This is a genomic window from Corynebacterium sp. HMSC064E07, assembly GCF_001815745.1.
GTDB classification, from domain to species: domain Bacteria; phylum Actinomycetota; class Actinomycetes; order Mycobacteriales; family Mycobacteriaceae; genus Corynebacterium; species Corynebacterium jeikeium_D.
Map to the genome: position 1 here is coordinate 1 of NZ_KV821815.1, position 115,343 is coordinate 115,343.

Below are 115,343 nucleotides of genomic sequence, written 5' to 3' on the forward strand. Positions count from 1 at the left end.
CGCCGAGCCAGACACACATTTTGTCGTTTAACCCCGCATCCCCATCAACGGCCCCTACAAAAAAATCACCGCGAGAAAGTTCTCGCGGTGATTTCACTGTGCCAGATGATGGATTCGAACCAACGAAGGCAATGCCGACGGATTTACAATCCGCTCCCTTTGGCCGCTCGGGCAATCTGGCGTGCACTCTTAAACGGTGCGAATGGAATGCTACCCACTACTCTGTCATTTACACAAATCGGCAGGTCGAGAGGATATTTCCCTACCTGGATTCACCCCTCAGCAGAGCTCAGCCCAGAGGAGAGCTCACCTCAGAGCAGTGCTCGCCCCTAGGCCCATCTCGCCGATGGAGCTCAATCCACTACCCCACGCGCTCCACGGTGTAGCGAGCAACGTGACGCAGGGCCTCCTTGGCCGCGCAGTCAGGAAGGTCAGCGATGACGCGGTCGGACTCATCCAGCAGTTCATTGACCTTCTCCATCGCGCGAGCCACACCGTTGGTCTGAGCCAGGAGCTCGAGGGCCTCGTCGACAAGCGCGTCGTCGGAAACTGGGCCGACAAGAATCTCGCGGAGGCGGTCAGCGGCTGGGGTGTCCTCCTGCAGCGCGTAGAGAACCGGCAGCGTGAAGACGCCCTCGCGCAAGTCAGTGCCCGGAGTCTTGCCGGACTGATCGGTATTGGAGGAGATGTCGATGATGTCGTCGACAATCTGGAAAACGATACCGATTAGTTCGCCATAGCGGCGCAGTGCGTTGGAAATCTCGGCGGACGCACCGGCGTGATAGGCGCCGAGATAACCGGCCGATGCGATGAGCACACCGGTCTTTTCGGCAATGACCTTCAGGTAGCGCTCGATGCGCTCTTCAATCGGCAGGTCCAAGTCGTTGAGGCACTCGCGCATCTGACCTGTGACAAGAACACCGAAGGTCTCAGCGAAGTGAGCCACGCTCTCGGAGCCGAGCTCTGCCAGCAGGCGGGACGCAGCAGCGAAGAGGTAGTCACCGGCCAGAATGGCGACGGTGTTGTCCCAGCGCGAGTTTGCGGAGGGCACGCCGCGGCGCTTATCCGCTTCATCCATGACGTCGTCGTGGTAGAGCGTCGCCAGGTGCGTCAGCTCCAGCACCGTCGCGGCGGTGATGACCTTATCGCTCTCCGGGTTCTCCCCGAACTGCGCGGCCAGCATGGTAAACATCGGGCGGAAGCGCTTACCACCAGCGTGAGCTAGGTGGGAAACCCGTTCGACTAGGAAGTCCTCGCCGCGCCCCAGCTCGGTAATCAGGAGGTCCTCGCTCTTGCGCATTCCCTCGGTGATTGTTGCTTCCAGCGCCTCATCAACGAAGTGAGAACTAGTGGCGGTGTGCTCACCAGTGCCCTGAGCACTTCCGGAACTAAGCCCGGAGTAGTCTCCAGTACGCATTCGAGACCTGCCTAACTGACGATAAAAGATAAGAAACTGCTAAATAAACTACCTTACGAGCATAGTGGCTAGCAGACCAGTTCCCATATTTGTTTCAACGTCGTTATACGCTGGGGCAATGACCTCAAGCCCGATTTCGCGAGTTTCCCCCACGTTCGACGGCACCGTCGCTCTACCCAGCAGCACTGACGTGCTCATTGTTGGCGCAGGCCCCACCGGCTCCGCAGCCGCAATTCACGCCGCCCGCGCCGGTTTTTCGGTCACTGTGGTCGACTCCCAGCGCTTCCCGCGCGACAAAACTTGTGGCGACGGGCTCACTCCTCGTGCCATCGCTGAGCTACGTCGTCTAGGGCTTGACGACGAGCTCCTGCGCCGCAACCGCAACCGCGGACTCAAGCTACACGGTTTCGGCGGCTCCATCACCGCACCTTGGCCAGATGATGCCTCGGGCACTTTCCCCGCTGTCGGATCCGCGATGCCGCGAGTTGAGCTCGACACTTTCTTGCTCAATGCCGCCGCTGATGCCGGTGCGCAGGTCTTTGATGGAGTCGCAGCGCGGAAGGTGGTTCTCGGAGCGCTGAACACTGGCGGCACGCGGGGTCATGGCGTGCGCGAGGTGGAGCTTTCCGACCGCGAGGGCAAGCCACACACCATCTCGGCCCGCTGGTTGCTCGTGGCCGATGGGGTCCGCAGTACCGTCGGCAAGCAGCTGGGGCGTGCGTGGCATCGAGACAGCGTCTTTGGCGTGGCCGCACGGTCGTATGTCAGCTTCGACAGCGCAGACGTAGCGGATGACTGGATTCACTCGCACCTGGAACTGCGCGACTCCGAAGGGCATACGCACCCGGGCTATGGCTGGATTTTCCCGCTGGGAGAAGGCCGGGCGAATGTGGGGTGTGGGGCGCTGGCGACATCGGCACGCCCGGCGCGCACGAACGTGAAGAAGTTGCTGCGTGAGTACCACGGACAGGTGCGCGATCAGTGGCAGATGAGCGAGCCGGAGCACGTGACGTCGGCGCTGCTGCCGATGGGCGGTGCCGTGTCGAATGTGGCGGGGCCGAACTGGGCGTTGCTCGGTGATGCTGCGTGCTTGGTCAACCCGCTCAACGGTGAGGGCATTGACTACGGCATGGAGTCGGCGCGGCTAGCGGTGGAGCTGATTAGTTCGATTGGTGCGGGCCGCGATGGGCTGACGCACTCCTGGCCCGCCCTACTTCGCGACCACTACGGCACCGGCTTCTCGCTGGCTCGCAAGTTGGCGCTGACGCTGACGTACCCGAGCTTCCTTCCCACGGTCGGCCCGCTGACCATCGGCGCCCCGTGGGGAAGCCAGCTCATGGGTGTTGCCGCACGCCTGATGGGAAACCTGGTCACGGAACACGACCGCGACGTAGTGGCGCGACTCTGGCGCGCTTCGGGGAGGACAGCGCTGGCCTCCGATAAGTGGTTCGGGCGCCAGCCCTGGCAGTAGGAATCGCTTTACGACGGACCCTGCGACCCAGCCCGACTGAGAGCTAGCGAGCTACTGCACGGGCTTGGTTGCCGAGTGCAGCGCTGCGATACCGAAGGTGAGATTCTGCCAACCGGCATCCTCCCAGCCAGAGGCATTGATGTCGCGGGCAAGCTGCGGCTGGTTTGGCCAGGCGCGAATCGACTCCGCCAAGTACACGTAGGCCTCCGGGTTCGAGGAGACGACCTTGGCGATCTGCGGCAGTGCCCGCATCAGGTATTCCTTGTAGAAGGTGCTGAACACCGGCATCACGGGGGTGGAGAACTCGCAGACTGTTAGCTGGCCTCCGGGCTTGGTCACGCGAGCTAGCTCAGCGAGGCCCGCCTTGTAGTCCACGATGTTGCGCAGACCGAAGCTGATGGTCACCGCGTCGAAGGTGTTGTCCGGGAATGGCAGCTTCATGCCGTCACCGCAGACCTTGGGAACATCGCGGTGTGCACCGGCCTTGAGCATGCCTCGGGAGAAATCACAGGCAACGACGTATGCGCCAGACTTTGCCAACTCCACTGATGAAACAGCCGTACCGGCGGCCAGGTCGAGGACTTTCTGGCCAGGCTGCAGGTTCAGGCGCTTTGCCGTGCGCACGCGCCAGTAGTGGTCAATGCCACCGGTGAGCACGGTATTAGTGATGTCGTAATTCTTCCCCACGCCATCGAACATCGAGGCGACTTCGCTGGGATTTTTCGTTAAATCAGCCCTAGACACGATGTCCAGATTACGCGACCGACTTCTGACGCGTAGCAGCACCTGCATGGGAGGCATCAATCGCATCTGCTGCGACCTTGCTTGACGTCTCGGCCGCGGAAACCCCAGAAACCTCCTCGTAGTGGCGAACCAGGTCTGCACACAGTGCTTCCCAGGTGCGCTCGGTCACGGTGTCGCGGCAGCGGTTGCGCAGCTGCTTACGTGCCAGCTCATCGTCAACGAGCAGCAGCTTGTCGACCGCCTCAGCCAAATCGCGGGTGAAAGTCTTGGGTTCCAGCAGGTAGCCGTTGACGTCGTTGGTAATCAGGTCGCGCGGGCCGCCTGCGTTCGGAGCGATGGCCGGCACACCGGAGGCGTGGGCTTCCTGTACCGCCTGGCAGAAGGTTTCAAAGTCACCGGTGTGGACGAACACGTCCAGACTGGCGAATGCCGCTGCCAACTTATCGCCGGTGAGCTGTCCGGTAAAGACGGCATTCGGCATCTGCTTCTGCAGCTTCTGCAGCTCCGGGCCATTGCCGACAATGACCACCTGAATATCATCGCGGCCGTTCAGCGCTGCCAGCCGCTCCACAGACTTCTCCGCCGCGAGCCTGCCGACATAACCAACAATCGGCTTGCCCTCCGGGCTCCACTGCTTCCTGAGCTCTTCACTACGCTTTGTCGGAGTAAAGCGAACCGCATCAACACCGCGGCCCCAGCGGTAGACATCACGAATCTTGTGATCCTGCAGGTCCTCAATAGTCGGCGACGACGGCGCCAGCGTTCGGGCGCAGGAGTTGTGAATCACGCGCGTCCACAACCATGCGGCCGTGGAGAGCCCCGCCAACTTGTAGTTCTTGGCAAAACCCGCAACGTCCGTCTGATAGATGGCCACAGCCGGGATGCCCAGTGCCTTGGCAGTCAGCGCGCCCGCACCACCGAGCACAAATGGCGAAGCCAAGTGGACAACATCCGGCTTAAACTGCGTCAGCGCCGACGCTACCCGACGGTTCGGCACACCAATCGGTAGCGAATCAATCAACGGCACCATCACAGTGGGCACACGCTCAATGCGGTAGTCGCAGTAGAACTCTGCCTCTTCCTGCCAGTCCCGAGCGCCCGGCGCAATCACCAGCGCCTCGTGTCCTTCACGGCGTAAGTGTTCCAACACCCGCAGCACGGAGTTTGTCACTCCATTGATGTTGGGCAAGAAGCTTTCAGCAATGATGGCAACGCGCATGGTGCTAGTTTTCCATCTCGTCGGAAAGCGAAAGTGACCCTCTGTTTACCTTTTGGGGATCTCTTTGTAAACGACGGGTTGCGCGCAACGACAACCACCACAACGGCGCGACGACGAGAAATGCAACCACAGCGATGCTGGTCGCCGGGAGAAGTGACAACGTCCATGTGCGTCCGGCGACGCGGACGACATTGGGATCAGTGCGGTCGTATTCGACGCGGACGCGCTGCCCCTCTTCCAGACCAACGGGATAGAGCAAACCGGTTGGCGGCGACTGAAAATCACCATTCTCGTCGACGAAATCAACCGTGGTGCGAAGGAGCTCGACCGAGCGCACGTTGGCTACGGACTGCCCCATGTTCGACTCGATATTGCGGTCATTAATGAAGCAGCCAACCACCATGGCCAGGCACGACAGCAACAGGCAAATCATTACAAAGAGCAGTACCTGACGAAGGAAGCGCGGCCAATTGGCCAGGGCAGTTTTCCACTGCATGGCGGTCGCGACCTCCTATTTTTCTGTCTCTGATTGTTTCCAGCTAGTGCTTGTCCAGCACCCCAATCTCCGCATTGTATGCCAGCTTGTGATGCAACTGCCGACGCGTCGCACGCGTGGTCGCCACCTCAATGACGCGGATGCCATCGACGTCGGTATCCGGGTGCAACTGCGCGAGCAGATCTGGGAGGCGGTCAACGCGCACGTGCTCGACCCCGTAAGCCTGGCAGATGCCCTCAAAGTCCACGCCCTGCGGGGTGCCGAAGATGCGCTCAAAGCTTCCCCGCAGAACCGGGCTGCCCGCCTCCAGCGTCTCGAAAATACCGCCACCTGCATCATTGGCCACCACGATGGTGAGGTTTTCCGGCCTCGGCTCCAGCGGCCCAATTGCCAACGCTGCGGAGTCGTGCTGGAACGTCAGGTCCCCCATAAGTGCAATCGTCCGCGGCGGGCGGATCTCGTCGGCATGCTCGCGGTCGGACGCCAGCGCAATACCGATTGCCGTCGCCACCGTGCCGTCGATGCCCGCGGCACCTCGTCCCGCATACGTGTTCACACCGGGGAAAGGCAGGCCCGTGTACGACGCATCGCGCACCGGGTTCGACGCGCCCAGCACCACGTTGTCACCCGTGCGCAGGCTGTCCGTCAGAGCCGCCGCCACATGAAATCCGGTCAGCGGTTCCTCCGTTTCAATCGACTCGGTCAGCGTCTCTCGCACGGACTTCACCGCCAATTCGCTGGCGGCCTCACAGATTTTCGTCCACTGCGGGTCCTGCTCCCCCAAAGTCTGCACATGCTTTACGACGGCCCTTGCGTTCGCCGTCACATCCGGGAACTCCACCCCAAAACCGTGGTTTTCCGCTTCGGAGACAACGGTCAGCTCGATATCCGGATTGGCCAGCAGCTTAGAGATACCTCGGTGCAGCGTCGGCCTGCCGACCAGCACAATCTGCTCCGGTAGAATCTGCGCGAAAGTGCCCGCCGCGAGCGGGTGCACCGGGTGCGCCGGCGCATACGCATTCGGCTCAGCGATGGTTGGCAAATCCTCCAGCGCCGGCAGGTGCGGGGCATTCGAACCCGCAATCACGAGTGTGCGGCGGCTGATGTCAATTGTGGCTGTGCTAGCCGCGTTGGCCGGGCCGGTTGCGGTGGCCGAGTTGGCTGCGATGGCGGCCGCGGCGACGTTGTTGCTGTTGGTAGGCGCAATCGTGGTCCAGGGGCCGCCATCGGCGCGGCCCTCGGGGATGTCGGCGACGGAGTCGTCGTCAGGCACGAGCGGTTCGACAAAACGGACGTTAAGGTGGCCGGCGCCGGATGCCATGGCGGCGACAACGCGATCAATGCGAGCGCGGATCTGCGCGGCGGTGGCCTTCGTGACCGGGGCGGTGCCGTCCAGATCGAACTCGACGACGGAGGCATCAGCGAACAGGCGGTCCTGGACGATGGTCTGGTTCGCGCCAGTGCCTCGATAATGCGCGGGGCGGTCGGCGGTCAGTGCCAGCAGCGGAATGCCCGACGCGGTGGCTTCCACCATGGCGGGCACGAGGTTCGCCACTGCTGTACCGGACGTTGTAATTACCGGGGTCACCTTGCGGGTGCGCGAGGCCAGGCCGAGGGCGAGGAAGGCGGCGGAGCGTTCATCGATACGTACGTGGAGGCGAACCTTCGCCGCGTCGGCGGCCTGGACCAGAGCGCGGGCGAGCGGGGCGGACCGGGAACCCGGGCACACCACGGCATCGACCATGCCGAGACGCAGCAGCTCATCGACGATGAGGCCCGCTACCACTGCGGATGGGGCTTGTGTGGACTGGACGGCGTGAGTGGTTTCGACCGCGCCGGTGTCCGGGTCTTGAGAGGTGTCCTGGTTATTGTTCACACTCAATAGGCTACTTGCCGGGAGTTACTGACTAGGTTTATGTCAGTTTGGAAGCCGTTTTTCGGGCTCAAAGTGTCATAAACCTAGTCACTTTCTTGGCGTTATAGATGGGCGTACGCCGCGCGGAGGCGGTCGAACCACCAATCGCGGCGGGGGCCCGGCGCGGCGAGCTCGGCCAGGCGGGAAGGGTCGGGAGCGGGGTTGGTGACGGGCAGTCGGCCATCGATAAGTGGCCGGGGCTCGATGACGTCCTCGATAAACAGCGAGGACGTGGCCAAACCCGCCGCGTTCGGCTCCGGCTGCAGCTCTGTGGCAGGCAGGGCCGCCGCCGTGAACAAACCGGCGGCCATGCCAACACCGGTGTCCAGGGCGCTGGCGACCGTCACCTTCATCGCGAGCTCCTCGGCCAACCGAAGCAAGCAGCGTGGTCCACCAAGCGGCGCGACCTTCATTACGCCCACGTCCGCCGCCTGTTCGCGCGCAACCAAATACGGATCCTCGGCCTTGCGAATCGACTCATCGGCAGCAATCGGGCAAAACTCCCCCACTGTGTCGCGGACCGCGCGGAGCTCGGCGACAGTCGCAACGGGCTGCTCCATGTACTCCAGCGGCCCCAACTCATGAGCGGCGCGGATGGCCTGCTCCACAGTCCAGCCACGATTCGCATCCACCCGCACCACAGGTTCATAGCCATAGGCTTCGGCCACCGCGGTGCGGACGGCGGCTACGCGCTCGATGTCGTCGTTAAGCGATTGGCCGCTCTCTGCGACCTTGACCTTAAACGTGCGGCACCCGGGGTAGCGCGCCACGACCTCCGGCACCTGGTCGGGTGTGACGGCGGGGATGGTGGCGTTGACCTCGACAAACTCGCGCTTCGGGATGGGCAGGCCGACGTATGCGCATTCGATGGCCGAGCGCAGCCACGCGGCGGCCTCGGACGCCTCGTATTCCAGGAAGGGAGCGAACTCGCCCCAGGTGACGGGGCCGTCGATGAGGAGTGCCTCGCGGGTGGTGACGCCACGGAATTTCACTGCCATGGGCAGCGCGACGACGTGGGCGCGGTCGAGGATGTCATCGATGGGCGGAAGCTGGATGTTGGGCGCAGCGGACACAGACATACCCCTCATGCTAGAGACCTTTATGCTGGAAGCCATGACTGATACCGCGAAGTACTCGACCGATAACCCCTTCCGCCCCGAGCAGTGGAAGACGGTTGATGGTTTTGAGGATTTGACCGACATCACCTACCACCGCCACGTCGGCGAGGGCCGCGAAAACGGCATTGTGCGTATTGCGTTTGATCGCCCGGAGGTTCGTAACGCATTCCGCCCGCATACCGTCGATGAGCTCTACCGCGCGCTCGACCACGCGCGTCGCACCCCGGATGTCGGCGTTGTGCTGCTGACCGGTAACGGCCCGAGCACCAAGGACGGTGGCTGGGCATTCTGTTCGGGTGGTGACCAGCGCATTCGCGGTCGTTCCGGCTACCAGTACGCCACATCCCACGAGCATGACGACGCTACCGCGGACGCATCCACCATCGATACCGCGCGTGCCAAGGTCGAGGGTGGCCGCCTGCACATCCTGGAGGTGCAGCGCCTGATTCGCACTATGCCGAAGGTTGTCATTGCCGTGGTCAATGGTTGGGCCGCAGGTGGCGGACACTCCCTGCACGTGGTGTGTGACCTGACACTGGCATCCCGCCAGGAGGCCCGCTTTAAGCAGACCGACGCTGACGTGGGATCTTTCGATGCCGGCTATGGCTCGGCCTACCTGGCGAAGCAGGTTGGTCAGAAGTTTGCCCGCGAGATTTTCTTCCTCGGCCGTTCCTACGACGCTGAGACCATGCACCGCATGGGCGCTGTCAACGAGGTCGCCGACCACGCTGAGCTGGAAGATGTCGCGGTGGAGTGGGGCCGCATGATCAACGGTAAGTCCCCAACGGCGCAGCGCATGCTGAAGTTCGCTTTCAACCTGACCGATGACGGACTGATGGGCCAGCAGGTCTTCGCGGGCGAGGCTACTCGCCTGGCGTACATGACCGACGAGGCCGTCGAGGGCAAGGAAGCGTTCCTGGAAAAGCGTGACCCGAACTGGGACGAGTTCCCGTTCTACTACTAGGGGCAGTTAGGGGGGGCGCCGGCTGGGGCGCTCGTCGGGCCCTGCACTTTAGCGCTCATTCGTGGCTGTAGAACAGCCGAGAGCGTGCGCTACAGTCACGGGTCTGCGCTAGAGTGCCTCCGACGCTTCGACCGCCAGCCCGCCATTGCGAGTCGGGAGCACCGCACCTTCTACCTGATAAACCTCTCGCAGCATAGCTTCATTAATGACCTCTGCCGGAGGCCCTGCACTGCTGACCCGACCATCGGCTAGAACAACCACATGTTCGCAAAAGCGCGCCGCTTGCCCCAGGTCATGAAGTGTCATCACTACCGCGCAGGGCAATTCCCGCGCACACTTGCGTACCTGCCCGAGAAGCATCAATTGGTTACGCAGGTCGAGTGCGCTGGTGGGCTCGTCGAGAAGCAATACCCGAGGTCGTCGCACAACCGCCTGCGCAAAACTCACCAACTGCCGCTGTCCCCCAGACAACTCAGACATCAGCCGCGATGACAACGCAACCAACCCAAGTCGTTCAATGGTGGCCTGCACTTCTGCCCGCACTGTGGATCCGACACGCAGTGCGGAAAACCCAGAAAATGACTGTTGCCGGGCAAGCAGGACGCTTTCGTACACGGTCAATGAGCTCAGCGGCGGAGGGTCCTGTGGCAAATATAGAGATCTTTCAGCACGTACCTGCCCCGAGCAGTTTTCAAGGCCCGCCAAACACCTCAGCAGTGTCGATTTGCCAGCTCCGTTGGGACCGACCAACGCAGTCACGCTTCCCATCGGAAGAGGCCCAACGTCGACATTGTGCAGGACATGATGGCCGTCGTAAGCAAAAGACACTCCTCGCGCGCTAAGAGCGGACGATTCTGGAGGGGTTTCGCCGAGGGGTTTACCGTCAGGTTTACTGGGGCTGTCGTGATGACCATGTACAGCGTCGTTCCCGACAAAGCGACTTGCCTTTAGCCAACCCACATTTTCCTCCTCTGGCCAGCGATAATCGCGACAAATACGGGCACTCCTACAATTGCGGTAATAATGCCTACGGGAAGAATTACACCCGGTTGAATCACCTTCGACACTGCCGATGCCGCAACCAGAAGCAGCGCCCCTACCAAAGTCGAAGCAGTAAGAAAATAACGTTGATCTTCGCCTACCAATAAGCGCGCAACGTGTGGGCCGACGAGACCGATAAATCCAATCGTACCGGCCATCGACACAGCGGTTGCCGCCATAAAGGACACCACGATAAGGGTCAGCGCACGCAGTCGATCAACGTCTACGCCAAGGGCTTTTGCGCGGTCATCGCCCATCCGGAATGCAGTCAGCGACCAGGCATTGAGGTAAAAGAAGAGTAGCCCCATCACGAATATCACCGCGAGCAACGCAATCTGCGTCCAGTTCGAGCGGGTGAGACTACCCATCGTCCAGAACACAACCTGTTCCAACTGCGTCTCCGAGGCCAGGTATTGCATCAGGGCCAGTAGAGCGTCGAAAAAGAATACAATCGCGATACCGAGGAGAATCATCCCCTCGACTCCTGGGCCACGAAATCGGGAAAAGAGCAGAATCGCAGCGCAGGCCAGCATCGCGAACACCCACGCAGTCCCGGCCATCCCCAGCACCGCACCGATTCCCTCAGAAGCGAAGCCGGTGACCACAGCCAGGGCAGCACCGAATCCGGCCGCCGCTGACACGCCCAGGGTGTACGGCTCGGCCAGGGGATTTCCCAGAATTGTCTGCATTTGTGAGCCCGCCGCTGCCAGCGTCGCTCCGACGAGCACTGCAGTCACGGTCATCGGAAGCCGAATGTCGAAAACAATCTGGTGGTCAATGGGTCGCGCACCAACCGGATGGGTCAATGTATGCAAAACTTCGCTGGCAGGCATGCTACCGCCACCGAGTAGAAAGTCAGCAAGCGATGTCAAAGCCAACACCACAGTAATCAGAGCGATTATCACCCACTTCTTCCGTGCTGCGCGCTGATACCAGTGAAAAGTTGACTGCACCATTACTCTATCAGGGCTGACTTCCTGCTCCCCGCGAACGGCGTCTCCGCTCCCCTGCGTTGTTGCCAGGTTTCCGTGCGAAACTTGCATGTTCGACATCACTCCAGCCCAGTCCAGAAGGTGCCCGAGGCCTCGATTGGCAGGAACTTATCGTGCAGGTCCTGTACCTCTCGTTCAGTGTCAATGTCGCCGAACAAGTCCGGGTGCATGGCCTTTGCAAACATCTCGACTGCCAGGAAGTTATATGGCGAATCGTAAAAATGATGCCATGCGACGAAAGTACGCTTACTTTTCACCGCGTCGACTTCACGCACAGCGGGTTGCTTACCGACGACATCGTGAAGGGCCTTTTGCGCCTCTTCCTTCGATTCCGAGTAACCCAGCGGTACGTAATTTCCTTCCTTGACCGGAGTCTTACCCTGATCCCAGTCTGCGCCTGTGGCAATGATGACTTCAGGATTCTTCCCGGCCAATGCCTCTGGCGATACCTGCCCTTGCTTCGCATCAATCATTTCGTCGCCAAGGTTTAGTCCACCGGCAAAATTGACAATCTGCGCCAGGTTGGACTTGGCGAAGGTTGAGCAGCAGTCAAAGTAACCGGGTGCTCGCCACAGGAATGTCGGTGTCGGTGCTGGTTTCTTCTCGGCAAGGCGGTCAGCGACCTTGTTGACCTTCTTCTCGTAGTAGTTGATAAAGTCTTCCGCCTGCTTTTCACGCCCCAGCAGTTGTCCCATCATTCGAATACTGGGCTCGGTGTTTTTCACTGGGTCAATGAAGTAGTCGACAGTCACCGTCGGCACGCCTGCCTTTTCTAATCCATCAACGATTCCAGCATCTTTAGCCGCGTCGAAGACACCCGCATTTACTACGAAGACATCGGGTCGGGACTCCAGAGCCTGCTCCAGCGACATAGTGTTGTTGTAAATCTCGCCTGTGGTCGGGATGTCCTTGATCTTGGGGAACTTCTCAACGTAGCGGTCGTAAGTGGCTTTGTCGTTTTCCTTCAGGTCCTCTGGCCAGGCAACGATCTTGTCAGTTGGATTGTCTGGGTTCAGAAGCGCCGTCGTGTAAAGCATCTTCTGCCCGCCCATCAGGATTCGCTCGACATTCTGCGGGACTTTAACTTCGCGTCCTAGCGCATCGACGACGGTACGCTTCTCACTGCTAGCGGATGCGTCTCCATTTCCATCTGAGCAAGCGGCGAGAAGGACGAGCGACATGCATAGGAGTACCGCGAAAAGCACCCTTGCGGGGAAGTCACGCAGTAGCACGCTTGGAGTAAGAGGAGAACTAACCTTCATTTTCTTCTTTCCGGAGCAGGCGGTCAGTCGACCGCATATTCAGCTCCTCGGATCCCCTTCGGTAGAGGGAAAACGTCATCTTTACGTGGATGGTTCAGACTATTTCTGGATGGGTGTTACGAAGCTTCGGCCGTCACACGGAACTAGTGGGTTGCAGGTGACGCTGCAGAGCGCGGTAAAGCAGAGCAGCGGTCGTGGAAAAGCCAAGGATGAGCCCAACCCAAACGCCATATCCTTCCCAACGAAGGCCAAGGCCAAGAATCAGGAGAGCTGGAACCCCCACCGCCCAGTAGCCCCAAAGGGTCGCACTGAGACCCGACTTCGTGTCGCGCAGCCCACGAAGGAGCCCCACCAGCACGTTCTGGGAGCCTTTAGCGAACTGCTGAAGCACGGCAAGGCACAACAAGATTGTCGCTATATGGCGTACATCGGGATTGGCACTAACGTTGGAATCAGTAAGGAACAGTCCAACGACGTACTTGCCCAGTAGCAACCAGAGCAAACCGACGACGGCAAGATAAATACCCACTGCGTGCAAAACCCGACGTGATACCTGTTTGACTGCCTCGGCACCATCCGCTAATGCACGGCTGACCAGTATAGATCCTCCGTGCGAGAAGCCGATACATACTTGGTAGACGATATAAGCGAGTTGGTTAACAACGGTGTGCGCTGCCAGCATGACTGGGCTAACCAGGCCCATCGCTAGACCTGCGATAGTAGTAATCGCAGCTTCAGAGCCGTAGGTAAGCGAAACTGGAATCCCAAGCCGAATAATGCGCCTCATGCATGCTGCGTCGCCGGGCCTCGGAATGACCGCGAAGAATTTCCGTAGCTGACGGTCTCTTTGCAGCAAGCCAGCAAAGGACAGCAGGGTAAAAACCTGGACGCAGGTGGTCGACAGACCGATGCCCACCAGTCCCCATGCAGTTCCCCATTCATTGACACTTGTTAGCCGGAGGAATCCAGCGTTGAGAGCAGCGTTGACAACGATGGAGATGAGCGTAACCACCAGCAGAGAGCCCGGCCGACGCATGCCGACTGCAAACTGCCGCAGGACATTGAGCCAAATCATCGGGATAAGGCCTGGTGCAAGCGCGACCGTCATCGAGAACGCTAGCTCGGCAACAGTGTCGTCGATGGGCAAGATGAGTGCAAGCGCACCAAATGAAATCACGATGAGGCCACCAATGATTGCAGTTGCGGTACCGACGGCCATGCAACTGCGTACCGCTTGGCGGATTCGCTCAGCCGCAACTTCCTCGCCTGTCTTTTCCCACTCCGACGCGGCCTCGGCTACTAGGTTGCCTCCGGCGGTGACCATACCGACACACATGGTGCGAATCTGGTTGTAGAACTGCATTGCGAGTCCGCCGCCGGCAATTGCCACTACACCGAGGGTCTGCAGCATCAGCACATCGGTCGTGGTTAGCGCAACCCCCGCTAGCTGAACGCCCGCGATGGGTAGCGCAAGCGAATAGACATCACGGTAGGACACGGTTTGCTGGCCAATTGCACGAGCTGGATTTATCACCCGGCCACCTCGAAGGAACTAGCAATGGCACGAGAATCACAATAGGCTCTGAGCATTCGCGAAACTTGACGCTCCATAACTTCTGAATACAAATGATTTTTCTGAAGCCAATCAGTATCAAAAATTGTGTCGAGATATTTCTCACCAGCATCACAAACAATGACGACCATTGTTGTTCCTGCCTGAAACTCGTGTAGATGACGCAAACCTTCGTAGATTGCAGCACCTGCTGTGCCTCCAACCATGAGCCCATGTTCCCTAGCCAACACTCGGGCCACAGCGAATGCCTTGACATCGCTAACTTTGACTCCATGGTCGATGAGGTTGTAGCGGACGTTATTGCCGATTTTGAAACCCGACGGAGCACCGGCACCTGATTGCTTATATGCCCCTGGCACCCCACCAAAAATGATGGAGCCTTCGGGTTCAACAGCCAACGACTCGGCGGTATGCCCAAGCTTCCTCAGATGTTCCGTTGTACCGCACAACGTCCCGCCCGTTCCGATTGCCGCAACGAGAACGTCAACCTTTTCTGGGATTTGCTCATCGAGTTCGTATGCAAGCTGCCAGTAACCAGCTGGGTTGTTGGGATTATTGTGCTGATCTGGCCACCATGCATCCGAGGTCTCGGCGACAATTTCTGCGGCCTTCGCACGTCTAAGGCTCGTAGACGGAACACAGGATTCTTTATCCCCGACGAAGACCAACTCTGCTCCAAGTGCTTGCATGGAACGCAGCTTGTCCTTAGCAGCGTGATGATCCACAATCGCCGTAAACTTGTATCCCCGCTGAGAGGCCACAAATGCCAGACCTAAACCAGTGTTTCCACTAGTGGGTTCAATGATTCTTCCGCCCGGCTTGAGCTCGCCGGAGATCTCCGCAGCAACAATCATCTCCAGCGCCATTCGCACCTTTACGCTTCCCGTCGGATTTAGGCAATCCATCTTCAGTAATAACCGGCTTCCGGATCCGGTATTACACAGTTCAAGAATTGGCGTGTTTCCAATTAAACTACAACTCTGAAGCGAACATGTTGCGCAAGGTTTTCTTAATTTTTTTTCAGAATATGGAAAATCAATCATGACAGACCCCAATTAGACATTTAAACCAATTCCCGATATAAAGGCCTATCTATTTTCGGCAAGCTTCCCCGACCTTCCCAAACAAACCGCATGGGCAGGCGAATTTGATGAAATTCGCTTTCATTTTTGTCCATCTGATAACCAGCCGTATTGTGATAAATAACCAAATCCCCAACTCTCGGAATTCGATTCATTTGGACCTTTCGCCAAGTGAGCATGTCATATTCCATACAGCTACTTCCGCCAACACAGACACCAACCGAGCGCGATAGACAATTACTGCCACCACTAGGCCTGCCCATGTAATTGGCGCCATCATCTGAGCCGGGATTCTCCCATAACGTCATGTCAGGCATGTATTCACTGCCTTTCCATTGCTCAGAAAGGCTCATACTTAAACCCGCAACAGTAATAATTATGTAGTCGTCTCTCCATTTCACACCCTGAATTGGAAAAACGCTCAATCCACAACCATCTAACGCCGCTCGGCCTGGTTCAATGGCCAACTGAAATCGCCCATTTTTTAGCCGTTCCGCAAGCGAAGTGCTAGTTTTATCAATCCTCTCAACTGAAGGCGAATTAGCTACTCCCGAAAGAATTTCATCTAACATTTCAGGGCCATCATTGCCCTGCCCACCATACGGATAAAGCCCTTCTGGAATTCGACCAGAATGAAAATAGTCTCGCTTATCCGGTGAATCAATAACCTTTTCCCGAAACATTTCCCACTGGGATGGCTCACAATACTGAACCGAAAATCCTCCACCTATGTCCAGCATCTCTGCCGTCCATCCTTTAATTCGAAGAATTTCCATAAAATCCAAAGCTTTATGTGCTTGGCGGTTACGCTGAGCGGGACTGTATCCGTTCAAATGGAAGGTCACGCCCCTACAGTCAATCCCATTACTAGATTGTTCTCGCAGGGCCTCAAGCTCTCGAAGCCACTGTGCCATGGAGGTGCCGAAGCGAGTCTCAGGCTGTTCTTCAGGCAGTAACCTAATCAACACCGGAGCATCAACGACTCCAAGATCCTTAGCCAGCGAATTAATTCGGAATAGTTCGCTCGGAGAATCTACTGCAATTAGAACTCTCTGCCTGAGAGCAAGAGTCAAAAGCGATTGCGATTTTTCCGCACCCGTAACAACTAAGTCGGCAGCACACACACCAGCGCCTAAAGCGCCGGTGAGCTCCTCCCCGCTCGCAACATCTACGCGATGACCCTCTTCGGCGACTGCGGGGATCCAGCACGCAGACTTATTTGCTTTGTGAGCGAAGTAGATATGCGAGTCGACTCCGTGACGCTCGCAAACAGCAGCAAAAGCATTCAAATTCTGGCGAAAAACCTGAGTATTTAGAACATGAAAAGGCCCTGCCGCTAGTGTGGCTAAACGAGTTAGTTCCGAGACGCCGTCACTTGGAATTGACAGTAAATCTTTCGCCCAGTCACGTTGTTTCGGGACCAGGGTCGAGGTCTTGGGCACAGAGGGTGTAGAAGCAAAAGTTTTATCGTTCACTTTTCATTTCCCGTAGTGCCGACAGCGAGCGTTACGACCATAGCGACACCTCCGTACCTCGCCCAGCAGAAAATGCACGAACCGCAAGTTCCTGAGCAACTGGAATATCCGTAATAATCATTCCCGTCGAGAATGCAAAAACTCGGTCAGTTTCATTCGTGCGCCCTGGGGCCTTTCGCGCGAGAATATCGGGTAGTGTTGCATCCAATTCCACTTCTTTGCCCTGGAGCAATCGCTGCCCAACTAGCTCGAACTGTCCGGCACTAGTAGCAATTACCCTGTCTGCAGCAGCAACAGCACCATCCGCAATTCCCTTGGAAGCAACAGAAATTAGCAGCCCACCTTCGGGAATCCATTCAGTTTGAATCGATGGGTGCCAGGCACGACCGGAAGCAACTACGGTGATATCGCTGCTTTGAACTGCCTTCATAACAGAAGCATCATCGCGTTCAACTAGTTCGATATTCCGCTCGGGAAACCAGTGATTAAGCGACTTCCGGCTTTTTTCTAATCCTCCCGGATGAGTTCCATGCAGCTGTAGTTTTTCGAGGCTCGGCACTGCTGTGACCAAGTAGGAAAGTGTGTTAACTGACTGAATCCCAGTGCCAAAAACAGTCACAGTCTTCGCATCAGCGCGTGCACATTCTCGCGCAATCAATGCTGTCGTAGCGGGAGTTCGCGAGGCTCCAACTTTTTGGCAGTCCATTAGCGCGTATGGCATGCCGCTTTCATCGTCGTAGAGACTAATGGTGGTGTAGTACTTATCTGGGTTGTCGCTTCCGTGGCGATAAGAGGTCTTGTATCCAACGAGATCACGGTTGGCATCAAAACCGAGCATCGAAAAAGCAATCGAGTCCCGGCTCTCAACCGGTAAGTCAATCATCATTTTTGTCGGGCACTGCGAGGAACCTTCCGCGAATGCCAAGTATCCATCTTCTACTGCACGGATAACCAGCGAAGGTTCGAGTTCGATATCTTCCAAGTCCGATCGGGTCAAAAGTCGAAGCTTTGGAGTTTTTGAATCAATCAATAGAAGTCCTTCAAGCAAGTAACGATTGATAGCCAACCATTCAACCAACAAAAGGAGAGCCTACACTACCTGTCATAGGTATGGCTACCCTAATTCCTATATTCTATCGGCGATCACAGGCAGTGAAGGTTCAATGACTCCAAGCTGGGCGCTAAGCAATATCGCTACTCTAAGGCGAGGACGCCGTCGCACACGGCGGCGAGAAGCCTGTGTTCATGGCTAATCATGAGAACACCGCCGCCAGATACGGCGAAATCCCGGATGACCTCGACGATTGCCGCGGAGTTGGCGGCGTCGAGCATGGCGGTCATCTCGTCGCAGATGAGGTAGCGTGGACCGGCGGCCAGGGTGCGAGCGACTGCGGCACGCTGGAGCTGCCCGTCTGAGACCTGGCTAGGGAAGCGATCGAGAAGGTCCGGAGTCAGCCCAACGTTTCGGATGAGCTCGTCGATGTCCACACTTTTCCCGGTTCGCTGACCATCCCGCCGCCCTTGCCGCCCCTGTCGTGCGGCTGAGCGAATGGTGCGCCCCAAAGTCATCCGCGGGTCGCAGGACCTTCGGGGAGACTGAAACACCATCCCAATCTGGCCACGAACCCGCTGCCCGGCGCGGCTGCGCACAGCGCCGACCGGCACCCCGTCGCAGAAGCACTGCCCTAAATCGGGCACTTCCAGGCCTGCGAGGATACGGCCGAGCGTGGACTTGCCAGCCCCCGAAGGCCCACGAAGCCCGACGATCTGCCCTGGATCAACCCTGATGGAAACGTCCGATAAAACGACTCTCGCAGAGCCGTCCTTGGCGCCGAATGACTTCGACACGTTCTCGGCGACCAGCGCTTTGCCACTCGCCTGCGCGTCACAGCTCACCGAAGCCTGCTCACTCACCAACGCCTTACTCACCACAGCCTCCTCGTTCATTTCCCCGCCTCCTCGAGCCTGCGCGCGTAGCAATAGTCCTCGTCCAGGTTCGTCAAGCTCGGCACCACGCCGGGCATCGGCCGCATGCCGTTTTCGGGCAGCGCTGCGAGCAGGTCGCGCATGTATTCGCTGGCTGGGGCCTCAATCACCTGTTTTGCCGGTCCCGTCTCCTCAAGGCGCGATGCGTACATCACTGCAACTCGGTCGGCGATGCCGCTATCGCGCAGCTCGGAAATGTCGTGCGTAATTAGCATGACTCCCACACCACTGTCGGCGATTTGGCGAAGCATGCGCAGCAGGGCCATGGTCAGGTCGGGGTCGAGGGAGGCCGTCGGCTCGTCAGCAATCACCAGAGCAGGGTCGCCAGCCAGGGCGAATGCCACTGCTGCGCGCTGCGCCATACCCCCGGAAAGTTCGTGGGGATACAGCGCCGCGACCTCCGCATCCAGGCTGACTCGCCGCAGCATCTCCTCCACCGTGTGGTTGCGCCCCAGAACGGAAATTGTTTCTTTTAGCTGTGCCCCGACCGTGCGCACCGGTGTCAAAAACGTCGCCGCCGACTGCGGTACTAGCGCGATTTGCCGCCCCGCCAGCTCCTCGTCAGTGCGAGCAAGGCCCGCGCCGGTACGTCGCCGCGCCAGAATTTCGATGGGCTCGGCGTTCCTCTCCGCTTCTGCACCACTGTCAGCTGCCCCTTCGCGCGGATAGAAACGCACCTGCCCCTCTACTCTCGCGTGCGGCGGCAGCATGCCAACCACCGCCGAGGCAATAATCGACTTTCCGCAGCCCGACTCACCCACAACCGCGACGACCTCTCCCCTACCCACAGTCAGGGACACGCCCGTCGCGGCATGCACCACGTCACCACCGCGCAGGGGAATCCGCACTGTCAGTCTCTCAATGTCCAGCAGCTTCTCTCGCTTGCCGACGCCCTCCCGAGCACTCACACCAGCACCTCCTGTCCGGTCACCCGCTCCTTCAAATGCGTGCCGACGGCCGCAATACACAACGTTGTGGCGACGAGGAAAAACGAGGGAAACACCAAAATCCACCAATGGCCGAGAAGCAGGGCGCCCTCGGCGTCGGCAAGCAGAGTCCCGAGAGACGGCTTGTGCGGCGGCAGGCCCACCCCAAGGAAAGACAGCGTCGACTCGTGCCAGATTGCGTGCGGGATCAGCAAGATAAGGCCGACCAAGGACTGCCCCAGTGCCGCCGGAACAACGTGCCGAGCTAGCACGCGTGCGCGGCTCATTCCGGACAGGAGCGCGGCCTCGACGAACTCGGCGCCCCGCAGATGCAGCACGGACGCACGGACCGTTCGGGTGATGGTCACCCAGTGCGTCAGTACCAGGGAGATGATGATTGCGGGGACCGAGCCTCGGAAAAGGCTGACGATGAGCAGCCCCAGTAGCAGGTGCGGCAGCGCGTTGGTGACGTCGGCGCTGCGCATAATGACGCGGTCGACGCGCCCGCCGAGCATGCCTGCGGTAACGCCGAGGACGATACCGACGATCGCCGAGCACACTGCCGTGACCAGTGCAATGAAAAGGGAAATGCGCATTCCCGCAGCAACTCGAACGAAAACGTCGTGCCCCTTCGAATCGGTACCGAAGAAGTGCTCAGGCCCCGGGGCGACACCGGAATTGGCGAAGTCGGTGAGCACCAGGTCGGAGTCGTGAAACAGCGGAGTTAAAAAGGCGTAGGCAGCGATGAGGACCAGGCACGCCACGGCCACGACCGGGGCGACCGGCCTCTTTGTCGTTTTAAGCATCTGCATCCACCCGTGGGTCGAGGACGACGAAGGCGACGTCGGCAAGCAGATTTCCGAGCAGGACGATAGCCGTCGTCGCGATAGTGAGAATGCTCAGCAGCGGAAAGTCCAAGCTCTGAGCCGATTTGACCAGTGCGGTTCCGAGCCCAGGCCACGCGAAGACCGCCTCCACCAGTGTCGATCCGACGACCAGCTCAGACAGTCGCGCGCCGATGAGCGCGAGGAAAGGCGGCACTGCGGTCGGCAGGATATGGGAGAAAATAATCGTTCGGCGCGGAATGCCGCGGACCTGCGCTCCGGTGACCGCGCCGGAGTCCATGACCTCGACGATGGACTCACGCAACGACAGCACCAGCCACGGCACCTGCGTAATCGCAAGAACGACAGCTGGCAGCGTAAGGTGCGCCACCGTAGAGGAGAAAGTCACGGGCTCGCCCGGGTAGGTCAGGCCTCCGGTGGGAAATAGCTTCCAGGCCAACGCAAAAAGGCCGAGGCCGCCGAGTGCAACGACGAAGGGCGGGGTCGCCTGAATCACCGTCGAGATCGACAGGACTAGCCGGTCTAGCACTCCCCCGCGCCGCACCGCAGCCCACAGTGCCAGAACGAATGACAGCGCGATAGCTCCGGCAAGTCCGCAGGCGCCGAGCAGCATCGTCCACGGCAGACGCTCGGCGAGCACCTGCGTCACCGGCTGTGAGTAGGACCTCGAAATGCCAAGGTCGCCCACCGCCAGGCCCTGCAGCCACACCAACCACGACTCCCACCAGGGCCTATCCAGCCCCAACTGGTGAGAAATCGAGACTCTCTGCGCTTCGGTCAGGTTGCCCGCCTGACCTTTGAGATACGCATCCAAAGGGTCGAAGGGGCTCACCGCCGCCAGCGCGAACACTGCTGCCGTCACCGCCACAACGATGGGAACGGCTACCAGCACTCGCCTCACGACGATTCCTGCGACCTGCCGTTTCCGGCTCTTGAAACGGGGTTGATGCTCAGAGGGGTGTAGACGCGGGTGTGAGTGCGGGCGCGAGCGAGGGTGAGGACGTGGGTGTGGCTCGGCTTTTGTCATTTACTTGTGCCATGCCCCCAGGTTGAACCACGGGCCGAAGTTCAGGCCGTGGGCATGGGGCTCAAGGATGGCATCCGGGTGCGTGTAGCCACGGTCGCGCTCGACATAGACATGGTCAACGTAGACCAGCTGCAGCATGGCGGGCTTTTCGGCGTAGAGCTTCTGAATCTTACGGTAGAGCTCGTCTCGCTTGGCCTGGTCCGCTTCGACGCGCGCCTGGTCGAGCAGCTTGTCGATCTCCGGGTTGACGTAGTCGGAGCCGTTATCCCACTTGGCACCGGCACCCGGCTCAGCGTACTTGGAGTGCAAGATTGAGTAGATCTGGCCGTCGACGGAGTACGGGGTACCGCCTCCTCCCAGCATGACCGGGGTCTTGGCGTAGTCCTCGCGGGTGACAGACTTGGAATCACGGGCGACCGGATTGACCTCAATGCCGACCTTCTTCAGGTCGGAGGCTGCGGCCAACGTCAGGTCTGTGCGGGCGTGATCGCGGTTCGGGAAGTAGATGACATCGAACGCGGCGCGCTGGCCGTCCTTGACGCGGATGCCGTCCGAGCCCTTCTTCCACCCGGCGTCGTCGAGAAGCTTCTCGGCCTTCGCGGTGTCGTGCTTGATCTCGGCGGTCGGGTCGTAGGCGTCGCCGTAGAAGTCCGCGAGGAAGGTGGAGTTCGGCTTCGCGTGGCCCTTCATCACGTCTTTCGCCATGGCCTCACGGTTGACAGCCAGGTTGACCGCATTGCGGATTGCCTGGTCACCGGTGACCGGGTTGCCCGCTGGAAGGGTGATTCCGCGCCAGTCCGCCGAATGCGCCGACTCGACCTTGAATCCCTCCTGGCCTTCAAATTCCTGCGCCAACGCCGGCTCCATAATGGTTCCGTCGCCCTCGCCGCCGCGCAGCTGCTGAGCACGGGAGTTTTCGTCCTGATTGACTCGGTAAATGACTTTCTTCAGCTCAGGGGCCCCGCCGTGATAATCCTCGCGGGCCGTGAAGATGGCCTCGTCGGCACGCAAAGATTCGAGCTTGAACGGGCCAGTTCCCACGGGCTTGGTATTGAGATCTGAGTCCTCGGCGGGCTTCAAATCATCGAAGTTGAAGGCCTCCGACGGGGCGATGCCGTTGAGGAGCTGGTGATCGAATTCCGCGTACGGGATATTCAGCTCGAAGACGACCTTGTCTCCGTCGGCGTGCACCTCATCGAGCATTTCCCAGTTCGGAGCCTCAGAGGAGGCCGAGCGCTCGTCGAGGATGGCCTTGTAGGTCGCCACGACGTCCTCCGGCCCGAAGGTGGTCCCGTCGGAGAAGGTGATTCCGTCCTTGATTGGAACGGTCCACGTTTTGTTGCCATTGCTCGGCTCGGCGGGGCCGGAGGCTAGCAGAGGCTCAAAGTCGACGGGCTTCGTGGAGGTGTCACCCGACACCGGCTTGAGCCGGAAAAGGCCCTCGTAGACCGGGGAATCGCCGGACCTGCTGTAACCAGCAACCGGGTTGTATCCGCCGGTTTCGTTGTTATCCAGCAGGACCAGGGTCTGCTCGGCGCTGGCGCCGGAGTCCCCGGCGGCACCGGAGGCGGACTTATCATCGGGGTTCGAACAGGCGGTCAACCCGAGGCCACAAATCGCAAGTGCAGAGACCGAGACAGCCAGGGTTCGCCCCGTGCGGGTAGAAAACATTTACTCCCCTTTATTGAAGGATAGGCACAACTAAGTAGTAACCGTTTTCATTATCTACTCATTGGAAACTTTATTTCAATGGTTCAAAATCTTTTCTTCTTGTTGCGCAAATGTTTAGAACCCAGGTAAAAGGCAGAAAAATCCCGAAGACCTGGTACGACGATGGCGGCAACACATAAGTGCTGCCGCCATCGACTCCCCCCATATTCGCTTATAAAGCGCTACGCTACCTTCGTAACCTCAAAACGCTGCTCCGGGTGGACGTAGGCCTCCTGCGCACGAACGAGCTCCAGCTCGCCAGAGCCGGACTCGTGCGTGACCTTTAGCAGCTCAAAGATGCTGGCCGCGGTGTTGCCCAACGCGACCGACAGGTCACCGTCAATACCGCGACCGCGCAGCAGGTTGCCCGCAAACAGCGCAGCCGTGACATCGCCGGAGCCGTTGCGCTTTAGCGGCAAGTATGGCGTCGCCACCAGCCATGCGCCCGAGCCGTTGACGGCGAGCATCTCAATCTCGCCCTCCTTGCGCTCCGGACGCAGCACGCTGGTGACCAGCACGGCCTCCGGGCCCATCTCACGAGCAGCATGGGCTGCCGCAATGGTGGACTCCAGGTCGCCGACCTCGCGGCCCGTTAGGTATCCCAGCTCAAACTGGTTCGGCGTGATCACGTCTGCCACCGGCACGACCTTGTCGCGCAACAGCGGCGGAATGTCATCCGACACGTGGCAGCCGCTCTTAGCATTTCCCATCACTGGGTCACACGAGTAAATGGCCTTCGGGTTGCGCTCCTTGGCCAGCGCCACGGCCTCGATGATGACATCCGCAATATCGCTACCGCCCTGGTAGCCGGAGATAATCGCGTCGACGTCGTCAAGCTTGCCCAGCTCATCGATACCCTTGATGACCTCACGCACATCCGTGGCCGGAATCATCGGGCCGCGCCACTGGCCGTAGCCGGTGTGGTTGGAGAAATCGACGGTGTGGACCGGCCACACTTCAAAACCTGCGCGCTGCAGCGGGAAAACAGCAGCGGAGTTACCCACATGGCCGTAGCTCACATGCGACTGGATGGACAGGATCGAGGGCACGCGGTTGAACTCCGCGACGGCTTCAGCTGCCTTTTCGGTAGGGGCCTGATTTTCGCTCATTCCTCTATATTGCAACGAATGCGCGAAAATCCCATATTCCCCTAGTAGGAGCTGGGTCGGCGCCTGCTGGCTTTGAGCTCAGAGCGGCGTTGCTTCTGCGCTTTACGACGCGCAATCGAGGCCCGACTCGGTCGAGTCCGCCGGCGCCTCGGAGGCGGTGGCTGCACGGCTTCTCGGATGAGATCTGCCATGCGACGCCGGGCTTCCGCGCGGTTGCGTACCTGGGAGCGCTGCGTGGTAACCGACACGGTGAGTGTCGTGCCATCGAGTCGGTGGCTGAGGTTCTGGAGAGCGCGGCGGCGGTAGACGTCGGAAAGCACGCTGAGCTCGGCGATATCGACCGATAGCTGCACCTTGGAATCCGTGGTGTTAACGCCCTGACCGCCCGGCCCTCCGGAGCGCGCGAAGCGTTCGGTGAGCTCCGCCGCGGGGATGACGAGGCCCTTTGGGATGCCGGGACCTGGTGGGATGTTCAGGGGTTTCATGGTGGCCAGTGTAGAGGGCGCGTTTGTAATCAGGGCGCGTTTCCTCTAATCCGCGGTTAAACAACAAATACTCACCTAAGCTGGCAAATAACACTTATCCACTTATAAAAACAGCAAGAAAAGGCAGGATTGAGACACCATGGCCACTTCTGATTCCCCGTCCATTTTCATCTCCGGCGGCGCGCAGGGCATTGGCCGCGCGGTGGCCGAGAAGTTCCTGGCTGCAGGCTGGACCGTCGGCGTCTACGACATCAATGAGGATGCCCTGGCGAAGCTCAAGGCTGAGCGCCCGGAGGTAATCGTCGGCAAGCTGGACGTGACGGACTTTAAGCAGTGGGAGGACGCGCTTGCGGACTTCACCTCCCACACCGGCGGCAAGCTGACGGTGCTGGACAATAACGCGGGCATCATCGGCGATGGCGATATCACTGACCAGTCACCGGAGATTATCCGCGCGCAGGTGGACATCAACTGCACCGGCCTGACACTGGGCGCGAAGGCGGCGCACCCGTACCTGAAGCGCACTAAGGGGTCTCACCTGGTCAACATGGGTTCGGCTTCGGGCATTTACGGCCAGCCGCACATCGCGCCGTACTCCGCGTCGAAGTTCTACGTCTCTGGTCTGACGCAGGCTCTGGATCTGGAGTGGCGCAAGGACAAGATCCGCGTCGTCGCAATCATGCCGCTGTGGGCGAAGACCAAGCTGGCGGACGTTTCCGCCGGTTCCACCCGTCGTCTTGGCGTGCGCATTACGCCGAACCAAGTCGCTGATGCTGTGTGGAAGGCAACGCACCCGCAGAACTTCATTGAGCGCCAGCGTCACTTCTACTCGGTGTCGGCGGCAGACTTTATCCTGCGCTACCTGGGCAAGATTGGTCCGCAGTTCCTTTCCCGCCCGGTTAACGCAATCATCGCGGGTTAAGAGGCAAACTAGACCTATGCTCTTCGATCAACTCCCGCGCGACGATGCCCGCATCACGCCGGGAGTTGTTCATTTGCCAGGATGGCTTCCCCTGGACCGGCAATCGGGCATCATCACGCAACTCCGCGACATCGCCCGCGACGTTGCCGGCACTCCCCTGGCCATGACTCGCCCGCAGCTCAAAAGTGGTCAGATGCAGGTCTTTATGCTGCATCTCGGCCGCATGTGGGCCACCAATCCCTACCGCTACGTCACGCACGCAGGCGGCGTTCGCGTCCCGCCCGTGCCTGACAACCTGCTACAGCTCGCTACCGAAGCACTCGGCGCTGCCGCGCTTTACGACGAATCCCTCAGCCAGTGGCCCACCACTTTTCGGCCCGACATGGCGTTGGTCAACTACTACCCGCCCGGGGCCACCATGGGGATGCACCAGGATCGAAACGAAAACTACCCTGCCCCGATTGTGTCACTCTCTATCGGCGATGAGGCTCTGTTCCGCATTGGCGGGACTGAAAACCGCAACAAACCCTGGGATGACGTGACTCTCGCCAGCGGGGATGTGATTGTGTTTGGTGGTCCGAAGCGGCTTGCGTTTCATGGTGTGCCCAAGACTCGTCGCGGCACTTTGCCGGAGGGGTGCGGGCTTAAAGAGGGCCGCATCAACATCACATTCCGGCAAGTGGAAAACTCACACTAAACCGCGCAAGCCACCGACCGCTAGCCTAGACACATGCAGCGCACCGCTTCCTCCATGCACGCACAGCCTGCCACCGCGCAGACCCCTGCCCCACTCGACTGGCGCAGCCGGGTACGTTTCTTTGTCGGCTCGTTCCCAACTGCCGATCTCGCTATTGCGACTGCTTTCCTGCTGTGCTGCTGGTTGAGCATGACGCCGCTACTTACTTATGGCCCGAGCTTTACTTATGTCACCAATGTGATTCTGTCCGCGATGATTGCCGGGGCCGCAGCGTTTCGTCGTAAAGCAGTGCGTGCATCGTTTGTGGTTACGTACAGTGCCCTAGCGGGTCTCGCCCTGCTGGTGTGGTTATCCCCTGTAAACCTTGGGCTCGACCCTATTATTGTTGCTGCCCCACTATCACTATGGGCCGTGACCAGGTGGGAACCGAATCGCACCTGGGGCATCGTTGGGCTGTTTTTGGGGTTGATTGGCAGCTTCCTCAACCCGGCAGTTCCTGCCTTCGGCTTTACCCCGGAACGACTATTGGTCTTCGGACTACCGGCGGTGCTTATCACGGCGAGCGCGTACGCAGTGCCACTATGGCTGCGCATCAACGCCGAGGAACATGCCGCGGAGTTGGAGAACGTCGTGGCGCTCAACAAGCTGGAGTTGTCCAGGGAGCTTCACGACGTCGTGGGGCACGGACTCACCTCTATTAAGGTTCAGGCCCAAACCGCTCTGTACCTGGCGGAGATGGATGGCTCACGAGCGGAATCCGCTGCTGAAAAGACCACGCTGGAAGGTATTGCCCAGACCGCAGACCAATCGTTGCGGGATGTGCATGCGCTTGTCGATGCGCTACGTGATGGCGGCGAGATTAGCGCTGACCCGAATGAGATTCCGCGTCTGGTTGCGGCAGTTTGTCCGCCGGGTCGCGATGTTTCGGTGACTCTGCCGGAGTCTTATGAGGACCTGGCGGATTGGCCACTCGCGAAGCGACTGACTCTGGTGCGGGCAGTGACGGAGTTGGCCGCGAATATGGCCAAGCACTCATCGGGTGATGGTCAGCTGGCACTGACAATCGATCCACCTGCCGACGCTGATGACAGTCCGGCGCGGGTTCATTTGGTGACTGCAAATCGGGCTGAGAGCGATACCTTGGAACCCAGGAAGCGAGCTGGCGCTGGCCTGATTGGTCTGGATGAACGCGTGGCGCAGCTCGGGGGCGAGATGACTTATGGTGAAAGCGACGGCATGTTCCGCGTCAGTATTCGGCTGTAAGCGGTTCGACCGAAGCAGGGCTGACTGTCGATCCTGTCGAGAAAGACGAGCAATGGGTGTAATTCGAGTATTAGTGGCTGAAGATCAGGCTCTGATTCGGCAGTCTTTCGCGCAGCTTATTGATGCCCACCCGCAGATGAAAGTCATTGGTGCCGTGGGCGATGGAGCCGAGGCTGTGCGTATTGCCTCCGGTGCGGATGTTGTCGTCATGGACATTCGTATGCCTGTGATGGACGGTATCGAGGCCACACGGCAGATTGTGCAAGGCGTGCCGTCCGGAGGTGCGACTCGCACATCCACTCCGAAAGTCCTGGTGCTGACCACTTTCCGCGAAGAAAACCTGGTGCTCGGCGCTTTAGAAGCTGGGGCCGCAGGCTTTTTGCTCAAAGACTCCAATCCCCGTGAGCTGCTTTCGGCCATCATGCGTATCCACCGTGGTGAAGGAGTCATCGATCCGAAGGTGACGCCGATGGTGTTGCGGCATGTTTCACCGCGCGCACCGCACTCAGGACAGCCAGCGAGAGCATTCTCGACACATGGCGCTGACCCAGACCCCACTCACACAGGAACCCAATTCACACCCCGCGAACAGGAGATTTTGAACCTCGTCTGCCAAGGGCTTTCCAATGACGAAATTGCTCGCAGGTTGGTTGTCGCCACGACGACAGTGAAAACCCATGTGAAATCCCTGTTGACCAAGACAGGCTCACGCAGTCGCGTGGATCTTGTCATTTGGGCTGCGAAAAACGGGCTGCTGTAGCTTCTCCTCGCTGGTACCGTCATCCTCGCTATCGCCTCCTCCCTAGGGAGGATATTTCCGCCACCTCATCCTCAGGGAGGGCGCGAACCGTGCCAAACACTCCTATTACTTAAGGCATGAACGCACCAACCCCCACCTCAGGCCCTTCCGCAGACGCCGCCGCTCCCCTCCTCCAGCTGCGCGGCATCACTGTCTCCTACGGCAAGAACGAACCTGTCCTGAACGGCCTCGATATGAACGTCCGCGCCGGCGAGGTCTACGGGCTATTGGGACTCAACGGCGCAGGTAAATCCACGTTGATGAGCACGGTGCTTGGGCTAATTCCCTACTCCGGTGAAATCAGCATCGCGGGACACCCGTGGTCCGTTGTCGACCTGGACCGCATCGGCGCCTCCATCAATGGCCCGGCGTTCTACCCACAGCTCTCAGCCACCGACAATCTCAAAGTGCACGCACATCTGACCGGCACGGACAAGAGCCGTATCGCCGAAGTCCTCGACTTGGTCGGGCTTCATGCTGGTAACAAGCGTGGCCGCGCTTTCTCAACGGGCATGAAGGTTCGTCTTTCCCTGGCGATGGCGCTGCTCACCGACCCCGACATTGTGCTTCTCGACGAGCCCACCAACGGCCTCGACCCCGAAGCTATCGTGGGCCTGCGCACCTTGTTGCGAAATCTTGCCGCTAGTGGCAAGGCCGTCGTGGTGTCCTCCCATCAACTCGGAGAGGTCGAGAAGAGCGTTGACCACCTTGGCGTCCTTGCTGGTGGCCGACTGGTCTACGAAGGCCCGCTGGCTGACTTTGCGGCTGCTGGTCAATCCCTCGAGCAAGCTTTCTTCACCGCAGTAGGTGTTGCCCGATGAGCACTCAACCGCACACGCGCACTCTTAACACGCGCACCGTTCCTGCCCGCCGCTACTTCCGCGCCGAGCTACTGCGGGCAAAGTGGTCACTCACCATGTTTCTTCCCATCATCATGGTGGCAATCGCTCTGGTCAGCATGGTCTTTTCTAGAGGCGTTGACGCCACCGCCATGGCGAGCGCCCACATCTACTCGCTTATCCTGCTTCCTCCCCTGGCTGCTATTACGTCCGTCATCGGCCAAAACCGTGAAGAAAAACTCCGCCAAGGCGGCCTAATCTGGCGCAATATCTCGGGCACTCGAGTGCTCCTTGCCCGCGCAGCCACTGTCATTGCCTCCGCGGCCCTCGGTCACGCATTGATGGCTGCACTCCTTGCCCGGAGCGTGAGCACCGCATTGCAATTCACGCTCTTTAGCACGTTGTCATTCTTCGTCTTCTGGACATTCGGCCTTGCCCTATGGCGCCTTGTGCCACGCGCAGCTCTCTTCCTCGCTCCGCTCGCTTCCATCGCTTGGGCCATCGCAGGAACACTGGACGCCATGAGCCCAAACTGGAAAGTTCTCCCGTGGACCTGGGCAATCCGCCCAACGTTACCTATCCACGGAGTGCAGGCTAATTCCATCTCGGCTCCCGCCGACAGCGAGATCTGGAACATCGCCATCCTGCCGCCCGCGTTGCTGCATTTACTCCTCGGGCTAGGTCTATTTGCCATCGCATTGCTTGCGCACGGAAAATCTCTCAGCTTGCCGACGGGCCGGGAACGCAGCACTTCGTCGTTAAGCCATGGCATGAGCGCGACCCTTCCCTGGCGCACCTGGTGGAGTCTCGCAGCGCTGATGCTTGCCGGACTTGCGGTCGTGCGTGTGGTGTGGAACCCGGAGTATGCGCTGGGGCTGCTGAGTTTCGTCTGCGTGCCGACGGCTGCAACCGTGGTCGCCATCATGACCTGGACCTCGCAAGCTGATGCCTGGCCAGCGCTGATGTATCGGCGTGCGCGACGGAGCATCACACTCCGACTGTTTGCTTTGGATATGGCGTTTCTCGTGCCGGTGCTCGTGGTTGCGGTGATTATCAGTGGCGCGGGCGGCCAGACCAATAGCCAGACGGGCATTAACCCCTGGCCGTACCAGGCGGTCATCGCGTCTCTTGTGGCCGCGATGATAGTGGCCGTGACCGGCTTAATTGCGCGTCGAAGTGTGGCGGCCGCAATCTTTGTCTCGGTCGCGCTCGGCGGTTGGGCGGTGATGGTTGGCGGTGATGTCCTCAGCGCCTCACCGTTGTGGTGGACCTCGGAATGGGGATGGACTTGGGTAGTCCGTGATTACCCCGATCGGTGGCCAGTGATGGTTCTCGTGTCCGCCATTGTGATGGCGGCGTTCGTGGCTTGGGCTCGGGCGACATCATTGAAAGCGATCCGATCCCAAGACTGACGGCGGCGCTACGAGCAGCCCACCTACTCCTCGATCGCCTCGCGGACCTCTTCGACACTGAGGTTGGAGTCTTCAATCTCCTCGCGGGCCTCCTTGTTCCGGCCACGGCGGACCAGGCGGAAGATGCGCTTGCGGCGGGAAGTCTCTTCACTGATGCGCTCGCGGCCGCGCAACCAGGCAACAAGCATGACAGTAATGAGCAGCAGACCGATGTAGCCCAGGATTGGGTAGACCCAACCGATTAGGTTCTGGAAGCCCATGAAGCTCAAGGCGAAACCGAGCAAGACCAGCGCGACGTAGACAATCTTGAATTTTTCCGGGTGATTTGCGGTGACGCGACGCCCCAGTGCGTAGAACATGCCAAGTGCCGTGTTGAAGATCATGCCAAGGATTACCACGGCCATGGCCTGGCCCAGCCACGGGTGCAGTCGATTAATGACGGTGAGCATTGGCACGGCATCGGTGGCGACAGTACCAACAGTGTGGAACAGCGTGATGGTGGTAATCAGCAGCATCGCGGAGTAAATCAAACCACCGGTAAACCCACCGGCTCCAGCGGCGCGGGGATTGAACAGGCTACCGCCAATAACAATCGCCATGGAAACCGCAACCATCAGGTTAAAACCAACATAGTTCACTGCGGCGACAACCCAGTTCGGCAGGGTAGTCGGGACTTCCGCAACGGCAGCTGCCTGCTCCGCGGCCGGGGTGGCATCGGTGAACGCCAGCGTATAAACACTGGCCAGCAGGATAAAGCCGACGATAAACGGCGTGATGGAACCGATCACTGTGGTCACTCGGTCAACATCGAGGAAACCGGCTGCAATGGTCACCAACACCATGATTACGGCACCGATCCACACAGGGATGCCCCACTGCTGCTCCATGTTGGCACCGGCACCGGCGAACATGACGAACCCGGTGGCGAAGAGCGTGATAATCACGCCAATGTCCAGTACTCGCGAGAAGATGGGGTGCGATACGCGTCGGAAAACTTCGCCGTGCTCGCTGGCCTGAAAATAGCTTCCCAGCTGCAAAATGATCATCGCCATCAGGCTCATGATTACCGCTGAGAGAACGGCACCCCAGACACCATTGATGCCAAAGGCGACGAAGTATTGCATGATTTCCTGACCCGTCGCAAAGCCCGCGCCGACGACCACGCCGACGAAGGCAAATGCAACGCGCAGTACTTGCTTCACCACAAGGGTTCACTCCTATTCGACTATCGGATTAATATAACCACCTTACTTTTCTCAGTGAGTTTTACTAATCGCAATTAAGCGTTCTACGAAGTTTCGCCTTTAAATTCCGCAGGCCACGCCGGTCGAATGCACTGGGCAGTAGCCGTTCGGATTCTTAAACAAGTACTGCTGATGCTCATCCTCAGCCCGGTAGTACTCCCCTGCCGGGGTCTCCGCGAGTGGCTTAATCTCCGTGGTGATGGGACCCAGGCCAGCGTCGGCAAGCTTCGGCGCGTACGCATCGGCGATCTCCTGCGCCCGGCGCGCCTGCTCGGGCGTCTTCGTGTAAATCGCGGAACGGTATTGCGTGCCGACGTCATTGCCCTGGCGGTAGCCCTGCGTGGGATCGTGGGCCTCGAAGGCCTTGGCGATCAGCTGGTCGAAGCTAATCTGCTCCGGGTCGTAGACGACCTCCACAATCTCGGTGTGGTTGGTGCGTCCGGTGCAGGACTCGCGGTAGGTGGGATTCGGCGTCATGCCCCCGGCGAACCCGACCGATGTGCTGAGCACGCCCGGTGTTTCCCAAAACAGCTTCTCAGCACCCCAGTAACAGCCAATCCCGATGTAGACGACCTCCTGGCCTTCCTCCCATGGGCCGGTGATCGGCGTGCCGAGCACCGCATGCGGCTTCGGATTTTCCAACACCGGGTGCGAGCCGCCCTTTAGCGCCTCATCTTCCGGCACCAGCTCCGCTGATCTACCAAAAATCCAACCCATCTTCGACGCCTTTCTATCTATGACTGTCTTTGGTCTGCGCAACGCGCCCGAGGCCACGATTGTTCCGACCTCGCCACCAGAAACTACGGAATAACACCGACTATGGTTTGGGTTGTGCGTACGCTCAGCCTGCTTTCCATCAATCCCCACAACCCGACCGCCATCCTGCCCGACCTCCGCGCTGCGCTGGACGGTGAGGTCTCTCTTCTTCCCGTTCCGCTTCACGACGGCACGCGCGCCTCAATCTTGCGGAACTCGCAACGCGCAGGTGAGCCAATTGATGAATCCATCGCGCTTGTTGTCGGCACCTCCGGTTCCACCGGCACACCGAAGGGTGCACAGCTGACGGTGGATAACTTGGTCTCCTCTGCTACCGCTACACATCAGTGGCTCGGCGGTGAAGGGCAGTGGCTGCTGGCGATGCCGGCCTACCATATCGCTGGCCTGCAGGTTCTCATTCGTTCGCTGCTCGCGGGCACGAATCCGGTGTGTGTGGATGTGACCGACGGTTTTGATGTGGCCGCATTCGCCGACGGCGCCGAGGCCCTCACCAGCGACCGTGCCTACACCTCGCTGGCTCCGATGCAGCTGGCCAAGGCCATGGAAGAACCCTTTGGCGCGGCAGCCCTGCGCCTGTTTGATGCTGTCCTTGTCGGCGGCGCAGCCTTGAACCCGCAGGTGGCAGCGCGCGCCGAAGAACTCGGCATCAACGTCGTGACCACCTATGGTTCCTCCGAGACAGCCGGCGGCTGCGTCTATGACGGCCAGCCCATCGAGGGTGCACAGGTCGCCATCGAAAATGGTCGCGTTTGGCTGGGCGGACCGATGATCGCGCACGGTTACCGCAATGCGCCCGGTCACGAGGCTTTCCATAAACCAGGTTGGTTCGCCACCTCCGATGCGGGCGAGATCCGCGATGGCCGACTAGTCATTACGGGACGCCTGGACACCATCATCGACTCCGGCGGGTTGAAGCTGCACCCCGAAGTCCTCGAACGTGAACTGCTCGCCATCGATGGAGTTACGGGAGCCTGCGTGGTCGGTGTGCCACACCCACGGCTCGGCCACGCTATCGTCGCAGCGTATGAAGGCACCGCTGAGCTCGGCGATGTCATGGACGGGCTCGGCGATGCTGAAGACGCCGGGCGAATCAATCACTGGATGATTCCCAAGGACCTGCGTCGCGTGGAGGTCCTGCCACTGATTGGTCCGGGCAAGGTCGACCGGAAGAAAGTCGCGGCGCTCTTTTAGCTCATTCAGACACGCATTAGTTCAAGGCATTTGGTGTCACGTCCTATTATTAATTCATGTCTGAAGCACCAAAGAGTCCTGCAACGGCGTCGTTAAGCGATTGGCTGGAAGGCGCGCGCCCCCATACCTGGGCGAATGCGTTTGCGCCGGTCATCGTCGGTGTCGGAGCGGCATCGACGCACGCGCCGATTATCTGGGGACGTGCGGTGCTCGCGCTGGTTGTCGCGTGGGCGTTGATTGTGGGCGTGAACTTCGCCAACGACTACTCCGATGGCATCCGCGGCACTGACGATGACCGCTCGGGCCCGCTGCGCCTGACGGGTTCTGGTCTGGTCGAGCCGAAGGTTGTGAAGTACGCGGCGTTCGGTTCCTTTGGTGTCGCCGGTCTTGCCGGTGTGGCGCTGTCCCTGATGAGCGCGTGGTGGCTCATTCTGGTCGGTGCACTGTGCATCGCGGCTGCGTGGTTCTACACCGGCGGTAAAAATCCCTACGGTTATCGCGGACTTGGCGAGGTCTCGGTCTTCGTCTTTTTCGGTCTCGTCGCGGTGCTCGGCACGGAATTCACCCAGACGGGCTCGCTGTCTTGGGTCGGCCTGGCCTGCGCAATTGGTATTGGTTCGGTGTCTTCTGCCGTGAACCTGGCGAACAACTTGCGCGACATCCCCACCGACGCCGCTACCGGCAAGATCACCTTGGCAGTTCGCCTGGGCGACTTCCGCACCCGCATCGTCTGGCAGATTCTCTCCCTCATGCCCGCGCTGGCCAGCAGCTTTATCGCTTTCTGGCGCCCATGGGCGCTGGTGGGTCTGCTCATCGTGCCGCTGTGGGTGAAGGCCTCCGAGCCAATTCGCATGCATAAGAAGGGCAAGGAGCTCATCCCGGTACTGGGGCTTACCGGCAAGATGATGCTTGCCTGGTCCGTCATTACGGCACTCGCACTCGCGCTCAGCTAGGGGGTACCGATGGACTTCCGCACACTGACGCACAAGGCGCTTGACGACGTCCAGGAGGCCGCAACCCGAGTTGGCGACACAGCAGCCAAGGCTCCAGCTTTCGCCCGCAGCGCTGCTCTGCGTTTGACCAAATCGGGACGCCGCCGACTGGCGCTGGAGCACGGTGCGCTGCATTCGCAGACCCGTGAACCGGGACTCACCGATCTCACGTCAACCGGCGTGGTGCATATCAAGACCGCACCGGTCACGGCCGAGATTGCGGCCAAGGACGACGAGCGGAAGGCCAGCGACAAGCCGGATGCTGTCACCACCGATATTCCGGTGCACTGGTACGAGGTTGAACCTAGCGAACCCGCCAAAGAACCCGTGACCATCGTCTTCGTCCACGGCTTCACCCTGGCTGGTGAGTCCTGGTACCGGCAGTTCAACGCGCTGCGCAAGTCGCACCCGGAAGCACGCCTGTTGACTATGGATCTGCGCGGCCACGGCCTGACCGGAGCGGTTCCGGCTTCACTCTGCACGGTCGAAGGGGCTGCGGCCGATGCGCTGGCCGTGATCGCCGAGCGTGCCGCGACCGGAAAACTCATCGTGGTTGGGCATTCGCTAGGCGGTTTGATTGCACTGCACATGGTGCGGGCTGCCGAGGAAAGCATTCGCCGTCGGATAGCAGGCGTAGTGTTGATTTCCACGTCTATCGACAAGCTGGCCGCCCAGGGTGTGCCGCAGATTCTGGCGTCCCCGGTGGCGGATGCGGCGCGCAATGCAATTGAGTCCTCGCCGAAGGAGATTCGCAAGTTCCGCGAGGCAATCGCGTCACTGATGGCGCCGTCGTTGGCGGTGGCGGTGTTCGCCCGGCGCACGGACTACGAGATCATCGAGTTCCACGCGGCCATGATTAATGAAACACCGCTGGAAACTTTCGTGGGATATCTCGACGACCTGCAGGATCACGACGAGTTCGCATCCGGGCCTTACTTGGAGGGCTTGCCAGGAGCGGTACTGGTGGGCACGAAGGACGATGTCACTCCGCGCAAGCAAGCAGACCTAATTATGGAAAAGTGGCCGGACGCCGAACTGGTTGAAGTCGACGGGGCCGGCCACATGTTGCCGCTCGAGGCTCCGGAAGCGGTGAACCGGGCTATCGAGCGGGCCCTGGAGAAGGTGCGCTAGTTTTCCTCGCGATCCTTAATCTGCTGCGCAATGTATTCCTTGTGCGCGCGGCGGTTCTCCGACCACACTGCAACAGACTCATTGGCCTGGACGCGCAGCTTCGGGAACACAAAAACCGACAGCGGCATCGCAATAATCAGTGCGAACACAGCCGTAATTGCAGCCGGAATCTGCACATTAACGAGGTAGATAATCACGAGCAGAATGAAGAACAGCACTAGGAATAGCAGCAGACGAGCAAGGCCGTACCAGAACAGCCCCTTCATGGCATTGCCGCGACCAGCATTCTTGGTCACCGGAGCTGCTGGCATCTGAGCCTCAGAAGCCAACTTGTCCTGCTCTGCTGGATTGGTCATTAAACCCTCACCTCTACGTGTTACGCCTGTGCTGTGCCCGGGCGTTGCTAGCGTCCATGGCTGTTCGTGTCCAACGTTCCTTTGTACCCTAACGAACTCTGTACGCCGTACCGCATGCAGTGCGATACCCCTCGTGGGCACTACGGGACTCGTTGCGTATTCTAGTCGGTAAATCCAGGAGGTTAGCTATTACATGGGTCGGCTCATTCTGCTGCTGTTCATCATCCTTGTCGTAGTCATGCTGTGGAAGGCATTTGGCCCCGGCAGTCGCGGCAACGGCATGCGACGTATTTCCGCTCCGCAACCGGAACCCCGTCCGCTCGCTCCCGACGATGATCCGGAGTTTCTCTGGAAGCTCAAGAAGGCCGAATTCGATCGCCGTAAACGTGAGCAGGAGCTGCAGGAGCGGCGCGAACGGGAGCAGGACGACAACCCCGATAATCCCGGCGAAACTGACTAAACGTCCTTGCCACGCAGCAACAACTGCTGTAGATATTCCCCGTAGCCACTGGCGCTGAGGGCGTCGGCACGCGCGCTAAGCGCAGCATCGTCAATGAATCCCATGCGCCACGCCACCTCTTCCGGCGAGCCAATCTTTAGCCCCTGCCGCTGCTCAATCGTGCGCACGAAATCACCCGCGGCCATCAGATTGTCCACCGTGCCCGTGTCCAGCCATGCCGTGCCGCGCGGCAGCACCTCTACCTGCAGTTTCCCGCGCTCCAAGTAGGCGCGGTTAACATCCGTGATTTCCAATTCGCCGCGTGACGACGGTTGCAGCGAGCGAGCTATCTCAACAACCTCGGCATCATAGAAGTACAAACCAGGCACCGCGAAATGGCTGCGTGGTTTCTTCGGTTTCTCCTGGATCGCCACGGCTTTGCCGCTTTGGTCGAAGTCCACGACTCCATAGGCTGTGGGATCTGCGACCCAGTAGGCGAAGATCGCTCCGCCATCGACGTTATGGAAGCGGCGCAGCTGCGTGCCCAAGCCAGCACCGTAAAAGATGTTGTCGCCGAGGATGAGGGCAACGGAGTCATCGCCGATGTGGTCCGCACCGATGATGAACGCTTCAGCGAGACCACGGGGCTCGTCTTGGGTGGCAAAGGTGAGGGTGAGGCCCCACTGCGAGCCGTCGCCAAGCAAGCGTTCAAACTGCGGGGCATCATGTGGCGTGGTGATGACGAGGATGTCCCTGATTCCCGCTAGCATCAGCGTGCTCAGCGGGTAGTAGATCATCGGCTTGTCATAGACGGGAACCAGCTGCTTGCTTACGCCAAGTGTGATGGGAAACAGCCGAGAGCCCGTACCACCTGCGAGGATGATGCCCTTCATAGTGCTCGCGCCTTTCTGCCTTACTGCCCGGCCGCTTCGTTGGCGATTGCCCACTCGTCGCGAGCCATGTTCTCAAGATCCTTGCAGTCAAACTCACTGGGGAGCTTATTGCCCTCGGCCTCGAACTGCTCGATAGTCGGAGCCTTCTGATCGCGCTCGGAGAGAATCATGTCCGCGTCGGTGAGACCACCCTTGGCCAGCAGCGCAGCCAGGTCAATTCCGAGAGTCGGGTCCTGGATGCTAACAGCACGCTCTGCCTCCGGGTTGTAACCGGTGGAAGTGAGGTAAGTGAGCACAGAGTCGTCGGCAAGCGAGACGAAGCCATGTCCGATGCCGTTGGGCAGATAGACCACTCGGCGGGTCTTGCTGTCGAGCTCGAAAACCTCGACCTTGCCGAAGGTATCGGAGCCGCGACGCAGGTCAACCGCAATGTCGAGGATGTGGCCCGCGGGACAAGTAACCAGCTTCGCCTGGCCGGGGTGGCCATCTGGCGCGGTGCTGACGTCAGCGAAGTGCAGGCCACGGACAACGCCTGCGGCGGAGACACTCATGTTGGCCTGCTCCGGGAAGAACGGGTAGCCCGTGGCCTCGGCGAATGCGTCGAGGCGATACCACTCGTGGAAACTACCGCGGCTGTCGCCGTGGATGACCGGTTCGAAGGTGAAAACGCCGTCGATAGAAGTGGGCTGGAATGTGCTCTTAGGGCTCATGGGTAACAAGTGTAGACGGGGCGCCCGGGCTGAGGCTGTGGCACGCGTTGAGTGTGCACTGAGTGTGCGTTGAGGGTTCGCTAGGCATGCCCCAGCAGCGAACTACAACTCCTGCTCGCGCTCCGCGTAGCCAGCCTCAGCGGCATCGTAGGCCGCCGCCCACCAGGACTCGTTGGCGTGATACCAGTCGATGGTCTCGGCGAGCCCCGCGGAAAAGTCTTGGTAGCGCGGCTGCCAGCCAAGGCTGCGGATGGATGCGGGGTCAATCGCATAACGACGGTCATGCCCCGGGCGGTCAGTGACATGGACAAAGTCGGACCGCTCACGACCGAAGCCCTCCAGGATGTCTCCGACCACGTCGAGGTTGGAACGCTCGCCATCGGCACCAATCAGGTAGGTCTCCCCCACCTCGCCAGAATCCAAGATTGCCCAGACCGCGTCGTTGTGGTCATCGACGTGAATCCAGTCCCGAACATTCTCGCCAGTGCCGTACACGCGAGGGCTACGACCGCGCAACAGACCACAGATCTGGCGGGGAATCAGCTTCTCCGGATGCTGCCTCGGCCCGTAGTTGTTCGAGCAGTTACTAATCGTCGCAACCAACCCGAAGCTGCGCACCCACGCCCGGACAAAGTGATCCGCTGAAGCCTTGGAGGCCGAGTAGGGGCTGGAGGGTTTGTACGCGGTGGCCGTCGTAAAGCGTGCTGGATCGTCGAGAGCGAGATCGCCGAAGACCTCGTCGGTGGAGATGTGGTGAAGGCGGACGTCGTGGGTGGCGCAAGCCTTGGCCAGATTCACGGTGCCCATGACATTAGTGGTGACGAAGGGATCGGCATCCACCAGCGAATTGTCGTTATGGCTCTCTGCGGCGAAGTGGACGACCACGTCGAAGCGGGGCACGAGGCGATCGATCAGCTCCGCGTCACGAACATCGCCGCGGATGATTTCACAGTCCGCGCCATCCAAGCTCGCAGGGTTCGCGGCATAGGTGAAAGCGTCCAGCACCGTGACATTCACATCGGGCCGTGTAGCCAGAGTGCGGAGAACGAAGTTGGAACCAATAAAGCCGGCACCACCGGTGACGAGAACGCGCATGGAAGCGATTCTAGTTCACCCGGCGATGCCGGCTTTGTACAAGTGTGAAGACTTAGTTCAGACCAGCGTAGGAGTGCAGGCCCGAAACCACCTGGTTGATGAAGAAGAGGTTGAACACCATGGTGGCAAAACCGAAGATGTTGATCCACGCGGCCTTGGTATTACGCCAACCCGAAGTCGCGCGAGCGTGCAGGTACAGGGCGTAGATAATCCAGGTAATCAGCGCCGTGGTCTCCTTCGGGTCCCAGCCCCAGTAACGACCCCATGCGGACTCGGCCCAGATAGCGCCCAGCACAATGCCCAGACCGAACAGTGGGAAGGACCAAATAGCGGTGCGGTAAGCAATCGCATCCAGCTTTTGAGCATCCGGCAGCGGCGCGACCAGTTTGCCCAGGAAGCCCTTTTCCTTGCCCTCGCGGTTGTACATCCGCAGCATGTAGAGAATCGAGGCAACACCGGAAATCAGTGCGATACTGCACCCGATAGAAATAATCGAGACGTGAACCGGAATCCAAATCGACTGCAGTGCCGGCACCACCGGAGCAGCCTCAACATATAGGTTCTTACCACCGTAAAACATCAGCGCCAGAATCGGAGCCAACAGCCACGGCCAGAACACACGCATGGTTTCACGATGCAGTACGCCAGCTGCAATTGCCATAGCAAAGAGGATTGAAACTGATACGTACTCGTAGAGGTTGCCCCACGGGAAACGCTGCACGGCCAGGCCACGCAGCAGCACCGATGCAAAGTGCACGGCCACCCCGACGTAAATCAGCATTTCCGTCACAACGCCGAGTCGGTTCGTCAGCACCTGGTTCTTAGGCTCGCTTGCCGACGACTTCGTCGCCGACTCCCCAGAGTCAGCAACACTAGCGGTGGTAGCTCCCTCACCCGCACCGGCGGCTACCAGCTCGCGTTCCGCAACCTGGCTTTTCGCTTCAGCGGCCGCGATACGACGACTGTAGTAGGCAATGGAAATAACAAAGGCCACAAGATAAAAGGCGAAGGCCGTGAAGTACGACCAGTCCGAAAACTGCGCCAGTGTCTTATTGACGAGCATGTACTTGGCTCCAAAGTGTGGAATTAGCGGAATACTTCTTCAAACCCTAGTACTAAAGCAGGACTAAGCAAAAGGGGACCGGGGACACGGGGGACGCAAAAATGCGCGGAGGCGCAATTCTCGCCCCCGCGCATTCACCCTGCAGTAATGATGGACCAGACTTAGTGGTCAGTTAGCTTTTGTCCTTGTCGTCCGCGCTCTCGTCGGTCGCAGCATTGTTGTCAGCAGCATCCTCGTCATCACTGTCACGTTCCAGGATGTCATCTACGATGTACTGGAACTCCTCGCCCCAACCTGCCTTGTCGGTGCGGGCAAGGCCACCGAACTCAACGCGAGTGCGGCCATCTTCCAGCGGGAACATGCGCACCCAAACACGTCGGCGCTTAATGCCCAACGAAAGAACCATGCCCGCCAGTGCGGCCACAGTTGCCACCAGCACCCAGAACTGCGTGGGATCGTGCGAAACCTGCAAGTTGACGAATTCCTTCGCACCGAGGAATTCAATCTTGGTGCCGTCGGCAAGCTCGGTGGATTCGCCCTGCTTGAGGTTGACGCGGGCTTCCTTAGCCAGCTGACCCGAGTGCATCAGATCGCGGTCGAGGGAAAACAGCCCCTGCGAACGACCGGTGTCCAAGCCCGCGTCGCCGCGGTAGATGTCGACAGCCACGGCCGGGTCTTGCATCGCCGGGTAAGAGGACTGCAGCAGAGCACCCTTTTCACCAGTAAACTCCGCGGTCGGAGCGAACAGTCCCTCGATTGCAATCTGGTTCTGGCGGCGCTCGAACAAGTCCGGGTACATGCCTGCTGGTGGGTCGAAGCGCAGCGCACCAGAGGACAGGAAGAAGGTCGGATCATCCGGACGGAACTGGACAATCGACGTACGCGACTCGCCATTCGGCCAGGTCACCTTAAAGGCCGGGGCAAAGCCGTGCCCCTGCAGGTACACACGGTCACCGGCGACGCGCAGCGGATGGTTGACCTGCAGCGTGGTCTTTTCCCACTCATCGACCGGCTTGCGCATATCCTCTTCTTCTGCGAATCGGATATGAGAGGTAAACATCTTGGCCTGACCGTTCGGCAGGTAATCGGCGAAGAAGTCATCGACCTGAATACAGAACGGGTTCAGAGTTGTACCGTCGAAGGTGTTGCCAGCACGCAGCGAGTCATAGTTCGCAGCAGCGGTGTTACAGAACGGAACGCCCACCGCGCTATTGACGTTGTCGTCAGAAATCTCGGTGCCGGTGTTGGTCAGCAAAATGACCTGACCCTCGTAATAGATCATGCGGCCCAAGCCGACGATGATAATCAGCAGCGCAATGCCCAGGTGGAACACCAGGTTGCCAAACTCACGCAGGTATCCCTTCTCCGCGGAAAAGGATCGTGCCCCAGCGCGATCTTCATCTGCTGGAGTCTCGGTCAACGCCCACTTGTTCAGGCGCTCACGCACCCGCTTAGAAACTTCATCCGCAGAGGCATCGACCACGGCTTCGTCGTGAAGCGGAAGACGCGCCAACCGTTTCGGCGCCTTGGCCGGTGGCGTCTTCATGGCCTTGTAGTGGTCGATGGTGCGCGGAATAATGCAGCCAACCAGGGAAATCAGCAGCAATGCCACGATGGCGACGAACCAGACGGACGAGAAGACATCGAAAAGCTGCAGCTTATCCATGATCTCGGCGGTCTTGCCGTTGGCGGCTAGATACTGGTCGACCTTGTCCTTATTCAGCGAGCGCTGTGGCAACAGGGCGCCCGGAACCGCTGCGAAAGCGAGGATGAACAGCAGAATCAGCGCTGTGCGCATGCTGGTCAACCAGTTCCAGACCTGCTGGAAGGGCTGTCGTACCTTATTCCAATTCACCGACATCGAAAAATCTTTCACTAAATTGGCGTTACCGTATCAGTAATAAAAGCGGCCTGAACCCAGGCAACAAAAACATCCCACAGTCCCGTGACCAGGGCAATTCCGACCAGCACCAGCGCCACACCACCGATGAGCTGAATAGTTCGCGAGTGCTTACGCAGGAAGTCCACTCCACGCATCGCGCGTGCCGACCCCAGCGCCACCAAAATGAACGGCAGCCCCAGCCCCAGGCAGTAAGCGATAATCAGCGCCACTCCCCTGGCCGCGGTCATACCCTGCGTGCCCGCGGACACCGAAATAATTGCAGTCAGCGTCGGGCCCAGACACGGCGTCCACCCCAGCGCGAACACCGCGCCAAGCAGTGGCGCTCCCAGCCACGTGGTCCAGCGCTTCGGCGCCATGCGGGTGTCCTTCTGCAGCGCCGGCACCATGCCCATGAAGGCGAGTCCCATCACGATGGTCACCACGCCACCGACAATCGTCAGCGTGCGCGCCTGCAGACGCAGCGTGGACACGAGCCCGAAAATTGAGGCCGACCCCAGCACGAAAATGACAGTGAAGCCCAGCACGAACAGCAACGCAGCCAGGCCGACGCGGGCAGTTGCGGAACGCTTGCCACGCCCTCCATCGCCGTCACGCTTATCGACGGCGGTTGCGTCCGCAGTGCCCGTCGTCAAGCCCTGGCCCTGCGCCCCCGATGCTCCGGAAATACCGGTGAGATACGAGACGTAACCGGGCACGAGCGGAATGACGCACGGGCTGGCAAACGAGACGAGACCAGCCAGCGCAGCAGCGAGCAGGCCTAATAGGATGGGACCGCCGGTGGCGGCGTCGGCGAACTGCTGGCCGATGCCATCGGCAAGATAAATCGTGTCCATGGCAAGAGTTCCCATGCTGGGGCCTAGCCCTCCGCCTTCACTTCATTAACAGCCTTCATCAGCATGGTGTGATCGACCTCGCGGAGGAAGACCTTGGCCGGGCGGTGCTGCTTGTCCAGAATGATGGTTGTCGGAATCACCGAAGCCGGGATGCCGCCGAGTGCGCTGGCGTTGACGAAGGCCGGGTCATAGATGGACGGGTAGGTGATGCCGTTGTCCTTCACAAAGTCGATGGGAGCCTGGCGGACATTGTCGCGGACGTTGATGCCGAGAACGGTGCCGATACCTTGCTCTTCCATCTGTTCCTGGACATACTGCAGGTCATCCGATTCGGATCGGCACGGTGCGCACCACTGCCCCCAGGCGTTTAGGACCACAATCTGGTCCTTGAAGTCATCGAGGGAGATTTTCTTGTCGTCGTCCTCTAGAGAAGGACCGAACACCTTGCCGACCGGTTTGCGCTCCTCGGGTGCGTAGTCAATGATCTGCTGACCCCCTGGAGAAACAAACTCGAACTGACCGCCGACGGCAACGGCATCGTGTCCCACTGAATCTCCGGGGTTACATGCTGCGAGCGACAGAGACAGAGTTGCTGCCGCTAGCGTTGCTGCAATTCGGGACGATGAGACCTTGGCCACTTGGGGTGCCACCTTCCGGGGGTCAGTGAAACTTCAACAAAACTATTTATTCACCTTACAGGTGACCGGCCGGTTCACTGTAGCGCACGTCGACAATGGTGTCGCCGACGAAGACCAAGGAGGTCACGCTGGCCAGATCGCACTGCCTAGTTGCCGGGTTGTGGGCGAGCTTCAAGTACCGCGCACGACGCTGAGCTGCAATGATGCACAGCTGGTGCGTCACCAGCACCGCTTCCGCTCCTTCGGCGGCCTCGCGGGCTCGCTCGATGGCGTGGAACATACGGTCCGCGATCTCCTCGTAGGGCTCGCCCCAACTGGGCACGCTCGGACGACGCAGCCGTGGCCAGTACTTCGGATTCCACAGTGCGGAGTCAATGCCCTTGATGTGTAAACCCTCAAAGGAGTTGCCAGCCTCCAGCAAATCTTCATCCAGGGTCGGCTTCATGCCGATTATCTCGGTGAAGGGCCGTGAGGTTTCCTGCGTGCGCTGTAGCGGGGAACAGGCGAAGTAGCGGATGTCGTGGCCTTCGAAGGACGAGGCCGTGGCCGCTGCCTGACGCTGACCGCGCTCAGACAAGTGCCAGCCGGGCAGGCGACCGTAGAGAATCTTATCCGGGTTATAAACCTCGCCGTGGCGGACGAGATGTACGACCGTGGTCTTGGCGTGCTTTGTTGCACGCTTAGACGCCTGGTTTTCCGGCTGTGTCGGCTGCGATTCCTGCTGTGCTGCCTGCGAATTGGTCTTGTTCGGCACGTGTCACCTACTCCGGCTTGGCGGTTGCCGCCGCCTCGGCCGCGCGGGCTGCTGCACGCTCGATAATCTCGAAGTCGGCGTCGGTCAGCGCAGCGGAGACGAACCAGGTCTCGTAGCAAGAAGCCGGCGGGTAGACACCATTGGCCAGTAGGGCGTGGAAGAAAGCCGGGTAGCGGAAAGTATCCGCTGCCTGCATCTGCTCAAAGTTATGGCCCTCGCCCTCGGCGAAGCGTGGCGAGAGCATCGTGCCCGCACGCTGAATGTGGTGGGCCACGCCCTGCTTGGTCAGGGCGTCGGACAGAATCGTGGCCAGGCGATCTGCATTGGCTGCGACGGTGTCATAGACATCCTTCGTGGCATTCTCCAGGTTGGCCAGGCCAGCTGCCATAGCGACCGGGTTACCGGAGAGTGTGCCTGCCTGGTACACCGGACCGTTCGGAGCCAAGTACTCCATGACGTCGCGGCGACCACCGAAGGCAGCTGCCGGCAGACCACCGGAGACGACCTTGCCGAAGGTGGTCAGGTCACCGGCCACACCATCAATGCCGTACCAGCCGTTGTAGGAAGCGCGGAAGCCAGTCATGACCTCATCGAGAATCAGCAGTGCGCCGTCTGCGTGGCAGACTTCCTTCAACTTCGCGTTGAAGTTGTCCTGCGGTGCGACGGTACCCATGTTGCCCGCTGCCGCCTCAGTGATGACACAGGCAATCTCGCCCGGGTTCTCAGCGAATGCGGCCTTGACGGCCTCAATGTCGTTATAAGGAACAACAATGGTGTCGGCAGCCGATGCACCGGTGACACCCGGCGAATCCGGCAGACCAAAAGTAGCGACACCGGAACCGGCCGATGCCAGCAGCGCGTCCACGTGACCGTGGTAGCAGCCGGCGAACTTGATGATCTTGGAACGGCCAGTGAAACCGCGAGCCAGGCGTACTGCGGACATAGTGGCCTCAGTGCCGGAGTTGACCAGACGCACCTCATCTACCGACGTGCGCTCAACGATGTGACGAGCCAGGTCGGTCTCAGCCGTCGTCGGAGCGCCGAAAGACAAACCGCGAGTGGCGGCGCTCTGAACGGCCTCCACCACTGCCGGGTGCGCGTGGCCCAGAATCATTGGACCCCACGAGCAGACCAAGTCCACATATTCGTTACCATCAACATCCACGAGACGAGAGCCCGCGGCGTGGTCAATGAAACGTGGGGTGCCACCGACGGAACCGAAGGCGCGGACCGGCGAGTTCACGCCACCCGGCGTCACTGCCTGAGCCTGCGTAAAGAACTCTGCCGAACGATCGGTGAGCTCAACGTTTTCTGGGACATGAGGAGCATTAATGTCTTGAGTCACGGTGACCATCGTAGACGGCCACTCGGATGAAGGGCTACCCTGCCCTACCAACGTCCCAGCTTCACCCTGAATAGATGCTTGCGGCGAGAGGACACTCGACGGGATCGCCAGTCGATCCACAAGCTGGAGAAAATCATCAAAAGCGATGCCAGCAGCGGGTGAATCATACCGGTCATACCCAGCAGGATGACCGCAACGTTGTAGAACCACGCAAAGTAGATGTTGGAGTCCATCATCCGCACCACAGCACGTGCGATTTCAATGGCCTCCGGAATCGACAACACGTTGTTCCGCAGTGCCACGACATCGGCGTAATCAACATCAAGATTCTGATTGCCTTCGGTGTTGTCCATCAAAACACCCACGTCAGCGGCACGCAGAGAGTCCCGGATGTCCTTGTCGCCAACCATCACGACAGTCTCGCCGTCACTGTGGACCGAACGCACCGCAATGGCCTTGCGGGAGGCAATGATGCCCGCGAATACTCGTGAGATATTCAGCCGGTCAGCAAAACGACGGGCTACTGGATACGGATCTCGCGTGATCATCATGGTGTCCACGCCCATATCCTCAAGCTGGTCAATGCTCTCGACCGCATCGGGCTTAATGTCCTCACCAATGGTGATGACACCACGGACCTTGCCACGCCACGACACCACCATCGGAGTACCGCCACTGAGCGCAGCCACGGCCATTTTCTCGCTGAGTGCAGTGAGATCACGCGGACGCCAAACACGCCCCTCAACAAAGCGCATCTCTAACTTGTCGTCGGAGTCCTTCACCGGAATCTCTACCTGGCCAACGAACGCACCATCTTCCGCAATTGCGACGTGTACGGTCTCAATCCAGTGCGGCACCTCGCCACCGCCGGAACCGGCGTCGCGGGATGCACGGCACGCGCGTACGATGGCCGCCGATGCCGGGTGGTTGCTCTCCATCATGAGAGCGCCCGCCACACGCAGAACCAGATCCGGATTTTCATTGCGCTCAGCGGCGACACCGAGCACGTGGGTGTCACCCTCGGTCAGCGTTCCAACTCGGTTAAAAATCACCACATCGGCAGCGGCCAGCTTTCGGAAAGTCTCATTGCCACGAATCAAGATTCCGTTACTAGCACCGGCCAGAATCCCGATGCGCTGCACGGTCGACGTAGACATTGCCAATGCCACCGGCGCGATGCCCGAGAGCATAGCCAGCGCCACCGCGAGGGCACCGCTCATCGTGCCCGTCGCCAGCCACCAACCGCAAAAAGCCACGCCCGCCAACGACAGCGTCCATGGCACCAGCTCTGATGCCGAGTGCACTGCGGTCTGGTGCATCACCGTTTCTTCTCGAACCGCTTGACGCAGCCAACGCGCTATCGATGACGCCCGGGTCTTGAAACCGGTGCGCTCCACACGCACCTTGAGCTCCGAATCCAGGTTGATTGCGCCGGCCCAAACCTTGGAATTGACCTTGACCTTCTGCGGTTCAACGCCGATACCGAGTAGCTGCGCATCCATCATGGACGCACCACCGATGACTGAGCCATCAACTGGAATCACCGAGTGCGGTGGAACCACGATGTCATCACCGATATTGAGCTCCGCGACCGTCACCTCCACCCGTTTCGGCTCCGCGGATTTAGCGCTCTTGCGCACGACTGTCACGTTTCGCTCAGCTGGAATGCGCAGGTTGCGCAAGATTTGTCCAGTACGCACCTTGTTGTAGCGCGTAAACATGCGACCTGTTAGCAACAGCACGGTCAGACCGCAGGCAACGTCGAAAAACACCTCTGCCGAGGCGCTTTCCCGGTAGTTGAAAGCAAACCACGTGGGCGCAGTGGTATATCCAATCTGTCCCGCGGGACCAAAGATAAGCTGCGCTAGCGACCACAGCCACGCCAGCAGGATGGCAATGGAGCTCGCCCCATCCAGCGCCGACATCCGCCGACGCAGAGACGCCGCCATTGCACGGTGGAACGGCCAGCCACCCCACCACACCACAATCGTGGTCAGCACAAGACACATCCACTGCCAACCCGGGAACTGCCAGTTGACGTTCAACGACGTCACCAGCACCGGAATCGATAGAAACAGGCTGCCCCAAAAGCGCTGCTTGGTCACCAGTTCACGCGCCGTGAACAGTACTTCCGCGCCGCCGCCGCTTCGGCGCAAGGCCGCTTCACGACGGCGAATGCGCTCCTCCTCATTCTGTTGAGCGGCAGCCGGAACAGCGGGACGGCGATGTTGTGACACATCCAGCCGAGTTGCACGACGCCGAAGCGTACTGCGCGTGAGGTACGACTCGACCCCAATTTCGCGGAGAGCTTCGATGAACTGATTCGGATCGATGGTATCGGGCGCTGTAATCCACGCGCGTCCGGGCTTGTAGACCACAGAGGCCGTCACATCTGGAAAGGATTCCAAAACATGCTCAGCACACTCAGCACTCTCGGCGTTTTCCAAGTTTTCCAGGATGAGTGCGAAAGCTGTGTTGGACTGGCCTCTGCGGTGTGCAAGCCGCTGATGGGCACTTTCTTCGTCGATGTCCTGACGGCTTCGTGGCAATGCCTTACGAGCAGCGACCTTGGCATCCACAATCGCTTGTTCAACGCGATTGTCCAGAGAGAAATCAAACTCACCGGTGTCACTCATGGCCTTTGAAACTTTCCGTCTAATCCTGTGGCTGGTTGGCGCGCGTGAGCGCTAATTCACGATAGAGCAACAGTAGTCCACACGCCATCGCCAGGCTGGGCGCGATAACCCATACAGTCAGCGCGCCGGCCATAATGGCAAAGAACATGGCGAGAGCCGTGATAATCACCATGATGAGCAGGCAGTTCCGGGAGAGTTTGAACTCAGTGGCCGTCGGCAAGCAGCCGCTACCAATAAGCGAGCAGACCAGCGTCACACCGGCGACGATGTAGATATCGCGGCCAACGGCGGCGGGAGCCTGCGAATAGTCGCCGGTGACCAGTATCAAGCTCAGGACAATCTGGGCGATGAGCGCGACGAAGAGCACCCACTGCCAGGGCCGACTCGGCAGGGACATCATCGCTTGGACTCCTCAGGCTGCTTGGATTGCTTGGGCTGTGACTGGCCCAGCTGCTGTTGCCGCTTTGGATCAGCGCCATGCTTCGACGCTCTCGGCAGATGCGATTCCGGAGCGGACGGAGTCCACGGTTTCGACGGGCGCTGATGATCGAAGTAGTCCTTGGATTCCTTCGAAGCGGCGAGCACTAGGCCCGCTACCGCGGCAGTGGCCGAGGCGATTCGCACAATTCCGCTGATAAGAACGAGGGATGCCGGCACTCCCGATTCTGAAGCCGTAGAAGAGAAGAAGGACATCAGCGCCGACAGTGCCAGGTAAAGCGAGCCGATAACCAGCACGGTGCGAGCACCTTCGCTCCCCTTGCGCATTCGCTCGATAATGGCGAAGAACGCGATGCAAAGCCCCACTGCGAAAAAGAACGCGATAACGATAGTCGCCTTCATGGCAGCATCAATCTGGCCCTCGCTGAAACCCGGGAAATTCTCCTTAGCGGTTGAGGGGCTCATCAGCATTTCCGGATGCAGCCAGTAGGTCACCGTAGCTACCGCAGCGACGAGCAGCTGCAACACGGCCGTAACCCGCCACGCCTGCCTAGCTCCCTCGACCTGCTCGGGAATTGCGGGCTTCTTCTCTTCTTTAGTCATCCGTCCACTTCTCGATATTTATTACTGCACGTTCACCCGAGCGAATTAGAACTGGGCGCGCAGCTTCTTCGCCAAGTCCACCGCTGCGTACGTCAAAATCTGCTCCGCACCGGCACGGCGAATGCTCAGCACTGCTTCCATCATCGCAGCATCCAGGTCAATCCACCCGTTGGCGGCAGCGGCGTGAATCATCGCGTACTCACCAGAGACCTGGTAGGCGGCAACCGGCACCGGCGACATATCCGCGACCTCGCGCAGAATATCCAGGTAGCTCATGGCCGGCTTGACCATCACCATGTCCGCACCTTCGTCAACGTCGAGCTGCACTTCAAGCAGGGACTCACGACGGTTTGCAGGATCCTGCTGGTAGGTACGGCGATCACCCTGTAGCGAGCTGCCCACAGCTTCACGGAATGGACCGTAGAAGGCGGAGGCGTACTTTGCCGAGTACGCCATGATGGAGACATCCTCATGGCCAGCGGCATCCAGGCCCTCGCGAATTGCGGCAATCTGGCCGTCCATCATGCCCGAAGGGGACACGATATGGGCACCGGCGTCGGCCTGCGCAACGGCCATCTTGATGTAGTTAATCAGCGTGCGGTCATTCTCAACGACCGTGTTGCCGAAGCGATCCGTGCCCAGCACACCACAGTGGCCGTGGTCAGTGAACTCATCCAGGCAGGTGTCGGCCATGATCAAAATGTCATTCCCGAACTCGTCGCGGAGACGACGCAGGGCACGGTTGAGTACGCCCTCCGGATTCCAGGACTCAGAGCCCTCGCCGTCCTTGTCCGCATCCAGCGGGACACCGAAGAGGTCAACTGCCGAGATACCTGCCTCAACAGCCTCGCGCACAGCTTCTACCAGGGAGTCCTCGGTATGCTGCACTACCCCGGGCAGGGAGCTGATGGGCTTCGGCTCATCAATACCATCTGCAACAAACATGGGCAGGATGAGATTTTTCGGAGTCAGTGTCGTCTCCGCCGTCATCGCACGCATCACCGGGTTGGTGCGCAGCCTGCGTGGGCGACGAATCGGGAGAGGAAATCCAAACTGTTCGAGATCGATTTCGCGGGATGATTCAGAAGCTCCAGATGTAGTCATAAAGACAACCTTAATCAAAACGCGAACTCGCTCCGGTACGCCCCTGCTCAGTCCTTGGTTTTACGCGAACGACGACGCTTCTTGCGCGGTGGTGGCAGCTGCCCTGCCGCCCGCAGTTGCGCAACATGCTCTGCCAGCGCATCCACCAGCTCCGGGATGCTTGCGCGCTCCGGCACGACATCTACCCGCAGGCCGTACTCGCGAGCCGTGGCTGCGGCCATCGGCCCGATGCAGGCAATGATGGTGCGAGCATGCGGCTTACCCGCGATACCGACCAGGTTCTTCACCGTCGACCCCGAGGTAAAGCACACTGCGTCGAAGCCACCGGACTTAATCATGTCGCGGATATCCGCACTCGGTGGCGCTGCCCGCACGGTACGGTAAGCGACCACATCATCAACTTCCCAGCCCAGATCAATCAGACCGTCGACAAGCACGTCAGTGCCGATATCGGCGCGCGGCAGCAGCACGCGGTTGACCGGATCGAGATCCTCGATGTACTCCGGGAACACGTCGACAATGCCCGCGGCATTTTGACGAGTGTCATCCGGAAGCAGCTCCGGAGTGATGCCGAGATCGCGGATGGCAGCGGCAGTGCGATGGCCGACGGCTGCGATGCGGACCCCAGCGAAGGAGCGCGCGTCCAAGCCGAATTCCTGGAACTTCTCCCACACTGCGGTGACGGCGTTGACGGAAGTGAAGACAACCCACTGGTAACGGCCGTCGACAAGCCCCTTGATGGCGCGTTCCATCTGCGCCGGGCTGCGCGGTGGCTCGATTGAGATGGTCGGGACCTCAATCGGGATGGCGCCGTGCGCAACGAGACGGGCACTCATCGGGCCTGCCTGCGCCTTGGCACGTGGGACCAGCACCTTCCATCCGTAGAGAGCGCGGTTTTCCCACCATGAGTACTTCGAACGATTGTCCACACCCTTGCCAAGCGTGACCACCAGCGGACCGGTCAGGTCACCCGAGAGCTGCGCCAAGGTGCCCAGCGTGACGTCGTAGGTGCGCTGCAGACGAGTCGTACCGTTGACAGTCACCGACACCGGCAACGACGACGGCAGGCCGCGTTCGCCGAGCTCAGTTGCAATGGCGGACAGGTCGTCCTGCACGGCCTGCAGTACCAGCGGCTGCGGTGCCTGGGCCAGCTCGTCCCAGTCCACATCGGCGCGACCGAGATCGGTCTCCGTGTACGTCGAGCCCAACGCGATACCGGCAAATGCCGGGACGGTGGAGGGCACGGACATGCCAGGGACAATCTGGAACTCAACATCGGCGTGCGAGACGTCGTTGATTTCGGCCAGCAGCGAATCGTTGGTCAGCGGATTGCCTGCCACCAAACGCACCACGTCATTGCCTTTAGCGGCTTCTTCGACCAGCAGGTTGGCCATCTTCTTGGGATCGTCGATAGGCGTGCGCAGATCTGCGGCGGTCGGTGGTGCCGGACGCGGCGGCTTACGACGAGATCCCTTGGCCTTGGCTGCGGCGCACATGCGCTCGTACTCTTCCTCGGCTTCCTTCAGCAGCTCGGGAGGAACAGGCACATCGGTTGCGACGAGCTCTCGAACCCCCGGCATGACATCGGCGTCGACGTAGGCGATAGCGGTGTCTGCGAGAATCTCACGGGCGCGAAGCGTCAGCAGGTCGGGATTTCCAGGACCAGCGCCGACGAACAGGATGCGTCCCGTTGCTGAGGGGAGGGAGGTGTTCATCGTTGCGGAGTGATTTCTTTTCTATTGGTTGTTCACTTTTCGTGCCGATGAGTCTCTAAGGAAGAAAGCGGACATGCGCCAACGCATGTGAGGGGCAGGTGGACACCTGAATCTCACATGCGAGCACACGAAGGAAACCCTTATCCCAACGGCATGCATACAGGCCTATTAGCATAAAGGGTTTGAGCCAAATTAACTAACCGGCTACTTTTGAGATTCCCGCAGGGTATCGCCCATTACCTCATGAGCACCCCGTTCGAGCAGGGCCGCCGCAACCTTCCGGCCAAGCTCATCGGCCTTATCCACGTTTGCGGTAGCGGTCTCGAGCAACTGACGCGAACCGTCGAGTGCGAACACCCCCGCCTGCAGGGTGAGTTCACCACTGTCGCTCACGGTTGAGTAGGCCGCGACCGGAGCGGTACAGCCCGCTTCCAGCTCATTGAGTACCGCGCGCTCAGCGACAGCGCGGGCATGGGACACCGGGTGGTCAATCTTGCGCAGAATATCCACAATTTCGCGGTCAGCAGTGCGGCACTCCAGCGCCAGGGCGCCCTGAGCCGGGGCCGGTATGAGGACGTCCACGTCCAGGGATTCCGCAATCTCTCCGAGGCGACCCGTGCGCTCCAGCCCAGCGCGAGCCAGAATGACAGCGTCCAAGTCCTCAGAGACGCGCCCCATGCGGGTTTCGATGTTTCCACGCAATGGTACAAGTTCCAGATCGGAGCGCAGCGCACGCAGCTGAGAGACACGACGCGGCGCGGAGGTACCCACACGAGCCCCCTCAGGCAGGTCCATCAGCGGCGTGGCATCGCGGGAAATCAGCGCTTCTCGCGGATCGACGCGCTCCGGCACGGCTGCGACCATCATGTCGTCTTCCGGCAGGGTCGGCAGGTCCTTAAACGAGTGCACGATAATGTCGCACACCCCCTCGCGGAGTGCATGACGCAGCGCCTGGGTGAAGACACCGATGCCAATCTTTTCCACCGGGTCGTGGCGGTTATGGTCACCGGCGGTCTTTACAATCACCAGCTCTGCAGGCTGTCCCAGCTCAATCAGTGCATCACGGACGTGACCGGCCTGTGTCGTGGCCAGTTCCGAGCCCCTGGTACCGATACGAATAGTCGCTGGGTCAGGCATGTTTCCCTCCGGGTGTTAATTTTTGGTGGTTTCAGCAACGCCTTCAATGATGGCACTACTGTCAAGACCATACTGCTCAAATCCCTGCATCCGCCCAATTCGGCCCTCTACCATGAGATCTGCGGGGATATCGGTGTCAGCATACAGGCCAGAGGGGGTGGATAGGGGCAGGTCGAAGAGCTTCTGCAGGGCAAGCGCGTAGTTGCCACCACCCTGCTGGCTAGAAAGCTTCTTGACCTGAACCGTTGGCGCGTGCAAGAGCTTATCGACGACGCGGCGAACCGTGGACTCGACCTCGCGACGTTCCTTTTGAGTAAGACCCGGTGTCTTCGCCTCCAGGCGAGCGAGCTCAGCCGCCGCCACATCCGCCGCGCGCTCACGCAGAGCGCGAACAGTCGGTGCTACCTCGCTTGCGCGCTGCGCCGTGAGGTAGGACTCCAACTCTTCGGCCACAATGTCGCGCGCTGCAGCCTCATCATCACGACCCGGAACCTCCGTGCGAGTCATCTGCAGCAATTCGATGTTGAAGAGTGCGATCCCCTCAAGCCCGGAGACATCCTCCGCGACGTCGCGAGGCATAGACAAATCGACGATGGCGAGCGGGCCGTGGTCGACAACATCTGCAGCTGAGACCACTGGAGTCATGGCTCCGGTGGCACTGACGAGAATGTCCACATCATCGAGGACATCAGCGAAATCATGCAACGCAATAGCAGTAGCGGGGATGCCCGCTTCGATCGAGTGGTTAGCCAGGTTCTGCGCCCGGTCAACGGTGCGGTTGGCAATAATCAGACGATCAATGCCGCAGCGCCCCAGGTAACTGGCGGCCAGCGAACTCATCGCACCGGCGCCGAGGATAAGGGCCGAACGTCCGGCCAGAATATCGGTACCCTCAGCGACGTCAACACCAGAGTTGAACCCAGGATGCAGCGCAGCAATCGCCTCGTCGATGGCCACGGAGACCATCGATGCGCCCGCATTATCAATCAGTGTTTCGCTGTGGACTCGCTTGCCTGTGTGCAGCGCCTTCTGCGCCAAGTCATGCAGCATGCGACCGACGGTGCCGGCTTCGTCCGCTTCCTGGTAAGCATTGCGAAGCTGACCGATAATCTGCTGTTCCCCCAGCACCATCGAGTCAAGACCAGCACACACCGAGAAGGCATGCTCCGCTGCGGCCTGTGCGTACCGCACATAGAGGTGCGGTGTCAGTTCATCGAGTTCGAGCCCAGTACGACCGACAATTTCACGGACCACGGCCGATAGGCCAGAGTGGAAGCCGTTGGCCACCACGTAGTACTCAACGCGGTTACAGGTCGACAACAGCATCGCTTCGCTGATCGCTTCATCCGCGACCAGCCGAGCCAAAATGGCCTCTCGCTCAGTTTCACCGACGGAGACCTTTTCAAGAAGGGTCACCGGAGCAGACCGGTACGACATTCCGACGAGAAGCACACTCACCGCTCAATCACCGCTCTATTGCTCCTTCACAGGCCCCGCTACGGGCTTTTTCACACAGCTATGACTGTTAACGCTAGACAACTCTGCCATCTCGTCACAACAAAGGCATACTTTACTTAGTCTCTACCTCGATGTTCGCAGCACTCCCCTACTTCTTTGCCGCTACTCCACATTCTGCCATGTCTCCGCAGCTCCTAGCAGTTCGGCAGAGTTGTCTCCCGAACTTATTCGGCCTCCGCTATCGCTTCCAGGAGTTCATCATCATCGATTTCCCAGCAAGCGATTTCCTCATCATTGACCAAAATCACCGGCACGCGATCGCCAAATTCCATGGCCAAGTTCGGATCGGTATCGACGTCTTCCACCTGGAACTGCGCATTTTGGTCCCGAACTAGCGGCTCAATCTGCGCAATCACTCGGGCGCACGAACCGCACGTCTTCCTACTCATCACCGTCACAGTCACCATAACGGCCAGTCTAAAGGTCGACTGTTTCGCTTTACGACGTCCCCCTCCCCACACTTCCCCTGCAAAAGTGACTCTTCTTATCCTTGCCCCATCCGCTCCTTGAATCTCAGCGCGCAGCTTTGCCTAAAGACCGGATACTATTCAACAAGAGCTTCCGATAACGGATGTCGGTTGCATACACCGTGGAAAGAGATTTTCGTGCCGTGAGTGAGTTCAGTGCCGACAACCGCTCCCCCTTCCCCATCGACATGCTGGGTGACCTTGCGTCCTCGCAGGGTAACGTCCGCAACTTCCTCGAGCAGGTAGTTCTCGCTCCGCTCAATGACGAAGCACAGGAGGAAGCTGGTGCTGCAGCGGCTGCCAATGCACTGGAAGCTCTCGGCGAAGTCTACGACGTCGGCGGCGAAGAACTGGCTACGGGATTTCGCAGTGTAGCTGGTGCCGAAGATGCCGCTGGCGGTGCCCGTGTGCTCTCGCAGCCCATTCCAGGTGTCGAACGCGATCAGGGCGCAGCCGCTTTCTTCGATGTGGACAACACGCTTGTCCAAGGCGCATCAATCTTCCTCTTTGCCATGGGTTTGGTCGAGCGCGGCTTCATCAAGAAGCGTGATTTGGCCGGCATGATTTGGAAGCAGCTGAAATTCCGAATCTCAGGCGCGGAAAACGCTGCCGACGTAGCTAAGGCCCGTGAACAGGCATTGGAGTTTTTCGCCGGCCACGATGTGAATGAAATGGTCAAACTCGGCGAAGAAATCTTTGAAGAAAAGATCAGCGACCGCGTTTACCAGGGCACCCGCGATCTGGCGGAACTACATATCCAGGCTGGCCAAGAGGTCTGGCTGGTCACCGCCACCCCGGTGCAGCTGGCCCAGGTTATCGCTAAGCACATCGGACTGACCGGCGCCCTTGGCACGGTCGCCGAGGTCAAAGATGGCAAGTTCACTGGCCGCCTGGTAGGCGATATTCTCCACGGCCCGGGTAAGAAGCACGCGGTGGCAGCTCTGGCAGCCTCTTCCGGGTTGGACATGTCTCGCTGCACGGCATACTCAGATTCCGCCAACGACATTCCCATGCTGTCCATGGTGGGCACCGCCGTGGCCATCAACCCGGACCGCAAGTTGCGGAATTACGCCCAGAAGATGGGGTGGACTATCTACGACTATCGCCACTTTCGCTCCGCAACCTTCGCCACGATGCGGTGGCTCTCGATCGGAGCACTGCTGGCAGGAGCTGTCGGGGGCGCGGGACTCGTCGGCAAGCGACTGTGGGACGCGAACAAGGAAAGTTAAACGCTGCTAGGCGCACTCGAGAGTTAGTGACTGCGTTTATGACAAAAATGGCTCGAAAAATGGCCTGAAAGTGTCATAAACTCCTACAGTTTCACATTTGCAGCCCGTAATCGGCAGCCCGTGATTAGCCCCCCCCCAACGACAAAACCCGCCCTATCTCAACGAGACCGGGCGGGTTTTGCTTTTAAAACGTGTACGCGACGCAGCACGCGCGCTCCTGCGATAACGGCAGGAATGCTGGCTTACTTGCCGAGCTTACGACGCTGCACGCGGGTACGGCGAAGCATCTTGCGGTGCTTCTTCTTCGACATGCGCTTGCGACGCTTCTTAATGACGGAACCCATCGGCTCGACCTCGCTATTCGTTGACGGAAATTTTTTCTTGCACAATGGCGGCGTACTCAATGCGGCCTTACAACCGCCGAGATGTCACGCCCTTTTTTTCCTTCCGCCTTCACAGCTCGATACTTCATGACTTGAAGACGATAGGAAACAGGGGCGCAGCACAGCACCATGTACTAATCGGATTAATCATAGCGGGGACATATGCGTTCAGGTCAAACAGCCCCGCTTAAAAGGCAGAAAAAATTAACCCGCGTTGTAGAAAGAGGAGTCCAGGTACTCCTTGACTGCGGACTCATGGACGCGGAAAGAACGGCCAACGCGCACTGCCGGCAGCTCGCCAGCGTGAACCAGGCGGTAGACGGTCATCTTGGATACGCGCATGATGTCAGCAACTTCCGCAACGGTCAGAAAGGTGCCTTTATCTGCATTCTGCATTAGTAAATATTCCCTTCAGCGCACGCGACGCGCTGCAGGCTTCCCCTCCTGCAGAAAATCGTGACACGCACGTGCTTTTCATATCCTACCGGTAGGCAAGGTGCCGGTGCGATTTTTGATAAAGAATAGGGGCATTGGCGAATGGTGTGACAGTTGTGACTAACTCATCGTCCCTGCGTATCGGATTAGCTACTGCCCCTAACCATTTCCAATGCCCCAAATATTGGGGTTACTTGTACACCCGCGACCACTCGGCGAAATACTTATTTACCCATCTCATTGGCCTTGTCATAGCAAGCCTGCAGCGCGCGATGCACCGCGCGACGAATACCCTCTTCCTCGAAAACTCGGGTGGCCGCTGCCGTTGTACCGCCCGGCGAAGTGACATCAGCACGCAACGCAGTCGGGTCCGCGCCTTCCTGCATCATCATCTCGGCTGCACCAGCAGCCGTAGCCGACGCCAGACGCTTAGCCTGATCACGCTTGAGGCCCAGATTCACACCCGCGTCGGTCATCGCCTCGACGAACTGGAAGAAGTAAGCCGGACCGGAGCCCGAGACTGCAGTGACTGCAGACATCAGCGACTCATCGACAACCTCAACGCTGCCGACCTTCTTCAACAGTTCGACAACCTCGTCGGTCTGGCTCTCCGTGACAAAGCGGCCCGGCGCGACTGCACAGACCCCCTTGCCCACCAGCATCGGGGTATTCGGCATGACGCGGATCACCGGAGTACCGACAGCACAGACGCTTTCCATCTTGTCCAGCGTGATGCCAGCCGCCATCGACACCACAATGGTGTCGACCTCAGAGTCATCGAGCACGTCGGCAATCTGCTCGAGCATGTCGATAATCAAGTACGGTTTTACGCACAAGAACACCACGTCGGCACCGTCGACGGCCCCTACTGGGTCGTCGGCATCGACAATGCCGTAGGTCTCCTTCAGACCGGCCAGGCTCTCCTTGGTGCGCCCCACCACATAAATCGAGGAGGGCGAGACACCACCGTCGATGAGACCACCGACGAGTGCGCTACCAATCTTTCCGCCACCAATTACAGCAATTCTTGTCATGGACGCTAAGTGTGCCAAAACTGGCCCACACATGCGAATGCAGGGACCGGAAAACTACGCTTCCGACCCCTGCATCAGGTGATGATTATTCTGTTGACCCCACTACAACTGGAAGAGAATCCAGGGGCCAAATGTCAGCGCCAAACCGACAAGTCCTGCAAGAATCGGTGTCAGTTTGTCCTTCTCACGGCGCAGGTAGTTCGCCATTCCCGCGAAGCCACCAGCGACCACGAGAGCCATGATGACAACCACAATCTTTGGCAGCGACGACCAGGCCATGGTGAAGCCCAGGAACACCAATGCACCAGCAATCAGACCCACGAAGACCTGGATTAGCAGCAACGGCACCGAGAGGGAATTGTCCTCGGCGTAGCCATCGCGCGCGACGGCCTTGCCCTTGGAGCTCTTGGATTCTTCACGCTTAACGACGTCCCGGGGCTCCGCCTGCTTCTCGTCAGCTGCGGCCTGGGTCGGTGTGGTCTCGACCTGCGCAGCCTCAGTGGGGGCGTCCTCGGCCTGCTCGATATCGGCCTGTGCGTCTTCTGCCTGTGCAACTTCAGGAGCGACAGCGGCCGCCACTGCCGCCTTGGAAGCGGCACCGGTATCGGCGTCAGCGTCGGCAGCCTCGAAGGTAGCGGTTTCCTGAGCAGCTTCAGCCTCAGCAAATTGTTCACCGTCGACGTCATCCGATTCAGCGGATGCCTCGGACTCTTCGTCGACATTGTCCTGGACAACCGGAATGGAGGCAGTCGGACGGTCGTCGTAAGCGTTGGAACCGGTGAGTACCGCACGAGCGACTGGCCCCGGCTCCCCAAGCTGCTGCGACTCGTCTGCCATGTCACGCAGTTCGGTGAAGGTGTAGGTAATCTCCGAACGCTCGGAGTTGACCATGACCGGACGGGGTTCCATCGGAATTGCCAATGGCACCGCAGGGGCTGCTGGCTGCGCAGTTGGTGTGCTCTGCGCGGCTTGCTCCTGCTGCGGAGCTGCCGGTGCAACCGGTGCAACCGGTTCTTCAGCAACTTCGGCAACCTCGTCAGCTTCGGCCTCAGCGACCTCGGCGTCAGCTACTTCGGCGTCAGCCTCAGCTAATTCCGACTCCTCTTCTTCCTGATCAGCAGCTTCAGCCTCGGCCTCAGCTTGAACCTCATGCTCCGACGAATCCGCCCCTTCAGCAACTACCACTGGCTCAGCGACAGCCTCCGAGTGCTCCGGAGCTTCTACCTCCGGTTCGGTTGCCTGCGCTTCTTCGGCGGCGTTGGCCGCAGCTTCGTCGGCAAGCAAATCACTCGTAGTCGTCTGATCGTCGTCTGCGTTGGAAAGAGCGTGAGCACCACGTCGCGGTTCGTCGGCCTTTACACGAGGGATTGAGCCGGTGAGCTCCTGAACAGACACACCGCCTTCTTCAAGGCTGCGTCGACGGCGGCGCCGCGGTGGTTCAGAGGGGGCTCCCTCCTTCTGCCGCCGCGCCAGCAGTTCGGCAACGGTGAGCTTTTCCTCGCTCATCTCAACCCTTTCCGTATAGGTCACTGTCCAGTCGTCGGAAGATAATGCCCTCACGCAGCGCCCAAGGACAAATCTCGACCTTCTCTAATCCCAATGCTCGCATACTAGCCTCTGCAACGAGAGCACCTGCGACAATTTGGTGAGAACGATTCGCACTAACACCCTCAAGTTCAGCACGGTCAGCCGCCGTCATGCGGGAAATAAACGCAATCAACTGGCGCAAACCAGCGGCAGTCAGAGTGCGCTTAACCCGGGGACCAGCAGCGGAAGGCGCCGCACCGGTCAGGCGAGCGAGAGTGCGGAAAGTCTTCGAGGTGGCGACAGCCAAGTCCGGCTCACCAAGCGTACGCAGATGACGAGCTGGCTCAGCGAGCTCAGCATCAATGTAATCGCGCAGCAGGTCAATCTTCTTGCGCTCCGGCGGATCGGTCTCGAACCACTCGTGGGTCAAACGGCCCGCACCGAGCAGCAGTGAGTACGCGGCCTCCGGATCCTCATCGGTACCCGACGTCAGCTCGAGAGAGCCGCCACCGATATCCAGGTTGATTAGACGACCAGCAGACCAGCCGTACCAGCGCCGTACTGCCAAAAAGGTCAGACGAGCCTCGTCCTCACCGGAGAGAATCTGCAGCTTAATGCCAGTTTCCTTCTCGACGTGAGCGAGTACTTCGTCCGCGTTGGCGGCATCGCGAACAGCCGAAGTGGCGAAGCTAATCATCTCTTCGCACTTCATCTGCTCAACCAATTCCTTGGATTCAGCGACGTAGCCCGTCAGCTTGTCAATGCCCTTCTTGGACAGGTTGTTGTCCTTATCCAGGTACTCGACCAGCTTCATCGTCGACTTGGAATCGCTCATCGGAGTCGGATGTCCGCCCCGGCGGGCGTCCACCATCACCAAGTGGACGGTATTACTACCTACATCTAATACACCTAATCTCACTCTTAGTAGGTTAGACGGTCTACGGTGTATTGGTGTGAATCAACCCCACCCCCGCCCCGGTCGTGGACCGCAACCGTCTCCCGCTGAAGTCGCCTATGACTTTCCCCGCGAGTGGTTCGAGTTCGCCCACCCGGAGGACCCAGAACATATCATCACCTGCGACCTAACCTGGTTGATGAGCTCCTATCAATGCGCTTTCGGCACCTCCGCTTGCCAGGGCATCGACTCCGCGAACGCGGATGTCGGATGCTGTGGCCATGGCGCCTTTATCACCGACGAAGAAGACCGCGAGAGGGTTATTGACGTCGTAAAGCGAATGGAAGGCGACTCCGCAGAGCCCCAGTGGTGGCAGAACCGCCCCGAACAAACTCTGAAGTGGCTTGAAACCTACGAAACCGACCCCTCCGAACCGTTGGAACCGTGGTTAGTGTGGGACGAGCTTGACGACGAAAACGGAGAGCCTGAGCCTGCTCTGAAAACGAAGGTCGTGAAGAATGCCTGCATTTTTGCCAACCGTGACGGATGGCGCAATGGTGCGGGCTGTGCCATCCACCAATGGGCGATGGCCAACGACATTGACCCCGTAAAGGTCAAGCCGGATGTGTGTTGGCAGGTGCCGCTGCGCCGACTGGAGGACTGGGAGGAACGCCCGGACGGCCAGGAGATTCTGCGCACGACCATTACCGAATACGATCGTCGTGCCTGGGGCGATGGCGGCGAGGACTTTGAATGGTTCTGCACGGGCGCGCCGGCCACACATACCGGTGGCGAGCCGGTGTGGCGCACGCACAAGTCCGAGCTAATAGAGCTCATCGGCGAAGAGTGCTACGAAATTCTGGCGGAGCACTGCCGTGCCCGAGAAATAGCGGGCGCGGCCAAGGCTTTCGGGCCGAGTGGCTACCCACTGCTGGCGATTCACCCGGCCACACGCGCAGCGGCCGAGGGGCTGGCGCCGGACGAGGTTTAAGTCGGGGTTTCTCAGACCGACGGCGGAGATTGTCGGCAGCAGTCTGCTGAGCTAGTCCTCGAACTTGTAACCCAAGCCGCGAACGGTGACCAGGAACTCCGGCGAGGAAGGATTGCGCTCGATCTTGGAGCGCAGGCGCTTGATGTGTACGTCCAGCGTCTTGGTGTCGCCGACGTAGTCGGAGCCCCAGACGCGGTCGATGAGCTGGCCACGGGTTAGCACACGACCACGGTTGCGCAGCAAGTACTCCAGCAGGTCGAATTCCTTGAGCGGCATTGCGACATCATCGCCGTCAACGGTGACTACATGGCGCTCGACGTCCAGCACGACCGGGCCGCCGCGCAAGACCTCCTCGTAGATATCCTCGACATCGTCGGAGTCGTCGTGGCGACCGCGGCGCAGCACAGCCCGGATACGGGCAATAAGTTCCCGAGAGGAATACGGCTTGGTCACATAGTCATCCGCACCAATTTCGAGGCCGACGACCTTGTCAATCTCAGTGTCACGGGCGGTCACCATAATCACTGGGACAGAGGACTTTAAGCGGATGTTTTTGCAGACCTCGGTGCCACTCATACCTGGCAGCATGAGGTCCAGCAGCACAATGTCCGGTTCTGCCTTGGAGAATTCTGCAAGTGCTTCCTGGCCGTCAGCGGCCATCCGCACCTCGAATCCTTCGCGCTGCAGCAGAAACGCAAGCGGCTCCGCCAAAGCCGTCTCGTCTTCGACAATAAGTACCTCAGTCACGGATTACTTCATTCCTTCCTTGGAATCCTTGTTCTGGGAATCCTTATCCTTGCCACGGGTTTTGCCCGTACCGCGCTGCGCGTTTTTCTTAGCCGCAATTTTACCCGCAGGCTGGGTGTGGCCGATTGGCAAACGTGCAGATACATCGCCATCATTCGACGCGGAACCGTTCTTTTCCATCAGCGGGAGCTCAATGGTGAAGGTCGATCCTGTGCCCAGCCGACTCCACAGCTTCACGGTTCCCTTGTGATTCGCTGCGACGTGCTTAACAATTGCCAAGCCCAGACCGGTACCGCCTGTCGCCCGCGAGCGTGCCTTATCCGCACGGAAGAAGCGCTCGAAGATACGCTTCTGATTCGCCTGGGAAATGCCGATACCGCGGTCAGTGACGCGGATAGCGACGGTGTCGTTATCCTCCTTGACCGCAGTCACAGATACAGGCGTGGCCTCTGGCGAGTAGTTGATCGCATTTGAAATCAGGTTGGACACCGCGGTGATCAGCAGGCTGCGTTCACCTTCAACCACCAAATCCGGCTCACAGTCAACGGTGATTTCAATACCCGCCTGCTCCGAGAGCATCTGGTTACGACGCACAGCTCCTTGGACAATCTCTTCAACCTTCACGGGAGACATGTCCGGCAGCGGCTCTGCCCCCTGCAGCTTCGACAGCGAGATGAGTTCCGTAATCATGGTCGACATCCGCTTGGACTCCTGCGTCAGGCTCTCACTAAAGTGACGCACGGCAACCGGGTCGTCGGTAGCTTCATTCAGCGCCTCGACCAAGAGGCTGATGGCCCCCACCGGAGTCTTGAGCTCGTGGGAAACGTTAGCCACAAAGTCACGTCGCGCGGCCTCCATACGGGCCTGTTCGGAGACATCCGCCGCATAAATCACCACAAAACGGTCGTCCACCAGTGACAACGGAGTTAGCTGACAGCGGACAATTGTGTCCGGCGCCCCCGCCCGGCGCGACGGCAGCACCAGCGTTAGCTCCTGGTCCTCCTGCGAGTCAAAGACCTTGAGCGCAGCTTCCCAGCCCACGTCATTGAGGCGGCGCTCATAGACCAGCCCTAACTTGTGCGCCATGGAGTTCGACAAAATCAAATCACGTGAGATGTCAACGACCACCACACCCGTCGGAGACTTCTGAATGGCCAGGTGCATGACCTGCGCCATGGTGGTTATTGAACTTTCCTCGTCGCTCTTCTGACGCCGAGCGGCGTTATAGGCACCCGAGACAACTCCACCAAGAATCAGCACAGCTGCCATAACCGCAGCACCTAATAGAGCGGCGATAATGATTTTTGACACGGGTCTTACCCTAAGCTCTTTTCACAATCCGCGCGCGCTGAAAATCAGTGCGCTAGCTAGCTCTAAATAGACCAAGGAGCACAGCCCCACTTGGCTGCGCCCCTTATCGGCCTATCAAACACCTACATTTTTACTTGTTGCCCTGAGCAGCAACAGCAGCAGCACCTGCAGCTGCAGCTTCCGGATCCAGGTAGGTGCCACCCGGGTTCAAAACCTTGCCCTCAGCATCAAAGTCGTAAACCAGCGGGATACCGGTCGGGATGTTCAGAGCGGCAATGTCCTCGTCCGAGATGTTGTCCAGGTGCTTGACCAGTGCACGCAGGGAGTTACCGTGAGCTGCCACCATGACAGTCTCACCGGCCTTCAGACGCGGCAGGATTTCCTCTTCAAAGTAAGGAATGAAACGCTTCACGACGTCCAGGAGGCACTCCGTGCGCGGAACCTCATCCAGGTTGGCGTAACGCGGGTCATTAGCCTGCGAGAACTCGCTGTCATCCGACAGCTCCGGCGGCGGAGTGTCGTAGGAGCGACGCCAGGACATGAACTGGTCCTCGCCGTACTTCTCCTTGGTCTCTGCCTTGTTCAGACCCTGCAGAGCACCGTAGTGGCGCTCGTTCAGACGCCAGTCACGGATAACCGGAATCCACAACAGGTCAGCGGTATCCAGGGCAATGTGTGCGGTGTTAATTGCGCGACGCAGCAGCGACGTGTAGAGAACCTGCGGCTTCAGGCCTGCCTCTACGAGCATCTCACCGGCACGTACTGCCTCAGCGCGGCCCTTGTCGGTCAGTGCAACGTCGACCCAGCCCGTGAACTGGTTGGATGCGTTCCACTCACTCTGGCCATGACGGACAAGAATCAGTTTTCCATTGCTCATACCCCTAATTGTGCCCCAAAACGGGAAAGCCCGCCGTTCGTTGCCCCGCTATGTGGGTTGCTACCCCCGGCTACTCAACCATGTGGCGGAACTGCTCCAGATTGGCCAGGTTTTCCCCACGGTCAACCCGCCACTCCCACTCGCGCTTAATTGCCGATGCAAAGCCGCGTTCGAGGATCTGGTTGAAGTCCCCATCGGCCGTCTCGAGCAGCTGACCGAGGAGGCGGTCGAGGTCATCGTCGGAAAGCTCAGCGGGCAGTTGACCGACCAGGTAGATGTCGCCGGCGGCGTCGATGGTGTAACCGATGCCGAACAGACGACGGTTGCGCTGTAGCAACCACTTGTAAACGGCCTCGTGGTTTTCTTCGACCGCGCGACAGACGAAGGCTTCAACACGCAGGGAGTCCGGTGCCGGGATGAGGCCGACGACAGTCTTGAGCTTCTTCTTACCAGGCAGGACCACCACGGCGGCATTGTCTGCAATACCATGCTCGACACCGAGGCGTTCCAGCTGCTCACCGAGGGATTTCAGCTGTACTTGGATGTCCGTGCTCATCGTGAATCATCTCCCTGCTTTTGTGGCTACGGCTCTGGCGGTACTGAAGCTAACGAAACCTACCGGGAGCCGCCCGCATCCCGGATAGAGCCGGGACAATTTTCCTTTTGGAGTTCGGTTCGATGATAGACATCGGCCAACCGATCCACGGTCTTTTGCCAGGAAAACTCCAGGGAGTGCTCGCGTGCCTGGGTGGCCAATTTAATGCGTAGCTCGTCGTCCTCCACCAGGCGACCGAGGGCATCGGCCCAGGCTGCGGGCTCGTGACCGTCGACAAGCAAACCGCTGACCCCATCGTCGACAGCGATGGAGAGTCCGCCGACATTCGCCGCGACAACGGGAGTACCGGTGGCCTGAGCCTCCATCGCCACCAACCCGAAAGTTTCGTTGTAACTGGGCACGGCGACAATATCTGCGGCCTGGTAGAGCTTCGCCAGGTCCTGCGGCGGGCGCGGGGGCATGAACCGGACCAGGTGGTCGATCCCCTCTTCCGCGGCGAGATTGGTGAATTCGTCGGGCGCATGCAGCCCAGAACCGGAAAGTCCACCGCAGATAATCACTCGGACATTAGTGGCGGGATGGCGACGCATGAGCTCACCGACACCCCGCAGCAATACCTGCGGGCCTTTCAGCCGCTGCAGCCTACCGACGAACAAAATGACCTTAGTGTGCAACGGGATGCCCAGCTCACGACGGGACCGCTCGGTGGCACGATCACTGCCCGGCGAAAAGAGCTCCACGTCCACCCCGGGCGGCACGACATTGATGCGCCACGGGTCGGCATCGTGGAGATCCGCGAGCTGCTTAGCCTCGGCATCGGTGTTGACGATGAGCCGGCACGCATTGTCCACAATCTGCTGCTCACAGATACGCCGAGACTCCGGCTCCGGCGTATCTCCCTCCGCCAGATGGAGATTCTTCACTGCCGCCAGCGTGTGCGCCGTGTGCACAAACGGAATGTCAAGCAAATCCGACAGCAGCCACCCCACCTGGCCAGAGAGCCAGTAGTGCGAATGGATCAGGTCGTATTCAATCCCCTGTTTGCGGGCGAATTCAATGACCCCACCGGCAAAGGCCGGCATCTGCGTAGCCAGGTCTGACTTCTCTAACCCCTCATATGGGCCAGCCACAATGTTGATGACGCGGAAGTTCTCACTGACCTGAATCACCGGCCCATCGCTGGAACGCGTGGCGCGGGTGAAAACATCCACCTTCACACCGCGTCGCGCCAGCTCCTCGCAGGTGCGCAGCACGTAGACATTCATGCCACCAGCGTCACCGATGCCCGGTTGCTCCAGCGGAGAGGTATGCATGGAGATCATCGCGATGCGGTTCGGCCACGCCGGGGTGTTAGAGGTGGCCGCGTCTGCGCCCGCCGTTGCCGCCGGAAATGTTTCGCTCATACTGCCCAGAGTGCCTATGCCAGGGGCAACCCCGCAAATGAGTACCTCAAATACGTGTATAGGAATTCCGGCATCGCAGTGCGACGTACGGCACAATAGAGGTCGATACCTACTACGTCGTAGGTTATTATCACCTCACGACATAGTCAGGCGATAAACAAAAACCTAGGAGGATCCCATGGCCGATACATCCAGCTCACACGCTGCAAATGACTCTGCCCCAGCTCACGGTTCCACACCCAACGCTGCGGCCTCCAAGGCCTGGCTGAACCTGTATCCGGAGTGGACCCCACCCCACATCGACTACAACTTCGACACCCTCCTAGACGTCTACCGCCACACTCTGAGCAACCACCCGCGCCGCAAGGCATTGACCTTCTTCGGTCGCTCCACCTCCTACGCCGAGCTGGATGCCAAGGTTCGCAGCGTTGCCGCCGGCCTGCGCGCACTTGGCGTACGCAAAGGCGATCGCGTGGCACTGCTCATGCCGAACTGCCCGCAGCACGTCATCGCCTACTGGGCAGTTCTGCACCTCGGCGCTGTTGCCGTAGAGCACAACCCCCTCTACACCGCCCACGAACTGCGCCACCCATTCAACGACCACGGCGCCCGCTTTGCCATCTGCTGGGACAAGATCGTCCCCGTACTTGAGGACCTCCGCAACAACACCCCGCTCGAGACCATCATCGCGGTCAATATGCTGCAGGACCTGCCGTTTGTCATGCGCACCGCCCTGTCGATCCCGCTGCCGAAACTCCGCGCCGCCCGCGCTAAGCTGCACTCCTCCGCACCGCAGGTCATGGGTTTTGACGCTTTGCTTCACGACGCCGTCGGCGGAGACGGCCACGACCTCCAGGCCGATGAATCCATCACTGCCGATGACACTGCAGTGATGATGTACACCTCTGGCACCACGGGCTCGCCAAAGGGCGCGCAGTTGAGTCACCAGGGGTTGGTAGCCAACATTCTGCAGGGCAAGGCCTGGGTGCCGGGCCTTGGCAAGGAGCGGGAGATCTCCCTCGGTGTTCTGCCGATGTTCCATGCCTACGGCCTGACCATTGTCACCAACTTGTCCATGCTGATTGGCGCTGAACTGGTGCTGGTGCCGACACCGGAGATTCCGCTGATTATGAAGGTGATGAAGAACAATCGCCCGACATGGGTGCCTGGTGTGCCGACTCTCTACGAGAAGATTGTCGAAGCCGCCGAGCGCGATAATGTCGACCTCTCCGGCGTGAAGTTCGCCTTCTGCGGTGCTGCTACCCTGCCGGTTTCCCTTGTGCAGAAGTGGGAGAAACTCACTGGCGGGCGCCTTGTCGAAGGCTACGGCCTCACCGAAACGTCACCGATTATCGTCGGCAACCCGATGGACGGCAACCGCCGCCCGGGCTACGTTGGCCTGCCATTCCCCGACACCGAGGTTGCCATCGTTGACCCCGAAAATCCCACCAAACTCCGCGCTGACGGCGAGGAGGGCGAGGTCATCGTCCGAGGCCCACAGGTTTTCGCCGGTTATCTCAACCTCCCGGAGGCAACGGAGAAGTCCTTCACCGATGGGCCTGCTGAGCTTCCCGCTGGCGACCGTTGGTACCGCACCGGCGATGTCGGAGTCATGGAGTCGGACGGCTTCATCAAGCTGGTTGCCCGCATCAAGGAGGTCATCATCACCGGTGGCTTCAATGTCTACCCGGCCGAGGTCGAGGAAGTACTGCTCTCCCACCCGGACATCACCGATGCCACGGTCGTCGGCCTGCCGAAGAGTGACGGCTCCGAGATGGTCGTGGCCGCCATCACCCTTGCTGACTACGCCCGACTGGATTCCGACGCCTACCGCGACCACTGCTACGACAACCTGACCCGGTACAAGGTGCCGCGCGCATTCTTCCACCTGGAGGAACTACCTCGCGACCAGATGGGCAAGGTCCGCCGCCGCGATGTCCGCGACGTGCTGCTCACGCAGCTGGAGCAGAAGGGCCAGAGCGTCGATTCGCTTTCCCACCGCAAGCACCATTAGTTCACGGTGGTTTTGTAGTTGGGATAGGGGCCTGAGTAGAGCGGGCTCCTATCCCTTTAAGGCGGACCCCGGCTCCCCCCCCCCAGACTTAGTGACTAGGTTTATGACAAAAAACTGAGGGTGAATAATATTCACGTGTCATAAACCTAGTCACTTTCTCTATCCCCGCCATTGGGAGAAGGCCCGGGAGCGCAAACTGAGGACTACCCGGCGGTTCTATCAGCCCCAGCGCCCCGGTCAGCCCCATCACCCCCGTTAGTCCCATCAGGCACGCCAGCCTCTCCAGTCCGCCCCCACTGGCCATCAGCCACCCGCCGCGGGCCTAGTCGATGCTCACGCCGACCCACACCGGCTCGGGCACCAGGGTCACGCCGAAGGCCTTTTCCACACCAGCGCGCACATCGCGCGCTAAAGCCACCAAGTCGGCGGCGGTCGTAGGCGTACCATCGCCGGACTCCCCGCGGTTGGTCAGGGCAAGAGTGTGCTTAGTCGACAGTCGCGCGGGCGCACCGTCACCGGGGTAGCCCTTGGGGAACCCGGCGCGCTCGATAAGCCACGCCGCCGAGAGCTTCACGGCTGCCTCGTGGCCGAGGCCAGCGGGGAATGCGGGCATATTCGCGGCCTCATCGGCCCCACGCAGCGCGGCAACCTTTGCACGCACGGCCTCCACCGAGTTCTCCGGAATGATCGGGTTGGTAAAGAAAGAACCCGCGGACCAGGTATCGCGGTCAGCATCTTCGAGCACCATGCCCTTGCTCCGGCGCAGCTCAAGCACCTTTTCACGCACCAACTCAGCCGGCCTGCGAATCTCGCCAGCCGCAGCCTCGGCCTCGTCGACGCCCAGGCGCCGCGCCAGTTCGCCATAGCGAAGTGGCGCGGACATCCCATCCACGCTGAGCTCGAACCGCACGGCCAGCACCACTGCCCGTGCGGTGAACTTCAGGTTCGAGTAGCGGTAGGAAAGGTCGAGGGACTCCGGTTCCACCCACTCGACCGAGCCGGTTGCGCGATCGTAAAGCTGCACCGCGTCCAGAACCTGCGATACCTCAGCACCGTAGGCACCAACGTTTTGCACCGGCGTGGCTCCGGCCGATCCCGGAATACCCGACAGGCATTCCAGGCCGCCAAAACCGGCGTCGACACTCATCTCCACGACCTCGTCCCAGACTGCACCGGCCTCGGCCTCCACGATTGCCGACACGGACTCCAACCCGTGTCCGCGAGTGCTCATGGTCACGTTGTCGGCCTCGATCACCACAGCCACCAGCGGCTCGAGTTCATCGGCCACCACCAGGTTGGATCCGCCTCCCACGATGAGGAGGGGCACGTTAGCGTCGTCAAGCGTGCGTACAACATCGACCACAGCGTCCGTCGTGTTGCACCGCACGACCGCGCGTGGCACCCCGCCAAGGCGGAGCGTCGTCAAATCCGCGAAAGCGGTATGCGTGCTGAGCTCCACCCCCTCTAGCCCCGCAAGCCCATCGATGGCTTCTTCCATGTCGGAGGTCAGGTGAATTGGGTTCGGCGATTGGTCGAGATTTTCCACGCCCCTAGCGTAGTGCAAATTACGTATCATCAAGCGCATGAGTACGACTAACACGCACACCGTCAACTTCGACCAGCCGATTGAGAAGGTTTACGAGGCCCTCACCGACGCCGGTTTCTGGGAGAAGGTCGCAAACCGTTTCTCGGCAGCTGACGGCAAGGTGGAAAAGTTCGAGACCACCGACGCTGGCACCACCGTCGTGATTCGCCAGACCGTCGCTGCCGACAAGATTCCGGCGCAGGCGCAGAAGTTCGTTAAGTCCGGGGTCGGCATGACGCGCACGTTCGTCATCAGCCCGCTTAACGACGACGGCGCGACCTCCACCGTGACCACAGAAGCTTCGGGCGTACCGGCATCCTTCAGTGCGTCCCAGAAGCTCACCGCCCAGGGCGAAGGTGCAGTGCTGACCACCAACTCCGAGTTCGCCATCAACGTGCCGCTGCTCGGTGGCAAGCTCGAGGAGAAGGCCGCTCCGTACCTGGAGCGCGTCCTCAACGCTGAGACCGCTGTGCTGGCGGACTACGTCGCTAAGTAGGTTGCGCACCGGGGGGGGCACCGGGGAAGGGTTTGCCACGCTTGCCGGGCTCCCCGGCGGATACCTGGCGAAGATAGGTGGTAGCGACGGAGCCGTCGTTAAGCAAGACTGGGAACCATGAGTTCTGCTAAACGCTCTTCGAGCGTCAAAGTCCTGCCCACCGTCCTCGGTGTCATCATCGTGGTGGCGCTTATTGCGATTGCCGGCGAAATCGGCGTCCGGATGTTCGTGAGCAAGGAGATTTCCGACGGTTACCGCACCTCCGCCGAGGAGCGTGGTGCGACGGTCACTGAGGACCCCAAGGTTTCTTTCGGCACCCGCCCGATGCTGCTCGCCTTGGCCACGAAGTCCGTGCCCTCGATGGATCTGTCCACTCCGAACACACTGGAGGTCAAGAACCCGGAGGCGCTGGGTGGCGCACCGGAGATCAACGGTGACCCGGCAGCGGAAGTGCACCTGGAAAACGTGGATCTGAGCAATCGCGCGGATCCGACGGCAGAGTCGCTGCGAGTAGATGTCACGATTCCACCTCAGCTGCTGCAGGCGCTGATTAACCGGGAAAGCGGTGTACGCGCTTCCACGATTACGCCGCTGCCAGACGAAGGCCTGTTCAACATTGAATTCGCCTCCGGATTTGCGACCTCCAAGTTCCGCCCGATTGCCAACGGCGGTCATATCGAAATCAACCTGGAGGGCGGCTCAATCCTCGGCTTAAACCTCGATGGCCTGGCCGGCTGGCTGGGAGAAGCGAGCGGTACGCTGTTGAGCTACGACATCGGCCACGGCATGCAGGTGGAGGAAGCGCACGTCACCGGGGAGGGCCTGGCGTTGACGCTGACGGGCGCAAATCTGCCTTTGTCGACCGTGAACGAACTTACCTTTAGCTAGCAGGTAAGATACCGAGAATGACTCGCTCTCTCATCACCGCAAAAAGCGGTACTCCCACCGAGCGCCAGTACATCTTCTCGCTCGGCTGTCCAGACCGTACCGGTATCGTTTCCACCCTGTCGACCTTCCTGTCCGACATTGGTGCGTGGATTACCGAGGCGGACTTTTTCTCCGACCCGGAGACCGGATGGTTTTTCACTCGCCAGGCGGTCCGCGCCGACGCGCTCGACCTGACTGTAGAAGAGCTGCGCGAGAAGTTCGCTGAGCTCATCGGTGATTGGGGCCCTGAGGTCCGCTGGAAGGTCACCGACAACGCTGTCCCGAAGCGCGCTGTCATCCTGGTGACCAAGGAAGGCCACTGCCTGCAGGATCTGCTCGGCCGCGTCGCACAGTCGGACTACCCGATGGAAATCGCTGCAGTAGTTGGCAACCACCGCGATCTGGAGCCACTGGTCGCAGCGTATGACATTCCTTTCCACCACGTGCCCTTCCCCAAGGATGCCGTCGGCAAGCGTAAGGCATTCGATGAGGTCGCCGAGATTGTCGACGCCGAAAACCCGGATGCCATCGTGCTCGCACGTTTCATGCAGATTCTGCCGCCGGATCTGTGCGAGAAGTGGGAAGGCCGCGCGATTAATATCCACCACAGCTTCCTGCCGTCGTTCATGGGCGCGCGCCCGTATCTGCAGGCTTATCGACGTGGTGTGAAGCTCATCGGTGCCACCTGCCACTACGCCACTGAGGACCTCGACGATGGTCCGATTATTGAGCAGGACGTCATGCGTGTCTCCCACAAGTACACCGCTGCGGACATGCAGCGTGAAGGTCGCGATGCGGAGAAGCAGGTCCTCGCCCGCGGTTTGCGCTGGCACCTGGAGGATCGTGTGCAGGTCTACGGCAACCGCACCGTGGTGTTCCAGTAGGTTTTCGGGGAGCCAGACCTATCCCTATCCCCTCCCCCAGAAAGAAAGTGTCTGGGTTTATGACAAAATCACCGGGTTTTTCACCCAGAAACTGTCATAAACCCAGACACTTTCTCAGTTGTGCGGGCTAACACCCGCCCTGGACTAACACCCGCCCGGGACTAATAACCGCCCTGTGCGTTCGACAAAATGTCCTTGATCTGTGGGCGAACATCCAGCCAGTAAATCCCCGTGATGACTAGTCCGGCAATCAGCGGGATGCCCAGCATTGCCCAGCCCAGCCACGGCAGGAGTAGGAAGATAGCCGAACCGACCAGCATGCCGGCCCAGACGTTGCGGCTCTTGCGGTCTGCAGCGTCAAAGGCATCCGCGCGGGTGGTGATGACAAGCACCGCACCGATTAGCGCCAAGATGCCGATGACAAACGGAATGGCGAACTGAAACAGGACGTCCACATAGACGGAAATTGCCATCAGCGGCGAATCCGCAAGACTGGGCAAAGATGGTAACAGGCGCACCGGGGGAACAACTCCTTTAACAGGGATGCATTGCTTTTTACATGCTAACGCACACGGTCTGATGTGCTGGGTTGTGCTGCTAAATAGCCCCAAACACCAAGGTCGACAGGGTGTAAATAGCCAAACCGGCCAGTGATCCGACAACAGTGCCGTTAACGCGAATGAACTGCAGATCGCGACCGACCATCAGTTCAATCTTGTCGGAAGCCTCATCGGCGTCCCAACGCTCGACGGTCTCGGAAATGATCGAGGTAATCTCGCCCGCGTAGTTCTCAGCGATGAAGACGACAGCCGCTTCCAGACGGCGGTCCATTCGTTTGCGCAACTCAGGATCGGACTGGATTCGCTCGCCGTAGCGGGCGGCCGTTTCCGAGACCTTCCGACGGAGCAGGGAGTCCGGGTCGCGGGCAGCGTCGACAAGCTTTGCGGATGTTGATGCCCAAATCTTCGCCGGTGCCTGTGTGACAGCGGCGGACGAAAGAATGTCAGTCTTAATTTCTTCGACCTTGGCGATGGTCTTCTCGTCGTTCTGCAAATCAACGGCGAGCTGCGTGAGGAAGCGGTGGAGCGCCAGGCGCGCGTCGTGCTTAGGGTCATGCTGCACCTGCCAGGTCCAATCAACCAGCTCGCGATAGACCTTGTCGCCGATGAGATCGTTGACAAAGCTCGGTGCCCAGGAGGGGGCGCGCTCTCCGACGAGTCGGTCGATAAGATTCTGCGAGCCCAGCGACTTCCGGTGCAGCCACTCAGCCATCTGCTGGACAATAGGCTCGGTGCGCCCTTCTTCGATCAGCTGCTCGAGAACCTTACCCGCTGGTGGCCCCCACTCCGGGGCTGCAACTTCGTCGATGACTGCTGACTTCAGCACTGCGGCGGCATCGTCAGGATTAATCGCCTCCAGCACATTTCCGGTGAACTTACCGACCTCTGCGGACACTTTGTCGGCGTTTCCCGGCGCTACCAGCCATTCGCCGATACGCTCAGGAATCTCGGCCTTACGCACCTTGTCCACAATCAAAGCGGGGTTCAGGAAGTTATCACCGACGAACTGCGCCAGGGACTCACCGACCTGGTCCTTCTTGCGACGGACGATAGCGGTGTGTGGGATAGGAATGCCGAGCGGGTGGCGGAACAGAGCTACGACTGCGAACCAGTCGGCGAGGGCACCGACCATGCCAGCCTCAGAAGCAGCGCGAACGTAGCCCACCCACGCGGGCACAACTTCGCCTGCGGATAAGTGTGAAGACTCAATACCGCGGCATGTGAAATACACAGCGGTTGCGATGACCAGCAGCATCGTAGCGAAGGCCTTAGCCTTACGCAGTTGCGCACGTTTTTCCGCCTCAACCTCTGGTGATGGCCCGGGAACTTCGAGACGGTCCGAGACCGTATCTACAGCTGCCGGGAGCTTAGCGGGGTTGTTATCCATGTGTATAGATTAGGCGCCGAAAACGCGAAAATGCCACCGCGCCGCAGTCCGCTGTTGGTGAGAGAGGTACTTCTCAATACTTCCCTACCCCAGCGCACTGTGCACAGTGGCATCAACTGTGGAGGTGCTAGTTCAAAAGGCTAGCGTTGCATCCGCCTAGAGGCGAGCCCCTTTAAACTGGGGCAAGCCTTTAGTGGTGAGTGCCGAATTCCTTTCGGTAAGCCTTGTAGTCACGACGACCGATGGAGATGCAGGCCAGACCCGCAATAACCATAACCAGTCCGACTACCAGGCCAGCCCACATGAACACGCTGCCGTCGAAGTTCCAACCACCGGTGTAGTCGGTGTAGTTGGCGGCATCCTTAGCCAGGAAACCGTTGCTGTGAGAGGCAGCAGTCTGGTCGGCAAAAACGGTCGTTGCGAGACCGAAAATGAAGGTGCCCCAAGCCGCCAGAGAGGCGAGCATGAGTCCCATGCCAATCCAGGTAATGCTCTTGTGAAGCGAGGAGTATTCGGCATTCATGCTCTGAGGCACGTAACCGTCGACGAAGTGCTCTTCGCCCTGGTAACGCTTGACTGCATTCGCCATAATCTATGTCCCTTCTGGAAAACTCTAATCGAGAAAGAGTTTAGTCGTCCTTACCGCGGAAGAACGAACGAGCTCGTTCCTTGGTAACGGCGGCAACCGCAGTCAGCGGGATACCGGCCGGGCAGACATCAGCACATTCACCATAGAGGGAGCACGGACCGAAGGTGCCTTCGACCTCGTCAACCATCTTGCGAGCACGCTTGCCACGCTCTTCCTTACCCAGCGGGACCAGGGAGAGGTGAACCAGCTTTGCGCCGGTGAACAGGTGTGCAGCACCGTTCGGGCAAGCTGCCACACAAGCACCACAGCCGATGCAGGCTGCGTGGTCAAGTGCGAACTCAGCGGTCTCGTGGTTCAGGTGCAGAGTATCTGCATCCGGAGCGGTACCAGCGTTGATGGAGACGTAGCCACCCTGCTCGAGGACACGGTCCAGAGCGGAGCGGTCAACGACCATGTCCTTGATGACCGGGTATGCGGCGGAGCGCATCGGCTCGATCTTCAGGGTGTCACCATCGCTGAACTGGTGCAGACGCTGCTGACAGGTCGGGGTGTTCTGGCCCGGGCCGTGCGGACGACCGTTGACGTTCAGACCACAGGTACCACAGATACCCTCACGGCAGTCAGATGCGAACGCGAACGGCTCCTTGCCGGACTCGACGTACTTGGAGTTGACGTGGTCAAGCAGCTCCAGGATCGACATCTCTGCGACGGCGTCGTCAACGTCAACGGATTCAAAGTGTCCCTCGACGTTCGGACCTGCTTGGCGCCAGATTTCAAGGTGCAGTTTCATTACTTGTAGTTCCTTGTCATGAGCGGGACGGCTTCGAAGGTGAGCGGCTCGGCGTGGCGAATGAATTCGTGACCGGACTGATCCCATGCAGGACCATTGTTGCCTCGCTCCCATGCGGAAACGAAGCACCAGTTAGCGTCATCGCGCTCTGCCTCGCCATCTTCGGAGATGTGGTCATCGCGGTAGTGAGCACCGCAGGACTCATCGCGGTCGAGGGCGTCGACACACATGAGCTCACCGAGGTCGATGTAGTCAGCAACGCGGTTAGCGTACTCGAGCTGCTGGTTCATCTCGTTCGGCTCACCCGGGATGAAAAGGTCAGACCAGAATGCCTTACGCAGTTCGCGGATCTCCTCGATACCGCGAGCCAGGTCTTCCTTGTTACGAGCCACACCACAGTCGCGGTAGAGAATCTCACCGAGCTGACGGTGGAAGTACTCAGCGCCGTGCTTACCCTGGATGCTCATCAGCTTGTCCAGGCGAGCCTGAGCGCGGTCCAGTGCTTCCTTGGCCTCCGGGGCATCCTCAGCCAGGCGGTCGGTACCGAGCAGCGGGCCAAGGTAGTTCGGAATGGTGAACGGCAGGGTGAACCAACCGTCGACCGAACCGGACAGCAGGGAGTTTGCACCAAGACGGTTTGCACCGTGGTAGGTCCAGGATGCCTCGCCACCGGTGAACAGACCCGGGATGGAGGTCATCTGGTTGAAGTCAGACCACAGACCACCCATGGTGAAGTGGCAGGTCGGAGCAATACGCATCGGAACCTTGTACGGGTCCTCACCGATTGCCTCTTCGTACATCTGAATCAGGTTCGAGTAGCGTTCCTTGATGACCGGCTGGCCCAGGCGCTCAATTGCGTCACGCAGATCCAGGTAGACGGAGTTCTTCAGCGGACCAACACCGTAGCCGGCGTTAATCTGCTGAGAGTTGGCACGGGAAGCGACGTCACGCGGGACGAGGTTACCGAATGCCGGGTAGCGACGCTCCAGGAAGTAGTCGCGCTCGTCCTCCGGGATGTCGTTGGCCGGGCGCTCGTCGCCCTTCTTCTTCGGGGTCCAAATACGTGCGTCGTTACGCAGGGACTCGGACATCAGAATGGTCTTCGACTGCCAGTGCGCGTTAACCGGAAGACCGGTCGGGTGGAACTGGATGAAGGACGGGGATGCGAAGTAAGCACCCTGGTCGTATGCACGCATGATGGCCGAAGCGTTGGAGTTCTTGGCCAGCGTGGACATGTGGTAGACGTTGCCGTAACCGCCGGTAGCCAGAATAACTGCGTGAGCAGTGTGAACGGTCAGCTCACCATTGATGAGGTTACGCATGATGGCACCCTGGCAACGGCCGTCGGCGACGATGATGTCAACCAGCTCGTTGTGGGTGAAGATCTCGACGTTGCCGAGACCAATCTGACGCTGCAGAGCCGAGGTAGTCGACAGCTGCAGCTGCTGACCCGTCTGACCACGGGTGTAGTACGTACGGGAGACCTGCACACCACCGAAGGAACGGGTTGCCAGGGTACCGCCGTACTCGCGAGCGAACGGAGCACCGATTGCATTCAGGTGGTCGATGACGCGGACGGACTCGACAGCCAGACGCCAGCAGTCGTTCTCGCGGCAGCGGTAGTCGCCGCCCTTAACGGTGTCCTTGACGTGGCGGTAAGCGCCGTCGTTGTCGACCTTCTTACCGCGAGCGGAGTTCACACCACCCTGTGCAGCAATGGAGTGCGCACGGCGCGGAGCGTCGTGGTAGGTGAAAACCTGCACGTCGTAGCCGAGCTCACCGAGGGCAGCAGCGGCAGCGCCGCCAGCCAGGCCGGTACCGACGACCATGACGCGGAACTTACGACGGTTCAGCGGCGAAACCAGGTTGGCGTGATCCTTCTGGTACTGCCAGTGGTCCTTCATGGAGACCTTGTCACCCGGGGAGTTATCGGACAGAACCTTGCCGATCTTGACCCCGTCGACAGCGCTTTCCGGCGCGCGGAAGTCCGCAGCGACGGTTGCTTCAGTGTTAGTCATAGTAAATTTCCTCCTCGACCTACGAGACCAGACCGGTCAGGACGGCGACTGGGATGAAGATGTTGCCGACAACAACCAGCAGCGGCAGCAGGCCGGACAGGAACAGCAGAACCTTGCGCCAGCGCTTACCGGTGATACCGAGGTCGGAAGTAGCGGTCCACAGACCGTGGGACAGGTGCAGCAGCAGAGCGAGCTGAGCAATGATGTACCAAACAACAACACCCGGACGCGAGAAGGACGCAACCACGTTCTGGTATGCCTCACCGTGCTCGAAAGAAGACGGAGAAACGCCAGCACCGATGGTCAGGTCCAGCAGGTGGAAGATGATGAAGGCCAGCAGCACGATGCCGGTGATCACCATCGAACGTGCAGTAAAGGTGTTCCAGCTGGACACCATGCCCTGACGGCGGAACTTGCCGCGGGACTGCTTTGCACGTGCAGCCAGGGTGAGGCCACCGAAAATGTGCAGGACAATAGCTACCAGCAGGACAATGCGGAAAATCCACAGAATGCCCTCGTTCGGAACTGCCGGAGCACCGACAGTGCGTAGGAAGGTCGCGTATGCGTTGAAGTCTTCCTCGCCAGCGAAAATCTTCAGGTTACCCAGCATGTGGACAATAACGAAGAGGCCAAACAGCACGCCAGTGACGGCCATGGTCAGCTTCAGAGCCCATGAAGGGTATTTAGGCTGCTCGCGCAGCGGTTCTACATTAATTTTGCCGTGCGCGATTGCGTCACGGTTTGAACTTTTAACAGTCATGGCACCTCCAGTGTCATATTCACTCTAAAGTCACACAGCGCCTGGTAAACATTTTTCCCCCTTTTGGGTGGGGATTTTCACAGGTTACCTAGGTCTTTTCTCCGCCTTTTCTCAGGTTATCGCATTTTAGCCACTTCTGACGTCGTCGCTGCATAAACCCTCTCCCCCACCATAAAAACGCCCCTACCCCGACTTTTGCCGATTTTTCCCCCGCCCAAACTAGCTAATAACGCAACATAAATAGCACGAAAATAAAAAACCGCCCACTTTTCTCAGGTGGACGGATTTAATACTCAATAATTATGTTGCGAAATTCTTTATTTTTACCCCTGCCGAATTCCCCAAAGGCCCAAACAGCCACCCCCAACAGGCAATCCCCCCCCTATTGGCACCGTGTACGGCCGAAGCCGTCCGACTAATCCTCGCTCTGATCCGAGTTCGCCATCACCACGGTCAACGGCTCCGGACCAATGATCACCTCATGTCCTGCGACCATAATCGGCCCAACCTGGTGGTCTCCCTCCTCCAGGACGACTTCCACCGTGCGGCCGCGCACCGTCACTCGGATACGACAACCACGAATAGTGACTCGGTACGTCAGACCACTCCAGTCCTCCGGCAGACGCGGGTCAATACTGTAGCGGCCGTCATGATCGCGGAAACCACCGAAACCATAGACCAGGGACTGCCACACACCACCGGCAGATGCGACGTGGACACCATCGGCAGCGTTGCCATGCAAGTTCGCCAGGTCCACATAGAGTCCGCGTAGGAAGAAGTCCATTGCCTGCTCCTGCAAGCCCAACTCGGCCGCAACAATGGACTGCACAACGGCGGACAGCGAGGAATCACCGGTGGTGAGCGGATCGTAATACATGTAGTCTGCGCGCTTTTGTTCCGTCGTAAAGCGATTGCCCATGAGGAACAGTGCGAGGACGACGTCCGCCTGCTTAATGACCTGGTGACGGTAAATCGTCAGCGGGTGGTAATGCAGCAGCAGCGGGCGCAGCGGGCCAACTTCGGGATCGTCGAGATTCCAGCGCTTACGCAGCAGGAACTGGTCATCCTGAGGGTGAATGCCGAGCTTCTCATCGAACGGGATGTACATCGCCTCAGCGGCCTGCTCCCACTCTTCAACCTCGCGCTCAGTGAGGTCGAAGCGGTTGGTCAGTTCGCGATAGGCAGCAGGGCGATCACGCTTCATCTGCTTGACGACGTCCGCAGCAACCCGCAGGTTATACTGCGCCATCACGTTGGTGTACAGGTTGTTGTTCACCACCGTGTTGTACTCATCTGGACCGGTGACGCTGTGAATTTGGAACTCTCGCTGCTCGGCATCAAAGAATCCCAACGACATCCAAAACCTGGCCGTGCCGAGCAACAGATCCGTGCCCTCCTTGAGCAGGAACTCCTCATCGCCGGAGGCATAGACGTACTTCATCATCGCGTACACGATGTCCGCATCGATGTGGTACTGCGCCGTGCCGGCCTCAAAGTAGGCCGAGGACTCCTGACCATTGATAGTGCGCCACGGGAAGAGGGCACCGTCGTGCGCCAGTTCGTCGGCACGCGCCCACGCGGCTTCGAGCATGTCCCAGCGGAAACGCATGGCATTGCGCGAGAATTGCGGCGACGTATAGGTAAGGAATGGGGTCACGTAGATTTCCGTGTCCCAGAAGTAGTGGCCGCCGTAGCCGGTGCCGGTCATTCCCTTGGCCGGGACGCCTTGGAATTCGGCGCGGGCGGCGGCCTGGATAATCTGCCAAATGTTCCAGCGCACTGCCTGCTGAATCTCCGGCTGATTGTAAATGACCACGTCAGAGCGCTCCCAGAAGCGTTCGAGCCACTCCTCCTGGTTCTCCATCAGCCCCAGCATGCCGATGCGGCCGACGCGGTTCAGGGTGCGCTCACAGCGGAATGCCAGCTCTTCGGCACGCACCTTACGGGAGGAGTGGTACGCGACCAGCTTCTCCAGGCGTATGACAGTGCCGACCGGCGCATCCAGGTTGAACAGGGAGCTGGCCACATCCGGCTCGGTCGACTGCGAAATCTCTACGAACGGCTCCGTGCCGTCGGGAGTGCGGACAGTAAAGGTGTGGTCCATGGAGGTAGCCACGGTCATACCGGAGTTCGCGCAGCGGTAGCCCAGCGTCGAGCGCTGCCCGTGCGCCGATTCCGACTGAAATGCCGGAATGAGAACGCGGTCTTCCAGCGCCTCGGCGCGACGGGGATCCAGTTCGGTGCCCTGCGCCTTAGCGGCATCGTGGTATTCGTCCTCGCCGTCCTGGCGGTTGAGGATCTGCGAGTTAATCATCACCGCAGCATCCGCATCCAGCAGCTCGACTTCCAGACTCATCGCGGCGACATGCTTTTCCTGGAAAGACACCATGCGCTCAGAGGTGACGCGAACGCGCTTGCCACCCGGGGTGCGCCAAATGAACCGACGACGCAGCACGCCCTCGCGGAAATCCAGGCTACGTTCGTAGTCGCTGACCTCAGCATTGCCGAGACGCAGGGGCTCATCGTCAATGTAGAGACGCATTGCCTTAGCGTCCGGAGCATTGACAATCGTCTGCCCCTGGCGGGCTAGGCCGTAGGCGTCCTCGGCGTGCCTAATCGGCCAGGTCTCATGCAGACCGTTGATATAAGTGCCGTGCTCACTGGAGTCACGGCCCTCCGGCGGGTTGCCACGCATGCCGATGTACCCGTTCGACAGCGCAAACAGCGTCTCGCCCAAACCGAGCGGGAGGCCGTTCGGCTTCGTCTCAATCAGACGCCACTCATCGACCGGAGTGATGTCTCGGTCCATGAGTCCCTCGGCATTTACAAGGTGGTGGTGCTTATCCGCACGATCCGCCGGGAAGTTACGACGCTGCTTACGACGAACTGGGGACACCGTCTCCTCCTGTTTTTCAGCCTCTGCGGTCTCCGCGTCGTGACCCTGCCCCTGCGGAATCACACGCTCAGTCTCGTCGACTGCTGCCGTGGTCGAATCGTTGGCCATGATGCCTTCCGGTTTTGTCTCAGCCATTTGTCACGAGCCAGCCTAGACGAGTGCCGCCAAGTCACTGACCACAACGTCGGCGCCCGCTCGGCGCAGCGCTTCCGCACCAGCACCGCGGTCAACACCAATGACCAGACCAAATGCGCCGGCTGCACCCGCTTGCACACCACTGATGGCATCCTCGACCACCACAGCATCGCGCGGCGCCACCCCCAGATTCTTCGCCGCGTACACGAAAGTATCGGCGGCTGGCTTACCCGGCAGGTTGTTCTCATGCGCCACCACGCCGTCAACAACCTCCACGAACCGCTCACGCAGCCCAGCGGCCGTCAGCACCGGCACCGCGTTCTTCGACGAGCTAACCACCGCCAACTGCGGTTTTTCGCTTGCCGACGAGTCCCTCGCGCCCTGTAACTCGTCGAGCAGCGCAACCGACCCCGGGTAGGCCTCAATTCCCCTCTCGACTCGCGCCAAGAAGTCATCATTTTTGCGCTTCCCGAGCCCGACAATCGTCTCGTCTTTCGCTGTGTCCTCATCGCTACCGTGTGGCAGCGAAATGCCGCGAGATTCCAGGATTGCTGCGATGCCCTCATCGCGGCGGCGGCCATCGAGGTAGGTGAAGTAGTCCTCCTCTGTGTAGGCCGAGACACCCTTGTGCTCGAAGTAGTCGCTAAACATGTCCGCCCACGCCTGCTCGTGAACATCGGCAGTAGGGGTAATTACCCCGTCGAGGTCAAAGAGGATTGCGCCCGCGCTATGGAGGAATTCTTTGGCCTTGGCGAGGTTGGTAGCACTGTCGGTCGTGGAATTAGTCATGGGGGGTCGCAGCTCCTTGGACGTTGCAGACTGCATATTCTCAATTAACTTCCCAATCAACGCTAGCAACGTTGCCCCTACCCCGCTTGCGAACCCGGGTATCTCGAATCCGAGAATCATGGTGCGCTTCCCCCAAAAACAAAACTGCCGGCGCGCATGCGGAATTGGCATCAGAGGTTAGCCAATACCACCTACACACCGGCAGTTTGGATATCTATTTTGTTATTGCAGGCTCGGCAGCCGCAGCCCGACCAAGAATTAATCCTGGTCGATGCCCTCGCGCTTCTTGAACTCCAGGCGACGGCGGTGCAGGATCGGCTCGGTGTAACCGGACGGCTGGTTCACACCATCGAGGATGAGCTCCTTGGCAGCCTGGAAACCAATGGACTTGTCGAAGTCCGGAGCCATCGGCAGGTATGCCTCATCGCCCTCGTTCTGGCGGTCAACGACCTCGGCCATGCGCTCCAGCGAATCGATGATCTGCTCCTCGGTGACAACACCGTGCAGCAGCCAGTTAGCCAGAGTCTGGGAGGAAATACGCAGGGTAGCGCGGTCCTCCATCAGGTCAACATCGTTGATGTCCGGCACCTTGGAGCAGCCAACACCCTGCTCAACCCAGCGGATAACGTAGCCCAGGATGGACTGGCAGTTGTTATCCAGCTCGTTGGCCTTGTCCTCATCGGACCAGTCAGCGCCCGGCTCGCCAGCCTTAGCTGCCGCTACCGGGATGGTGAGCAGATCACCGAAGGTGTCGCGGCGACCGTCGGTAAGCAGCTTGTCCTGAACGCCGAAGACGTCAACCTCGTGGTAGTGGGTAGCGTGCAGGACACCACCGGTCGGGGACGGAACCCACGCGGTGGAAGCACCCTGCTTCGGCTGACCGATCTTCTGCTCCAGCAGCTCGGCCATCTGCTCGGTCATGGCCCACATGCCCTTACCAATCTGAGCCTTGCCCTGCAGGCCGTGTGCCAGACCGGAGTCGACGTTGTTGTCCTCGTAAGCCAGCATCCATGGAGCGGTCTTCTGGACAGCCTTGCGGAACATCGGACCAGCCTGGATGGAGGTGTGGATCTCATCACCAGTGCGGTCCATGAAGCCGGTGTTAATGAAGACGACACGCTCGGAAACAGCCTTGATGGCGGCGTCCAGGTTGACGGAGGTACGACGCTCCTCGTCCATCAGGCCGACCTTCAGGGTGTTGTGCGGAAGACCCAGCAGCTTCTCAACGTCTGCGAACAGCTCGTTGGTGAATGCAGCCTCATCCGGGCCGTGCTGCTTCGGCTTCACGATGTAGATCGAACCGGTACGGGAGTTCTTACGTGCGTTGTCCTGGTCCAGGCCCGGGATTGCACACACAGCGGTGACGACGGCATCCATGATGCCCTCGAAAATCTCCTCGCCGTCGCGGTCGAGGATGGCCGGGTTCTGCATCAGGTGGCCGACGTTACGGACCAGGTTCAGGGAACGACCGTGCAGGGTGACCTCGGAACCGTCAAGAGCGGTGTAGGTGCGGTCGTCGTTGATGGTACGGGACAGCTTCTTGCCGCCACGGGTGAACTCGACTGCGAGGTCACCGACGTTCAGGCCCAGCCAGTTGGTGTAACCCAGGGTCTTGTCTGCAGCGTCAACTGCGGCGACAGAGTCCTCGAGGTCCATGATGTTGGTGACAGCGGCTTCCAGGATGATGTCCTTGACGCCAGCCTTGTCGGTCTTGCCAACCGGGGACTCCGGGTCAATCAGCAGCTGGATGTGCAGACCGTTGTGCTTGAAGTAAATGGACTCCGGCGCGTCCTTATCACCGGTGTAGCCGACCAGGGTCTCCGGCTCGCGCAGACCGGAGGTAGCGCCACCTTCCAGGGTTGCCTGCAGGTGACCGTCGACGATGTCGTAAGAGGTGACGTCCGCGTGGGAACCGTCAACCAGCGGCAGAGCCTTGTCCAGGAAGTTACGACCCCATGCGATAACGCGGTCACCGCGGACCTTGTTGTAGCCCGGGGTGTCCTTCTCCGCACCGCCATCTTCAGGAATAGCGTTGGTGCCGTACAGCGCGTCGTAAAGCGAGCCCCAGCGTGCGTTCGCAGCGTTGATGGCGAAACGGGCGTTGAGGACCGGCACAACCAGCTGCGGGCCAGCGGTGGAAGTGATCTCGGTGTCGACGTTAGCGGTAGTGACCTGGAAGTCACCCGGGTTGTCAACGAGGTAGCCAATTTCCTTCAGGAATGCGACGTACTCATCCTGATTCTGCTCGCCCGGGTGTTCCTTGTACCAAGCGTCGAGCTTTTCCTGCAGCTCATCGCGCTTGGCCAGCAGCTCGCGGTTGCGCGGAGTGTACTTAGCGACAATGTCACCGAAGCCGTTCCAGAACGCGTCCTTGTCCTCAATGCCGGCGGCGGGGAGTGCGGTGTCATTAACGAAGTCGTAAAGAACCTTCGCGACCTGCATTCCACCTGCCGAAATACGCTGTGCCATTGCTCTCCTCAAAACTATTGATTGCAATTTGCCCATCCAGCCACGGCCACGTCAGCGGCTCACACTGGATGCGTTGTTCCCCTACTGTATGTGATTCGGCGCACTTATGAACCGTCTTTTTCCATAACCGCCAACCGCCAGCCCGGTATAGCGCCGCTCACATTTGCCATTTCATTCGCTTTACGACGAGCACCCTGCGAACAGACCCCACCCCTCCCCAATGACCATTCGGGCATTCAGTCCTGACGCCACAACCAGCCCTCCCCCACCCGCATTGACTGCAGCATCCCCGGCACTCTTTCCTCCAGCCACAGAACACCACACACAATGGGAAAGTGTCGCGCCTCACAGACATTTACTATTGCGACCTGCATATCAACGGCCAGCGACCAATCACGTCGCTACAGCCTCCGCCTTCAAACCAGACCATAAAAGCGAGATGACAACCGAGACCCTGGCCACTACCCAGGGATGCCCCGGCGGGGTACTGACGGTGTAACGGCAGTGTATTTAGAAGCCCGTTTCCACCTTTACGGCCGTAATTTCGGGGGTAGCGAAACACCCCCTAAACCCCAAACACTGTTAACGGCCAGCTTTGATAAATACCAAAATATAAATCACCCCAAAGCGGGGGGAACATTATTCGCGAGTCCGCCATAGGGAAATAACAGTACAAATGTACCGGCCGGTCACAGGCGAAAATTGTTAAAGCCAAGCTACACATCACAATGTTTGCAATATTCACAAGTGTTATCCGTATTACATACTTGAATTCACATCGGAAGCTGCTTGACGAACGTAGCGCTATGCCCCAAAATGTGAGACATGGCACGCGGAAGCGGACATTGTTTTTGTTCGCGTGTTTGCGTGCAGGGGTACAGCACTCTGCTAGCGCCCCCTGCATTCACGTGACACCGCGGTCACTATCGGGTCAGCCTGTAGATCGGTTCTGTCGGAATTGTTCTTAAGTCAGCACCCGGAGTTCAAAAAGCAAGCAAAAGGAAGTGACTCCGTTTATGTCTAACGTTGGTAAGGCACGTACCGCCGCCGAAATCCAGAAGGATTGGGACGAGAACCCGCGCTGGGAAGGTATCACCCGCGACTACACCGCTGAGCAGGTTGCTGAGCTCCAGGGCTCCGTCGTCGAGGAGAACACCCTCGCTCGCCGCGGCGCTGAGATCCTGTGGGAAGGCGTCAACGTTAAGGACGACTCCTACATCAACGCTCTGGGCGCACTGACCGGTAACATGGCCGTTCAGCAGGCTCGCGCTGGCCTGAAGGCTGTCTACCTCTCCGGTTGGCAGGTTGCTGGTGACGCTAACCTCTCCGGCCACACCTACCCGGACCAGTCCCTGTACCCGGCCAACTCCGTGCCGAACGTCGTTCGCCGCATCAACAACGCTCTGCTCCGCGCAGACGAGATCGCTCGTATCGAGGGCGACGACTCCGTCGACAACTGGCTGCTGCCAATCGTCGCTGACGGTGAGGCTGGCTTCGGTGGCGCTCTGAACGTCTACGAGCTGCAGAAGGCTATGATCAACGCTGGTGCCGCTGGTACCCACTGGGAGGACCAGCTCGCTTCTGAGAAGAAGTGTGGCCACCTGGGCGGCAAGGTCCTGATCCCGACCCAGCAGCACATCCGCACCCTGACCTCTGCTCGCCTGGCTGCTGACGTCTCCAACACCCCGACCGTCATCATCGCCCGCACCGACGCTGAGGCCGCTACCCTCATCACCTCCGATGTTGATGAGCGCGACCAGAAGTTCATCACCGGTGACCGCACCTCCGAGGGCTTCTACCACGTCCAGAACGGCCTGGAGCCGTGCATCGAGCGTGCAAAGTCCTACGCTCCGTACGCTGACATGATCTGGATGGAGACCGGTACTCCGGACCTCGAGCTGGCTAAGAAGTTCGCTGAGGGCGTCAAGGCTGAGTACCCGGACCAGCTCCTGGCTTACAACTGCTCCCCGTCCTTCAACTGGTCCGCTCACCTCGAGAAGGACGAGATCGCCAAGTTCCAGAACGAGCTGGGCAAGATGGGCTTCAAGTTCCAGTTCATCACCCTGGCTGGCTTCCACGCCCTGAACTACGGCATGTTCGACCTGGCTTACGGCTACGCTCGCGAGCAGATGTCCGCATTCGTCGACCTGCAGAACCGCGAGTTCGAGGCTGCCGAGAAGCGCGGCTTCACCGCTGTCAAGCACCAGCGCGAGGTTGGCGCTGGCTACTTCGACCGCATCGCCACCACCGTCGACCCGAACTCCTCCACCACCGCCCTGAAGGGCTCCACCGAGGAGGGTCAGTTCTAAGTCACTCGACTTAGGGCTTAGGTCAAGGACCTAACTTCAACACCCAGCGAGGGTTGCACTTACAGCCCTCGCTGGGTGTTTTTGTGTGTTCATCGACGTGTCGACTCCGGGCCGTCGTGAAGCGTGCCTGAGAACCTCAGCACCTACACACGTAAGCAAAGGTTGCAACGGTTTTCTACACAAGTTCAGCAAAGCCCGCGATATGCTGGGCAGTATGTCGAAAACCTATGTCGGATCCCGCCTCCGCCAGCTACGCCGCGAGCGCGACCTCAGCCAGGCTGCGCTCGCACAGGCGTTGGGCCTCTCGGCTAGTTACGTCAACCAGATTGAGCACGACGTCCGCCCGCTGACTGTGCCCGTGCTGCTCCGCATCACGGACACATTCGGCGTTGACGCGACTTTCTTCTCCCGAGATGACGACTCCCGCCTCCTCGCTGAGGTCCAGGACGTGGTAATGGACAAGGAGATCGCTAAGTCTCCCATGGATCTGCAGGAGATCTCGGAAATGGTTCGCGACCACCCTGATATCGCCCGCATCATGGTGGACATTCACCGCCGCTACCGCAACGTCACGGACAAACTCTCTCTGGCCACCGAGGAGCGCAACTTCGGCAACAGCACCGACACCGCCTCCGGTTCACAGGCGCTGACCATGCCTCATGAGGAGGTCCGCGACTACTTCTACGCCCGCCAGAACTACATCGCTTCGGTCGACACCGCCGCTGAGGAGCTGGCCCGCGAGCTGCGCATCACCGACGAGACCACCGATGTGGTCTCTGTGCTGGCCGACAGGCTGTCCAACGACCATGGGATTCGGATTGCGCTGGAATCGTCGTTAGGCGATGTGCAGCACAGCCTTGATCGGCGGACGAAGACGCTCTACCTCGCGCGGCACCTCTCGCCGGGACAGCGGGCCTTCCGCATGGCCACGGAGCTGGGGTTTTTGGAGCAGGGCGAGACCATTTCCGAGGCCGTCGCGTCCGGGCATTTCATGTCGGAGGAGTCGCGGAAGCTGGCGCAGCGCGGAGTCGCGACGTATTACGCGGCGGCGCTGATTCTGCCGTATGAGTCGTTCCATGCGATGGCTGAGTCGAAGCGCTACGACATCGAGCTGTTGTCGCGCACTTACGGTGTCGGCTACGAGACCATCTGCCACCGATTGTCCACGATGCAACGCCCCAGCTTGCGCGGCATCCCGTGGACATTCGTGCGCGTCGACCGCGCGGGCAACATGTCCAAACGTCAATCCGCCACGGGCTTCCACTTCACGCATTCGGGCGGTACCTGCCCGCTGTGGAACGTCTACGAGACTTTCTCCTACCCCGGCAAAGTCATGCGGCAGGTCGCGCTCATGCCGGATGGTCGGCCGTACATGTGGATCTCGCGGACCGTGGAGCATCACGCGGCACGTTTCGGCAAGCCAGGTAAGGTTTTTGCCATCGGTTTGGGCTGCGAGGCCCGTCACGCTGAGCGCACCGTGTACGCCGATGGTCTCGATCTCGCGGACCTCGACGCCGCCACTCCAATCGGTGCCGGCTGCAGGGTCTGCTCCCGCGAGGCATGTCCGCAGCGCGCGTTCCCGCCGATCCATCGCGATATCGACATCAACATGCACCGCTCCACCGTCTCGCCGTACTAGTTCGCTTTACGACGGGCGCGGAGCCGGCCTGTTTGCGGGGGCTTGGTTCGCGCAGGATGCTCCCCCCCCCAAAAAAAAAGGAAGACCCAAAAAGAAAGTGCTTAAGTTTATGACACTTTCGCACCGATTTTCACGGTCAAACTGTCATAAACTTAAGCACTAACTCGTATTTGCCTGAACCGGGACCAGCCCAGTGAGAGCCAGGACCAGCGAAAACTGGCCCCAGGCCAAAGCCACAACCTCTTACAGGTTGATCATCTTGCCCATAACGCCCTCAGCTGCTTCCTTCATAGCCTCGGACATGGTCGGGTGAATGTGGACGGCGCGGCCGATTTCCTCAGTGGTCAGCTCGTACTTCTCAGCCAGAACCAGCTGCGGCATGAGCTCGGAAACGTTGGCACCCACCATATGGCCACCCAGCAGCTCGCCGTATTCGGCATCTGCAATGAGCTTCACGAAACCAGCCGGCTCCGCCAGCCCCTGGGCCTTACCGTTTGCAGAGAACGGGAAGGTGGAGACCTTAATCTCGCGACCGTTCTCCTCTGCCCACTTCTTGGCCTGCGCCTCGGTCTTACCGAAGGAACCAACCTGCGGGTTACAGAAGGTTGCGCGCGGCATCATGTTGTAGTCCGGGATGGTCTCGGTCTCGTGACCCGCCATGTGCTCAGCTGCGATAACGCCCTGTGCCTCAGCGACGTGTGCCAGCTGCAGCTTCATGGTGACGTCACCGATGGCGTAGATGTTGTCGACGTTGGTGCGCATGTACTCGTCGATGACAATCTCGCCGCGCTCGCCCAGCTCAACACCGGCCTTGTCCAGGCCGATGCCCTCGGTGCGCGGTGCGAAGCCGATGGAGACCATAACGCGGTCGACGGTCAGAGTCTGCTCGTCGCCGCCATCCTTGGCCTCGACCTTGACCTCAACCGAGTCACCATTGTCCACGATGGAGGTGGTCTTGTGCCCGGTCATGAGCTTGACGCCCAGCTTCTTGTATTCCTTGGCAATAACCTTGGAGACGTCTGCGTCCTCGTTCGGCAGAACGTTGTCCATGAACTCGACGATGGTGACATCCACGCCGTAGTTAGCCAAGACGTATGCGAACTCCATACCGATGGCGCCAGCACCGACGATAACCATGGAGTCCGGCAGCTCGTCGGAGAGAATCTGCTCTTCGTAGGAAACGATGTTGCCGCCGACCTCAACGCCCGGCAGGGAACGGACGACAGAGCCGGTCGCAATAATCGCCTTATCGAAGGTAATTTCCTTGCCTTCGTCATCGCCATCAGTGATGGCCATGGAGGTCGGGCCAGTGAATTCACCGAAACCGTTGATTTCGGTGATCTTGTTCTTCTTCATCAGGAAATGAACACCCTTGACGATGCCCGCGGACACCTTGCGCGAACGCGCGTGTGCGGCACCGAAGTCAAAGGAGACATCGCCGGAGATACCGAAGGTCTTAGCCTCATGGTTGAAAATGTGCGCCACCTCGGCGTTCTTCAACAGAGACTTGGATGGAATACAGCCAACGTTGAGGCAGACACCGCCCCAGTATTGCTTCTCCACCACAGCGGTCTTCAGACCCAGCTGGGATGCACGGATTGCTGCGACGTATCCGCCAGGACCGCCGCCGAGTACTACAAGATCAAAATGTTCAGCCACGTGCACAAGTCTACGCACGACTTGTCTTTACTTCACGCGCGAGTCCCGGTTTTACCTACTGCGGTCGGCTACGGTGGTGGGCATGGGCACCGACACGGACACCGACTTGGGCAACAATCTCTCCTTCCTCTCCACTGATCTTGTCCCCGATTGGCTGGACGATATCGACGGCTCCCAGGCGCTGGCGTGGGCCCGCGCGCAGTCGGAGGCCACCGTCGCAGGTGTCGATTCGCTTGCCGACGACACCAGCGACCGCACCAACCTGGAACAACGCATCCTGGCTGCGCTCAACACCGATGCCCGGATCGCATACCCGGTGCGGCGCGGCGAGTACCTCTATAACTTCTGGCGGGATGCCGAGCATCCGCGGGGCCTGTGGCGGCGCACCTCGTTGCAGAGCTATCTGGCTGGCCAGGACGATCCGCAGGCGACCGAGTGGGAAACTCTCATCGACCTCGATGCGCTGGCGAAAGCCGAGGGAGAAAACTGGGTCTGGAAGGGCACGGTGTGCCGTTATCCGGAGTATGACCGCGCGTTGATTCTGCTCTCTCGCGGCGGCGCCGATGCCACTGTGGTGCGGGAGTTTGACCTCGTCAACTGCACTTTTGTGGAGGATGAGCCGTTCTACCTCACGGAGGCGAAGTCCGATGTCTGTTGGTTGGGCCGTGACGAGATTCTCGTTGGCAGTGACTTTGGTCCGGGGTCACTGACGGATTCGGGCTACCCGCGGCAGGTGCGGAGGTGGCGGCGCGGCATGCCGTCGTCAAGCGCGGATGTGATTTTCTCAGGCCACAGTGATGATGTGGCCGTGGGCGGCTGGTTCGACGCGACGGAGGGTTTCGAGCGGCTGTTTGTCGAGCGTGCGCATGATTTTTATAATTCGCAGCGGTTCGTGGCAGCGGAGCGTCCGGGCAAGTTGGCGGCGCAGCAGAATGGGGACTTTTCCCTGCAGATCCTGGAGGTGCCGCAGGACTGTCGCACGAGTGTCCATCGGCAGTGGTTGGTGTTGATGCCCCGCACGGAGTTCAATGGCATTCCGGCTGGTGGCGTGGCCGTTGTGGAGCTCGATAAGTGGCTGGCGGGCTCGCGTGAGGTGGAGGTGATTTTCACCCCTGATGCGCACACCTCGTTCCAGCAGCTGGCGTGGACGAAGAACTTCCTGGTGTTGACGCTGTTGGAGGATGTGGCGACGAAGTTGGTCGTGTTGCGGGAGGGCTCGTGGGAGCCGGTGGAGGCTTTCGGCGAGTTACCGGCACAGGCCACTGTGAGCGTGATTGATACGGCCTCTGAACGCGACGATGAAATCTGGTTGGTGTCGACCTCGGCAACGCAGCCGGCAACTCTCTGGTACGGGCAAGTCGGCAACCCGCTCACGGAAGTGCGGCGTGCTCCGGCGCTCTTCGACAGTGAGGGGATGGAGACGCGGCAGCACTGGGCGACCTCGGCCGATGGCACGCGGATTCCGTATCGCATCACCGGCCGCTTCGACGCAGGCGCTAGTGCAGAGACAACCACAGCCACACCCACTCCGAACCCAGCCCCTACCCTCGTGCACGCCTACGGCGGTTTCGAGGTCTCGCTGGTCCCACAGTACTCGGCGATTCGTGGACTGACCTGGCTCGATCGGGGCGGCTACTTCGTGGAGGCCAACCTGCGTGGCGGTGGCGAATTTGGCCCGACCTGGCACTCCTCGGTGGTCAAGACTGAGCGGATGAGGGTCTATGAGGATCATCAGGCCGTACTGCGCGATTTGGTTGCACGTGGCTACTGCACGCGCGAACAGCTGGGCGTGCGCGGTGGTTCCAACGGCGGGCTGCTGACCGCAGTCTGCCTCACCTCCTACCCGGAGTTAGTGGGAGCGGTGGTGTCCCAGGTGCCACTGGCGGACATGATGCGCTACCACAAGCTGTCCGCAGGAGCCTCCTGGATGGCCGAATATGGAAACCCGGACGACCCCACCGAGCGGGCTGCGATTGCGCAGTATTCGCCGGTCCAGCGCGTCGTCAAGCGAGAGCAGCGCGCCTACCCACCAGCGTTGATTACGACGTCTACCAGGGATGACCGTGTCCACCCGGCACATGCGAGGAGCCTGGCGTGGCTGCTGGAGGAAGCGGGACAGCCGGTGGATTATCACGAAAATACCGAAGGAGGCCACGCCGGTGCGGCGGATAATTCGCAGGTCGCGTTCGTCGAGGCACTCATATCTACGTGGCTGTGGAACAAGCTCAAGTAAGGTAACAGCCGTGAGTAGCGCTGATTTCACTAATCCTTATACCGGTATTGCGTTCAACCTGGGTTTCCGGGTGAACAAATACGAGCTGGACCTCGATTATCGGGTCGGGCCGAATCGTCTGAAGGCGACGGCGACTCTGCATATCGAAATCAATGCTTGGACCTCACACATCACGCTCGACTTTGCGGATGCGCTGGGGGTCGATTCGGTGGATGCGATTTCCGATTCGCAGGCACACTCAATCGATGTAAAGCGCTGGCGCCATTCGGGACGCAAGCTGCGCGTCACCTTTGACCGCGAGTTGGCTCCCGACGAGACGCTGCGGCTGATTGTGACTTACTCGGGCACGCCACGTCCGGTGCGCTCGAAGTGGGGCGAAATTGGCTGGGAGGAACTCGAAAACGGTGCACTCGTGGCATCGCAGCCGGTGGGCGCGGCGTCGTGGTACCCCTGCGATGACGATCCCGAGGTCAAGGCATTTTACGAGTTCACGATGGTCACCGACGCTCCCTACGAGGTCGTCGCACCAGGGCTTGCCGACGCTCCGGTGAACGTGGGCGGATCGCGCCGCCGCTGGCGGTTTGTCACCGAGGAGCCCATGGCCTCCTACTTGGCCACCATCAATGTCGGCCAGTTTAAGAAGGTCGAGCTGCCGTGCCAGACCTCGACCGTAGTGGCCTGGGTGCCCTCTGAGTTGGTGGCAAATGCCCGCCACGACTTCCGCGACCAGGGACGCATGCTCGATGAATTCGCCAAGCTCTTTGGCCCTTACCCCTTCCGTGCCTACCAGGTGGTCATTTGTGAAGACGACCTGGAGATCCCCATCGAGGCACAGGGTCTGTCCATCTTCGGAGCCAACCACGCCGACGGCAAGGACACGTGGAATCGACTGATTGCCCACGAGTTGTCGCACCAGTGGTTCGGCAACAGTGTCGGCATTTCGCAGTGGCGCGATATCTGGCTCAACGAGGGTTTTGCCTGCTATTCCGAGTGGGTGTGGTCCGAGGTCAGCGGCGGTGCCAGCGCGGATGTGCACGCCCGCAAGCACTACCTGGACCTGCTTGAAGATGATCAGGACATCGTCATCGCCAACCCAGGGCCCAAGCTGATGTTCGACGACCGTCTGTACAAGCGCGGCGCGCTGACTGTGCACGCTCTGCGTCTGCTGCTGGGCGACGAGGTGTTCTTCGACCTGGTGCACAAGTGGACCACCACCAACCGCCACAGTGTGGTCGATGCAGTGGACTTCCGCGCACTGGCCAACCGCGTATGCCGTGAGCGTGGCATCACCACCTCGCACCTGGATGTCATCTTTGACTCCTGGCTGTCACGCAGCTCCTTGCCGGACTTCCCCACCGACCCAACGCGTTCCCCTGCTGACCAGGGCATCGACGATAATGGTGCTCCAATCGTGGACGAGGAACTGGCCGCTCAGTTTGAAAAGCTCGGCTACTCGAAGGCCAAGGACTAGAGAGCTAGAGGCACGTCAATGTCCGGTTTCAAATGGTTGTCGCTGGCCACGATTGTCGCGGCGATAGGCAGCTTCGCGGTGCTGATTATCTCGGCCCGCGCACTTCCCAATGCGGTAAACCTGCAGTTCGTGGCGTTTTGGGGACTGTTCTTCGCGCTCACGGGTGTTCTCGGCGGGTTGATGCAGGAGACCACGCGCGCGATTGGTGCTGCGGAAGCGCGGAACCGGAAGCGGGAGCGGCCCCGTGAACAGACCCCAGAGCAGAAGCCGGAGCAGGAACAGGAGCAGACAGCTACCGAAACGGGTCAAACTCTCGGCGCTCGTCCCATCACGGTTTCGCTGGGCGTCGCCGCAGTTACTTTCATCACCATGGCAGTGACGGGTCCGCTGTGGGCCCCACTGGTCGTGCAGGATGACGCCGGCACTGCAATTCTGCTCATGGCCTCTGGCCTTGCTCTGTACTCGATGCAGGCCACCACCTCGGGTCTGCTCAGCGGCCGCCAGCTGTGGGGCCCCTACGCCGCCCTAATCATGATCGACATTCTCGTGCGCGTAGCACTGGCACTCGTCGCCTGGTACTTCGGCTGGGGTCTGCTGGCCTGGCTGATTATTACGGTGTTCGGGACAGTCAGTTGGCTTATTCTCGCGCTGTTTTCCTCGGCAACCCGCTCGGTCATGTTCGCGCGTGCCGACGTCCCGGTGCGCCGCTTCATCACTCTCATGGTCACGGCCATGGGCGCATCTGGCGCATCTGCTGTGCTGGTCACAGGTTTTCCGACAATCGTCAAGATTGCCGGCGAAGCGGTCACCACTGGCGCCGGGATAGCCGAGTCACTTACCCCGCCGCATGCCAACAACTTCACCGCAGCAGTGACCATTGCGGGAATCGCCTACGCCGTAACGCTGACCCGCGCTCCGCTGCTCATGCCCTTGGAGAAGTTCCAAAACGCCATCATTGTGAGCTTTGTCCGGCATCGCTCCGAGGGCGTGCTGGCAGCGCTGGCCAAGCCGTTGGGGGCGCTGGCTGCTTTCGGCACCTTCGGGGCGGGCCTGGCATGGCTCATCGGCCCGTGGATCATGACTCTCATCCTGGACGATAGCTATCACGTGTCCGGGCCGGTGCTCGCGGCGCTGACGCTCGGTGCGACGTTGACCGCCATGTTGATGATTACCGGCTCGGTCACCTTGGCAGTGGAGAAGCACCATATGTATCTGATCGGTTGGTTGGCTGCGACCACGATCGCCGTTGCCATTCTTTTCCTCCCTGGGCACCTGTCGGTACGCACGGTCGCCGCTATCGCCGTAGGCTCTGCAGTAGGTGTTGCCATTCACCTGCTTGCGCTGCGCACACTTTCCCCACGTGCTGCCAGGTCAGCCGTATCGGAGGCTTTTGCGGTGGAATAACACCACCCGCATCCGATGCCGTCCCAAAAAGCACCGTCCATATCTCCCTGCAACTCCCAAGGTTCGAGACTCACATGTCCACCATCACTGACCTCACGGTTCTCATGACCGTCTACCACCGCGTCGTCCCCGACCAGCTCGATACTGCGCTGCAGTCGCTGTGGAACCAGACGCGTCCGGCCGCGCACGTCATTGTGGTCATCGATGGCCCGATTGGGCAGGAACTCGACCGGGTCGTCGTCAAGCATGAGCAGGCGCATTCGGAGATGACCGTGCTGCGTTGTGCGGAAAATGGCGGCTCGGGAGTGGCTTCGCAGGCGGGTCTTCAGCTGGTGGAGACCCCATGGGTGGCGCGGCTGGATGCGGACGATATTGCGCGTGCGGACCGATTTGAAAAGCAGTGGGACACGCTGACCGCTGACCCGGAGTTGGATGTATTGGGCAGTGCAATGGCGGAGTTCGAGGGCACGCCGAACAATGTGGTGCGCGTGCGGACTCTGCCGCAGACGCACGCCGAAATTGCGCGTTATATCAAGATCAATTCGCCTGTAAATAACCCCTCCTCGATGCTGCGCACGGCGAAGGTGCGTGAGGTCGGCGGGTATCGCGACATCCGTCTGATGGAGGACTACGACCTCTGGGTGCGCCTCATGGCCGCTGGCGCGAAGTTTAAGAATCTGCCCGAGCCGCTGGTGTACTTCCGCGCCGACGGCATGTTCGAGCGGCGAACCTCGCGCGGCATCATCCGCGGTGAACGTCAGCTCCAGCGCACGCTGGTAGCTGAGGGGCTGATTTCCAGGCCGCGGGCGGTGTTTAACTTGGCGGTGCGGACACTTTTCCGACTTTTGCCAACTCAGCTCATGTCACGCGCGTATCGACGATTGTTTGTGCGGTAGGCTTCGGAGCGATGACTGACAACATGGATTTCTCGGACACCTGGCTGATTGTGCCGTGCTACAACGAGGGCCAGGTTATTCGTGAGGTTCTCGAGCACGCTCGCGAGACCTTCCCCAACATTGTCGCGGTCAACGACGGCTCTTCGGATAACTCCAGCCTGGAGATTCACAGGGCCGGCGCTCACCTGGTCAACCACCCTGTCAATTTGGGTCAAGGTGCGGCTATCCAGACCGGCGTGGAATACGCTCGCGCGCAGGCTGGCTCGAAGTACTTTGTCACCTTCGACGCCGATGGCCAGCACCAGGTCAAGGACGTCGTTGCCATGGTGCAGCGACTGCGCAGCGAACCAATCGACATCATTGTGGGAACCCGTTTCGGCCGCCCTCGCGCCGAGGATGACCAGGTGCCGCTGATTAAGCGAATTGTCCTCAAGACGGTGGTCATGTTGTCACCACGCACGCGCCGACTCGGTCTTACCGACGCCCACAACGGCCTGCGCGCCTTCAACCGCACGGTGGCAGAGCAACTGAGCCTGCGCATGAACGGCATGAGCCATGCCTCCGAATTTGTCGAGGTCATGGACAACAGAGGCTGGCGTACCGCTGAGCAGCCGGTGGATATCCTCTACACGGAATACTCCATGTCCAAAGGGCAATCCTTGTTCAACGGTGTCAATATCCTTGCCGACTCCCTGATTTCGAAGAGGCTGCCATGACCGCATCCATCGTTCAAATTATTTTGCTGCTGGCGATGGTGGGCCTGGTGGCTTACTTCGTCGCTAACCGTCGTAAAGCACGCGCCAAGGCGGGCGTGAAGCTGGGATTCGTCCTTTTCGTCGTCGCGTGCCTGTGGGCAATCGTGCGTCCCGACGATCTGACCGTGGTGGCCAACTGGATCGGTGTGACCCGGGGCACCGATTTGCTGCTCTACGTACTGGTGTTGGCGTTCGTGTTTACCACGGTGTCGTCCTACATCCGCTTCCGCGAACAGGAGCTACGCTACGCGCGACTGGCTCGTGCAGTGGCCTTGAAGACCGCTGTGCGTCCGGAAGAAGAAATTGTGATTTCGGGCAGCCAGAACAGCAGCCAAAAGGACAGCGCGACGAAGGTCGAGAACAACGCTCCGTCCGACTAATCGGCACGCTAAGCGCATGTGAATCTGAGGCTGTGGTTCCATAGAAGCCATGAGCGAAGAAAATAAGGACAACGCCGCCGCTGACAACAGCAGCGATTCGCAGCAGCCCTCGGCAGACGCAGCGTGGCAGGAGACACCGCAGGAACCCCAGCAAGGTTCTCAGCCGGTACCCACTGAGCAGGACTTGGAGTCCTGGTCTGCCGACAGCGGTGGGAAAACTAAGTCGTGGTACTCGATCCCGAACGCCGCATGGGCGCTAGCTGTCGTCGCATTGATTGTTGTCGGCGCAGCGGGCTTCTTCGCTGGTTCGCGTTCGGCTAGCTTCAACGGCGTGAGCACCGTCAACATGGCGGGTGTTGCACCAGGCAAGGGCGAGATTGCGCCAGTGCCTGGCCCGAATGGCTCTTTCGACGCCAGCATCTACGGACCAAAGGCGGGAGCGCAGCTGAAGTCCCCGGAGGACATGGACAATGTCCACCGCCGCAATGAAAATGATCCTTTTGCTCTCGGTGCAGTGGATGCGCCGGTCGTAATCTCGATCTACTCGGACTTCGAGTGCCCGTTCTGCGCGAAGTTCGCAAACGAAACCGAGCCTGACCTCGTGGAAAAGTACGTCAACGAGGGACTGGTCCGCCTGGAGTGGAACGACATGGCCATCAATGGCGAGAAGGCCATCAAGGATGCTGAGGCCGGCCGTGCCGCGGCAGCTCAGGGCAAGTTCTGGGAGTTCTCCCGTGCGCTGTTTAAGAAGGCCGGGGAAAAAGGCCAGGGCCACCCGGAGTTCACTGAGAAGGACCTGATTGCCGTCGCGCGTGAGGCCGGTGTGCCGGACATGAAGCGCTTTGAAAAGGAGCTTAAGGACGGCAAGTGGACCGAGGCAGTCGAGAATGCCACCCAGTTCGGCTCCATGCTGGGCATTTCCGGAACTCCGGGCTTCCTCGTTGGTACGCAGTTCGTCTCGGGCGCACAACCTCTCGACGTGTTCGAGGACAATATCGAGCTGGCTCTCATCCACGCAAAGCGCATGGAAGAAGCTGGCAAGTAAGCTGCGCTGACTTGCTGCTAACTTATGCGGGCGAGTGCATGAAGCCGCCCGCGTAAGTTGTGCTAGCCCTGATTCCGGAAGTACTCCACAGTACGGGCAACGCCCTCCTGAATACTCATAGCCGGCTCCCAGCCGAGTACCTCACGCGCCCGCGTGGGATCCAACGCCGACCGCGCCACATCACCAGTGCGCGGCGGTGCAAACTCCGGGTTATCCTCGGCATCCGCAGCCTGCGCCACCAACGAGTGCAGCTGACGATCCGAAGTTTCGACACCGGTGCCAATGTTAAAGCGCATTCCGCCACCGACTTCGCCGGATGCGCGGTAGAAAGCATCCACCACATCGTCGACGTACACATAGTCGCGGGTATTTCCGCCGTCGCCGAACACCTTGGTCGCCTCTCCCGCCAGCAGACGCTGGGCGAAAATAGCCACCACACCGGCCTCGCCGTGCGGATCCTGCCGCGGGCCGTACACATTCGCCGGCGCGATGTGCGAGCATTCGAGCCCATAAAGATTGCGGAACATATTCAAGTACAGTTCGCCCGTCGCCTTTGAAGCGGCATAGGGGCTCATCGGATTGACCGGCACGTTCTCCGACACCGGAAGCTCCTCCGGCGTGCCGTAGATGGAACCGCCCGAAGATGTAAACACAACCTTGCGGACACCGTGCTTTCGGGCCGCATCGGCAAGTTTGATTGTGCCAATGATGTTCAGCGTCGCATCCCGCACCGGGTCGGCCACGGAAATCCGCACATCAATCTGCGCTGCGAGGTGGAAAATAACCTCCGGACGGTTTTGCTCGAGCAGCTCGTCCCAGTCCACCTCCAGCACATCGGCGGTTATGAACTCAAAGTCGTCGTTAAGCGATGCCTGCTGGAGGTTTTCCAGCTTTCCGTGGGAGAGATCGTCCAGCGCCGTGACTGCGTACCCTTCAGCCAGCAGCCGGTCAACCAGCGTCGAACCGATAAATCCCGCACCACCCGTCACCAGCGCACGCGGTTTCGCGCTTGCCGACGATTCTGTCATCGCGGTGGCCGGTGATTCGTTCTTGTGCTTCTCCATAGGAAGAACTATAGGCGCTTAGTAAGGAAAGCCGCTTATACGTGTGCCAACCTCACATTGACGGGGTTGATTAATCTTCCGAGGAATGCGAGATTACTCAGCGCGCTGTGGCAGGTTGACGGTGGAATTGAAGAAAATAACCAAGCCCATCAGGATGGCGATGACCATACCGCCACCGAGCATGACCGGGTAGGTCATCCAGGAGATGGACTCGGAGAGCTTGGTCAGAATTGCTGGGAATGCGAAGCCGATGTAAGTCAGGCAGTAGAAGATACCGGTCAGCCCAGCCATGTCGCGCGGGCCGGCGATGCGCTGTACCTCGTTGAGGCCGGTAAACATGGCCAGGCCGTAGCCGGTGCCCAGCACCAGCGCTGCAATAAACGCCGTCACTGCGGTGGGGTTGGTGGACATCCATGCGGCCATTCCCATGCCGATGACCACAATGCCAATTGCGATTAGCGAACCGCGGGCGTTGTGCTCGGTCACAAAGCGTGGACCAATCTGCTGAATGCCAAAACCACAGAGCAGCGCAAACAGTGTGACCATCGCGGAGTAGAACACTGGCTGTGAGACGTGGTCCTGAAGCAGCGAAGGAATGATTGCATAGGCAACACCGGCTGCACCGAAGACCCACGGCGCTCCCATCGCGGCGACGAGCAGGAAGCGACGGTTAGTTACCGAAGGGGTGTGTAGGGACTCCCAGACGCTTTCGTGCGGAGCGTTGCTGCCGCCCAGGTGCGGCGACTGGCGGGTCTCCGGCACAGCCACAAGACCGAAGATCGTTGGGATGGAAATCAGGATGTGGATGATATAAGCCAACTGCCCCGGCAGCGGTGCGAACTGCGCCAGCGTGCCGGCAATACCCGCACCCAGGCCAAAGCCCAAGGTCAACGCCATGGACTGACGTTTCGCACCCGAGGTGGAGGTGGCCTTGGGGTCAAAGCGCGGATCGGAAAGCTCCTTTACCCACGAGCCGCCCACGGCCATGACAATGCCGACTGCCAGGCCCGAGATAAAGCGACCGGTGAGAATGAGCGGAGCGATGGTCTCGCCCAGCGCGATGAGAGTCGAGCCCAGAATCGAGAGCACCGGCGCGGCGAGCATCACCGGCTTACGGCCGATACGGTCCGAGATTGGGCCAGAAATCAGCAGTGCCGGCGCGATGCCGAGAGCGTAGACCAGCAATAGAAGGTCAATGAACACCGGCGCCAGGTCAGCGTTTTCGCGGTACATCACCATCAGCGGTGTGAATTCATTGCCACCCCACGCGACGGCGAAAACTGCAATTGCGGCGAGCAGCCACAACGGCGTGCCTTTATTGGATTTGGCCCTGCCGTGAGGTACCTCATTTTCATTGCCGTTAGTTCCTGCGTGAGAAGACATGTCGTTTACTTTACGACGGTCCCCAGCGCCTTACGCACAATGGTGCAGATTTTAAGCCACCGGAGCTAACCACAAGAGGTGTGCCGAGATAGTTGAGCAGGCGGGGCGGGGCAACTGAGTCGGTTAGTGCTGTGGCGACTAGTGGAGTGGTGGCTAATGCGGTGGCGTGCCCAGTTTGGTCACCTCGGGTTGGTCTCGGCACAAATGCCCCTGAAACCTGGGGCTCACACCCCCGTCTCGGGGTGGCATGTTGCCGACCTTGCATCCCTGCCCCATCCGGGGGCAATGGCCTTTTCGACACTACATCGTTATTGTTCCGTTACTTCTTTCGTATCTTGCGCCACTTTCGCCGCACTATTCACACAACTTCTGATTATATAATTACAAATTAGTTCAATGTGGGGGTAGCCGAACAGTCATAAAACGCAGATTTCCCCTATTTAAGACAGTCTCACGCACAAACGGCCACTAGGTCGCGCAAATTAAGCCAGAAACAGCCCGTCGTTAAGTAGCGTCCAACCCACCCCCTTTACATACCCCCGAATCCGACTTGTCAGGCATGCGTATAAATAAATCGGTCACAAACAAAGGAAATCTACCGCCATTCACCAACCCCCATTACCCCCGTTGCCCACTTTTTGTCGTCGCTCGCTGAAGTTCAAACGCTGGTCGCTACCGGTCTGGCTGTGTAAGAATTCGACACCGTCAAACAATCTGTCCATTCCCCAAACGCTGGCTGAGAAAAACCTGGGGCGATTTCTGCACGACCGCTGAGATCGCCAAGGTCCTCGATGGCCGTGCGGACGGGTATGTAAAGAAAGTCTTGTTATTTATGACTACTTCGATCATCGCGAATGATCCCAAGCAGCGCCGCAAGGTGCTCACGGGAACTCTCGTGGGTACGACCATCGAGTTTTATGACTTCCTGATTTACGCTCAGGCCGCAGCTATCGTGCTCGCTCCGCACTTCATCGAGCCGGCTGCGAAGTCGAACCCACAGGTCGCTCAGGTGCTCGCCTGGGCAACCCTGGGTATTTCCTTCCTCTTCCGCCCGCTTGGCGCTATCGTCGCCGGCCATATCGGTGACCGCTACGGCCGCAAGATGATTCTGGTCTTCACCCTCATCGGCATGGGTGCAGCTACTTTCTGTATCGGTCTGCTGCCGACTTATGAGTCAATCGGCATCGCTGCACCTATCCTGCTGGTTCTGCTCCGTATCTTCCAGGGCCTTTCCGCGGGTGGCGAATGGGGCGGTGCAGCCCTGATGTCCGTGGAGTACGCACCGAAGGAAAAGCGCGGTATCTACGGCGCATTCCCGCAGGCCGGTGTTCCGCTGGGTCTGACCCTGGCTACCGGAACCATGCTGATTGTTATGGCTATCATCGGCGAGGAAGCCTACATGGACTGGGGTTGGCGTGTGCCATTCTTGCTGTCCTTCATCCTGGTTCTGATTGGTTACATGATTCGTCGCACCGTCGATGAGTCCCCGGTCTTCCAGGCTATGCAGGCTGAGTCTGCTGAGCGCTCCGCTCCGCTGCCGGAGCTCTTCCGCAACCACTGGGGCAAGGTCATCCAGGGCGCCCTGATCTTCGCTGCTCAGCAGGCTACCGGTTACCTCGTGATCGCATTCTTCGGCGCTTACGCACAGAAGACACTGGGCTACTCCGCAACCGTCGCTTGGACAGGCACTCTCGTCGCCGGTATCTGCTGGACCATTTTCATGTTCATGGCTGGCGCTTGGTCCGACCGTATCGGCCGCGCCAAGACCTTCATCATCGGCTACGTCCTAATCATGATTTGGGAAGCCGTCATGTGGAACATCCTGGATAAGGGCCCGTTCCTCTACGTCATGACCGTCGCAGTCCTCACCCTGCCGCTGGCACTGACCTTCGGCCCGCAGCCGGCCATGTACTCCGAGATGTTCCCGGCTGAGGTTCGCTACTCCGGCGCTTCCATCGCTTACGCCATCGGCGCTGTCCTGGGTGGTGCATTCGCACCGATGATTGCCCAGATGATCATGGATGCCACCGGCAACCCGTTCTACATCTCCATCTACCTGATGGCCATGGCTATCCCAGCCCTGATTTCCCTGTTCCTGCTGCCGAAGGGTCTTGAAGACCGAGACCTCATCGAGCACCCGGAAACTAACCTCGACGAAGTTAAGTCGCGCGTCTAGTTCCCACAGCTAGGGGGTCTGACCCACCGAGGGGCTGATTACGCGAGCCGTCGTCAAGCACTGCACAACGCAGTATTTGCTTGACGACGGCTTTTGCGTTTCCACCTTCGTTCTATCCCGGTAGCTTGTTTCCGACCCGCGGCCCCGATTTCCTCATGAGTTTCTCAGTCGAAAGCGGCTGACAAGCCCCAGATATCCCATTAACGTTGGGTTATGGCACAGACTTCTTCCAGCTCCACGCGAATCCCCCGCCGTCGCTCGACCGACGGTCCGAAGACGCTCCCCTCCCGTCCTGAACCGGAAGTGGCAGGTGCACTGCAAAAGGCCCTGGACGGCTATTTCCCCGAGGCGCGCGCTGATGTCCGCACTCTTTTAGAAGATCCGTCTCTACGGCCTGCCTCTGGGCTGACCGTGGAGGAGGCCAGGCAGCACACCACCGAGTCACTGTCCAAGGTGCTTAAGACCGGCATGCCCTATGGGGCTTTCCGCACTGACCAGGGCGGCACAGGAGATACCGGTGGCACTCTCACCGGGATTGAAATGCTTGGCCACACCGACTTGTCGTTGATGGTGAAGTCCGGAGTGCAGTGGGGCCTTTTCGGCGGCGCTGTCAGCAACCTGGGAACAGAGCGTCACGGCGAGTTGGTGCGTGACCTCATTGAGCTGCGGGCTCTCGGCTGCTTTGCGATGACCGAGCGCGGCCACGGCTCGGACGTCCAATCACTCGAGACCACGGCGCACTACGACCCCGAGACGGAAGAATTCATCCTCAATTCCCCTACGGCTTCCTCTGAGAAGTGGTTTTTGGGCAATGCCGCGCGCGATGGGCGCTGGGCTGCGGTCTTTTGCCAGCTCTACACACCAGGGCAGGAAGAATCCCATGGTGTGCACTGCATTGTCGCTCGAATCCGCAATGATGATGGTTCGCCTGTCGACGGAGTTGCTATCGGCGACCACGGCACCAAGGGCGGCCTCTTGGGCGTGGACAACGGCACTCTCATGTTCGACCATTACCGCGTGCCGCGGGAGAACCTGCTTAACCGTTTCGCAGATGTCTCGGCCGCTGGCGAGTACAGCAGCGATATTGGCAGCCCCAATGCACGGTTTTTCACGATGCTCGGTGCCCTCGTGCGCGGCCGCGTGACAGTCGGTGCGGCCGCTGGTGCGGCAACCCGCACCGCACTGACCATCGGCACCAAGTACGCACACTTGCGGCGCCAATTTGCTCCCGACGATTCGCTGCCGGAAAAGAAACTCATTGAGCACCGCCAGCACCGAATCCGACTACTCCCCCGCATTGCGCGTTCGTACGGTCTGCAATTTGCCACCAACCTGCTGATCAAGCGGATTCACGACCTCGAAGCGGAAGGGCTGGACCGTGCGAATCTAACCCCGGAGCAGGCTCGCGATCTACGTGAAGCGGAGGCACATGCCGCCGCATTGAAGGTCGCCAACACCGCGCATGCCACCGATGCCATCCAGGAGATGCGTGAGGCCACCGGTGGAGCTGGCTACATGGCGGAGAACCTGTTGACCATTCTCAAAGAGGACTCTGACGTATTCACTACCTTTGAGGGCGACAACGTGGTGATGTTGCAGCTGGTCACCAAGGAACTTTTGGGTGGTTTTGCCCGGGAGGTACAGAGTTTTTCCAACCTGGAAATGGTGCGCTTCGGCCTCGACAATTTCAGTGGCATTTTGCGCCGTCGCACCGGTGCGGACGCCGTCGTTCAGAACCTCTTGGATGCGCTGACTGACGCTGATGAGTCCTCGCTCTTTGACCCCGCCAGCCAGATGCAATTGCTCATCGAGCGCGAGAATCGACTTCTCAAGTCCCTTGCTCGCAGGCTGCGCCCGGCGCGGAAACTGCCTGTGGAAAAGGCCGCGAAGCTGGTGGACAAGGTCCAGGACCACATGATTTCCTGCGCGTGGGCGCATATCGATCGCATGATTTTGGAAGCGTTCTTTGAAGCTGAATCCACACTCACAGATGAGCGCTCTCAAGAGGTGCTCGAGCAGGTTCGCGATGTGTTCTTCCTGTCGGTGGTCTGCGATAACGCCGGCTGGTTCTTGGAGCAGTCACTGCTCACCGGTACTCGCACCAAGGGCGCGCGGGCGGGCTTGGCCGATCTTGTTGATTCCCTTGGCCCCTGGTCTGAGGTGCTTGTCGACGCCTTCGGTGTCCCCAGCACCATGCTGGATATCCCCATGATGGAGCCTTACGACGCGATGACACCGAAAGCTAAGGCAAACCCGGCTAGTTAGCGTGTTGGCCGGTTGGCCGCTGTGGTGGCTGCTGTGGCGGTGACTGGTGTGAGGTAGCTACGGCCTGGATGCGCAGGTTGGCTACTGCGCCAAGAAACCTTCCAACCCAGCCACAGTGGCCTCTGCCAAGCGCTGACGGCCTTCGTTGGAGGTCAAGAGGGCAATGTCGCTGCTATCACGCATGTTGCCGTATTCGACCAGTGCCTTTGGTTTCGTCGATAGGTTGAGTCCGGTGAGGTCAGCGCGCGGATTCAGCCCCTGGCTACCGAGGTAGTTGGATGGAGCAAAACCGGCTGCGACAAAAGCATCGCGCAGCGCGGTTGCCAGCGCGGTAGATCCCTGCTCGTCATTATTGGCGAGCGGCTGCGAAATCGCAGACACATGGAATCCGCGGTTGCCCTCTCCAGCACCATCTGCGTGAAGGCTCACCACGGCATCGGCGTTGGAGGCATTTTCCTTCTCTGCACGGGCATCGATGCAATCTGCACGACCGGTGTCATCGACGCGGCTGAGCAGCACCTGAGCACCGCGCTGTTCGAGCAGCTGCTTAATTTCCTGCGCCATCAGCCAATTGAACTCATGCTCCGGGAAGCCGTCATTGGAAGCGGTACCGGAGGTATTACATGGCTTCTGGCCACCGCGGCCGTCAGTGACCATCATGTCCGCTGGTGGTGGGGTGCCGGCGTGTCCCGGGTCGAGGTAGATGACCTTGCCGGCTACAGCGCTGGAGCCGTCGGCACGCGAAGTAGCGCGATTAGCTTGCTGTTGTTGTGCATCGCCAGAAGCGACTGCGTCGGGGTTAGCAGAATCAGACATTGCAGACTCCTCATTCGGCGGAGTGGGGTTCGGCATCTGCATAGCCTCTTCTTCAGCTGCCAACGACGTTTGCGTTTCTGTCGACGCAGCTTGCTGAGCGCTTCCTGCTTTGGAAGCCTCCGTGTCGATGGTGCAAGCTACAAGACCGGCTGGCAAAATTGCCGCAGCCACCAAAGCCACAGCTAGTCGTCTTGCTGATCGCTGCACTGCTAGTCCCTGGTGTCCGGGCTGCCGCATAGTGCGTTCTCCTAGTTTCCGCGTACCTGCTATGTGCTGAGTAACAGTAGCAAACACTCGATTGAGAGTCGCCGGCTCCGAGATTTCCTCCCCCTTCGTTTCGGGGAATCACCGCACGTCGGGACGTGTGCAGGATTTTTCAGGACTTATCACCGAGGGGTTTAGTGATTCCCCTTCGCCTGTGCTGCCAAACCCGTAAGCATTAAGTCCACAAGCTTTTCTTGCACACCGGGAAAGTACTGCTCGACCGCTGCAGAGTTAGGAAGGGGACGCGACACCACAGCGAGCCCAAGGTGGAAATCAAGCGGTGCAACGTCCTCCGGGCATAGCCCAGCTGCTTTTGCCTTATCCAGCAGTCGCGTATAGCTCTGACGCAACTCCGTCATTCGCTTTTCGATAATGCCATCAATCTTTTTCGCCTCGCTCCCCAAACTGGTATTGAGATCGCTGAATAATGCCTGGGCAAGTGCCGCAACACTTAATTTCGCGATCGCGTGGACTGCTTCGTGCCAAGCGCCGTCCGGATCGTCGTCAAACTGAGCTACGGCTGCCTCAGTAACCCTGTCGATATCAGCTGCAACACGAGCACTGACTGCGCCGAGAAGCTCAATCCTGCTGGGAAAGTGCCTGCTTGCCGTAGCTAAACCGACACCGGCCTCCCTGGCAATCGCACGCATGGATACACCGGCTCCTTGCTCTATCAAGAGTTTTCGCGCTGCTTCCACGATGGCATCACTGTTCATCACTGCATCTTGTCTCACACTTGCATCCTAACAAACGGAACACTATGCTCCACTTTGTAAGTGAAACACTCTGCTCCAGTTAGGAGATAGGCCATGTCAACAGCTACGACTGAGACGAAAAAGCCTCACCCGCCCCCAAAGCAGTAGCCGTGATCTTCGGTATTCCGCTCGTCATCGGGCTCATGCTCTTCGCGTTCCTGGCACCGACATTTGCCTCCGGCCCGAACGATGTCCCCATTGCGCTGACTGCCCCCGCCCCAATATCCGAACAAATCACCCAAGCCATCGAACACAAAGCTGGCGACGATGCTCCTGATATCCAGGTGATGGACACCCCTGACGCCGTACGCGAGTCAATCCTCAATCGCGAAACTGTTGGCGGCATCGTCATCTCCCCGACGGGCGCTACCGCCTACACCGCTTCAGGCAACGGCGCACCTTACTCGCAGCTTATCGACGGCATTGCGACGACCCTCGAGTCTCAAAACATCCCTGTAGAGCGGGAGGATTTGGCTCCAACCACACAGGATGACCCACAAGCTTCCGGTGTCGCGCTCCTCGGCTTGCCGCTGGCTTTCGGCGGTATCATCTCGGCAGTTATAGCCACCTTCCTCTTCCGAGGTAAGAAGTGGACGAAATTGGGTGTCCTCGCTGGCATCGCAGTCTTCGGAGCCCTCGTGGCAACGTGGATGCTCCACTCTGTCTACGGCACGCTTTCGGGCAGCTTCGGCATGGAATGGCTGGCTATTTCTCTGGGAATCCTGGCTACCTCAATGCTTACCGCTGGGCTCGCAGCCATTATCGGCACTCCGGGTGTAGGCATTGGCGCCATTTTGACGATTTTCCTAGCGAACCCGCTATCTGGACTATCCACTGGCCCATGGCTGCTTCCAGCCGGTTGGTCCACTCTTGGCCAGTGGATGCCCATTGGGGCGACCGGACACCTGGTCAGGTCCCTGTCATTCTTCGATGGCAACGGCGCTGTGGCAGCCTGGTGGGTTCTCATCCTCTGGATTGCCGCCGGATTCGCTCTCCTCATGTTTGACCGATCCAAAAAATAAAAAACGGGACCCTTTTTAAAGGATCCCGTTTCAAACCGAGCCGCCTGCGAGAATCGAACTCGCGACCTTCTCATTACGAGTGAGACGCTCTACCGACTGAGCTAAGGCGGCACGCACATTGCGCCGAGCTTTCAAGCAAGCAGAAATAACCCTGCACAAAATGTACAAGCGGTAATACTACTGTACTGCCCCCATCGCTACCAAAATGGGGCCTGCAGTCCGCTGCATTAGGCGCGGCTACCGGCTTACCTACGACCAACCTGCCCCGCGATCTGCAATTTAGCCATCAATTCATCCATCAAGACCGTCAACTTCACTGCAGTCACGAGCATGCCGCGCACCTCGGTGACAGCATCGATGGAGGCCAATATCGCCTCCGGCGGAAGGCGTCGGGCTAGCTCCGTGGCTGTCCGACGACGGTCTGGATTTATGAGGTAGACCGCGCCATCGCCAAACTCAGAACCAGCACCAAAGCCCGAATCCCCCGAAGCAGTCTCACCACCACGTTCCGCCCCAAACGCCAGCACCAGGGCGTCACGGTAAAGCCCCATAATGTCGGTCAACGACAGGTCGATCAGATCTGACTCCGCGCGCCTGCGCCGCCGCTTCTGATTTTCCTCCAGCTCCTTGATAACCCCCTTAGAGCCGCGCAGTGCCGCCTGCGCACCCTTGCCGGACGCACCTACGCCCAGTGAGCGCTCGAGGTTCTCCAGCTCCTCAGCCTCTAGTGGCTCCATCCGCCGCTTGACCTCGCCTGCTACTTCGTTGGCCAGCTCACGCGCCGCCACGTATGACTTCGCCGGATCGAACACAGCCTCCACGAAATCCAGGGCCTTACCCCGCCAAGCACGCGAGCCCTCATCGGAGACAAAGCCACGCGCACGCCCAATGTGACCGTTGGACACCGTCGCGGCCCAGACCGCTTGCTCGTCGGTAAGCTCTGGCCGCTCGGCGCGCAGGAGGTTTGTGACATCGTCGATATGCGGCGTCGGCACATAGACATGGCGGCAGCGCGAACGGAGCGTAACGGAGAAATCCTCCGCGTTTGTCGTTGGTGCGCACATGATGATGACGGTGCGCAGAGGCGGCTCTTCCACCACCTTGAGCAGCGCATTTGAGGCGGATTCGTTGAGACGGTCGGCGTCTTCGATGATCAGCACGCGGCAATCCGCCGTCGTGGGCATCTTGTAAGCCCAGGGCCGCAGCTCGTCCCTCACCGTCGCCACCGAGATAATGGTGCCCTCCGGGCGCACGATTTTGATGTCGCCATGCGTTCCCGCCAGCGCCGTCCGGCAGCCCTCGCACTCACCGCATCCGGGGTTGTCATGCCTCGTGCACAGCAGCGCCGCCGCAAACGCCGTCGCCGTCACCGACCGCCCCGACCCCGCAGGACCAGTGAACAGCCAGGCGTGCGTCATGTCCGAGTCGCGTGGCACATCGCTTAACGACGACCCCGCGTCCCCACCTTCCGGCGAAACCTCCGCCCCATCGCCTGCCAGCGGTTGACCATTGGCAAAGCGATAATGCGCAGCGCGCACAGCAGCCTGCAGCCGCTGACGAACCCCACCGGTTTCGGGCATACGAGAAAACACGCTGCGCTCTGTCATGGGCTCTGTCATGGCCACAACTCTAGCGCGCCCCACAAGACTCTTGTGAGGTAACTACTCCCTGCAATCCGGGGTTGCCACTAAGGTAGTAGTCATGCAACGGCTCTGGCGAAATCTGAAATGGCTAAGCGGGACAATGTGGCCTGCTTATGCCTCATTTATCTTCGTCTGCAACCTTGTCGGAGCCATGATTGTCGGCTTGTTCCTCGGCATGCTGTTGCCACTGAACCAAGAAACTCACTTGCCACGGTTGGCCAATGGTGTCATTTATGCCCTGGCTGGGTACCTGGTTCTGGCGATTATCGCGGGCATCGGCACCACGTGGATCCTGTTCAAACCGCTGGTGAAATGGCAGCGTCATCCGGATATGCACGATCCGCGGCGGGTGCGATATCTGGTCATGCGCGTGCCCGTCTACCAGGCACTTTTGGGTACCGTCATCTGGTCTTTGGGCGTGATTGTCTTCAGCGGAGTCGCGTTCGCCTATGACAGCAAGATTGGCATGATGGTGCTGCTCACCTCGGTGCTCGGTGGCGCCATGGTGGCGCTGTTGACCTATCTGATTGCGGAGCGCATGGTGCGTCCAGTCGCCGTGGAGGCGCTGGCGCGTCGGGCTCCGGATTCCTCGCTGGAGCCACCGATTGGTCACCGCCTGCGCCAGACATGGGTGTTGACCAGCGGTGTTCCAGTGGTGGCAATCCTGCTTGTGCTGATTGGTCAGCGCCGTGGCCTATTCACAGATGACGCGGCAGATTTGCTGCCCACCATCACCGCGCTGGCAATTCTGGCTCTGATTACCGGCTATTTCGGCACGATGCTGGCCAGCATGTCCATCGTTGACCCGATTCGGGATCTCACGGGCGCAATCAACAAGGTTCGCCAGGGCCAGGTGGAAACACGCGTGCCTATTTACGACGGCTCCGAGATGGGCGTTCTCCAAGCGGGCTTCAATGAAATGATGCGTGGCTTGCAGGAGCGTCAGCGGGTCCGTGACCTCTTTGGCCGTTACGTCGGCTCTGAGGTCGCCCGTAAGGCTCTGGAAGAAAAGCCAACTTTGGGCGGCGAGAATCGCCTCGTCGCGGTGCTGTTTGTGGATGTAATTGGTTCAACCAACTTCGCGGAGAAGAACTCGCCAGAGGTCGTTGTCCGCGAACTCAATGCGTTCTTCGACCACGTTGTCGACTGTGTGCACCGCAATAAGGGCATTATCAACAAGTTCCAGGGTGACGCAGCTCTGGCTGTCTTCGGCGCTCCCCTGCCCCTCGACGACACGGCTGGTCACGCCCTCACCGCCGCCCGTGAACTGCGCGAGGAACTGCTCGACCTCCAACTCAGCGCTGGCATTGGCGTCTCCGCCGGTCATGTCGTCGCGGGCCACATCGGTGCTCGTGACCGTTTTGAGTACACGGTCATTGGTGACGCGGTTAACCAGGCCGCTCGTCTGACCGAGTTGGCTAAGGACACCCCGGGCCGCGTGCTCGCCACGGCTTCCACTATCCGCCTGGCCAACGAGGACGAGCAGGCTCGCTGGACCACCCTGAAGTCCGTGGAGCTGCGCGGCCGCACGCACATGACGCAGCTTGCGCGCCCGGTGCGCCCGACGCTTGCCGACGAGGCCTAGGGGGCAGCGGACTCGTCGGTCTCGCCAACCTGCGTACCCTCCCGCAAATCCTTTACGTTGGAGGAATGACTGACAGCCGCTCCAGCTCTAGCACCAACCCCAGACCTCGCATGCTCGTCCCCGACGCTGCGCGCGGATTCGCTCTTCTCGGCATCGCTATCGCAAACATTGCCACTGCCTGGCTGGTTGCAAGCCCCGAGCTGCCCGGAGCATTCTTCGGCGGCGTCATAAACGACAGCATCGCCGACAAGGCCACCGTGCTTTTTACCGCTGTGACCGCACACAATCGCGGGCTGCCGATGTTCGCAACGCTGCTCGGTTTCGGTGTCGGACTCATTGTCCGCAGTTTGGCCAGGAGGAACTTTCCACGGTCGCGGGCGCGAGTGGTCGTCGTAAAGCGTTATGCGTTCCTGGGGCTGTTCGGCATCGCGCACATGCTGTTTCTGTTCTTTGGCGACATCATGTTTCTCTACGGCATCTGCGGCATCATCCTGGGGCTGCTTATGGGGCTTAGCAACAAAGTGCTGACTATCCTCGCATGGATTGCGCTGACAGTTAATGCGGTATTGAGCCTGCTGTTTTTGGTTTTCACAATTGCGATGCCCGACGTCGGGTTGGACGGTTCCGACATGACCGAGCTCGTCAACGGCGGTGCGATTGAAACAAGTTACCTGGATATGCTCGCCGCGAATCTCGAGGCCCTGACAATGAGCATCACTACTCTGCCGCTACAGCTGTTCCTCTACCTGCCGGTGATGATGATTGGCTTCGTGTGGGCGCGCAAAGGCGTGCTTGACGACGTTGACGCGCACCGTCCCCTGCTTATTCGGTGGCTCGTGGTGGCCGTGATTGTCGCCTTCGGTGTCGGTATCCCTATGGGGTTGGCAGCGATTGGAGTTCTTCCAGCCGGACAGCACATGGCCTTCTTGGTAATTAATAACTTTGCCGGAGTGTTCGCCGGTCCTGGCATCCTAGCCGGGCTGGCGTTGGCGCTGCAGCCGCTCCAGCGACGCCTGAACGAGGGCGCCGCTGTACCAGGTTGGCTGGTGCCGATTGTGGCGCTCGGCAAGCGTTCGATGACCGGCTACCTGATGCAGTCGGTGATCTTCTTTGTGCTGGTGTACCCGTTTATGCTGGATATCCCGCGCGACATGGGCGCGTTCGTGCAAACGCTCATCGCTGTAGGCGTCTGGTTGGTGACACTGTTGGCCGCGTGGGCGATGGAGCGTCGCGGCATGCAGGGGCCGTTTGAGAAGGTGCATCGCCGGCTGTCGTACGGGCCGACGATGCGGGCGGAGGTGGCCGGGGTCGGTGGCCCCAAGCCAACTCCGCAGGAGGCGCCGGGCGCACCAGCTCCGCAGGGGGCGCCGGGCGCTTAAGTGCTCTGCACCCATTTCGCCCCTGCCGCGGCTAACGGTCAATGCGCTACTTGCCCTTACGCGTTGCCTTCACCACTCGCTTGGTGGTGCGCTTGACTGCCTTCCTGGTGGTCTTCTTCGCAGCCTTCTTCGTGGTCTTGCGAGTCGACTTCTTCGCAGCCTTCTTAGTGCCACCATCGGCGGCTTCCTTCGCGCGGCGCTCAGACAGCAGCTCGCAGGCGCGGGCATCGGTCAGAGTCTCAGGCGTATCCCCCTTGCGCAGCGAAGCATTGGTGACGCCATCGGTGACGTACGGACCGAAGCGTCCATCTTTCACCGACATCGGGCGACCGGAGACATCGTTGTCGCCCAGCTGCTTCAGCGGCGGCTTCGCAGCAGCGCGACCGCGGCGCTTCGGCTCAGCGTAGATACGACGCGCCTCGTCCAATGTCACGGTGAAAATCTGCTCTTCGTTAGCAAGTGAACGCGAGTCCGTGCCCTTCTTCAGGTACGGACCGTAACGACCATTCTGAGCAGTAATAACCTCGTTATCGACCGGGTCGACACCGACCTCACGCGGCAGGCTCATCAGCTTCAGAGCCTCTTCCAACGTGACAGTCGACGGCTCCATGGAGGAAAACAGCGAGGCCGTCTTCGGCTTCAGAGTTTCCTCGATGATTTCCGCGGTGCGCTTTTCCTTCTGCTTGGCAGCGGTCTTGGTTTCCCAGTTCTTCTTTCGCTTGCCCTCGGCAGCGCGCTGAGCGTCCTCTTCGGCGCGCTCAGCTGCGATGATCTCCTCAGCCTTGGCTACGACACCTTCGCGCTCTTCATCGGTGACCAGCTCGGTGACGTAGGGGCCGTAGCGGCCATCGCGAGCGACAATCATGCGACCATTGGCCGGGTTAATGCCCAGTTCACGGCCACCCTGCGGCATGGCCAGCAGCTTCTCGGCGGCGGCCAGGTCCAGCTCGTCCGGAGTCATGGCCTCCGGGATGTTGGCGCGCTGCACCTCGTCGGCACCGTTTTCACCGGTACCCGGGCGAGTGCGCTCCAGGTACGGCCCATAGCGGCCAACGCGAACGATGATTGGGTTACCCTCGGCATCGTCGAAAAGGTGGAGAGAATTGACCTTCCGAGCATCAATCGATTCCAAGTTCACATCGATGATGTTCTTCAGACCACCGTGGGTCGCAATAGCGTCGGCTCCCTTGTGGCGGTGATCCTTGTCATCGCCGAAGTAGAAACCGGTCAGCCAGGTCGTGCGATCCTTATTGCCCGCAGCAATGCCGTCGAGCTCATCCTCCAGCTCGGAGGTGAAGTCGTAGTTGACCAAATCGGAGAACGCTTCCTCCATCAGCCCCACCACGGCAAAGGCCACCCACGAGGGCACCAGAGCGTTACCGCGGGAGTAGACGTAGCCGCGATCCTGAATGGTCTTGATAATCGACGCGTAGGTCGACGGACGACCAATTCCCAGGTCCTCCATCTTCTTCACCAAGCTGGCTTCAGTGAAGCGCGCAGGCGGGTTAGTGGAGTGACTGTCGGCACTGAAGTCCGTGGCCGTCAGGCCCTGGCCTTCCGTCAACTGTGGCAGACGCTTCTCGGCGTTGTCGGCGACCTTGCGGCCGTCGGAAAGCGCGGAGACCTCGACGTATGCCTTGAGGAAGCCCGGGAAACGAATCGTGCGTCCAGTGGAGGCGAACTCGACGGCGTGCGTGTCGGTAGCACCGGCGATGGTGACCTTCATGGACGTGCCGCGTGCG

General features: G+C 59.8%; 99 protein-coding genes and 2 tRNA genes (1 of these 101 running past the window's edge). 32 read left to right on the forward strand and 69 right to left on the reverse strand.

Annotated elements, in window-relative coordinates; all coding sequences use genetic code 11:
* Nucleotides 1–99 precede the first annotated feature (99 nt).
* Both HMPREF3053_RS05780 and HMPREF3053_RS05785 read right to left on the reverse strand, forming a co-directional pair.
* Nucleotides 100–181 (reverse strand) — tRNA-Tyr (locus tag HMPREF3053_RS05780).
* 180 nt (nucleotides 182–361) lie between these two features.
* The gene (locus HMPREF3053_RS05785) at nucleotides 362–1,417 is read right to left on the reverse strand and encodes a polyprenyl synthetase family protein (RefSeq protein WP_049172333.1); all 1,056 of its coding nucleotides are present in this window, start codon (nucleotides 1,415–1,417) and stop codon (nucleotides 362–364) included.
* A gap of 118 nt (nucleotides 1,418–1,535) precedes the next feature.
* Here HMPREF3053_RS05785 and HMPREF3053_RS05790 point away from each other — a divergent pair, with 118 nt between their 5' ends.
* Nucleotides 1,536–2,888, forward strand: a complete 1,353-nt coding sequence (locus HMPREF3053_RS05790) for a geranylgeranyl reductase family protein (RefSeq protein ID WP_168163113.1) — start codon at nucleotides 1,536–1,538, stop codon at nucleotides 2,886–2,888.
* Between the two features lie 51 nt (nucleotides 2,889–2,939).
* Here the strand turns inward: HMPREF3053_RS05790 and HMPREF3053_RS05795 are convergent, their stop codons facing one another.
* From HMPREF3053_RS05795 to HMPREF3053_RS05815, 5 genes are all read right to left on the reverse strand, one after another.
* A complete protein-coding gene (locus tag HMPREF3053_RS05795; RefSeq protein ID WP_070767423.1) occupies nucleotides 2,940–3,632 on the reverse strand; it encodes a demethylmenaquinone methyltransferase in 693 nt (230 codons plus the stop codon).
* 10 nt (nucleotides 3,633–3,642) lie between these two features.
* Entirely contained in the window at nucleotides 3,643–4,851 is a 1,209-nt protein-coding gene (locus HMPREF3053_RS05800) for a glycosyltransferase family 4 protein (RefSeq protein WP_016422034.1), read from the reverse strand.
* Nucleotides 4,852–4,855: 4 nt separating this feature from the next.
* Nucleotides 4,856–5,347, reverse strand: coding sequence for a DUF3592 domain-containing protein (locus HMPREF3053_RS05805; RefSeq protein ID WP_016422033.1), 492 nt, complete (start codon nucleotides 5,345–5,347; stop codon nucleotides 4,856–4,858).
* 43 nt (nucleotides 5,348–5,390) lie between these two features.
* Nucleotides 5,391–7,223, reverse strand: coding sequence for a 2-succinyl-5-enolpyruvyl-6-hydroxy-3-cyclohexene-1-carboxylic-acid synthase (gene menD, locus HMPREF3053_RS05810; protein WP_083317222.1), 1,833 nt, complete (start codon nucleotides 7,221–7,223; stop codon nucleotides 5,391–5,393).
* 101 nt (nucleotides 7,224–7,324) lie between these two features.
* On the reverse strand, nucleotides 7,325–8,350 hold the full coding sequence (locus HMPREF3053_RS05815) for an o-succinylbenzoate synthase (protein WP_070767424.1): 1,026 nt from the start codon (nucleotides 8,348–8,350) through the stop codon (nucleotides 7,325–7,327).
* A gap of 13 nt (nucleotides 8,351–8,363) precedes the next feature.
* Here HMPREF3053_RS05815 and HMPREF3053_RS05820 point away from each other — a divergent pair, with 13 nt between their 5' ends.
* Entirely contained in the window at nucleotides 8,364–9,344 is a 981-nt protein-coding gene (locus HMPREF3053_RS05820) for a 1,4-dihydroxy-2-naphthoyl-CoA synthase (RefSeq protein WP_016422029.1), read from the forward strand.
* A 108-nt stretch (nucleotides 9,345–9,452) separates the two neighbouring features.
* Here HMPREF3053_RS05820 and HMPREF3053_RS05825 read toward each other — a convergent pair whose 3' ends face one another.
* The 14 genes from HMPREF3053_RS05825 to arfB all read right to left on the reverse strand — a co-directional run bounded on the left by HMPREF3053_RS05825 (nucleotide 9,453) and on the right by arfB (nucleotide 24,857).
* Nucleotides 9,453–10,112: an ABC transporter ATP-binding protein gene (locus tag HMPREF3053_RS05825; protein WP_080969612.1), complete on the reverse strand. Its 660-nt coding sequence runs from the start codon at nucleotides 10,110–10,112 to the stop codon at nucleotides 9,453–9,455.
* 179 nt (nucleotides 10,113–10,291) lie between these two features.
* Nucleotides 10,292–11,341, reverse strand: a complete 1,050-nt coding sequence (locus HMPREF3053_RS05830; RefSeq protein ID WP_042389120.1) for a FecCD family ABC transporter permease — start codon at nucleotides 11,339–11,341, stop codon at nucleotides 10,292–10,294.
* A gap of 95 nt (nucleotides 11,342–11,436) precedes the next feature.
* Nucleotides 11,437–12,558: an ABC transporter substrate-binding protein gene (locus HMPREF3053_RS05835; RefSeq protein ID WP_224783767.1), complete on the reverse strand. Its 1,122-nt coding sequence runs from the start codon at nucleotides 12,556–12,558 to the stop codon at nucleotides 11,437–11,439.
* Between the two features lie 214 nt (nucleotides 12,559–12,772).
* On the reverse strand, nucleotides 12,773–14,173 hold the full coding sequence (locus HMPREF3053_RS05840; RefSeq protein ID WP_065421727.1) for an MATE family efflux transporter: 1,401 nt from the start codon (nucleotides 14,171–14,173) through the stop codon (nucleotides 12,773–12,775).
* Nucleotides 14,170–15,255 carry a PLP-dependent cysteine synthase family protein gene (locus HMPREF3053_RS05845; protein ID WP_246819384.1) on the reverse strand — a complete coding sequence of 362 codons (1,086 nt, stop codon included), beginning with the start codon at nucleotides 15,253–15,255 and terminating at the stop codon, nucleotides 14,170–14,172. Before HMPREF3053_RS05845 ends, HMPREF3053_RS05840 begins: the two co-directional genes overlap by 4 nt.
* A 20-nt stretch (nucleotides 15,256–15,275) precedes the next feature.
* Nucleotides 15,276–16,769: a type III PLP-dependent enzyme domain-containing protein gene (locus tag HMPREF3053_RS05850; protein ID WP_016422023.1), complete on the reverse strand. Its 1,494-nt coding sequence runs from the start codon at nucleotides 16,767–16,769 to the stop codon at nucleotides 15,276–15,278.
* Nucleotides 16,770–16,800: 31 nt separating this feature from the next.
* Complete coding sequence (locus HMPREF3053_RS05855; protein ID WP_070653449.1) at nucleotides 16,801–17,799, reverse strand: ornithine cyclodeaminase; 999 nt, start codon at nucleotides 17,797–17,799, stop codon at nucleotides 16,801–16,803.
* A gap of 164 nt (nucleotides 17,800–17,963) precedes the next feature.
* Complete coding sequence (locus HMPREF3053_RS05860; protein ID WP_083317223.1) at nucleotides 17,964–18,716, reverse strand: ABC transporter ATP-binding protein; 753 nt, start codon at nucleotides 18,714–18,716, stop codon at nucleotides 17,964–17,966.
* Complete coding sequence (locus HMPREF3053_RS05865; protein WP_016422020.1) at nucleotides 18,713–19,663, reverse strand: ATP-binding cassette domain-containing protein; 951 nt, start codon at nucleotides 19,661–19,663, stop codon at nucleotides 18,713–18,715. Before HMPREF3053_RS05865 ends, HMPREF3053_RS05860 begins: the two co-directional genes overlap by 4 nt.
* On the reverse strand, nucleotides 19,660–20,487 hold the full coding sequence (locus tag HMPREF3053_RS05870) for an ABC transporter permease (RefSeq protein WP_016422019.1): 828 nt from the start codon (nucleotides 20,485–20,487) through the stop codon (nucleotides 19,660–19,662). Before HMPREF3053_RS05870 ends, HMPREF3053_RS05865 begins: the two co-directional genes overlap by 4 nt.
* Nucleotides 20,480–21,418 (reverse strand): ABC transporter permease, encoded by a 939-nt coding sequence (locus tag HMPREF3053_RS05875; protein ID WP_224783768.1) that lies wholly within the window; start codon nucleotides 21,416–21,418, stop codon nucleotides 20,480–20,482. Before HMPREF3053_RS05875 ends, HMPREF3053_RS05870 begins: the two co-directional genes overlap by 8 nt.
* Nucleotides 21,419–21,553: 135 nt before the next feature.
* The gene (locus HMPREF3053_RS05880) at nucleotides 21,554–23,224 is read right to left on the reverse strand and encodes an ABC transporter substrate-binding protein (RefSeq protein WP_016422017.1); all 1,671 of its coding nucleotides are present in this window, start codon (nucleotides 23,222–23,224) and stop codon (nucleotides 21,554–21,556) included.
* Between the two features lie 221 nt (nucleotides 23,225–23,445).
* Complete coding sequence (pdxY, locus tag HMPREF3053_RS05885) at nucleotides 23,446–24,372, reverse strand: pyridoxal kinase PdxY (protein ID WP_246819385.1); 927 nt, start codon at nucleotides 24,370–24,372, stop codon at nucleotides 23,446–23,448.
* A 41-nt stretch (nucleotides 24,373–24,413) separates the two neighbouring features.
* Complete coding sequence (arfB, locus tag HMPREF3053_RS05890; RefSeq protein WP_070767425.1) at nucleotides 24,414–24,857, reverse strand: alternative ribosome rescue aminoacyl-tRNA hydrolase ArfB; 444 nt, start codon at nucleotides 24,855–24,857, stop codon at nucleotides 24,414–24,416.
* A 139-nt stretch (nucleotides 24,858–24,996) separates the two neighbouring features.
* Between arfB and HMPREF3053_RS05895 the strand changes: the two genes are divergently transcribed.
* From HMPREF3053_RS05895 to HMPREF3053_RS05920, 6 genes are all read left to right on the forward strand, one after another.
* The gene (locus HMPREF3053_RS05895; protein ID WP_070546372.1) at nucleotides 24,997–25,779 is read left to right on the forward strand and encodes an SDR family oxidoreductase; all 783 of its coding nucleotides are present in this window, start codon (nucleotides 24,997–24,999) and stop codon (nucleotides 25,777–25,779) included.
* Between the two features lie 16 nt (nucleotides 25,780–25,795).
* Nucleotides 25,796–26,476: an alpha-ketoglutarate-dependent dioxygenase AlkB family protein gene (locus tag HMPREF3053_RS05900; protein WP_070767426.1), complete on the forward strand. Its 681-nt coding sequence runs from the start codon at nucleotides 25,796–25,798 to the stop codon at nucleotides 26,474–26,476.
* Between the two features lie 33 nt (nucleotides 26,477–26,509).
* The gene (locus tag HMPREF3053_RS05905) at nucleotides 26,510–27,739 is read left to right on the forward strand and encodes a sensor histidine kinase (protein WP_070767427.1); all 1,230 of its coding nucleotides are present in this window, start codon (nucleotides 26,510–26,512) and stop codon (nucleotides 27,737–27,739) included.
* A 73-nt stretch (nucleotides 27,740–27,812) separates the two neighbouring features.
* On the forward strand, nucleotides 27,813–28,499 hold the full coding sequence (locus tag HMPREF3053_RS05910; RefSeq protein ID WP_246819386.1) for a response regulator: 687 nt from the start codon (nucleotides 27,813–27,815) through the stop codon (nucleotides 28,497–28,499).
* A 116-nt stretch (nucleotides 28,500–28,615) separates the two neighbouring features.
* Nucleotides 28,616–29,359, forward strand: coding sequence for an ABC transporter ATP-binding protein (locus HMPREF3053_RS05915; RefSeq protein ID WP_049172353.1), 744 nt, complete (start codon nucleotides 28,616–28,618; stop codon nucleotides 29,357–29,359).
* Complete coding sequence (locus HMPREF3053_RS05920) at nucleotides 29,356–30,789, forward strand: ABC-2 family transporter permease (RefSeq protein ID WP_070767429.1); 1,434 nt, start codon at nucleotides 29,356–29,358, stop codon at nucleotides 30,787–30,789. Before HMPREF3053_RS05915 ends, HMPREF3053_RS05920 begins: the two co-directional genes overlap by 4 nt.
* A gap of 23 nt (nucleotides 30,790–30,812) precedes the next feature.
* Here the strand turns inward: HMPREF3053_RS05920 and HMPREF3053_RS05925 are convergent, their stop codons facing one another.
* On the reverse strand, nucleotides 30,813–31,994 hold the full coding sequence (locus HMPREF3053_RS05925; protein ID WP_016422008.1) for a YkvI family membrane protein: 1,182 nt from the start codon (nucleotides 31,992–31,994) through the stop codon (nucleotides 30,813–30,815).
* A gap of 99 nt (nucleotides 31,995–32,093) precedes the next feature.
* Complete coding sequence (msrA, locus tag HMPREF3053_RS05930) at nucleotides 32,094–32,750, reverse strand: peptide-methionine (S)-S-oxide reductase MsrA (RefSeq protein ID WP_070767430.1); 657 nt, start codon at nucleotides 32,748–32,750, stop codon at nucleotides 32,094–32,096.
* Nucleotides 32,751–32,852: 102 nt separating this feature from the next.
* On the opposite strand from msrA, the gene menE reads away from it, so the two are divergent.
* Genes menE through HMPREF3053_RS05945 form a run of 3 tightly spaced genes read left to right on the forward strand, consistent with a single transcriptional unit; the run spans nucleotide 32,853 to nucleotide 36,124 of the window.
* Nucleotides 32,853–34,001, forward strand: coding sequence for an o-succinylbenzoate--CoA ligase (gene menE / locus HMPREF3053_RS05935; RefSeq protein WP_070767431.1), 1,149 nt, complete (start codon nucleotides 32,853–32,855; stop codon nucleotides 33,999–34,001).
* Between the two features lie 56 nt (nucleotides 34,002–34,057).
* Complete coding sequence (locus HMPREF3053_RS05940; protein ID WP_016422005.1) at nucleotides 34,058–34,954, forward strand: 1,4-dihydroxy-2-naphthoate polyprenyltransferase; 897 nt, start codon at nucleotides 34,058–34,060, stop codon at nucleotides 34,952–34,954.
* Nucleotides 34,955–34,963: 9 nt separating this feature from the next.
* Nucleotides 34,964–36,124, forward strand: a complete 1,161-nt coding sequence (locus HMPREF3053_RS05945; protein ID WP_016422004.1) for an alpha/beta fold hydrolase — start codon at nucleotides 34,964–34,966, stop codon at nucleotides 36,122–36,124.
* Here HMPREF3053_RS05945 and HMPREF3053_RS05950 read toward each other — a convergent pair.
* Nucleotides 36,121–36,480, reverse strand: a complete 360-nt coding sequence (locus tag HMPREF3053_RS05950) for a DUF4229 domain-containing protein (protein WP_016422003.1) — start codon at nucleotides 36,478–36,480, stop codon at nucleotides 36,121–36,123. The genes HMPREF3053_RS05945 and HMPREF3053_RS05950 overlap by 4 nt on opposite strands.
* 193 nt (nucleotides 36,481–36,673) lie before the next feature.
* Here HMPREF3053_RS05950 and HMPREF3053_RS05955 point away from each other — a divergent pair, with 193 nt between their 5' ends.
* Nucleotides 36,674–36,940 carry a hypothetical protein gene (locus tag HMPREF3053_RS05955; protein WP_016422002.1) on the forward strand — a complete coding sequence of 89 codons (267 nt, stop codon included), beginning with the start codon at nucleotides 36,674–36,676 and terminating at the stop codon, nucleotides 36,938–36,940.
* Here the strand turns inward: HMPREF3053_RS05955 and rfbA are convergent.
* From rfbA to HMPREF3053_RS06040, 17 genes are all read right to left on the reverse strand, one after another.
* Entirely contained in the window at nucleotides 36,937–37,812 is an 876-nt protein-coding gene (gene rfbA / locus HMPREF3053_RS05960) for a glucose-1-phosphate thymidylyltransferase RfbA (RefSeq protein ID WP_016422001.1), read from the reverse strand. The two genes, HMPREF3053_RS05955 and rfbA, sit on opposite strands and share 4 nt — an antisense overlap.
* 20 nt (nucleotides 37,813–37,832) lie before the next feature.
* Nucleotides 37,833–38,522, reverse strand: a complete 690-nt coding sequence (locus HMPREF3053_RS05965; RefSeq protein WP_016422000.1) for a dTDP-4-dehydrorhamnose 3,5-epimerase family protein — start codon at nucleotides 38,520–38,522, stop codon at nucleotides 37,833–37,835.
* 102 nt (nucleotides 38,523–38,624) lie between these two features.
* On the reverse strand, nucleotides 38,625–39,617 hold the full coding sequence (gene rfbB / locus HMPREF3053_RS05970) for a dTDP-glucose 4,6-dehydratase (RefSeq protein ID WP_070767432.1): 993 nt from the start codon (nucleotides 39,615–39,617) through the stop codon (nucleotides 38,625–38,627).
* 52 nt (nucleotides 39,618–39,669) lie between these two features.
* Nucleotides 39,670–40,680 carry a c-type cytochrome biogenesis protein CcsB gene (gene ccsB, locus HMPREF3053_RS05975; protein WP_016421998.1) on the reverse strand — a complete coding sequence of 337 codons (1,011 nt, stop codon included), beginning with the start codon at nucleotides 40,678–40,680 and terminating at the stop codon, nucleotides 39,670–39,672.
* A 172-nt stretch (nucleotides 40,681–40,852) separates the two neighbouring features.
* A complete protein-coding gene (locus tag HMPREF3053_RS05980; protein ID WP_016421997.1) occupies nucleotides 40,853–42,541 on the reverse strand; it encodes a cytochrome c biogenesis protein ResB in 1,689 nt (562 codons plus the stop codon).
* A gap of 14 nt (nucleotides 42,542–42,555) precedes the next feature.
* A complete protein-coding gene (locus tag HMPREF3053_RS05985; RefSeq protein WP_042389096.1) occupies nucleotides 42,556–43,416 on the reverse strand; it encodes a cytochrome c biogenesis CcdA family protein in 861 nt (286 codons plus the stop codon).
* Nucleotides 43,417–43,439: 23 nt separating this feature from the next.
* On the reverse strand, nucleotides 43,440–44,054 hold the full coding sequence (locus HMPREF3053_RS05990) for a TlpA disulfide reductase family protein (protein ID WP_016421995.1): 615 nt from the start codon (nucleotides 44,052–44,054) through the stop codon (nucleotides 43,440–43,442).
* Nucleotides 44,055–44,109: 55 nt separating this feature from the next.
* Entirely contained in the window at nucleotides 44,110–44,808 is a 699-nt protein-coding gene (locus HMPREF3053_RS05995; protein WP_076772585.1) for a histidine phosphatase family protein, read from the reverse strand.
* Between the two features lie 7 nt (nucleotides 44,809–44,815).
* Nucleotides 44,816–46,162 carry a glutamate-1-semialdehyde 2,1-aminomutase gene (hemL, locus tag HMPREF3053_RS06000; protein WP_049190552.1) on the reverse strand — a complete coding sequence of 449 codons (1,347 nt, stop codon included), beginning with the start codon at nucleotides 46,160–46,162 and terminating at the stop codon, nucleotides 44,816–44,818.
* A 35-nt stretch (nucleotides 46,163–46,197) separates the two neighbouring features.
* The gene (locus tag HMPREF3053_RS06005; protein ID WP_070767433.1) at nucleotides 46,198–48,789 is read right to left on the reverse strand and encodes a heavy metal translocating P-type ATPase; all 2,592 of its coding nucleotides are present in this window, start codon (nucleotides 48,787–48,789) and stop codon (nucleotides 46,198–46,200) included.
* Nucleotides 48,790–48,808: 19 nt separating this feature from the next.
* Nucleotides 48,809–49,189, reverse strand: a complete 381-nt coding sequence (locus HMPREF3053_RS06010; RefSeq protein WP_016421991.1) for a hypothetical protein — start codon at nucleotides 49,187–49,189, stop codon at nucleotides 48,809–48,811.
* A complete protein-coding gene (locus HMPREF3053_RS06015; protein ID WP_016421990.1) occupies nucleotides 49,186–49,830 on the reverse strand; it encodes a hypothetical protein in 645 nt (214 codons plus the stop codon). The genes HMPREF3053_RS06010 and HMPREF3053_RS06015 overlap by 4 nt, the downstream gene beginning before the upstream one ends.
* A 45-nt stretch (nucleotides 49,831–49,875) precedes the next feature.
* On the reverse strand, nucleotides 49,876–50,934 hold the full coding sequence (hemB, locus tag HMPREF3053_RS06020) for a porphobilinogen synthase (RefSeq protein ID WP_016421989.1): 1,059 nt from the start codon (nucleotides 50,932–50,934) through the stop codon (nucleotides 49,876–49,878).
* Between the two features lie 47 nt (nucleotides 50,935–50,981).
* On the reverse strand, nucleotides 50,982–52,649 hold the full coding sequence (locus HMPREF3053_RS06025) for a bifunctional uroporphyrinogen-III C-methyltransferase/uroporphyrinogen-III synthase (RefSeq protein ID WP_016421988.1): 1,668 nt from the start codon (nucleotides 52,647–52,649) through the stop codon (nucleotides 50,982–50,984).
* A gap of 204 nt (nucleotides 52,650–52,853) precedes the next feature.
* A complete protein-coding gene (gene hemC / locus HMPREF3053_RS06030) occupies nucleotides 52,854–53,786 on the reverse strand; it encodes a hydroxymethylbilane synthase (RefSeq protein ID WP_016421987.1) in 933 nt (310 codons plus the stop codon).
* 15 nt (nucleotides 53,787–53,801) lie between these two features.
* Nucleotides 53,802–55,244 carry a glutamyl-tRNA reductase gene (locus HMPREF3053_RS06035; RefSeq protein WP_042388369.1) on the reverse strand — a complete coding sequence of 481 codons (1,443 nt, stop codon included), beginning with the start codon at nucleotides 55,242–55,244 and terminating at the stop codon, nucleotides 53,802–53,804.
* 224 nt (nucleotides 55,245–55,468) lie between these two features.
* Complete coding sequence (locus tag HMPREF3053_RS06040) at nucleotides 55,469–55,711, reverse strand: glutaredoxin family protein (protein ID WP_016421985.1); 243 nt, start codon at nucleotides 55,709–55,711, stop codon at nucleotides 55,469–55,471.
* 164 nt (nucleotides 55,712–55,875) lie between these two features.
* Here HMPREF3053_RS06040 and HMPREF3053_RS06045 point away from each other — a divergent pair, with 164 nt between their 5' ends.
* A complete protein-coding gene (locus HMPREF3053_RS06045) occupies nucleotides 55,876–57,000 on the forward strand; it encodes an HAD family hydrolase (protein WP_016421984.1) in 1,125 nt (374 codons plus the stop codon).
* 242 nt (nucleotides 57,001–57,242) lie between these two features.
* Here the strand turns inward: HMPREF3053_RS06045 and HMPREF3053_RS10885 are convergent, their stop codons facing one another.
* The 5 genes from HMPREF3053_RS10885 to HMPREF3053_RS06065 form a co-directional block, all read right to left on the reverse strand.
* Nucleotides 57,243–57,344 carry a 30S ribosomal protein bS22 gene (locus tag HMPREF3053_RS10885; protein ID WP_003855542.1) on the reverse strand — a complete coding sequence of 34 codons (102 nt, stop codon included), beginning with the start codon at nucleotides 57,342–57,344 and terminating at the stop codon, nucleotides 57,243–57,245.
* Nucleotides 57,345–57,587: 243 nt separating this feature from the next.
* Complete coding sequence (locus tag HMPREF3053_RS06050; RefSeq protein WP_005509751.1) at nucleotides 57,588–57,779, reverse strand: helix-turn-helix domain-containing protein; 192 nt, start codon at nucleotides 57,777–57,779, stop codon at nucleotides 57,588–57,590.
* Between the two features lie 263 nt (nucleotides 57,780–58,042).
* Nucleotides 58,043–58,852, reverse strand: a complete 810-nt coding sequence (proC, locus tag HMPREF3053_RS06055) for a pyrroline-5-carboxylate reductase (protein ID WP_016421983.1) — start codon at nucleotides 58,850–58,852, stop codon at nucleotides 58,043–58,045.
* Between the two features lie 102 nt (nucleotides 58,853–58,954).
* Nucleotides 58,955–60,358, reverse strand: a complete 1,404-nt coding sequence (locus HMPREF3053_RS06060; protein WP_016421982.1) for a hypothetical protein — start codon at nucleotides 60,356–60,358, stop codon at nucleotides 58,955–58,957.
* A 1-nt stretch (nucleotide 60,359) separates the two neighbouring features.
* Entirely contained in the window at nucleotides 60,360–61,298 is a 939-nt protein-coding gene (locus HMPREF3053_RS06065; protein WP_161798944.1) for a Ppx/GppA family phosphatase, read from the reverse strand.
* Between the two features lie 34 nt (nucleotides 61,299–61,332).
* Here HMPREF3053_RS06065 and HMPREF3053_RS06070 point away from each other — a divergent pair, with 34 nt between their 5' ends.
* Complete coding sequence (locus HMPREF3053_RS06070; RefSeq protein WP_016421980.1) at nucleotides 61,333–62,265, forward strand: DUF3109 family protein; 933 nt, start codon at nucleotides 61,333–61,335, stop codon at nucleotides 62,263–62,265.
* A 51-nt stretch (nucleotides 62,266–62,316) separates the two neighbouring features.
* Here HMPREF3053_RS06070 and HMPREF3053_RS06075 read toward each other — a convergent pair whose 3' ends face one another.
* From HMPREF3053_RS06075 to mshA, 5 genes are all read right to left on the reverse strand, one after another.
* Nucleotides 62,317–63,012 carry a response regulator transcription factor gene (locus HMPREF3053_RS06075; RefSeq protein ID WP_016421979.1) on the reverse strand — a complete coding sequence of 232 codons (696 nt, stop codon included), beginning with the start codon at nucleotides 63,010–63,012 and terminating at the stop codon, nucleotides 62,317–62,319.
* A gap of 3 nt (nucleotides 63,013–63,015) precedes the next feature.
* A complete protein-coding gene (locus HMPREF3053_RS06080; RefSeq protein ID WP_016421978.1) occupies nucleotides 63,016–64,323 on the reverse strand; it encodes a sensor histidine kinase in 1,308 nt (435 codons plus the stop codon).
* Nucleotides 64,324–64,453: 130 nt separating this feature from the next.
* Nucleotides 64,454–65,200 carry a phosphoglyceromutase gene (locus HMPREF3053_RS06085; RefSeq protein ID WP_016421977.1) on the reverse strand — a complete coding sequence of 249 codons (747 nt, stop codon included), beginning with the start codon at nucleotides 65,198–65,200 and terminating at the stop codon, nucleotides 64,454–64,456.
* 70 nt (nucleotides 65,201–65,270) lie between these two features.
* Nucleotides 65,271–65,756: a type III secretion system chaperone family protein gene (locus tag HMPREF3053_RS06090; protein ID WP_049172367.1), complete on the reverse strand. Its 486-nt coding sequence runs from the start codon at nucleotides 65,754–65,756 to the stop codon at nucleotides 65,271–65,273.
* Nucleotides 65,757–65,815: 59 nt separating this feature from the next.
* A complete protein-coding gene (gene mshA, locus HMPREF3053_RS06095) occupies nucleotides 65,816–67,078 on the reverse strand; it encodes a D-inositol-3-phosphate glycosyltransferase (protein ID WP_172620248.1) in 1,263 nt (420 codons plus the stop codon).
* Between the two features lie 259 nt (nucleotides 67,079–67,337).
* Here mshA and HMPREF3053_RS06100 point away from each other — a divergent pair, with 259 nt between their 5' ends.
* The gene (locus tag HMPREF3053_RS06100; protein ID WP_083317224.1) at nucleotides 67,338–69,173 is read left to right on the forward strand and encodes a long-chain-fatty-acid--CoA ligase; all 1,836 of its coding nucleotides are present in this window, start codon (nucleotides 67,338–67,340) and stop codon (nucleotides 69,171–69,173) included.
* Between the two features lie 322 nt (nucleotides 69,174–69,495).
* Here the strand turns inward: HMPREF3053_RS06100 and HMPREF3053_RS06105 are convergent, their stop codons facing one another.
* Nucleotides 69,496–70,671 (reverse strand): UDP-N-acetylmuramate dehydrogenase, encoded by a 1,176-nt coding sequence (locus HMPREF3053_RS06105; RefSeq protein WP_070767455.1) that lies wholly within the window; start codon nucleotides 70,669–70,671, stop codon nucleotides 69,496–69,498.
* Between the two features lie 85 nt (nucleotides 70,672–70,756).
* On the opposite strand from HMPREF3053_RS06105, the gene HMPREF3053_RS06110 reads away from it, so the two are divergent.
* The 3 genes from HMPREF3053_RS06110 to purU all read left to right on the forward strand — a co-directional run bounded on the left by HMPREF3053_RS06110 (nucleotide 70,757) and on the right by purU (nucleotide 73,065).
* On the forward strand, nucleotides 70,757–71,254 hold the full coding sequence (locus tag HMPREF3053_RS06110) for a DUF2505 domain-containing protein (RefSeq protein ID WP_070767434.1): 498 nt from the start codon (nucleotides 70,757–70,759) through the stop codon (nucleotides 71,252–71,254).
* Between the two features lie 117 nt (nucleotides 71,255–71,371).
* Entirely contained in the window at nucleotides 71,372–72,142 is a 771-nt protein-coding gene (locus HMPREF3053_RS06115; RefSeq protein ID WP_070566569.1) for an LmeA family phospholipid-binding protein, read from the forward strand.
* Nucleotides 72,143–72,159: 17 nt separating this feature from the next.
* Nucleotides 72,160–73,065 (forward strand): formyltetrahydrofolate deformylase, encoded by a 906-nt coding sequence (gene purU, locus HMPREF3053_RS06120; protein ID WP_038627519.1) that lies wholly within the window; start codon nucleotides 72,160–72,162, stop codon nucleotides 73,063–73,065.
* A gap of 161 nt (nucleotides 73,066–73,226) precedes the next feature.
* On the opposite strand, the gene HMPREF3053_RS06125 is transcribed toward purU, so the two are convergent.
* The 9 genes from HMPREF3053_RS06125 to HMPREF3053_RS06165 all read right to left on the reverse strand — a co-directional run bounded on the left by HMPREF3053_RS06125 (nucleotide 73,227) and on the right by HMPREF3053_RS06165 (nucleotide 85,458).
* Complete coding sequence (locus tag HMPREF3053_RS06125) at nucleotides 73,227–73,583, reverse strand: DUF2516 family protein (protein WP_016421969.1); 357 nt, start codon at nucleotides 73,581–73,583, stop codon at nucleotides 73,227–73,229.
* Nucleotides 73,584–73,662: 79 nt separating this feature from the next.
* Nucleotides 73,663–75,012, reverse strand: a complete 1,350-nt coding sequence (locus tag HMPREF3053_RS06130; protein ID WP_070549781.1) for a DUF445 domain-containing protein — start codon at nucleotides 75,010–75,012, stop codon at nucleotides 73,663–73,665.
* 190 nt (nucleotides 75,013–75,202) lie between these two features.
* Complete coding sequence (locus tag HMPREF3053_RS06135) at nucleotides 75,203–75,601, reverse strand: hypothetical protein (protein ID WP_016421967.1); 399 nt, start codon at nucleotides 75,599–75,601, stop codon at nucleotides 75,203–75,205.
* Between the two features lie 40 nt (nucleotides 75,602–75,641).
* The gene (locus HMPREF3053_RS06140) at nucleotides 75,642–76,391 is read right to left on the reverse strand and encodes a succinate dehydrogenase/fumarate reductase iron-sulfur subunit (RefSeq protein WP_016421966.1); all 750 of its coding nucleotides are present in this window, start codon (nucleotides 76,389–76,391) and stop codon (nucleotides 75,642–75,644) included.
* Nucleotides 76,391–78,409 (reverse strand): fumarate reductase/succinate dehydrogenase flavoprotein subunit, encoded by a 2,019-nt coding sequence (locus HMPREF3053_RS06145; protein ID WP_016421965.1) that lies wholly within the window; start codon nucleotides 78,407–78,409, stop codon nucleotides 76,391–76,393. Before HMPREF3053_RS06145 ends, HMPREF3053_RS06140 begins: the two co-directional genes overlap by 1 nt.
* Nucleotides 78,410–78,428: 19 nt before the next feature.
* On the reverse strand, nucleotides 78,429–79,169 hold the full coding sequence (locus HMPREF3053_RS06150; RefSeq protein ID WP_016421964.1) for a succinate dehydrogenase cytochrome b subunit: 741 nt from the start codon (nucleotides 79,167–79,169) through the stop codon (nucleotides 78,429–78,431).
* Between the two features lie 415 nt (nucleotides 79,170–79,584).
* Nucleotides 79,585–82,200 (reverse strand): glycoside hydrolase family 65 protein, encoded by a 2,616-nt coding sequence (locus HMPREF3053_RS06155; protein ID WP_016421963.1) that lies wholly within the window; start codon nucleotides 82,198–82,200, stop codon nucleotides 79,585–79,587.
* A gap of 15 nt (nucleotides 82,201–82,215) precedes the next feature.
* Complete coding sequence (locus HMPREF3053_RS06160) at nucleotides 82,216–82,989, reverse strand: HAD family hydrolase (protein WP_210400042.1); 774 nt, start codon at nucleotides 82,987–82,989, stop codon at nucleotides 82,216–82,218.
* 258 nt (nucleotides 82,990–83,247) lie between these two features.
* A complete protein-coding gene (locus HMPREF3053_RS06165) occupies nucleotides 83,248–85,458 on the reverse strand; it encodes a malate synthase G (protein ID WP_048732321.1) in 2,211 nt (736 codons plus the stop codon).
* Between the two features lie 1,016 nt (nucleotides 85,459–86,474).
* Here HMPREF3053_RS06165 and aceA point away from each other — a divergent pair.
* Complete coding sequence (aceA, locus tag HMPREF3053_RS06170) at nucleotides 86,475–87,767, forward strand: isocitrate lyase (RefSeq protein WP_016421960.1); 1,293 nt, start codon at nucleotides 86,475–86,477, stop codon at nucleotides 87,765–87,767.
* 214 nt (nucleotides 87,768–87,981) lie between these two features.
* Complete coding sequence (ramB, locus tag HMPREF3053_RS06175) at nucleotides 87,982–89,406, forward strand: acetate metabolism transcriptional regulator RamB (protein WP_038629316.1); 1,425 nt, start codon at nucleotides 87,982–87,984, stop codon at nucleotides 89,404–89,406.
* 243 nt (nucleotides 89,407–89,649) lie between these two features.
* Here the strand turns inward: ramB and lpdA are convergent, their stop codons facing one another.
* Nucleotides 89,650–91,065, reverse strand: coding sequence for a dihydrolipoyl dehydrogenase (lpdA, locus tag HMPREF3053_RS06180; protein WP_042389081.1), 1,416 nt, complete (start codon nucleotides 91,063–91,065; stop codon nucleotides 89,650–89,652).
* Nucleotides 91,066–91,147: 82 nt separating this feature from the next.
* Between lpdA and HMPREF3053_RS06185 the strand changes: the two genes are divergently transcribed.
* The 7 genes from HMPREF3053_RS06185 to HMPREF3053_RS06215 all read left to right on the forward strand — a co-directional run bounded on the left by HMPREF3053_RS06185 (nucleotide 91,148) and on the right by HMPREF3053_RS06215 (nucleotide 99,249).
* Nucleotides 91,148–93,298: a prolyl oligopeptidase family serine peptidase gene (locus tag HMPREF3053_RS06185; RefSeq protein ID WP_016421957.1), complete on the forward strand. Its 2,151-nt coding sequence runs from the start codon at nucleotides 91,148–91,150 to the stop codon at nucleotides 93,296–93,298.
* Between the two features lie 10 nt (nucleotides 93,299–93,308).
* Nucleotides 93,309–94,769 carry a M1 family metallopeptidase gene (locus HMPREF3053_RS06190; protein WP_016421956.1) on the forward strand — a complete coding sequence of 487 codons (1,461 nt, stop codon included), beginning with the start codon at nucleotides 93,309–93,311 and terminating at the stop codon, nucleotides 94,767–94,769.
* A gap of 18 nt (nucleotides 94,770–94,787) precedes the next feature.
* Nucleotides 94,788–96,173, forward strand: coding sequence for a polysaccharide biosynthesis protein (locus tag HMPREF3053_RS06195; RefSeq protein WP_016421955.1), 1,386 nt, complete (start codon nucleotides 94,788–94,790; stop codon nucleotides 96,171–96,173).
* Between the two features lie 74 nt (nucleotides 96,174–96,247).
* Nucleotides 96,248–97,069 carry a glycosyltransferase gene (locus HMPREF3053_RS06200; RefSeq protein WP_016421954.1) on the forward strand — a complete coding sequence of 274 codons (822 nt, stop codon included), beginning with the start codon at nucleotides 96,248–96,250 and terminating at the stop codon, nucleotides 97,067–97,069.
* A 23-nt stretch (nucleotides 97,070–97,092) separates the two neighbouring features.
* Complete coding sequence (locus HMPREF3053_RS06205) at nucleotides 97,093–97,785, forward strand: glycosyltransferase family 2 protein (RefSeq protein ID WP_070767457.1); 693 nt, start codon at nucleotides 97,093–97,095, stop codon at nucleotides 97,783–97,785.
* A complete protein-coding gene (locus tag HMPREF3053_RS06210; protein ID WP_048732304.1) occupies nucleotides 97,782–98,204 on the forward strand; it encodes a DUF2304 domain-containing protein in 423 nt (140 codons plus the stop codon). The genes HMPREF3053_RS06205 and HMPREF3053_RS06210 overlap by 4 nt, the downstream gene beginning before the upstream one ends.
* 49 nt (nucleotides 98,205–98,253) lie before the next feature.
* The gene (locus HMPREF3053_RS06215) at nucleotides 98,254–99,249 is read left to right on the forward strand and encodes a DsbA family protein (protein WP_070767435.1); all 996 of its coding nucleotides are present in this window, start codon (nucleotides 98,254–98,256) and stop codon (nucleotides 99,247–99,249) included.
* 62 nt (nucleotides 99,250–99,311) lie between these two features.
* On the opposite strand, the gene HMPREF3053_RS06220 is transcribed toward HMPREF3053_RS06215, so the two are convergent.
* Nucleotides 99,312–100,277: a GDP-mannose 4,6-dehydratase gene (locus HMPREF3053_RS06220; protein WP_070595114.1), complete on the reverse strand. Its 966-nt coding sequence runs from the start codon at nucleotides 100,275–100,277 to the stop codon at nucleotides 99,312–99,314.
* 129 nt (nucleotides 100,278–100,406) lie between these two features.
* On the reverse strand, nucleotides 100,407–101,696 hold the full coding sequence (locus HMPREF3053_RS06225) for an MFS transporter (RefSeq protein ID WP_069359068.1): 1,290 nt from the start codon (nucleotides 101,694–101,696) through the stop codon (nucleotides 100,407–100,409).
* Between the two features lie 832 nt (nucleotides 101,697–102,528).
* Between HMPREF3053_RS06225 and HMPREF3053_RS06230 the strand changes: the two genes are divergently transcribed.
* Entirely contained in the window at nucleotides 102,529–103,872 is a 1,344-nt protein-coding gene (locus HMPREF3053_RS06230; protein WP_070767436.1) for an MFS transporter, read from the forward strand.
* 213 nt (nucleotides 103,873–104,085) lie between these two features.
* On the forward strand, nucleotides 104,086–106,137 hold the full coding sequence (locus HMPREF3053_RS06235; protein ID WP_070767437.1) for an acyl-CoA dehydrogenase family protein: 2,052 nt from the start codon (nucleotides 104,086–104,088) through the stop codon (nucleotides 106,135–106,137).
* 81 nt (nucleotides 106,138–106,218) lie between these two features.
* Here the strand turns inward: HMPREF3053_RS06235 and HMPREF3053_RS06240 are convergent, their stop codons facing one another.
* Nucleotides 106,219–107,190, reverse strand: a complete 972-nt coding sequence (locus HMPREF3053_RS06240; RefSeq protein WP_016421946.1) for an N-acetylmuramoyl-L-alanine amidase — start codon at nucleotides 107,188–107,190, stop codon at nucleotides 106,219–106,221.
* 161 nt (nucleotides 107,191–107,351) lie between these two features.
* On the reverse strand, nucleotides 107,352–107,951 hold the full coding sequence (locus HMPREF3053_RS06245; RefSeq protein ID WP_048732292.1) for a TetR/AcrR family transcriptional regulator: 600 nt from the start codon (nucleotides 107,949–107,951) through the stop codon (nucleotides 107,352–107,354).
* Nucleotides 107,952–108,082: 131 nt separating this feature from the next.
* On the opposite strand from HMPREF3053_RS06245, the gene HMPREF3053_RS06250 reads away from it, so the two are divergent.
* On the forward strand, nucleotides 108,083–108,994 hold the full coding sequence (locus HMPREF3053_RS06250; protein WP_187400604.1) for an ABC transporter permease: 912 nt from the start codon (nucleotides 108,083–108,085) through the stop codon (nucleotides 108,992–108,994).
* A 38-nt stretch (nucleotides 108,995–109,032) separates the two neighbouring features.
* Here HMPREF3053_RS06250 and HMPREF3053_RS06255 read toward each other — a convergent pair.
* Nucleotides 109,033–109,105, reverse strand: a tRNA-Thr gene (locus HMPREF3053_RS06255).
* A 134-nt stretch (nucleotides 109,106–109,239) separates the two neighbouring features.
* Nucleotides 109,240–110,613 carry a DNA polymerase III subunit delta' gene (locus tag HMPREF3053_RS06260; protein ID WP_016421943.1) on the reverse strand — a complete coding sequence of 458 codons (1,374 nt, stop codon included), beginning with the start codon at nucleotides 110,611–110,613 and terminating at the stop codon, nucleotides 109,240–109,242.
* A gap of 82 nt (nucleotides 110,614–110,695) precedes the next feature.
* Between HMPREF3053_RS06260 and HMPREF3053_RS06265 the strand changes: the two genes are divergently transcribed.
* Both HMPREF3053_RS06265 and HMPREF3053_RS06270 read left to right on the forward strand, forming a co-directional pair.
* A complete protein-coding gene (locus HMPREF3053_RS06265; RefSeq protein ID WP_187399971.1) occupies nucleotides 110,696–112,222 on the forward strand; it encodes an adenylate/guanylate cyclase domain-containing protein in 1,527 nt (508 codons plus the stop codon).
* Between the two features lie 65 nt (nucleotides 112,223–112,287).
* Nucleotides 112,288–113,601: a DUF418 domain-containing protein gene (locus HMPREF3053_RS06270; protein ID WP_318155899.1), complete on the forward strand. Its 1,314-nt coding sequence runs from the start codon at nucleotides 112,288–112,290 to the stop codon at nucleotides 113,599–113,601.
* 46 nt (nucleotides 113,602–113,647) lie between these two features.
* On the opposite strand, the gene topA is transcribed toward HMPREF3053_RS06270, so the two are convergent.
* Nucleotides 113,648–115,343: the 3' portion of a type I DNA topoisomerase gene (gene topA, locus HMPREF3053_RS06275; protein WP_070767438.1), read on the reverse strand. The gene runs 1,265 nt beyond the window's last position; the window shows 1,696 of its 2,961 coding nt (coding positions 1,266–2,961); its start codon lies beyond the right edge, outside the window; the stop codon is at nucleotides 113,648–113,650.

Bases quoted from the DNA above. Each gene is read 5' to 3' on its own strand.
- HMPREF3053_RS05785 (WP_049172333.1), bottom strand. From the start codon at position 1,417: ATGCGTACTGGAGACTACTCCGGGCTTAGTTCCGGAAGTGCTCAGGGC.
- HMPREF3053_RS05790 (WP_168163113.1), top strand. From the start codon at position 1,536: ATGACCTCAAGCCCGATTTCGCGAGTTTCCCCCACGTTCGACGGCACC.
- HMPREF3053_RS05800 (WP_016422034.1), bottom strand. From the start codon at position 4,851: ATGCGCGTTGCCATCATTGCTGAAAGCTTCTTGCCCAACATCAATGGA.
- HMPREF3053_RS05805 (WP_016422033.1), bottom strand. From the start codon at position 5,347: ATGCAGTGGAAAACTGCCCTGGCCAATTGGCCGCGCTTCCTTCGTCAG.
- HMPREF3053_RS05815 (WP_070767424.1), bottom strand. From the start codon at position 8,350: ATGAGGGGTATGTCTGTGTCCGCTGCGCCCAACATCCAGCTTCCGCCC.
- HMPREF3053_RS05820 (WP_016422029.1), top strand. From the start codon at position 8,364: ATGCTGGAAGCCATGACTGATACCGCGAAGTACTCGACCGATAACCCC.
- HMPREF3053_RS05825 (WP_080969612.1), bottom strand. From the start codon at position 10,112: ATGGGAAGCGTGACTGCGTTGGTCGGTCCCAACGGAGCTGGCAAATCG.
- HMPREF3053_RS05830 (WP_042389120.1), bottom strand. From the start codon at position 11,341: ATGGTGCAGTCAACTTTTCACTGGTATCAGCGCGCAGCACGGAAGAAG.
- HMPREF3053_RS05835 (WP_224783767.1), bottom strand. From the start codon at position 12,558: ATGTCGCTCGTCCTTCTCGCCGCTTGCTCAGATGGAAATGGAGACGCA.
- HMPREF3053_RS05845 (WP_246819384.1), bottom strand. From the start codon at position 15,255: ATGATTGATTTTCCATATTCTGAAAAAAAATTAAGAAAACCTTGCGCA.
- HMPREF3053_RS05860 (WP_083317223.1), bottom strand. From the start codon at position 18,716: ATGAACGAGGAGGCTGTGGTGAGTAAGGCGTTGGTGAGTGAGCAGGCT.
- HMPREF3053_RS05870 (WP_016422019.1), bottom strand. From the start codon at position 20,487: ATGCTTAAAACGACAAAGAGGCCGGTCGCCCCGGTCGTGGCCGTGGCG.
- HMPREF3053_RS05880 (WP_016422017.1), bottom strand. From the start codon at position 23,224: ATGTTTTCTACCCGCACGGGGCGAACCCTGGCTGTCTCGGTCTCTGCA.
- pdxY (WP_246819385.1), bottom strand. From the start codon at position 24,372: ATGAGCGAAAATCAGGCCCCTACCGAAAAGGCAGCTGAAGCCGTCGCG.
- arfB (WP_070767425.1), bottom strand. From the start codon at position 24,857: ATGAAACCCCTGAACATCCCACCAGGTCCCGGCATCCCAAAGGGCCTC.
- HMPREF3053_RS05895 (WP_070546372.1), top strand. From the start codon at position 24,997: ATGGCCACTTCTGATTCCCCGTCCATTTTCATCTCCGGCGGCGCGCAG.
- HMPREF3053_RS05900 (WP_070767426.1), top strand. From the start codon at position 25,796: ATGCTCTTCGATCAACTCCCGCGCGACGATGCCCGCATCACGCCGGGA.
- HMPREF3053_RS05905 (WP_070767427.1), top strand. From the start codon at position 26,510: ATGCAGCGCACCGCTTCCTCCATGCACGCACAGCCTGCCACCGCGCAG.
- HMPREF3053_RS05915 (WP_049172353.1), top strand. From the start codon at position 28,616: ATGAACGCACCAACCCCCACCTCAGGCCCTTCCGCAGACGCCGCCGCT.
- HMPREF3053_RS05920 (WP_070767429.1), top strand. From the start codon at position 29,356: ATGAGCACTCAACCGCACACGCGCACTCTTAACACGCGCACCGTTCCT.
- msrA (WP_070767430.1), bottom strand. From the start codon at position 32,750: ATGGGTTGGATTTTTGGTAGATCAGCGGAGCTGGTGCCGGAAGATGAG.
- menE (WP_070767431.1), top strand. From the start codon at position 32,853: ATGGTTTGGGTTGTGCGTACGCTCAGCCTGCTTTCCATCAATCCCCAC.
- HMPREF3053_RS05940 (WP_016422005.1), top strand. From the start codon at position 34,058: ATGTCTGAAGCACCAAAGAGTCCTGCAACGGCGTCGTTAAGCGATTGG.
- HMPREF3053_RS05945 (WP_016422004.1), top strand. From the start codon at position 34,964: ATGGACTTCCGCACACTGACGCACAAGGCGCTTGACGACGTCCAGGAG.
- HMPREF3053_RS05950 (WP_016422003.1), bottom strand. From the start codon at position 36,480: ATGACCAATCCAGCAGAGCAGGACAAGTTGGCTTCTGAGGCTCAGATG.
- HMPREF3053_RS05955 (WP_016422002.1), top strand. From the start codon at position 36,674: ATGGGTCGGCTCATTCTGCTGCTGTTCATCATCCTTGTCGTAGTCATG.
- rfbA (WP_016422001.1), bottom strand. From the start codon at position 37,812: ATGAAGGGCATCATCCTCGCAGGTGGTACGGGCTCTCGGCTGTTTCCC.
- HMPREF3053_RS05965 (WP_016422000.1), bottom strand. From the start codon at position 38,522: ATGAGCCCTAAGAGCACATTCCAGCCCACTTCTATCGACGGCGTTTTC.
- rfbB (WP_070767432.1), bottom strand. From the start codon at position 39,617: ATGCGCGTTCTCGTCACCGGTGGTGCCGGCTTTATTGGTTCCAACTTC.
- ccsB (WP_016421998.1), bottom strand. From the start codon at position 40,680: ATGCTCGTCAATAAGACACTGGCGCAGTTTTCGGACTGGTCGTACTTC.
- HMPREF3053_RS05980 (WP_016421997.1), bottom strand. From the start codon at position 42,541: ATGTCGGTGAATTGGAATAAGGTACGACAGCCCTTCCAGCAGGTCTGG.
- HMPREF3053_RS05985 (WP_042389096.1), bottom strand. From the start codon at position 43,416: ATGGACACGATTTATCTTGCCGATGGCATCGGCCAGCAGTTCGCCGAC.
- hemL (WP_049190552.1), bottom strand. From the start codon at position 46,162: ATGGTCACCGTGACTCAAGACATTAATGCTCCTCATGTCCCAGAAAAC.
- HMPREF3053_RS06005 (WP_070767433.1), bottom strand. From the start codon at position 48,789: ATGAGTGACACCGGTGAGTTTGATTTCTCTCTGGACAATCGCGTTGAA.
- HMPREF3053_RS06010 (WP_016421991.1), bottom strand. From the start codon at position 49,189: ATGATGTCCCTGCCGAGTCGGCCCTGGCAGTGGGTGCTCTTCGTCGCG.
- HMPREF3053_RS06015 (WP_016421990.1), bottom strand. From the start codon at position 49,830: ATGACTAAAGAAGAGAAGAAGCCCGCAATTCCCGAGCAGGTCGAGGGA.
- hemB (WP_016421989.1), bottom strand. From the start codon at position 50,934: ATGACTACATCTGGAGCTTCTGAATCATCCCGCGAAATCGATCTCGAA.
- HMPREF3053_RS06025 (WP_016421988.1), bottom strand. From the start codon at position 52,649: ATGAACACCTCCCTCCCCTCAGCAACGGGACGCATCCTGTTCGTCGGC.
- hemC (WP_016421987.1), bottom strand. From the start codon at position 53,786: ATGCCTGACCCAGCGACTATTCGTATCGGTACCAGGGGCTCGGAACTG.
- HMPREF3053_RS06040 (WP_016421985.1), bottom strand. From the start codon at position 55,711: ATGGTGACTGTGACGGTGATGAGTAGGAAGACGTGCGGTTCGTGCGCC.
- HMPREF3053_RS06045 (WP_016421984.1), top strand. From the start codon at position 55,876: ATGTCGGTTGCATACACCGTGGAAAGAGATTTTCGTGCCGTGAGTGAG.
- HMPREF3053_RS10885 (WP_003855542.1), bottom strand. From the start codon at position 57,344: ATGGGTTCCGTCATTAAGAAGCGTCGCAAGCGCATGTCGAAGAAGAAG.
- HMPREF3053_RS06050 (WP_005509751.1), bottom strand. From the start codon at position 57,779: ATGCAGAATGCAGATAAAGGCACCTTTCTGACCGTTGCGGAAGTTGCT.
- proC (WP_016421983.1), bottom strand. From the start codon at position 58,852: ATGACAAGAATTGCTGTAATTGGTGGCGGAAAGATTGGTAGCGCACTC.
- HMPREF3053_RS06060 (WP_016421982.1), bottom strand. From the start codon at position 60,358: ATGAGCGAGGAAAAGCTCACCGTTGCCGAACTGCTGGCGCGGCGGCAG.
- HMPREF3053_RS06085 (WP_016421977.1), bottom strand. From the start codon at position 65,200: ATGAGCAATGGAAAACTGATTCTTGTCCGTCATGGCCAGAGTGAGTGG.
- HMPREF3053_RS06090 (WP_049172367.1), bottom strand. From the start codon at position 65,756: ATGAGCACGGACATCCAAGTACAGCTGAAATCCCTCGGTGAGCAGCTG.
- mshA (WP_172620248.1), bottom strand. From the start codon at position 67,078: ATGATCTCCATGCATACCTCTCCGCTGGAGCAACCGGGCATCGGTGAC.
- HMPREF3053_RS06100 (WP_083317224.1), top strand. From the start codon at position 67,338: ATGGCCGATACATCCAGCTCACACGCTGCAAATGACTCTGCCCCAGCT.
- HMPREF3053_RS06105 (WP_070767455.1), bottom strand. From the start codon at position 70,671: ATGGAAGAAGCCATCGATGGGCTTGCGGGGCTAGAGGGGGTGGAGCTC.
- HMPREF3053_RS06110 (WP_070767434.1), top strand. From the start codon at position 70,757: ATGAGTACGACTAACACGCACACCGTCAACTTCGACCAGCCGATTGAG.
- HMPREF3053_RS06115 (WP_070566569.1), top strand. From the start codon at position 71,372: ATGAGTTCTGCTAAACGCTCTTCGAGCGTCAAAGTCCTGCCCACCGTC.
- purU (WP_038627519.1), top strand. From the start codon at position 72,160: ATGACTCGCTCTCTCATCACCGCAAAAAGCGGTACTCCCACCGAGCGC.
- HMPREF3053_RS06130 (WP_070549781.1), bottom strand. From the start codon at position 75,012: ATGGATAACAACCCCGCTAAGCTCCCGGCAGCTGTAGATACGGTCTCG.
- HMPREF3053_RS06135 (WP_016421967.1), bottom strand. From the start codon at position 75,601: ATGGCGAATGCAGTCAAGCGTTACCAGGGCGAAGAGCACTTCGTCGAC.
- HMPREF3053_RS06140 (WP_016421966.1), bottom strand. From the start codon at position 76,391: ATGAAACTGCACCTTGAAATCTGGCGCCAAGCAGGTCCGAACGTCGAG.
- HMPREF3053_RS06145 (WP_016421965.1), bottom strand. From the start codon at position 78,409: ATGACTAACACTGAAGCAACCGTCGCTGCGGACTTCCGCGCGCCGGAA.
- HMPREF3053_RS06150 (WP_016421964.1), bottom strand. From the start codon at position 79,169: ATGACTGTTAAAAGTTCAAACCGTGACGCAATCGCGCACGGCAAAATT.
- HMPREF3053_RS06155 (WP_016421963.1), bottom strand. From the start codon at position 82,200: ATGGCTGAGACAAAACCGGAAGGCATCATGGCCAACGATTCGACCACG.
- HMPREF3053_RS06160 (WP_210400042.1), bottom strand. From the start codon at position 82,989: ATGACTAATTCCACGACCGACAGTGCTACCAACCTCGCCAAGGCCAAA.
- HMPREF3053_RS06165 (WP_048732321.1), bottom strand. From the start codon at position 85,458: ATGGCACAGCGTATTTCGGCAGGTGGAATGCAGGTCGCGAAGGTTCTT.
- aceA (WP_016421960.1), top strand. From the start codon at position 86,475: ATGTCTAACGTTGGTAAGGCACGTACCGCCGCCGAAATCCAGAAGGAT.
- ramB (WP_038629316.1), top strand. From the start codon at position 87,982: ATGTCGAAAACCTATGTCGGATCCCGCCTCCGCCAGCTACGCCGCGAG.
- HMPREF3053_RS06185 (WP_016421957.1), top strand. From the start codon at position 91,148: ATGGGCACCGACACGGACACCGACTTGGGCAACAATCTCTCCTTCCTC.
- HMPREF3053_RS06195 (WP_016421955.1), top strand. From the start codon at position 94,788: ATGTCCGGTTTCAAATGGTTGTCGCTGGCCACGATTGTCGCGGCGATA.
- HMPREF3053_RS06200 (WP_016421954.1), top strand. From the start codon at position 96,248: ATGTCCACCATCACTGACCTCACGGTTCTCATGACCGTCTACCACCGC.
- HMPREF3053_RS06205 (WP_070767457.1), top strand. From the start codon at position 97,093: ATGGATTTCTCGGACACCTGGCTGATTGTGCCGTGCTACAACGAGGGC.
- HMPREF3053_RS06210 (WP_048732304.1), top strand. From the start codon at position 97,782: ATGACCGCATCCATCGTTCAAATTATTTTGCTGCTGGCGATGGTGGGC.
- HMPREF3053_RS06215 (WP_070767435.1), top strand. From the start codon at position 98,254: ATGAGCGAAGAAAATAAGGACAACGCCGCCGCTGACAACAGCAGCGAT.
- HMPREF3053_RS06220 (WP_070595114.1), bottom strand. From the start codon at position 100,277: ATGACAGAATCGTCGGCAAGCGCGAAACCGCGTGCGCTGGTGACGGGT.
- HMPREF3053_RS06225 (WP_069359068.1), bottom strand. From the start codon at position 101,696: ATGTCTTCTCACGCAGGAACTAACGGCAATGAAAATGAGGTACCTCAC.
- HMPREF3053_RS06230 (WP_070767436.1), top strand. From the start codon at position 102,529: ATGACTACTTCGATCATCGCGAATGATCCCAAGCAGCGCCGCAAGGTG.
- HMPREF3053_RS06235 (WP_070767437.1), top strand. From the start codon at position 104,086: ATGGCACAGACTTCTTCCAGCTCCACGCGAATCCCCCGCCGTCGCTCG.
- HMPREF3053_RS06240 (WP_016421946.1), bottom strand. From the start codon at position 107,190: ATGCGGCAGCCCGGACACCAGGGACTAGCAGTGCAGCGATCAGCAAGA.
- HMPREF3053_RS06260 (WP_016421943.1), bottom strand. From the start codon at position 110,613: ATGACAGAGCCCATGACAGAGCGCAGCGTGTTTTCTCGTATGCCCGAA.
- HMPREF3053_RS06265 (WP_187399971.1), top strand. From the start codon at position 110,696: ATGCAACGGCTCTGGCGAAATCTGAAATGGCTAAGCGGGACAATGTGG.
- HMPREF3053_RS06270 (WP_318155899.1), top strand. From the start codon at position 112,288: ATGACTGACAGCCGCTCCAGCTCTAGCACCAACCCCAGACCTCGCATG.